The following is a 115343-nucleotide window of genomic DNA, read 5'->3' on the forward strand; positions in this document are numbered from 1 at the left end:
CTGATAGGCAGTGCCGGTCCACTCGAAACTGTAACCTGCAGGCAGCACGTTGTTGGAGATCTCTGCCATCGCTGCCATCGCGGTGCCGGACGAGACGCCTGGCGCCGGGCTGCCGTTCACCGTTACTGAACGATAATTGTTGTAGCGGGTAATGACCTGAGGCCCGGTTACAATCTTGATGCCGGCGAGCGACCGCATCGGAACCATCTGACCGGTGCTATTGCGGACATAGATGCGCCAGATATCGGAAAGGTCGGCGCGATCAAGCGCCTCCCCCTGCACGTTGACCTGCCAAGTACGTCCATAGAGGTTGAAATTGTTGACGTAGATGCCGCCCAGCGTCGCCTGAAGGGCCGTGAAGATATCGCTGATGGTCACGCCAAGCGCCTGCGCCTTACGTCGATCGATGTCGAGATAGATCGATGGATTGGTCGCGGTGAAGGTCGAGAACACTCGCGTCAGCCGCGGATCGGCATTGGCCGCTCCGATCAACGCACCTGTGACACTGGAGATCGCGGCGGGGCTCTGTCCTTCCAGCGCCTGGAGCTGGTACTCGAACCCGCCTGAGGTGGAGAGTCCGATGATCGGCGGCATATTGAACGGCAGTACATTGGCCTGCCGGATTTGCGCGCCGGCTGCGTAAGTCTGCCGGATCAACGCCTGCACCGAATCCGCGGCCGCCTTGCGATCGGCAAACGGCTTGAGGCGCGTCACCACCAGCGCGCTGTTGGGCTCGGACGCCCCGTCAAGCAAGGAGAAACCGATGATGGCCAGAACATGGTCGACGGCCGGCATCTCCTTCAGGACGTCCTCGATCTGTTTGGTGACTTCACTGGTCCGCGCAACGGATGCACCGTCCGGCAACTGCACCGAAGTGAAGAAAGCGCCCTGGTCTTCCTCGGGGAGGAACCCTGTCGGCGTCAGGTGCGACATCCCGAAAATGCCGGCTGCGAACACGGCGACCAGGATGAGCGAGAGACTGGCCGCGCGCAGCAGCCGTCGTACGCCGCTGCTATAGCGATCGCGGATCCAGTCAATGCCGCCAAGAACGTGGCCGATCATGCCGCGCCGGGGTCCAGTATGCCGCAGGAACAGCGCGCACAAAGCGGGCGACAAGGTCAGCGCATTCAGTGCTGAAATCATCATGGCGGCGCTGATCGTCACCGCAAATTGCCGAAACAGCGTGCCGGAAATGCCAGGAATGAAGGCGATCGGAACAAAGACGGAGAGCAGCACCAACGTGATCGCGATGATCGGTGCCGTGATCTGCGTCATCGCCTTCTTGCTTGCCTCGACTGGCGAAAGATCCGGTTCCTCCTCCATCACTCGCTCGACGTTCTCCACGACGACGATGGCGTCATCCACGACGATGCCGATGGCGAGCACCATCGCGAGCAGTGACACGGTATTCGCGGAATAGCCAAGCATCAGCAGCACCGCGAAGGTGCCGACCAGGCTGACCGGTACGGCAATGGCTGGTATCACCGTGGCCCGAAGATTACCGAGGAACAAATAAACCACGATCACGACCAGGACGAAGGCCTCTCCCAGTGTCCGCAGGACCTCCGAGATGGTGTCCCGTACGAAGCTCGTGGAATCGTACTGCACGAGATAGCTCAACCCCGTCGGGAATCGCTTCGATAGCCGCTGCATCGTCGCCGCGACCGCCTGCGCCGTCGTCACGGCATTGGCGCCCGGCGCCAGATAGATCGCGAGAGGCACCGCGGCGCGCCCGTCGATCCGCGCTTCGCTGTCGAGGTTCTGCGCGCCAATCTCGACCCGGGCGACGTCCTTGACGAGCAGCGTCGAACCATCCGGGTTGGCGCGCAGCACGATATTGGCGAACTGGTCGACCGTCGCGAGCCGTCCCAGGGTCTGGACGTTGAACTGGAATTGCTGGTCGTCGCTGATTGGACGCGCGCCGATGCGGCCGACCGGCGCCTGGACGCTTTGCGTTCGAATTGCCGCGATCACGTCCGAGGGCGTGAGATTGAGGCTGGTCAGCCGCTGCGTATCGAACCAAATCCGCATCGAGTAGTTCATCTTGGCGAACAGGTGAGCTTGGCCGACACCGGACGTGCTGGAGATCGCATCGAGTATGTTGATGATCGCGTAGTTGGTGATGAACAGCGGATCTTGCTGGCCGTCGGCACTGTAAAGCACCAGAAATTGCAGGATCGCCGACGATTTCTTTTGCACGGTCACGCCCTGCTGCTGCACCTCGGTGGGCAATTGCGACAGCGCGCTCTGCACCCGGTTGTTAACATTGACGGTGTTGATATCGGGATCGGTGCCAAGTGCAAACGACACCGTCAGGGTGTAGCTGCCGTCGTTGCCGCTCGTCGATTTCATATAGAGAGCTCGGTCGACGCCGATCACTTGCGCTTCGAGCGGTTGAGCGACGCTGGCCTCCACGACCTCGGCAGACGCGCCGGGAAAGGTCCCGGCAACCGTGACCTGCGGTGGCACAATGTCCGGAAATTGCGCCACCGGGATCCGTGTCAGCGCGAGCGCACCTGCAATGGTGATGATGAAGGCCACGACCATCGCAAGTCGCGGGCGATCGATGAACACGGCGGACATCATGGCTTTTTGTCCCCCGGGCGCGGTTCAGTTGAACCGCCATGGTCTGGCTGCGAAGGCGCGTCGCCTGTGCCGGCATTCATGCTCGACTGGATCAGCGCGCTCGCCGGGCCCGGAGAAACCGCCTGACCCGGACGAACTCTTTGCAGGCCTTCGACGATGACCTTGTCGCCTGCCGCGAGGCCGCTGATGACGGAGGCGATGGTGGGCGTCGATTGCCCCAGCTTGATGCGGCGTTGTTCGGCCTTATCGCCGGCTCCAACGGCGAGGACATAGTCACCCTGCTGGTCGGACAGCACCGCCGAACGTGGGACCGCCAACACTTCGATGGGCTGGACACCTTCCAGCAAGACCGTGACGAACTCGCCGTCAGTCAGTTCGTGAACGGTTACGCCCGCGGCGGACGGCGCGCGCAGGATCGGGTTGGCGATCTCGCCGCGCACGGTGATCGTGTCCGTGTTCTGGGCGATGGTGTTGTCGACAAAATCTAGCTTGCCGGACTTGCCATACATGCGGCCATTGGGCAGCCGCAGCCGGATCACCACGGCTTCCAAGCCTCCCTGCGGACCATAGCGTTCGCGTAGTTCGAGCCCCTGGCGCAACGGCACCGGGAAGGTGACGTACATCGGATCCTGGCTGACGATCGTGGTCAGGACGCCCGAGCTGGGACCGACGACATTGCCTTCGGTCACGGCCGTTCGTCCGATCTTGCCGTCGATCGGCGCGCTGATCATGGTGTAATCGAGGTTGATCTGTGACGCATCGACTTGTGCCTGCGCGGCCTGGACCTGGGCTTCCAGGCTGCGTTGGTTGGCGATCGCCGCGTCGTAGGTCGATTGCTGACCGGCCGGCCCGCTGAGCAGCGTACGCGCCCGGTCGGTCGTCAGCTTGGCGTTCTCGAGCATCGCTCGGAGCTGGGCCACCTGCGCCTGCTTTGACGCGAGATCGGCCTCGAACGGACCGCGCTCAAGCCGGTAAAGCGGGTCGCCCTTCTTGAGCTCGGCACCCTCGACGAACAACCGCTGCTCCAGGAATGCGGTGACGCGAGCCACGACATTGACGCGATTGACCGCCTCGATCCGCCCGAGAAATTCGTTGGTCTCGGTGATCGGTCGTCTGATCGCTTCCACGATGCCGACAGCGGGCGGAGGGCCTGCGGCTGGCTGTGTCCAGCCCGTGCCGCCAGCGATGAATGTCAGGAAACCCGCCGCCAGCATCCTGACCGAGACGTCCGCAAGGTCCATTTTCCGCTCCTTGCTCCGGGGGGCGGGACGAGCCGCTATCCCGGTCCGCGCGGGCCGAGTGTCAGGTTCGTAACGCCTGCCGCAAGGTTCAATCCGATGGATCGCTCGATCGACAGAGGCTGGAGCGTAATCGTCCGGCGAGAGCCTCCGATCAGAACGTTCGCTCCGAGACCGGGGCCGAAAGCGACATTGCCGCTCGCCCCCACGTAGTTCCCGCGCAGCGTGCCGGGGCCGACGCGCGAGTTCCTGGCGAAGACGGCCCATGAGAGGGTTCCTGCGCTGGTCACGCCGATGTCGAGACCAACGCGCCTGATCCGTCCGTTGTAGACGTACTGCCGGGCCGGGCGTCTCGTGATGAATATACAACGAAGCTCCTGCGCGGAGCCAAGCACCAGCCCAACGCGCGGAGTGCTGGTGCATACGAGCCGGCCGACCCTGAAGGCCTCGGCGCGTGCGGGCAGGGCGTCGGCGCACATCAAGGCGGATCCAGAGATGATCGCAAGAAGCAGGTTAATGCGCATTCAGGCCTCCATTTGACTTCCGGTGTCGGTGGGCGAACTCCCTGGGCTGCGATCCTGGCGAAGCCAGAACGTGATGCCGAGGCCGATCAGCAGGACGGCGCCCAACAGGAAGAAGATGATGGATTGCTGTAACCAGGATATCGCCGGAACCGTGACGCCCATCGCAAGGCCGAGGAAGGCAATTTGCGGCGAAAGAAGACTGACGCCCGCGAGGAAGGTGCCGAGCGCAAGTAACGTGAGAAGGACGAGGCTGGTTGCCGGTGTCGGCAACAATTGCTGAACGCCTGACACCAGCATGATGTTCATCGTGACCAGGACGGCAACCCAGTGCAGCGCCTGGGTCCAGATCAGTCGCCACCGGGCCTCCTTGCCATCGACCTCGGGCCATTTGTTGATGACGCACACAACGCCGATGGCAAGCGCGAGAAATTCCCAATAGCCAACGAGAGGCTGGTGAGAGGCGTTGGTATAGGCGACGCCCGCGACGGCGAGCACCAGTGCAATGATGTAGGGAAGTTGCTGCCACAGAAAATGTGTCATCCGCGTGTGCGCCGGGGATGGCTCCATTCCATTGTTCCGTTCGGCTCGAATCTCGCTCATGGCGCGCCCATTTGCGATGGTCCCTTGTTGGACATGCGACCGCTGTTATCGCCGAGGTAATCCTCGACGTAGAATCTAATGATCGCGACCCGGCCGACCGCGACCAGCGGCATGGCGAGTGCGATACCCATCACGCCCAGCATTGCGCCCAACAGTACGATCGCGACCAATGTCCATGCGGGAGGAATTTCGACCGCCTGGCGCTGGATCAACGGGCCGATCACATAGCCCTCGATCGATTGAATGATTGTGTAGATGACGACGGCCCAGATCAGCAGCGATGCGCCGAGCGGCATCGCGACGAGCGCGATCGGGATCGCGGCAAGGATGGGTCCCAGATACGGAACGAAGTTGGAAAGGCCCGCCTGCAGCCCAAGCACGAAGGGCCCGGGAAGCCCGATCAGATAGAGCGCGACCCACACGCACAGTGTCATTAGGATGATGCGGATCAGCTGTCCGACGAACCACAGCCGCAGGACGTTTCCCATCTCGTTCATTACGGCGCGTGTTCGGGCGCGATAGGAAGGCTTCGCCAGCATCACCAGACTCTCGCGATGGCTGGTGGGATCAAAGGCGAAGAGGATACCGAGGAACGCGATCACCAGCACACCGGTCAGAAAGCTCGACGCTCTGCCAACGACGAGCTGGGCGTGGCTGAAGAACCGGCCTTGATCGGACAGCAGCCATTGCGCAAAATCGCGCCCCGATTCCGGACCAAGCAGATCGACGCCGTAGGTCAGAAGGCGTTGCTGCAAGACGTCGAACTGGGTGTCCATGACCTTCAGCAGGATGCGTGTTTGCTCCGGCAGCTTGCCGCCTCCCCAGACGAGGCCTAGTCCGACCAAGGTGGTGAGCAGCAGCAGCACGAATGTCAGCCGCCAGACACGATTGAGTGGAATTAGTAGCGCCAGTGCGCGTGCGGCGGCATCCAGAAAGGCAGCAAACAGTACGCCTGCGAAGATGATGAGAAGACTCGAGGCGGTTTGCCATACGAGGAAGAGAGCAACGCAAGTGGCGAGCAGGGCGAGACCCGTGGCGAGAAAGCCGCGCCGCCTGTCGGTCATGCCCTGGTCTGGAGGCTCACGGACCACGACCTCGCGCGGTTGCTCTTGTCCTGTCCTCACGTCGCTCATCGATCGGGTGTCTCGGCGGCGGATTGCAATGACGAACTGTCGCGCCGGGGCTCAGGTGCGAACACGGCGGCTGCCATAATGGGGATGCGAGCCGCCGCGATGACGCCAGTAGCGATGCTTGGTGGGGTTCGTATTCGTATTTGGCGCGGCGGTGCTTGGGGCAGGTGTCGTGACCTGCTTTGGCACGGATGCGGCCGGATCGGTCGTCTGCGCCTGGGAACTGGTCGACTGCGCGGTCGCAATCGATCCGGCAAGGATCAAGGCACCGCAAATGGTCCGGACATTCATGTTTGTCTCCAACTGACCCACAACAACACTTCAGATCGAGATAGCGCCGACGGCCAACGCATAGACGCGGACGCGTGCGGCGAGCCCTCAACCCCGGAGATGAGGTGGGCGGAAGGGTCGAATTTGAACGGGGTAGGCCGGCCACCCTCGGTTACGAGACTAGAGGCAGCTTCTCGGTCGGCGCATCAGGGATTCTATGTAGAGGGCGAGGCAGGAAATCGGTCGACCGCCTCTAATGAGGACTTGCCGATCCGGGCGCGGCGGCCGGGGCGACCAGCACGAAGCTCGCGCGGAACAACTCGCCTGCCTTAGCGAGTTCAGTCGCGATATGCCTGGCGTGCAGAACGGCGGCGTCATGGTCGGCGCACTCGCATCCAATTCCGTCCGGACAAAGGCCGTTTTTGTCGACGATGTGAAAGAAGTAGCGCATGCAAACGGATTAGGCCGGTGCGTGACCAGCTTCCAGTGACAAAGGTGTAAGAGTCCAGGCAAAAAGGATGAGAAGCCTGGGGCAACCCAAGGTTACGTTTCGGTAAGTCGCTCTGGCGGATACGGGTATCCCGAGATAGGGTGATATATCTTCCGGCGCTCGGGTGATCATCCGATGTCCCCGCACGGGCCGGACCGCTAGCTTGGTTTGTTCATGTGAACCAATCCGAGGAGGCAAGCGATGTCGAATTATGATCCGAATCTGACTGCCTCAGGCACTGGTGGCGGCGCGCTAGCGATCGATCCCGGATTGCGCGCCTACATGCTGCGCATCTACAATTATATGGCCGCGGGCGTGGGCCTGACTGCAATTGTGGCGTGGCTGACGTATCAGCTCATGGGTCCCGCATTGCTTGAGAGCCCGTTGATGTGGGTTTTCATCCTGGCGCCACTCGGGCTGGTGTTCTTCATCGGGGCGCGCATCAATACGCTGTCGGTGGAAACGGCGCTCATTCTGTTCTTCGTCTATGCCGCGCTGGTCGGCGTCTCGCTCTCGACGCTGCTGCACATCTACACCAGCGCCTCGATCACGCGCGTGTTCTTCATCGCGGCCGCGATGTTCGGGGCACTCAGCGTCTTCGGCTACACCACGAGGCGCGACCTGTCCGCGGTCGGCAGCTTCCTGTTCATGGGCCTGATCGGCATCATCGTCGCAAGCTTGGTCAATATTTTCCTGAGGTCGACGGGGCTCGATTGGTTGATCTCGATCGTCGGCGTTGGCGTCTTTGCGGGACTCACGGCCTATGATACGCAGCGGATCAAGGCGATGTACGAGAGCAGGGACGATGCGACGACGGCAGGCCGCAAGTCGGTGATCGCGGCACTGTCGCTCTACCTCAACTTCCTCAATCTGTTCATGATGCTGCTGCGCCTGCTCGGCGGTAGGCGGTAGGCGGCTTCAGGCTGCCGGCCGCTCCGCCGCGCTGGCGAGCGCATCGCGCAGGATCTTTTCCTTGGTCTCGTCCAGGGACGTTTTCAACACGACTCCGCCGGCATCCTTGATTTCCTTCAATACCTTGTCTGCCGTCATGTTCTTGATCAGGACGAAGAGCGCGGCGTTGCCGGTGTGGAGCGAAGCGGACAGCTCCTTCATGAAGGAATCGTTGATGCCGAAATCGGACAAGGCGCCTCCAAGCGCGCCGGACGCAGCGCCGACCGCGACACCGATGATCGGATTGAGGAAGAGCACGCCGACCAGGAGTCCCCAGAAGCTGCCGGTAATCGCGCCCGTCGCTGTGGTGTTGACGAGCTGGTTGAGCTTGATGTTGCCGTTCTCGGCCTTGACGGCGATCACGGCGTCACTGATGGTGATCAAATATTCCTTTTGCAGTTTGAGCAGCCGAGTTCGGACTTCTTCGGCCTTTGCTTCGGTCGGGTATACGATCGCAACCAGATCAGACATGGAGACCTCCTGGGCATTCCCGCAGAGACCGCGGGAAGACTGATGCCAACTGCATGGCGCGGAGACTAAACGGCGAATTGCAAGCTCGACATCCGAGAAAACCCTTGGGCGCGGGAGAGAATGTTCCGGATCATTAGAGCAGGGGAATCCCTCGGCCCGATCTGCGCGATCCGGCTGTTCTGAGTCTTCAATTTGCTGCGAACATCGACGCGGCGAGCAGCAGCGACACCAGGAGCAGGGAGATGCCCGCGGCGGACCATTGACGGAGAACTTCGTCGCCTCTTTCGATAAGGCTGCCGGATCTAAGACAGCCGCGCCGGAGCGGACCGACCACTCTCATGAGCGCTTTCCAGGTCGCGGATGAGCCCAGCGGGTGTGGCCACGGGCTGAGCAGGATCGCGAGCGCCGCCCCTCCCAGCACAGGCAGGAGCAATTTGGATAGCGCGTCGATGCCGAACAGCTTCGATGTGGCATCATACGGGACCGGCAAATATGAATCCCAGGGCAGCAAGCCAAGGAACAAAGAACAGAGGGCCAAGGCAAGTGCTGCAAGGTCCCGGCTGAGCGGGGCTGGGCCGATGAGGGTAATCGGCTGGTCTGATGGCGCGAACGCATGGGACAGGACTAGTACGACATAGGCGGTCGTGAACATTCCGCCGGCCTGGAGCACAACGGCCCACCACCACTGCCCCGTCCTCGCCGTGTCCTGGAGCAATAACTCCTTCGCGAGTGACGCTCCGCTCGGTTGAACACCCATCAAGGCGATGCCGCCAATTGCGAACGCCAGGACGCTCAAGGGCAGGGCCCGTGCGACACCTCGCAGTCCGGTGATGCGATCGTGGCCGAGCCCGGTGTAGATTGATCCGACGGCCATGAACATCGCCGCCTTGGCAATCGCATGGGAAACCGCCTGCAATAGGCCGCCCGCCAGGGCCTGGTCACTTTCGAGCTTCCCGGACGCGCCGAACGCAAGAGGAAACATCAGGAAGAGATATCCAATCTGAGCCAGCGTCGAATATGCAATCAGGAGCTTGAGGCGCTCTTGCCGGAGAGCGACCACGCTTCCGAACACGATCGCTCCGGTTCCAAGCGCCGCGAGCAATTGTGCGGCAGCCAAGCCGGGCAAACCCGGCATGACGTCGAACCAGAGCCGCACAAGGATGAAGAACGATCCCTTCACGACCAAGGCGGACAGGATCGCGCTACCTGCGGCCGGTGCGCCGGCGTGAGCGGGCGGCAGCCAGAGGTGCAACGGAAAGAGTGCAGTTTTTGCGAGGAGACCGGTCGTCATCAAGGCTGCCGCGATGAGCACGCCGGAGTCCGCGCTCACGCGATGCGACAACAACTCGATATCAAGGGTGCCGTAGAGACCATAGAGCAGCGCGGTGCCCATCAGGTAGAGGACCGAGCCGAGCAGTGCGAAGAGCAGATACCGCAGCGCGGCCCGAAGCGTCTCCGCGCGACCGTCGAGAGAGACCAGAGGCACTGCGGCGAACGTCAGCAATTCCAGCGCAACATAAAGCGTGAAGAGGTCTCCCGCGACGAAGATCGTGTTCAGCGCGCCCCAGATTGCCAGAAGCAGGATCCAGAATGCGAAAGGTGCGCGCGCTTCGACAGATTGGGGACGAAAATCGGTTGCGGCAAAAATGGCGACCGCGCAGATCACGACCGCCGTCGTCGCGAGCATGACCGCCGACAATCCGTCCGCGCGGAGGGCTACGCCGAGCGGCGGTGGCCAGGCGCCGAGTAGGTAGACGAGGTGGCCGTCGCTCCGCGGCAAGAGCACGAGAACGGCGAGAGCAATCGCCAACCCGACCGGTACGACCGTGGAGGCAACCTGCCGGACGTAGCGCTCACCGAGAGCGAACGCCAGCAAGACGCCCGCGACCGGCACGACGATCGACAGCACCAGCAGGAAGCCGCCGGCGGTGGTCACCAGCGCGGGGGCGGGGGGTAGCATCAGTGACCGGACGGATCGGAGCGCGGGCTCGCCGCCGCCCGACTGTTGAGCGTCGTGGAGCCGGCGATCTGAAAAAGCCGCAGCAACAAGGCTATCGCCAGAGCCGTTGCGGAAAACGCGACCACGACTCCTGTGATCACCAGGGCCTGCGGCACCGGGTCGTTGCCAAAGCCCGCTGCGGCGCCTCGCCGCCCGACGATGCCGAACAGAAGAAACACGCCGCTGCCGAGCAGGTTGAATGCGATGATCTTGCGAAGCGGTTGCGGATTGGCAATCAGGCCGTAGAGCCCGAGCCCGACCGCCGCGGCGGCGCATAGTCCGAACACCGTCACGGCGCTCATCGCTCAGCGCTCCTTTCAGGTGCACCGGCGAGCAGCAGGCCGAGCGTCGTCGCGATCGTCAGGAGCATCGCGACCTCAATGCTCAGAATTAGCGGCTTGGCGAACGCAACGGGATAGGCAAGGAACGCCGACCCAAAACAGAGCCCGCCAAGGCCGACGGCAAGGAATAGGCCGGGACCGCCCACCAGGATGAGACGTAGCCATCGACTGCGCACGGGCGGGGTATCCACCAACCCGGCCATGATCACCAGCAGCCACATCGATGCGAGAACCGCGCCGCCCTGAAATGCTCCGCCGGGGTGATCAGCGCCCGTCCACAGGATGTAAATGCCGACGACGATGCCGGCGGGTGGCAACAGGCGCGCAAGAAAGGCGAGAACACCATTTGGATCAGCCTGGTGGCGTGGTCCGGGACGACCGCCCCAGGCCTGGTCCGACGCAAGCGACCAGACACCGACGATGGCGAGCAGGAGCACGACCTTCTCGAGCATGGTGTCCATTCCGCGGAATGCCATGAGAACGTTGGTGACGGGGTTGGTCATTCCGGTCGCCCCGGCATTCGCGACGACGGCGGGCGCGAGCGTTGGCGCCGGATCTGGCAGCAGCAGGATCGTGACGGCCAGCGCTGCCGCGATCGACGCGGACACTATGGCCGCGCTCAAGCGCACGATCAGGCTGGGCCCTTCCGTTGTCATCGCCTCGGTATCGCGCAGCCGGGCCGCCGCACCCAACAGCACGACGCCGCCAAGGCCTCCGCCAATTGCAGCCTCGGTCAGCGCGACATCGACGGCGTCAAGACGGACCCAGATCAGCGCAACCAGCAGTCCGTAGGCGATGAAACCAACCGTGGCCGAATAAGTATCGGGGACGGCGATCGTCCAGATGGCGAGGCCCAGCACCACGGCGGCGAGCGCGATCTCGAACACTGTTGCGATGTTCATTTGCCTGACCCGCTCTGACGTGCCGTGCGCGCGATCAATTGGGAGACGGTGGCGCCCGCGAGCAGCACGAACATCCAGATGCTGATCAGCTTCAGCCCGTCGCGCAGGCCTCCTGTTTGGGGGAGCAGCCCGAGCACGACGAAACCCAGGCCGAGGTTATCGGCCTTGCTGAGCGCGTGCAGACGAGTCAGGGTGTCGGGAAAGCGAAGAAGGCCGACGGTGCCGGCGAAAAAAAAGAATACGCCTGCCGACACTCCCGCAACCGTGATGATGTCGCGTGCGACGCTCATCTGTCCTCCCCCGGATCGGCCCCATCGGTTTCGAGGCGGGAGAGCCCCTTCTTGACGAATGCGATGGATGCGAAAGTGGCGAGCAGTGCCAGTATCAATGCCACGTCGACGGCCGCCGGCACGCCTGTCACGGTGCCGAGCAGCAGCAAGACGGCAATGCCGGCAGTCCCGATCAGTTGCGCCGCCATCATCCGGTCGGCATCTGTCGGGCCACGCAAGATGGAGACCAGCCCGAGCCCCAGCATCGCCAGGATCAAGCCGACTGCGGCAGTGAGGAATTCAGTCATTGTAGAGGGCCCGAACCAACGCCGCTTCCTCCGCGGCAAGTTCGGCAACGACCGGTTGCTCGACGTCGAGACAGTGATAGACGAGCTGCCCGCTCTCCTCCCCGGTTGGCACAGTGCCAGGCAAAAGGCTGGTGAGTGTCGTGAACACGTTCCGTTGCATCCCGCGTGAGAGGCCGGTCGGATAAAACACAAATCCCGGCCGCAGCGGCAGCCGGGGATCGAGCGCGCGGCGTGCGACGTCTACGCCGGCGACCACCGATTGGTATAGGAAAAGCAGCGCCAGGCGCACGATGGCAGGAATTGACCGTCGGGATCTGCTCGGCTCCAGCAGGTGCAGGCTTACCCAGGTTGCTGCCGCGGTTGCTGCCGCGGCGGCAGGAATATCTGTCGGATTGGCGCCGGCAAGCACGAGCCAGAGGCAAAGGAAAAATGTGGCTCTGAAAGTCGCAGTTCGCCACGATCCTCTAACCGCGACGACGGCACGCCCATATCGATCACCTGAGGACCCTGTCATCCCGGTTTCCTCGGTTGCTCCCGGATTGTGTCGTCCGGGTCTGCCGTGTTTTGAGGAAGCGCGTTTGCGCGCCCCAGACGAGAATTCAAACGGCGGAGCCGCGGCAGGGGTCGCGACTGCTTCACCTGACGATTGCATCATGCGTCGTGGACGGAACCGGCGACATCGGGTGATTGCCTGATCATGTCTCAGGAATCTGCTGATGGCCGAGCACGGATTCCATCCGGCACCACCGAGTAGATTTACCGATGTTGACGGCGGACTCCTTCGGCAAAAATGCGGATGGCGGTACCGGGGAAAATGCGACTGCGGACTGAGCAATCCTCCCGGCAAGATCTCACTCCCGGAACGGAACAGGTCATGTTCATGCACGGCAGCCGATCCGCGCCCCGAAACATCCTCACATCGACGCTGGTGACGGCGTTCTCGCTGATGCTGGCAGGATGTGGACGGGAAACCGAAACCAAGGACGCATCTCCGCCGCGGATCGTACGCACAGCGACCGTAGAAAAACGCAAGGTCACAACGCCGCTGACATTCTCCGGACGGGTCGAGGCAGAGGACGAGGTGAATGTCGCATTCCGGATCTCGGGACGATTGTTGAGTAATGACACCAAGATAGGCGACCGGGTCAAGGCCGGCCAGGTGCTGGCACGATTGGAGTCGCAGAATGAACTGAGCACGCTGCGGCAGGCGCAGGCCTCCCTTGCCGCCGCTCAGGGGCAATTGACCCAGGCGCGCAATCACTTCGATCGTCAGGAGACGCTGTTGGCGCAGGGGTGGACCACGCGCGTCAACTATGATGCCGCAACCCAGGCACGGCAAACCGCGCAATCGCAAGTCGATGCGGCCGAAGCGCAACTGAGTTCTGCGCATGACCTCGTTGGTTTCACTGAACTCAAGGCTGATGCACCCGGTGTGATAACAGCCACAGGTCCGGTCGCCGGCGAGGTCGTCCAGGTCGGGCAGATGATCGCCAGGATCGCACGGCAGGACGGTCGCGATGCGATCTTCGATGTCCCCGCTCAATTGATCAGGTCGGCCTCCACCGATCCAGAGATTACTGTCAGCTTGGCTGACGATCCGTCGATAACGGCGCAAGGGCGCATTCGCGAAGTCGCTGCACAGGCCAGTGCTGTGACCCGAACCTTCGAGGTCAAGGTCGGCCTGACGGATCCGCCAGCCGCGATGCGGTTGGGTGCGTCAGTGATAGGGCGAGTGAGTACCACCGCAGGGCCGATGATCGATATTCCATCTTCCGCACTGACTAGGATGAACGAGCAGCCCGCCGTATGGGTCGTCGACCCGGCCACCGCCACGGTCGCGGTGCGCAATGTGGACGTGCTGCGATTCGATGAAGCGCAGGCCATCATTTCCCAGGGGCTCGACATCGGCGAAATAGTTGTCACCGCCGGCGTTCAGGCGTTGCATCCGGGTCAGAAGGTCCGGATTCTTGGATCCGAGCCATGAGCGGAATTAATCTTTCCGACTGGGCTCTGAAACACCGTTCGCTGGTCGTCTATATGATGGTGATTGCGGTGGTCGGGGGGGCGCTGTCCTATTTCCGGTTGGGGCGCAACGAAGATCCCGCCTTCATCATCAAGACCATGGTCGTCCAGGCCGCGTGGCCCGGCGCAACTGTGGAAGAGACGATGAAGCAGGTGACTGAGCGCCTCGAACGTCACTTGCAGGAAACGCCGCATCTGGACTTCCTGCGGAGCTTCACAAGGGCCGGTGTCGCGACCGTCTTTGTAAATCTGAAGGGGAACGCGAATGCGAAACAGGTGGCCGACACCTGGTACCACGTACGAAAGACGATCGGAGACATGCGCCATACACTACCCGCAGGCGTGATCGGGCCGGGGTTTAATGACGAATTCGGTGATACATTCGGCATCATCTATGGCTTTACCAGTGACGGCTTCACTCAGCGCGAGTTGCGCGATCGGGTCGAGGACATCCGCTCAAGGCTGCTTCTCGTACCTGACGTGTCAAAGATTGAGCTTCTGGGCGAACAGGATGAAGTGATCTTCGTCGAGTTCTCCACGAAGGAGCTCGCGGCCCTCGGAATTGATCGGTCCGCTCTTATTGCGGCGCTCCAGTCGCAAAACATCGTGCGTCCGGCGGGAACGATTCAGACAGGCTTGGAAAGCATCTCGATTCGGGTATCAGGCAGCTTCCAGTCGGAGCAGGACATCGCCAACATCAATTTTTCCGCCGGCGGCCGCATGCTTCGCCTGAGCGATATTGCGCAGGTGCGACGCGGCTACACGGATCCGCCCCAGCCGATGTTTCGGATCAATGGCAAACCGGCAATAGGCCTTGCAATCGCCATGCGGGATGGCGGCGACATTCTCGCGCTCGGCGCCAATATTAGAAAGGCAATGGCGCAAATCACCGCGGATCTCCCCATTGGAATTGAGCCCAGCCTGGTCGCGGACCAGCCCGTTGTCGTCGACCAGGCGATCCGCGAGTTTACGGTCTCGCTGATGCAGGCGATCGGCATCATCATGGTGGTGAGTTTCATCAGCCTGGGCGTACGACCCGGCCTGATCATCGCGCTGGCCATACCGTTCACGCTGGCGATCGTGTTTCCGATCATGGGACTTCTCAGCATCGATATGCAGCGAATATCGCTTGGCGCGCTCATCATTGCGCTCGCATTGCTGGTCGACGATGCGATGACCACGACCGATGCGACGCTCAGTCGGCTCGCAGAGGGCGCCAGTAAGATCGAGGCGGCAACTTTCGCATATCGGACCCATGCAATGGCGATGCTCGCGGGCACGCTGGTGACGATAGCGGGCTTTATACCGGTCGGCTTTGCCGCGAGTTCCGCCGGTGAATACACGTTCTCGCTCTTCGCCGTGGTCACGATCGCACTGCTGGTTTCCTGGTTCGTTGCGGTCATTTTCACGCCACTGCTCGGAGCAGCGATCCTTGTTCCACCGAAGCAGACAAGTACGGCGGATCCGGGCAGGATCTTCCGCATGTATCGGAGTTTCCTGACTTTCGCGATGCGCGCGAAATGGCTGACGATCGCGATCTCCTTGGCGCTCTTCGTTTGTTCGGTGCTTGCGCTGCCGCTCATCCCGCGACAGTTCTTTCCATCGTCGGACCGTCCTGAATTGCTCGTGGACCTGAGCTTGCCGCAGAACTCGTCAATCCACGCGAGCGAGGCTGCGGCAAAGCGCCTGGATGCTGCCCTTTCGACCGATGCCGATGTGGCGCGGTGGAGCACCTATGTCGGGCGCGGCGCCATCCGCTTCTATTTGCCCCTTAATGTTCAGCTCCCGAACGATTTCTTCACGCAGGCCGTGGTGATCGCTAAGGATGTCGCTGCACGCGAGCGCCTGCATTCCAAGCTCGAAAAGCTGCTCGCGCAGGAGTTTCCTAACGCGATTGCGTTCGTTTCTCCGCTTGAGCTCGGACCGCCGGTTGGATGGCCGGTGCAGTATCGGGTCAGTGGGCCCGACGTGGAGCGGGTGCGCGAAATCGCGCTCAAAGTCGGACAGATCGTAGCCTCCAGTCCGGACACCAAACAGGTGAATTTCGATTGGATGGAACCCAATCGCCAAGTGCGTATTCGCGTGGACCAGAACGAGGCTCGCCTTCTCGGCCTCAGTTCGCAAGCGATCGCGACAGTCCTGAATACGGTCATATCCGGCACACCCATTACCCAGGTTCGCGACGATATCTATCTGGTCAATGTGGTGGCGCGCGCGACCAACGAGCAGAGGGGCTCGCTGGACGGTCTGCGCAACTTGCAGGTGGCGCTGCCGGGTGGGCAGACTGTTCCTCTCAGCCAGTTCGCCTCCTTCGAATATGACCAGGAGTTTCCGCTCGTCTGGCGGCGCGACCGCGTTCCGACCCTGACGGTTCAGGCTGCCATTGCCGGTGACAAGCTGCCGGAGAGCGTGGTTACGTCGCTCTCGATGGCGATCGAGAACTTCAGAAAGAGCCTTCCTTCGGGGTACAGCGTCGTCGTGGGTGGCACCGTGGAGGAAAGTCAGAAGTCGCAGGCGTCTGTGCTGGCGGTGGTGCCGGTGATGCTGTTCGTCATGTTTACCGTCCTCATGGTGCAGCTCCAGAGCTTTCCGAGACTGTTCATGGTGCTCAGCGTGGCGCCGCTCGGCCTTATCGGCGTGGTTGCAGCGTTGATGCTGTCCGGCAGGCCCCTGGGTTTTGTCGCCATTCTCGGCGTACTCGCGCTGCTCGGCATGATCAGCAAGAACGCGGTCATTCTGATCGGTCAGATCGACGCCGAACGCGCTTTGGGCAAGACGGCCTGGGACGCTGCGGTGGATGCCAGCAGCTCCCGTTTTCGGCCGATCATGTTGACGGCCGTATCGACTGTTCTCGGGATGATTCCAATCGCGCCAACAGTATTCTGGGGACCGATGGCATTCGCGATCATGGGCGGACTCCTGGTCGCCACCGTTCTGACGCTGGTCTTCCTGCCGACGCTGTATGTAGCCTGGTTTGCGCGGGACGAGAAAGAGCAACCGTCCGCGGGATCGCGCCCGGCCTGACGGCCGCTAAAATCGGAGCAGCCAAGGCACCAGCGCCAGGGTCGTTACCATCACGACGACGGTAAAAGGGACACCAATCTTCAAGAAATCGCCGAAACCGTAATTGCCCGGTCCGACCACCAAGGTGTTCACCGGCGAAGACACAGGCGTCATGAAGGCGGCCGAGGCCGCGATGGCGATAGTCATCGCGAAGGGATACGGCGAGGCGCCGATGTCCTTCGCGACAGCGAGCGCTACTGGCGCCATGAGCACCGCGGTCGCCGTATTCGAGATGAACAGGCCAAGCGCAGCCGTGATCACGAAGAGCAGCGCCAACAGGACTCGCGGTGATGCCTCGCCCGCAAGATGCGTCACCGCGTCGGCGGCGAGATCGACGCCACCGGTTCGTTGCAGCGCCAGCGAAAAGGGCAGCATGCCGACAATAAGAACCAGGCTCTTCCAGTTGATCGAGGCATAGGCACTGTTGAAATCCACGCAGCCCAGCAACCCCATCAGCAAGCAGCCGATCAGAACCGCGTGCACGTTCGGCACCACACCGCTGACCATCATACCGACCGTCAAAGCCAGCACCGCCAGAGCCTGAGGTGCGAGGTTCGCGGCCGGGAGAACCTCTTTGTGCTCGGTCGGTAGGTTCAGGACGACAAGATCCGAGAATTCGGATCGCAGCTTGCGGATGTCAGACCAGAAGCCGGTCAGCAGAAGGGTGTCACCGACCTTCAAGGTCTCATCGAGCAGCCCCTGGCTCACGACCTCGCGACCGTGCCGCAACCCCAGCACCGTCAATCCCATTTCGCTGCGCACCCGCGCTTGCAAAATGCTCTGGCCAATCAGCTTGGACTCCGCCGGGACGATGACTTCGACCATGCCGATCTCCTGCGAACGATCGGTGAAGTAGCCGCAATCGCCCAAAGGGAGCTTTTCGACCATATAGTCATTCAGCATCCGGTTGGTTTCGGCAGGGGACGCGATGACGTCGAGCAGCAAGATCTGCCCCGCGGCGAGCTCGGTCCTTGCGTTCGGGCGGATCGCCTCGGACCCGAAGCGGCTGGGAAGCTCGATGGCGAGCAGATTTACGCCACTGTTCCGGAGCGGGAGCTCTTCCAGGCGCTTGCCGACCAGCGGCGAGTCAGTCAGCACGCGTACGCGCAAGGCGCGATCGGTGAGGCCATACTGCGTTACCCAATCAAGCAAGTTCGGCTGACGGCGCTCGCCGTCCACACGCTTGGCGGAGACGGGCAGAAACCGCCGCGCGAACAGCATATAGGCAATGCCGAGCGCCAGGAATGTGAGCCCAAAGGGCGTGAAGCTGAAAAAGCCGAAGCCTGCCGCACCCTGGCGGATCAGCTCGGCGTTGACCACGAGATTCGGCGCCGTCGCAACGAGGGTGAGCATGCCACTGATCAGGGCCGCAAAGCTCAAGGGCATCATCAGCTGGCTCGGCGCGGCACCCGTGTTCTGACAGATGCGCAGCACGACCGGGATGAAGATGGCCACCACGGCCGTCGAACTCATGAATGCACCGAGCCCGCTGACCGCGAGCATCAGTAGCACCAGCATGCGCGTCTCGCTGCTGCCGGCGGTCGCGTTCAGCCAATCGCCGAGGCGACGCGCCACACCGGTGCGCACCAGCCCTTCTCCGATCACGAAGAGGCCCGCGATCAGCACGATGCTGGGATCACTGAACCCCGCCAGCGCCTCGTTGATGGTAATCACCCCAGTAAATGGCATGATCACGATCATCAGCAGCGCGACCGCATCCATGCGCGGGCGATTGGCCATAAACATCACGATCGCGGCCGCAAGCAGCAGAAGAACCAAAGCAAGATTGGTGTTCATGCGGAAATACCCGGTCGGTTAAGACGCAAACCAATCATCCTGCGCAAACTGCTCATCCTGCGAATGGCCAGAGCATGGGCACGAGAAACGTGCCTACCAGGAAGAACCAGAGCAGCAACGGTAGACCCATCCTCCAGAAATCACCAAATCGATAGCCGCCGGGGCCCTGCACCATGAGGCTCGCTGAGGCGGCGATTGGCGTAAGAAAGGAAGCGGCCGCAGCCACCGCCACAGTCACCAGCGCGGTGCGCGGCGAGACACCGACGGCTTCCGCGGAGGCAATCGCTATCGGAATGACGATGAGTGTCGTCGCTGTGCTGCTGATCAACTGGCCGATTAGCGCCGTGAGCAAAAACAGCCCCGCCAGCAGCGCGTACGGGCTCGCATTGCCGACAATGGCAACGAGTGTATCGGCGATGAGATAGGCTGCACCCGTCTTGTACATGGCGGTCGAGAGCGGGATCAGCGAAGCGATCATGATTAGCACGTTCCAGTTAATCGCCCGATAGGCTCGTTCGATCTTGAGTACGCGCAACAGGATCACCGCGCAGGCCGCCGCCAATCCAGCGACGACTCTTGGCACGACGCCCGTCGCTAGCAGCGTAACCATGACCGCGAGAATGACAATGGCGCGTATGGAGCCGGTGCCCAGGGGCCTGGCCTGGCTGCGGATCATGTCAGGGGCAGCAACGACGAGCACGTTGGGATCTCGCCCGTACTCCTCGAGCGCTTCCCAACGGCCTTGCAGCAACAGCGTGTCACCCGCCGCAAGAACGGTTTCGCCCGGTCCGAGATTCTCGCCGCCGCGTTGAACGCCTAGGATAATCAGATCGCCACTTTCGGTGACCATGCCGGGGAAGACGGTCTCACCGATCAGGCGAGAGCGGGGCGGCAGCACCACCTCGGAAAAGCCATGGCTATCGTTGAACAGTGCCTCCCGCATTTTGCCGATCGTCTCCTGGCAGGGCGTCAGGCCATGCTGCTCGGCGAACGCGTCCATCGCCGCCTGCTCACCGCGCATGATGAGCCGATCGCCTTCCACGAGAGAATGTTGCCACGAGATGCTGTTCTGGCGGCGAGGGCGAATAGCGATGAAGCTGAGCTCCGGGTGGTTCTCGCGCTCCAGCCGCGATTCCAGCACCGCCTGCAACGTGCCGCGATAGGGCGAGGCGGCGGTGATCTCGAGCTGGTACACCTGGTCAAACAGCTTGTATTGCTCGGTCAGCATGCGCGAATGGTGGCTCAGATCCTCCGGCATCTCCCGGCTAGTGCGCACCGGCAGCAGCATATCGCCGAAAAGAATCACGATGGCCACGGTGCCTGCCAGGAGCGGTACGCCGATCACCGTCATCTCGAAAAAGCCGAAGGGCGCGAGACCGACATCGCTCGCCGCGTCGGAAAGCAGCACGTTCACAAGGCTTCCGGTCAGTACCAGCATCGAACCCGAATAGGAGGCGAAGGCGAGAGGCATCATGAGTTGCGCAGGCGGCCGCTTGAGCCGGACGGAGACGATCACCAGCATGGGCAGCAGGGCAGCCACTGCGCCACCCGAGCCGATCAGCGCCGTGAGAAAGGCCACTAGCAGCATCGACAGCACCAACAGGCGTGTCCGGCTTTCGCCTGCGTAACGGATCAGCACCTGGCCTGCCCACGTGGTGACGCCGGACGAATCCAGGCTGGCACTCACCACGAAGAGCGAAGCAATGAAGAGTATCGTGGTGTCGCCGAAACCTGCCAGCGCCTCGGGGAGCTCCAGAATGCCGGTCGCGTAAAGCACGAGTGTCGCACTTAGCGCCACGACCGCGACTGGCACCCAGTTCGAGACGAACAGCAGCACCATCGTGGCGATGATGGCAAAGGTAATGAGTATATGCGGCGTCATCGCACCTCGCGAGGGCGGTCTGGCCCGGAGCCAGCGCTGCTTGCCCGTGCCGCTCTACCGCGACAGCGCTTCCAGAATACGTGCCCAGGAGCGGATGCCCTTATGGAAGCTCTTGAGATTGTACTTCTCGTTCGGGCTGTGGATGCGGTCATCCTCGAGGCCGAAGCCCGCAAGCACTACGTCCATGCCCAGCGATTGTTTGAGCTGATGGGTCACGGGAATGGAGCCGCCACCGCCGATGAAGACTGCGGGCTTGCCCCATTCGGCCGTCAGTGCGTCGCGCGCCTTGCCGAAGGCCGGGGCCTCGATCGGGAAGCGGATCGCCTGACCCGCGCCATGCTCCAGGAATTCCACACGGCAATCGGCCGGGACGCGTGCATGCACATGCTCCCGGAAGGCTTTGCGGATGGCATGGGGGTCCTGATCGAAAACCAGGCGGAAAGACACCTTTGCCGATGCCATGGCGGGAATCACGGTCTTGAAGCCGGCCCCCTGGTAGCCGCCGCCCATGCCGTTGATTTCGCAGGTCGGGCGCGACCAGACCATCTCCAGCGCGTCGCGGCCCTTCTCGCCGGCGGGAATCGAAAGCCCGATAGCGCCGAGGAAGGACTTTGCGCTGAAGTTCAGGCTGTCCCATTGCTCGCGCAGCGCCTTGGGAAGTTCCGGTACGCCGTCATAGAAGCCGCGCAGCGTGACGCGTCCGTTGTCGTCGTGCAGGTCAGAGAGGATGCGGGCGAGGATGCGGTTCGGATTGGCCGCGGCCGAACCATAGAAGCCCGAGTGCAGGTCGCGGTCGGCGGCGTGTATGATGACCTCTTCACCGCAGAGTCCGCGCAGCATAGTCTGGATCGCCGGCGTCTCGTGGTCCCACATGTTGGTGTCGCAGATCAGGCCGATATCTGCGCGCAACTCCGCGGCATGGGCATCGAGAAAGCCCGGCAGGTTCACGCCACCGGATTCCTCTTCGCCCTCCAGCAGGATCGAAACCGGAATCGGCAGTTTGCCGGTGACCGCCTTCCAGGCGCGGCAGGCCTCGACAAAGGCCATGAGTTGCCCTTTGTCGTCCGCGGCGCCGCGGCCCGTGATGATCTTCGCGCCATCGGGCATCGTCTGGATAGACGGGTCAAAGGGATCGCGCTCCCAGAGCTCGAGCGGATCGACCGGCTGCACATCGTAATGGCCGTAGAACAGTGCCGAGGGACCGGGCACGCTGCGGTCATGTGCCACGACCATCGGGTGCCCCGGTGTCGGGCGCACCGAGGCGTCGAAGCCAATGCTTTTGAGGTCGGCCACGTGCCATTCGGCATTGGCCGTACATTCGGCCTTGTAAGCCGGATCGGTTGAAATCGACTTGATGCGCAGGATCGCGAACAGACGCTCGAGAGCCGCATCGAGATTTGCGTCGACGTTGGACAGGACATCATCGAGCTTGGTCATGGAGCCCTCCGGAGGGTCTTCTGAGCCGTTGGTCAGTACGCGGGCGCGATCGCCACATTGTCCGTCGTAGCAAACGCTGTTTCTTGCCAGGAGGTTACGATTGCTATTCGTTCCTTCCGCGCTTACGCGGCGCCGGGTCGGGAATTTCGCCTGGCAGGAAGTTGGGCAGCTTCCCTGCCGGGAAAATCGCAAGCAAGGCAACGCCAGCCATGATGAGGAGGCCAATTTTCAAAGCACGCAATCGCACGACAGTGTTGACGCGCACCGCTTCCGCCACTTGAGCCGGAGAGGCCGTGGTTTGCTCCATCACGCTCTGCAGCCGGTCATTGCTGATGAAGGTGATGTTATCCAGGTCCAGCTGCGCCTGTATCTCAGGCGGCAGTTTTGGATTTTCGGCGATGGTCCGCAAAACAGCGGCGCTTAACAGGCCGACGAGGAGTGCCCCGGCCACCGCTGTGCCGACGGCCGCGGCGAGATTGTTGGTCGTGCCGCGCAGCGAGCCGACGTCGCCCGCGAGCTCTTTCGGCGAAGCCGTGACCAGCACGTTGAACAGCAGTGTGACCAGCGATCCCTGTCCAATGCCGAAAATCACCAGCCCAAGGAGAACCGGGACGGCGCTCCAATCATTCCTCACGACAAAGGCGAGCCAAAGGAGCGCCACAGTGCAGAGTATGAAGCCATAGCGTCCGATCTGCCTCGGCGTGAACCGACCATAGAACCGCACGATCAGCATCGCAGCGAAGAAGACGGTGAGGTTGAAGGGCATCATGGCGATTGTTGTCGCCAGCGGCGTGCGCCCCTGCACGATCTGGATGTATAATGGAACCGAGAAATTGAGCATCGCTTCCAGCGCTACGACAGCAAACATCGCATACACCGCCGCCCGCTCCTGCGGGGAGTCGATCACCTCGAGCGCTAGAAGCGGCGTCTTCCCCGCAGCCTGCTGTCTGTGGGTCCAACTTAGAAAACCCTGACCGAACACGATACCCATCACGATCATGATCGGGGCGGGAGATACGCCAAAGAGGTCGAATGGCGCATTGGGCCCCGCCAATCCCAGCCCCCACCGATTGAGGTTGTTGAAACCGAAGCTGATCAGAATGATGGCTGCGGCAGCGAGAATGACACCCACGAAATCGATCCGGACCTCCGGACGCGCCTCATCGGGCTTGAGACGAAAGCTCAAAAGGAAAACCACAGCCGACACGGCGATTAGAATCCCGAACGCAGGGCGCCATCCGATGAATGTGCCTAGAGTACCGCCGATGACAAACGCCAGAACGCCCGCAGCGGCGCGCGCGGAACCCAATGCGCCAACGGCTGTTGCCTGCTGTCGCCCCTTGTAGTTTTCCGCGATAAGCGCGACCAACGACGGTACGATCACCGCACCAGCCGCGCCGGACAAGGACTGCGCAGTAATCATGAGATCCGCGTTTGGACTGAACGTCATCAATACCTGCGCGGCGCCGAACACGGCAACGGCAACGCGGAATACGTGCGTCGCCCCGTAGCGCTGTGTCAGCTTCGCACCGAGCATGACGAAGCCGGCAACAAGCATCGAATAAGCCACGATACCGGTGGCGACAGTCGTGGGCGGAACGCCAAAACTGTTGACCATCCCTCCCAGCGCAACTGGCAAGGAGGCGACGTTGAAAGACATGATCATCTGGCCGAGGGCGATGGTGATCATCGGCACCCAGGATGCATTCTCTTCTTCGACGGAGTGAACCGTCGTCGCAGATGCCATCGTCATGGCGTGTCCCCTGTCATTTTTTCTGAAGTCCAGCCACAGTCAGTGCGGGCTGAATCTCCGACAATTGCAAACCTACGCTTCCGGGTTGGACATGAATAAATCCATGCCCAGCCGCTGCGACAGATACTTCGCTACAAGCTGTCCCTTGACGCTGTTTCCGGCGCTGTCAAGCGGCGGCGCAAAGGTCCCCAGACCGCCCTTTCCGGGGGAGACCGTGACGATCCCGCCGCCGATGCCGCTCTTGCCCGGTAGCCCGACATCGTAAAGCCAATCGCCTGATGTCTCGTACATTCCGGCAGTCGTCATGACGGCCAGTGCGTAGTGGCAGACCGACGGATCGACCACGCGCACTTTCGTGATGGGGTTCACGCCACCGTCCGCCAAAGTCGCACCCATCACCGCCAGATCCTTGGCACTCACATTCAGCGCGCATTGTCTGGTGTAAAGATCTGTCGCCTCTGCCGGATCACAGTAAATCCGTTCGAAACTCTGGAGCAGGCGGGCGATGCTCTGGTTTCGGAAGTTGGTCTCCGTCGCCGAGGCATAAACCTCGTCGTTAAGCGCAAGCGGACGTCCGGCGAACTGTGACAATCCGTCGTGGATGAACTTCCATTTCGCATCAGCCGTTGCTCCCGGGACGAGGCTTGTCGTCGCAATCGCGCCCGCATTCACCATCGGATTTGTGCGGCCATCGGGGTTACGTTCGACCGCAGCGAGCGAGTTGAACGGAAGGCCGGTTGCGTTCGCTCCAAGCTTCTGGCGTGCCTGCGCCGCGCCGAGGACCTGACAGACCAATGCAAAGATGAACGGCTTGGAAACGCTCATGATCGAGAACTCGTATTCGGCCGCCCCCACAGCGTAGACCGCGCCGTTGGTGCCGACCACGCAAACGCCGAACAGGTCGCTCGGTACTTCGGCGAGCGCGGGATATACTTGAGAGTTCTTGCCGTCCGTATTTGATTTGTAGCGCGCGTACACCTCGTCGATCAGCGAGATGACTTCCGCTTCGGCCGGCAAGTGTCCGGTTGATACGTAGGAATAGTTGTTGTCGGCATCGGCGTTCGCATTCATTGCGCGTTCCAAGCCTCCATAATGAGAAGCACCGAGGGAGCCCCGACCTGTGTCGGGTCAAACGCCCCTCACTCGCCGTTTTCGTTCACTGCCTTTAACGAGGCCCAACGGACCGTCATCTAACGTTGATTTTCCTTGGTGAACAATCAGGCCATTTACCCGGACATCTCGGGGTTTTTCCGGGTTAGGGCTGCCTTGCGCCTCATAATCCCCAAGGCAAGCCCAGCAGGTACCAGACAACGAACAGCACGATCCAAATGATGGCCATCCAGAGAGTGTACGGCAACATCAGCGCGACAACCGTCCCGACGCCCGCTTTCTTGTCGTAAATCTGGGCAAATCCGACCACCATGGCAAAGTAGGCATTGAGCGGGGTAATCGCGTTGATCGGCGAGTCGCCGACGCGGTAGGCGGCCAGGACGGCCGCGGGATCAACGTTAAGCTGCACGAACACCGGCACGAAGACCGGCGCGAAGATGGCCCATTTGGCGATCGCCGGCGTGAACACGAAGTCCAGGATCATGACGACAATGATGAAGCCAACCAGCAGCCACAGCGTGCCGATATTCGCGCTCTTCAAGACATCGGCCATCGTCAGGGCCATCAACGTCGGAATGTTGCTATAGTTGAAGTAGTCGACGAACTGGCTGATGACGACGAAGAGGAGGATGGTGCCGCTCAGCGAAGCCACCGCCTTGGTCATGGCCGCGATGACGGCCGTGGAGCTATTCACCGTCTTCGCGCCGATGCCGTATGCGATCCCGGTTGCAAGGAACAGCACCATGATGACCCCGATCAGGCCGTTCATGAATGGTGAGTTGCCGATCAGGACGCCCGTGGTCGGATTGCGCAGGGGCGCGCCCGACGGAACCGTTAACAGAAGGAACAGGATCACGACCCCGAGCAGCGCAAAGCCGCTGTACCTCAGCCCACGCGACTCGTCGGCGGAAAGCTGCCCTCCGTTCGCCTCCGGCTGAGTGTTGGCGGTCTTCTCGGCCTGGTAAGCGCCCAGCCGTGGCTCGATGATCCGGTTGTTGATGAGCGCGATGACGATGGTCAGGACAAGAACGGAGGCGATCGAGAACGAGACGTTGGCGGTCAGATCCAGCGACGTGGTGGGGTTGACCATGTGGATTGCGTCGTTGGTGATTTCCGTCAGAACGGCATCAAGCGGCTTGATGATCATGTTCACGGTGAATGTACCGGCGACTGCGGCAAATCCCACAGCGAGCCCGGCGAGAGGATGCCGGCCAACGCTCAAGAAGGCGGCGCCGGCCAACGGGATCAACACCACATAGCCGGCGTCTGCGGCGATGCTGGACAAGATGCCGACGAACGCGACGATGTAAACGAGTGCCCAACTCGGAGAGACGGCCACGAGTTTTCTGATCAACGCGTTGATCAGGCCGGCTTCCTCGGCGACGCCGACGCCCATCATGGCGACGATCAACAGCCCAACCGCGGTGAAACCCATGAGGTTTGGCACGAGCCGGGTGTAAATATGACGAATTCCATCCGCCGTCAGCAGGCTATTGGCGGCAGAGGTCGCGGTCTCGATCTTGTGAGTATCCGGGTTGATGACCTGATAGGTGACGCTTGCCCCCAACATGTAGAGTAAGTGAGACAGCACCAACACGATGGCGATGAGGATCAGAAATATCACGACCGGGTGCGGGACGCTGTTTCCGACACGTTCGACAGTGTCGAGGGCTCTTTGCGTCATCGTCTTCGATGGCGGCGTGTTCGTGGCGTCACTGCGCGCGCTCATGTCGGAAATCCTCCCGCTCCATTAGCGACGGCTGGAGCGGCGCTGGTACCATGATGATCCATGCTATGAGAACAGCGAGGAAGGATCGGACGCCAATGCGCGCTCGAAACCGCTGATCTCGTAATCAACGCGACGACCCCGCTACTCCTCTGACGAAGATGCCAGCGTCATCGCCGCGAGTGCGGCGACGATCTGAAAGGACCATGGAGACACGGAGGCCTCTCGGGAGAGGATTGCTCATCCTTTCGCGATCTGTCCGTTCATACGCTGCCTTACGAACAATCAATAAGACGCATCAAAATCCGGCTGAATACCGAATGCGCCTAGATTGTTCCGGGGCAATTACCGACCCGAACGAACGTCTGTGTCAGCAAGGCTTCCATGTCTGCCTGCGAAGCAACAAGACTGTCTTCAGAACCGCACAGTGGCCGAGCCAAGGATGCGATTGGCGGTACCAGAGCCGGTGCTGACCGGGGCTGTTGCTGCGGTGCCGCCGTACACGTCCCGATGGGAGTAGACATATTCAAGACCGACGTCGAGCCATCCGGTCCCGACGCTGTTGCCACGAAGCTCGGCGAACGGGCTCCAGATCAAATTGACGATCCCCTGCTGCATGGTGCTGTTCAACGACGTCGCCGAGGCAGATCCCGGCACGAACAATTGCGCATAGGACGGATATTGCTGCCATGCGTAGGAGTAGACGAAATTGCTGCGCAATTGCGGTGTCCAGAAGCGGCGGTAGCCTGCGCTCGCGCCATAGGTCGGCAGGGCGTCGAGGCTGGGATCGACAACGCCGGGCAGACCGATGTTGGACAGCGCATCCTGGCCGAAGGTATTGGCGCCGAAATAGCGCCCGATGCCTTGGCCGTAATAGGCCATGCCAACCAGCTCGTCCGGACCGAAAGCTGGTGACAGCCATCGCATTGGGAAGCGACCGCTACCTGCGACACCCCAACCGGCGGTATTGCGCTCGACCGCTGGCGGCGCCGCCGCCGTACCAGCCGTGCGGATGGTGAGATCGCGCAGCAGGCCGCGCAGGTCGAGGCCCAGGCCATCGTTCCGGTATTCGAGCCGGCCGAGTAGATCGGGCACGGAGGCAAATGACGGACTCAATCCACCAAAGCCAGCCGGGGTGCTGATCTGCGTGAATACGCCTGCCGCGGACGTGTACTGCGTATCCGGCATCTCGATCGAAACGTGCCCGGTCAATCCCGGAGCCAATGTCGCGGTCGCCCGAACCTGCGCCTGGCGCACGAATGACTGGTTGAGATTGGTCGAGAAGTTCACGGTTTCATAGACGCCCTCGTTCCACAGGCTGTTCGCCCAGCCGACCAGGACACGAAACTGTTCGCTGCCGACCTCGCCCCAGGCCTGACGGAGCCGAAAGACCGCATTGGGTGAGGCTGCCGTGCCCCCGCCGAAGTCGCCTTCAAAGCGGGTTTCCAGAGTGCCCCAGGCGGTCGCCGTGCGCGTATCCATACCGATGCGGCTGAACCGGGCGGACAATCCGGTATCGCCTCCCTGGATGTCGGCGGGGCTTCCGGAAAGCGGAATGGTTTGCACTGTCGGCGCATCGGACTGATTGCGGCCATTGAAGTCGTGGTAGCCATTGACGTTCGCGAAACCGTAGAATCGCACCTCGGACTGCGAACCCGGGATGCGCAAGGACAAACCCGGGAGATCGGAACGCAGCGCGTCCTCGCCTTCGCCGTCGAACTGACTGCCCATCGGTTCGGGCGGACGCAGGCCCGGAATGGGCGCCGCCGCGGCTTGTGGAGGGACCGCAGCACTCGCAGTCATGCGCGGCTCAGTCGACGCAACCGGAATCGCAGGCGGCTTTTGCCCGGTGGTCGGTGCGACGACGTCACGACGTGCGGTGGCGGCTTGGGACTTCGAATGCTTATCGCGCGTTTCGAGTTCGTCGACGCGATGGCGCAGCGCGCTGATCAGCTTGTCACCTTCTGTTGCGCGGGCTTGCAGCGCATCGAGACGGCGCATCAACTCTTCCATGGAAGGTTTCTGCTCCTGACTGGCGGGTGTCTGCGCCAAAGACGGACCGGCAAATATTGCGATTGATGCAACGCCGCAAAGCGCTCGGAATGTTCGCACGCAAGCCTCCTGTTGGCACGTTCGGGGCACATCGAGTTTTGCGCTTGATTTCAGCGATCGCAAGCCGGCTCCATCGAAGGTCGAAATTTTCGGCGAGATTGTGCCATTTCGGTTGTACCGCAGCGCGGTTGCATCGCGCTCGGTCGGCTCAACATCATCCTGCAGTGCAGAAAGCGATCTCAGGATAGGGACGGGGGCGTGAAATCGAAATGGCTCACAATCCCACCACTGTGCGCTGCATCCCGTATCGTTGCGTCCGCCATATTTGCGTGGCACGAACTGCATAGTCATATGCCGGAATTCATGCCAGTCATGCGAGGTTTTGGTCTTCGGAGAATACAACCTGCTGGCTGAGGGTAAGATCGAGCGTATAATCCGATCTATCCCCTAGGGCGTTTCCTGTAGTCCGGTGATCGATGCTGGGACGACTGGAGAGGGGAGCTTTCGAGATTGAGCGTTGAGTTCGACCTCGAAAACGACCCGGAAAGTTGGGTGCGTACCGTGAAGCCACACAGTTCTCCTGCTTGCGAGCCGGCGCGTCTCTTTATCGACGATCACCTGATTGGCCAGGGCGCAATTGGCGATCGCTCGTATTGGACACATTCCGAAGAGCTCCTTTTCGCGGTCCGCCCCTCACGTGGCGGGCGCTTCGTGTACGAGGCAATCAATCAGGCCTTCGAGGCTCTCCTTGGAATGTCGCAGCATGAGGTCCGAGAGCTGGACGTCTTCGAATGCCTTGCTAAGGAAGACGCCGAGCGTCTCTGTGAAATCCTCCAGGCATGTCTTGCGGAAGGAACCGAGGCCAAAATCCAGCACAGTCTGATGCTCGGCGGCTTGCTGCGGGATGTCGAGACAACCGTTGTTCCGATCCTCCATCCCATGGCCGGCAATGCGGCCCGGTTGATTGGCGGTCATCGGTTACTCCACAAGGAGGGGCTCGACTGTGTGACTGAAGAGGCTGCTTTCCTTCACCGGGACGTCAGCCTGATGTCCATCCGCGAGGACATCCACCAGCGGATCGCCTCGGAGCTTCATGATTCGACATGCCAGGAGCTGGTTGCCGCCAGTCTTGGTGTGATGCGTGTCCGCACTTGCCTCGATAACCCGCGCGGCGTCGAGCGGCTCTGCGATGATATCGACGCGTCGATCGACGCGGCACTCAAGGAAATCCGTTCCCTGACCTATCTGCTCCACCCCCAGGATCTGACGGACCGGGGACTCAAGGCGACGATCGAGCAGCATGCCTTGGGGTTTGGTGCACGTACGTCGTTGCGGGTGAGCACGAGGATACCCGCCGCCGTCGATAAGCTACCTTACGCGAGCCAGCTCTCGGTGCTGCGGGTCATTCAGGAGGCGCTCACGAACATATTCCGCCACGCGAAGGCGACGGAGGTCAGAATCGTCGTCGAGGCGATCGAGGGGCACTTCCATCTGACGATCAGCGACAACGGGCGCGGTTTTCCGGTCGATCACACAAAACGTGGCAACGGTGCGATATCGCCCGGTGTCGGCATTCCCGCCATGAGAGCGAGACTTAAGCAGCTTGGGGGCACGTTCGAGATCCGGTCCGATCTTGCACCGCGACATTCCGGCACGACGCTGTGCGCGGTGTTCCCGCATGGTCTCATGACCAAAAGGCGCAGCCGGCGCGCGTCACTGAAATCATAAGCCAGCGTGTGCACGGAATGACGGAGATCAGGGACCCCGAGGGCAGGCAGTCTCTGTCCGTCGGTTCCCGGAGTTCCCTCCACGAAATGAAGGCTGATCGACGATGATCGTGTAGCGGTCCGATTTGGGCTGCGCGCGGGCAAGACCCGTCGATGTCTGATTGGAAACGCCGATGTTTGGTACATCCGCCCGGAGATATCAGGGTTTTGCAGGATAACCCATTGAAGGATAATCGGTAGATTGGCACACTTGACTGCTGGAAATCTCCATCCATTGCCCGACAGGTTCTGGGCCCGCATACGGGAACGACGCCGTGAAACGCATCGTGATTGCGGATGATCATGAAGTCGTACGTTCCGGGCTCCGAGCGATCGTTGAGACCCGCTCAGACTGGATCGTCAGCGGAGAGGCGACCAACGGCGAGCAGGCTGTGGCCGTGGCGGTGGAGACGCGTCCGGACGTCGTGATAGCCGACTATTCGATGCCGCTGATGAACGGACTTGAGGTCAGCCGCCGCCTCAAGTCGATGCACCTGCGCACCGAAGTATTGATCCTGACGATGCACGAGAATGAGGAATTGCTGACTGAAGCCATCCTGGCTGGCGTTCGCGGCTTCCTGTTCAAATCGGACGCCAGTAGGCACCTGATCTTCGCGATCGAGGCCTTGCTCGATGGCAGACCTTACTTCACGGGCGTTCTGTTGGAGAAGTTGCTCCACGAATACCAGGCCGGCAAGCAAAATACGTCCGACATGCTGCTCACCGCGCGCGAGCAGGGCGTTGTCCAGCTTATTGCGGAGGGACACACCAACAAGTCGATCGGCGTCATCCTGAAGCTGAGCGTAAAGACCGTCGAGACCCACCGCGCGTCAGCGATGCGCAAGCTCAGAATGTCATCGACGGCCGAGCTGGTCCGCTACGCCGTTCGCAGGAAGCTCGTCAATCCTTGATGGAGCTTTCAATGCGAGTCGCCGCCTCGCTAGCGATCAGCGACAACGCGTTCTCCCGTTGGAAATGCCGCGATTTTCGCTGGAGCGACAGCGGTGCTGTCAAGGTCCGGACTTGGGCAGACCCGCTCCAGGAGCATCCGGGCATTTCCTTCCAGCGGCCCGAGGCTCGAAAGCACGACGTTGATCTCCCGAATTCGACGATACAACGTCGAGCTCGGCACACCTGCCTGACCGGCAGCGCAATGACGGATTATGATCGTCCGACGGACGCCCATTTTCAGCCGCATAAGCCTGGGATGCGATCGGCAAGTCATTGAAACCGCAGCTGACTCTTAATCAGCGGGTCCCAGGTTCGAGCCCTGGTGCGCCCACCAAGCTTTTCAATAGATTAGGGGTTTGTCACGGTCGTCATTCCGACAGACGCGCCGTGGCTATTCCGACAAACCGGCTGTCTTTGTTCTTTCTTCTCGCCGTTTCTTCGTGCCGGAAATTAGCTGTTTCCGTGTGCGCTTTGCATAGGTCGGCAACTGCCGCGACGAGCGATGGCGGCCGGCGGCTCTGAGCTCAGCGCCCGTCAGATCGCTGTCGGCTCCCTCGGTAAAAGCCGCCGTGGCGGAATGATGTAAAGGACAGCTCTTCATGGAGATCGACTGCACGGACGATCTTTTTCACGACCCCGCGCAGGTAGCGAAGATCCTGCTTGGCTGTGATCCAGGGTAGCGGGGTAGGTGTTAACTCCATCGCATGGGTTTTCCGCCGTTGGCCGCACTCTCCTGAGCAAGTATTGCGATACGCGTGGCGCGCAGGGCCTCGTTTGCCGCAATCTGCAAGGTCTCGCCGCGGGCGAGATGATCAAAGACGAAGCTGGCGGGCGAGGCGCCCACGGGCAGGTCGATTTCGCGCCGGGGTCTCGTCGCCGTCTCGACGAGCAGTCGATTTTCCGCGAACAGAACGTCAGCACGACCCTTTGTCCCGGAGATCCGCATGGCATAGTCGCCGTGCCGTGGCGATGCTTCGGGCTGGATCCAGTCAACTTCGATCGCGAATTCCGGTCCGCCATCGCAGGCGAGAATAGCACGCCCCAGCGCGGGAAAGTTCGTCGTGCCGGCAGCCGGGGTCGACGAAACCCAGCCGCTGATCGTGCCGCTGGTGTATCCCGTCAACCAAAGGGCCAGATCAATATCGTGGACCGTGAGGTCAGCGAGGATGCCGCCATAAGTTGATGGTTCGAACATCCACGCTGGACGTCGGCTTGGGATCAGCTTGTGCGGCCCGGTTGCAGTGATGGATACAATGTCTCCAAGTTGGCCGCTGTCGATCACGGATCGGAGTGCGAGCGTGACCGGATAAAACCGCTTCTCGAGCAGAAGAGTGAGCAAATTGCGCCCGGCGAGCGTCTCCTCGATAAGCGCAAGCTGGGCCAGGGTCACAGCCATGGGCTTGTCGGCGATCGCGAAGATGCCGCGGCGTAAAAGTTCGACGACGATTGGAGCGCGAAGGCCGAATTCGGTGAAGACTGCTGCGGCCCGAACCCGATGCGCATCCAGAAGCGCATTCGGGTCGGCGTAGCCGGGCGACTTCGTACGTCGTTCGAGCTCGGTGCGCCGCGCTGGGTCATGGTCGGCGACGGCCACGACCCGGACATCGGGGCGGTTCGCGATCTCTGAAAGCACGTATTCGACATGCGGGTGGGCTGCGCCGATGATGGCGATGTCGAGCATCTCGGAGCTAGCTGGCATGAATGGCCTCCGCTGCGATCTCATTGGGGCTGACGGCGCGACCTTCGGAAGCCGAGCGATAGATGGCGTCAACCAGTCTCGCAGCCTCGAATCCATCCCTGAACGTGCTCGCAGGCGGCCGTCGCTCCCGGACGGATTGAACGAAGTCGCGCCATTGCGCGATATGTCCTTCGATCCCGATCGCCTTGGGATCGCTCGCGGCGCTCCCAACCCCGGCCGCGCTTGGCGGCTCGGCAACATCAGCAAAATCCCAGCGCACGATGCTGTCGTTTGCGAGCTCGCAACTGCCGCGATCGGTGAACAGTCGAAGCATGGCCGGCCGTCCCGGAGGCAGCGCCGTACTCGTCACGATCACGCCGAGCGTGCCGGATGCGAAAGACAGCAGCGCCGCCGTCGTGTCCTCGACGGCGTGTGCGTGTCCGAGCGTAGTCGTCTTGCCTTGAACGCTGTCGACGGCTCCGAACAGCCAGAGCATCAGGTCGAGATTGTGAACACCCTGATTGAACAGCGAGCCGCCGCCATGCTCCGCTTCGCTGCGCCACGGCTTCTCCGCATAGTAGGCGTCGGAGCGGTACCAATGGATCGCCGCCTCTATCAGGCGCGGCTGTCCAAGATGACCCGCGTCGAGCAGAGCCTTGATCGCCTGATGCTGCGGCTCGAGACGGCGCTGCGAAACCACGCCACAGGTCAGCTGCGAGCGCTCGGCGGCGCGGACCAGGGACGCAGCCTCAATCGGATCGACGCAGAGTGGCTTTTCGACCAGCACGTGCCGCCCCGCCTCGATCGCAGCAAGCGCGACGTCATGATGCGCGCCGCTCGGGGTGCAGACCACGACCGCGTCGATCCCGGCATTCGCCAGCATCGCCTCGGTGGTCGCGAATGCCGCAACGTCCTCGCCGTTCATGCACGCAGCAATCTGCTCAGGCGTGCCGCCGGCGATCGCGGACAAGACGGTATCGTCGAGCGCCCGTATTGCCCGCGCGTGTGTTTCGCCGATCGCTCCCGGACCGATCAACCCGATGCGAAGCCGGTTCATGTCTCAGTCCTCAAGAGTTGCAACGATAAGGACGGCCCGCGACATAGACCGTCTCGGGCACGAGAGATTCATCCTTGCCGAGATGGAAGCGCAGCAGATCGGCCGGCGCTCCCACCGTCAGCGCAGGAAGGTTGAACGGGATACGCGGATTGACAGTCGCGAGCCTCAGCGCCTCTGCCAGGGTCAATCCGGCCATGCGTCTTGCCGTGGCAACTCCGAACACGAGGCTGACGGCTGCGCCCGCCAGAAAGGATGTGCCGACGACTTCCAGCCGGCCGTTCGCCTTCAACTCGACCTTGCCGCCGATCGGCGCGTCGTAGATTCCGGGTGTGCAACCCGAGAGCGCGGCGGCATCCGACACCAGGATCGCTCGCTCCAGCCCCTTTGCGCGCAGCATGGCCTTGAAGGTCTCGCGGGGAAGGTGATGGCCATCGGCGATGAAGCTCGCCCACAGCCCGTCCTCGGCCAGTTGCGACCAGATCGGGTTGGGATGTCGCGGCAGCGTGGCGGCGATGCCGTTGCCAAGATGCGTCGACAATATTGCGCCCGCCGCGACGGCGGCGGAGATCTGATCCGGTGCGGCGTTTGTATGGCCGAGGGCAACACGGACGCCGCGCGCATGAAGGCCGCGCACATAGGCGTCCGTTTCCGGCCAATGCGGCGACAACGTCACGAGGCCGACGAGGTTTCCGCAGGCCGCCTGCCACGCATCGAACTCGTCGAGGCTCGGCGGCCTGACATGTTCGGCCGGATGCGCACCGCGCGGACCATCTTCTGGCGCGATGTGCGGGCCTTCGACATGCACGAAGGGCATTGCGTGCTTGAGAAACGGATCGCTGTCACGCGCCTGTGCAACGGCGCGCAATGCATCGATGATCGCATCATGCGATGCCGTGATGAGCGTAGGGGCAAAACGCGACACCCCGCTGTTGTGGACGGCTGTGACGAGATCGCGGACCGTCCGGAGATCAGGGCGGCCATTGAGATCGTAGCCCGCAAAGCCGTTCAATTGCAGATCGAACAGGCCGAGCGACAGCCACAGCCCGTCATCGTCACCGCCGGGAGCGATGTCCGTGATCCGGCCGTCCTGAATGACGATGGTGCGATTCTGTCCGGTCTCCGGATCGCGGCCCGAAACGCGCGTTGCCGGATCTGTCATGCGCGTACCGGTGTCAGTGAGAGCTGCGGCGGCGTGGAATCCTGGTCGAGATACAGCGCGCAACGTGGGTGCGTGCGGAGCGCGCTCGCCGGGCACTCGGTCCCGATCGGACCGTATAGCGATCGCTCGACGGCGGCGCGTTTGGACGCGCCGGGCACGACGCAAAACAGCCGGTCGGCATCCAGGAGCCGGGGAATCGTCAGCGTGATCGCATGTGTCGGAACATCCCCGAGCGTCGGGAAGCACTCATCGTCAACCTGCTGCTGCCGGCACACCGCGTCGAGCTCAACGATCTTGACCGACTTGGTGTCGTGCAGATCGGCGACCGGCGGGTCATTGAAGGCGAGGTGACCGTTCACGCCGATTCCGAGGCAGATGATGTCGATCGGGGCTTCGCCGAGAAGGGCTGCATAGCATGCTGCTACCCGCTCCGGCTCCGGCTCCTGCCCGATCAGGTGAACCGCGCCAAAAGCGATGCGCGAGAACAAGTGACGCGTCAGCCAAGCCCCGAAGCGCTCCGGCGCATCCGCGGGAAGTCCGAGATATTCGTCCATGTGGAAGGCTGTGACGCGCCGCCAGTCGATATCGCGCTCGCGAGCAAGGGCATCCAGCATCTCCGCCTGGCTCGGTGCCGCCGCGAAGATCATCCGCACGTTGCTCTGCCGCCCGAGGTGGTCGCGGAGCGCAGCAGCGACGTCCGCGGCGGCCGCCCGGCCCATCGCATCCCGCGTTTTAAACGTCGCGATTGAGGGAGTCACCGAAGCCGTCATGCTCATCCATGGTCTGCCGGGCCTGCACTTTACCCTCGAGCGGAGAGAATGTGATGCAACCGGTTGCATGTCAAGCTTGCGCCCCGGGCCCGGCCGGGGCATGTCTAGGTGAAGGCGAGGCAGAGGAGGCGGCCTGCGGTGAAACGCGATTCCGATAGCGGCGGGGAGGGACGTCCATCGGTCGTGCCGACGATCAGTCAGGTCGCGAAGGCCTCCGGGGTTTCGCGTGCCACCGTATCGCGCGCCTTCTCGCGGCCGGAGATGCTGACCGAGGAGACCGTCCGGCGCGTCAAGGAAGTCGCGGGCAAGCTCGGTTATGTGCCGAACCAGGTCGCGCGTGCGCTTTCGACCGGACGCCACGGCAACGTCGCGCTCATCGTCTCGGATGTCGCGAACCCGTTCTTTCCACCGCTGATCAGGGCGGCGCAACTGCGCGCCGACCAGGCCGGGCTGTGCGTCTTCCTCGGCAATTCGGACGAGGATCCCGTGCGTGAGGAGCTGCTGGTCGGCCGCTTCATCGGCCAGGTGGAGGGACTTGTCCTCGCCTCGTCGCGCCTGGACGAAGAGCGTATCCGCCGTCATGCGACGCGCCGGCCGCTGGTGCTCATCAATCGCGATATCGAAGGCATTACGCGGGTCCTGATCGACACCGCGCCGGGCGTGGCGGCTGCGATCGCGCATCTGGCCGAGCTGGGGCACCGGCACATCGCCTATGTCAGCGGCCCCACGACGTCGTGGTCGAACCAGCAACGGCGCAACGCCGTCCGGCGCGAGGCGGAGAAGCGCGGGCTCAAGGTGATCGCCGTGCCCGCGCGTCCACCCTCCTACGACACTGGCCGGCTGGCGGCCACCCAGATCGTCGCCAGCGGCGTCACCGCGGCGATCGCGTTCGACGACCTTGTCGCTCAAGGCCTGATGGCAGGGTTAGCTGCGCTCGGTGTCGAGGTGCCCAAATCGTTCAGTGTCGTCGGCTGTGACGACGTCCTCGGCGAAACCACATATCCGCCGCTCACCACCGTGTCGGCGCGCTGCGCCGATGCAGGCGATGTCGCAGTCGGTCTGCTGCTGAGCCAGATGAATGGCGGCGTGTCGGGCGAGATTCGCCACAAGCTGAATTCCCATCTCGTCATTCGCGCCTCGACCGGTCCGGCCCCTTTGAAGCGGCGAGGCCGCTGACGATTTCATCAAGGGCCTTCGAAAGCGGCAACGGATCGCAATTGACACGCAACCGGTTGCATGCGAGCTTTTTCGCAGGATTTGTCCCATTCCGTATTGCGAGAATGACCCTCATGATGAGACCCGTCGGCAGGTTCGGCTACATCACGCGTCCCGAGGACAACATTCGCCCGGCGAATTCGGGGCGTCGGTCATGGATGTCGGCCGCGCTGTCGCTGGCGCTCGCTGTCGCCGTGCCGGCGTTTGCGTCTCCTGCTTCGGCGGAGAAGCTGACCATCTGGAGCGGGTGGCCTGATCTGGCTCCGTTCTACAAGCGCGTCGGCGACCAGCTGAAGAGCAAATACCCGGATCTCGAAATCAGCGTTGAGTCCATTGCGCTACGCGAGCACGAGAAGCGGCTGGCACTGTCGCTTCCATCGGGCGCGGCCGGGGACGTCATCGAGATGGAGGTCGAGGCGGCACGGTATCTCGAGGCCGGCCTCATCCCGGAGCCGCCGGCGTCGATCGTCGATTTCGTCAAAGCCAATTACGACATGACGCGCGTGAAGACCGCCATGTACGAGGGCAAGATCTTCGGTGTGCCGTTATTCCAGGGGCAGGGCGCGCTGTTCTACAACACCGAGATGTTCGCCAGGGCCGGCCTCGACGGTCCGCCCAAGACCATGGCCGACTACACCGCTTATGCGCAGAAGCTCGCGCAGCGCGATGCCTCCGGCGTGCCGACGGTGAGCGGATGGAGCTTGCGTCTCAGCGGCGGCGGCTCGGGCATCGCGGAGAAGTACTGGACCATTCTCTATAATCACGGCGGGACGCTGCTCGAGGAGAAGGGCGGAAAATGGCGCGCCGCCTATGCGAACGCAGCCGGCCGCGCCGCACTCAAGCAGTATCTCGACAACGTCGTGGTCTACCGTACCGTGACGCCCGAGATGAAGGCGGATGCGGAGGCCTTCGAGCTCGGCCAGACCGCGATGTTCATCCGGGAATCCTGGGTGATCGGCGACGTCGCCAAGAAGGCGCCCAATCTCAAATACGCCACGGCTCCACTGCCCAAGGGCACGCTGATGGTCCCGGTCGATCTCTACGTGCCGAACAAGGGACCCAAGAGCCAGATCGCCTGGGATTTCGTGCAAAAGGCCAACGAGCCGGAAAATCTGCTCTGGCTGCTCGAGAACACGGCCTGGGTCCCGAACCGCAAAGGCCTCGACTACTCCGCCGTGCTCAAGAAAATCCCGCAGCTCGACGCCTTCGTCAACACGCCGCCCGGCCACGTCTTCTTCACGGTCCCGGCGATCAGCCCTGCCAGCGAAATCCTCACCCGGCTCGCGGCGCGGCTGGAGAAGGCGTTCACCGACAAATCGCTGGCCGGCAACGACGCCGCGATCGATGCTTTCCTGAAGGCCGCGGCTGAGGAGAGCGACAAGATCCTGGCCCGGGAAGACCTGCTGGCCAAACCCTAGACTCCATCGACAAGGACCCACTCAATCCAGGCGCCGGCGGCTGACCGGCGCTTGCCGGAGGATATATGCGCACCACGCCGAAATGGCTGTTCCCAGTTCTGGCGTTGCTTCCGGTCCTAGGCCTCTATGGCTGTATCCGCGTCTATCCGATCATCGAGACGCTGCGGCTCAGCCTCTTCCAGTGGAATATCATCTCGCGGCGCAAGCCGTTCGTCGGTTTCGCCAACTTCGTCGAGCTGGCGAGCGACCCGCTGTTTCTCGAAGCGATCTTCAACACCACCATCATCGCCTTTAGCGTCGTAGCGATCACCATCCCCGTCGCGCTTGCGCTCGCCGCCTTGATCAACACCCGGCAGGGGCTGCGGCGCAGCGGCGTCTATGAGGCCTCGGTCTTCCTGCCGCACGTCGTCTCGCTGGTTCCGGCCGCGATGGCCTGGAAATGGATTTTCGACGCCCGGCTCGGACCGCTCAACGCCCTGATCGGCCTTGTCGGGATTCCGGCCCAGTCGTGGCTGTTCGACCCTGTCCTGTCGCTGGTGTGCCTGATCGTTCTCTGCTCCTGGCAGGCGATCGGCTATGCCGTCTTGATCTTCCTGGTCGGACTGAAGAACGTCCCGGAGGCGCTCTACGAGGCCGCGCGCCTCGACGGCGCCTCGTCGTTTCAGGCCTTCCGTCACATCGCCGTGCCGCTGCTAAAGCCTGTCATGCTGTACGTGTCGGTCATCACGCTGATCTCGTCCTACAACATCTATGCGCAGGCCTTCGTGCTGGCATCGGATGTCCAGGGTGCGCCGGGGCGTCTCGTCCGAGTCCTCGTCCTCGACATGCTTGAAAACAGCTTTCGTAACTACCGGGTCGGCTACGCTGCTGCCGAAGCCGTCGTACTGCTCGTCATCGTCCTCATTTTGACCAGCGCGCAGTTCAGGCTGTTCCGCGACAGGAGTCGCGCATGAGCGAGCACGAACGCGAGCATCCGTCCGTCGTTGGTCAGAACGGTGCCGTCGGCCTCGTGATCGACGCCGTTCTTGGCGTCGTCAGCCTGATGATGCTCCTGCCGCTGGTCTTCCTGATCAGCAACGCGTTCAAGACGCCGCCGGAGCTGCTGGCGTGGCCGCCGACCGTCATCCCGCACCAGCCGACGCTGGAGAACATCGTCAGCGTCCTGCGCGAAACGCCGCTGTTTCGCTGGATCGGCAACTCGCTGATCTTCGCGACACTCTCGACCGCGAGCATCGTCTCCACATCGGCGATCGTAGGTTATGTGCTCGGCAAGTTCGATCTACCGGGGATCCCGGTCATCTTCGGCGTGATCATCGCGACGGCGGTCGTTCCCTTCGAAGTCTACATGATCCCGCTCTATCTCAACGTCCAGTCCGCCGGCCTGTTGAACACCTGGCCCGGGCTCCTGGTCGGCTATCTCATCATGAGTTTCGGCATCTTCCTGGTGCGGCAATATGTGATGACGTCGATCCCTGACGAGCTGCTGGAGGCTGCCCGGGTGGATGGCGCGGGGGAGCTCTGGATCTTCCTGCGGATCGTGCTGCCGCTGATGCGCGGCCCGTTGGGCGCTCTTGCCGTGCTGGCGTTCTTTCAGGCCTGGACTGCCTTCGCGTGGCCGCTCGTCGTCATGACCAACAAGGAAACCTATACGCTCGAGGTTGGGCTCGCCTTGTTTCAGACCGGCTTCACCGTGGACATCGGTCGCCTCAGCGCGGCCGCGGCGCTGGCGCTGGTTCCGAGCGCACTGTTCTTCTCGCTGATGCGTCGAAATTTCGTACGTGGCGTGGCCTCCAGCGGCTTGAAGGAGTGACGCCATGGCAGCATCGGAATAGGCGTAGATTTTCCTAGCAAATCATCCGTCTCTTAATCGGCGGCTCTGTCGGAGCATCTCTAACCGATGAGTGGGCGACGACTACATTCGCCATCATCCAAGTCGGTCTAGCGCCATCAAGCTGATTTGCGATGTGCGAACTTGAACGAAAAGTGCACGTATCTGGTACGGTAGTCGCGCTGAGGGAAACGAAGATCAAGTAAGATACTGACGTGATTGGTGGGCCCGGCAAGACTCGAATCTGCAACTAGATCGCCATGAGCGGCGGGACAATGGCCGCCTCCGTTGATTTTCCCGCGCATTTCGTTCTGTTGGTGATAGTGTGATAACGCCAGTCATTCCCGGCGACCGACGGCAAGCGAATTCCATTCGCATCCTACCCGCTAGTCGCTGCGGTCTGCCAAGTCAGCGTCTTGGTTCGCGTTGATAGGTCGTGAGTAAAAAGTTCATAGGAAAGCAAGCCAGGCGGGAATGGATCGTGAGTTTCTTCGAGCGTCTAAAGACAGAAGCATCTGCTGAGTGGCGGGCCTACACCGAGCATCCCTTCACAAACGGATTGGCAGATGGCTCGCTCCCTGAAGCCGCATTTCGTCACTACCTTGCTCAGGACTATCTGTTCCTCATCGAGTTTGCGCGCGCCTATGCACTCTCGGTCTACAAGTCGCCCAAGCTTGCCGACATGCGTGAAGCTGCGGCCGGCCTGTCGGCCATCCTTGATGTCGAAATGAGCCTTCATGTGAAGCTGTGTGCCGGTTGGGGGCTATCCCCGAGTGACCTTGAACAAACTCCTCCGGCGGTCGAGATGCTGGCCTACACACGCTACGTGCTCGATGCCGGAATGCGCGGCGATCTGCTGGCACTCAAGGTGGCACTTGCCCCCTGCGTGATCGGGTACGCGGAGATCGCAACGCGGCTCGCCTCGCGACCCGATGCGGACGCTAGGACGAACTCCTATCGGATTTGGATCGACGAGTACGCTGGCGTGCCATACCAGGAGGTCGCGGCGAATGCGCGTGCGCATTTGGAGCATCTCGCCGATCTCTACGCCACGCCGGCTCGCGAGGCAGAACTGATTGCCATCTTCAAGGAAGCCACTCGGCTTGAGGCGGACTTCTGGGAAATGGGCTGGCGTGTGGGCCAGCGTGTTGAATAGCCCTTCGGCAATCGGTTGATTGCAGGGACTCGTTTGACGGCTGCTGCGCACGAGTTGCGGAGGCGCGTTGTTCTAGAGGAACGCAGTGCGCGGAATTGCTGGAGTAACGAAGCACACGGCCTGGAACAGGCGCGAAAGTCCTCGCCAACGATAGGCGAGATGCAGGATCGCTAAGTCATTAGTATTGTTCAGTCGTGTCCAGTGTTGGAGATGGAGATCCTAGCACGCCATCGTTCTTCAAACGTGTCAGCGCCCTCTTTCAGTGCCAACGCTTGTGCATCCAAAGGATTGCCGGGCTTGTTAGCAATGAGGATACCTGTAGCTTCTCCGCGAGAACCGGGTTGGGGACGCTGCTCTGTAGGCCATTCCAGCAATGCTTTCGACAGCATGGGTTTGCCCGCGTACCAGCATTTTCGTCCGTCGATGATACGGTAGGACCACCATTGCCCTTGCGGATTTGGCGGCATTGCGGCGCTGCATTGTTGCTTGGCATGCAGGCTGGTCATTTCGAGCGATGAGAGCGCAACAATGCCGACGGTTAAAGAAAACGCTTGAAGCGGTTTGCTCATGGGCGCGCTCAATTGCCGTGTTGCTGCAATCGACTTACAGCAACGATCAAAGCAGGCCGCTCGAGAACTTCCACCAACTCTTCAAGGATACGCGCATGATCCTTGGGATGGGGCCGAAGGAATTCTTCCAATATAAGTTGCGCGTCGCTAATCGCTTCCAAGGCTAATTGCTGATCAGTCATCACTACTTACTCATCAATTAGTTGCGCAAAGCCAGCGAAGGGAGAGATCAAGTCAGCTTTGAGGAATATCCCCGCTCTTCTATTCACTTTTTATTTCAACTCTCGCGGTGTCGCCTCGGTCAATGTGCGAAATAATCCCACTAAGGCGTGTCGCGAGCGTTAGGGATCCCGGCGACTAAATAATCCGCTGCTCGATCCTCCCTTCGTCATCCCGCGCATCACCACCTGTTTCCTATCTCGCGGCGGCCGGAAAAAATCTGTTTTGCCATGCACCGCCGCGATGCATTGATCTTATTGAACTGTTCCCGATCAGCCTTTCTCACGAAGGGAGAGAGTGCCCCCCGCAGGAGCTAGGCCAGGGAAACCGTAAACTCGAAATGCCGTCTGGGGGAACGTAGGTAGGCGGCTTCGCCGAGTAAGGCATTTGGGCGGCCGGCTATTTCCACCGCGGTTCGTTCTGCAGCTCTTGGGATATCCTCTTTCGTTCGGCATCCAAGGCAGTCGATCGGGGTCGAGAATGGAAGGATCGCCATGTCCGTTTGCGATCGCATCCACCAGGCGCAAAGGCCATTTTCGAGCTCAGGGCTGAGATGGTCTCGCAAGGGAGAACTCGGATGCGCCGTCGGCGCGATATTGTCCTCGAACGGCCGGGGCAGCCAAGTTTGCGGCTATGGAAAGACGGAGAGCTACGTCAGGGTCAAGCTGATGACCACCGTGCCAATGGCAACAGCTCTAACGTCCTAGTACTCGCCGGACGCAAAGCATTCTGATTTCGTTAGTTTGGTGTAGTTGCTCAGCACTCGGGGGATCAATGGAGCCGAGAGTCTCGATACTAAACTTCGCTTCCAACTCTGACGCCATGCAGATGCAAATCTGCAAGCAAGCGTCCGTCGAAAAACCGCCTTGCTGCGCGCAACCGTTTCGGCACGCTGAGAGAAACTGCGGTCGCCATTCTGCAGCCGTGGCGATTGTTATAAAATTGACAGCAGCTATCGTCAGAGCAGGGAGAAATGCGGGCATTGCTTCGCTTCCCTTTTTTAGTTTTCTGAGGGGCCGCTCTAATTCGACTCCATCTTTTTCGGCTCTAGCAATATGTAGCTATTTGCGTAGTTGTCCCCTGAAGCGGAACCACAAATGACCGATCAGTGATAGGACTATGGCGGTCAGAATTATCGGGAGCCAGATCGACGTGGTTATGATGAACAAGGATATGATCACCACACGTCCAAAGATCGATTCGCTGACCGGATTCTTAAGACGAGCGAAATAGGCGTAGATAATAAAGATGGTGGCCGGCACCATCCACGCGGCGACAAGCACCAGTAACAGGTCAACAAGTTGGCTGGCATAATGGTGCATGAGCGCACCTCCTGACAGCGTCGGCGCGAATTGCTGTCACCGCTGCGAGAGATGCGGTGATTGTCGACGATAATTGGTCTTTGTTCGCGTTGGTGGGCATCTGCACGCTCGGCATCGCTGTCACGGCCGGTGCCCAAACTCTTGCGAGCCCGCAGCCTTCGATTCGCCTGAGCTAGGGCCTCTCAACGCGCGCTCGTTGAGATGGCTCGGGCAAGGGCTCGTCCAATGCAATCATAACCATCGGCGGTGTTGTGCAATCCGTCCCACGTTACAAGCTCGCTTTGCGCAACTCCGGCATTGATCGAGTTACGCATCAGCGCAAAACGAGAGAATAGGCCGACCCGTTCCTGCTTCGCGGCATCGGCGATGATGCCCTCCATCGTTGAGTAGCTAGCGGAAGCGAGCACCTGTGGCGCATATTGCAGATCCATCAGCACGACATCGGCAGACCCCGCCTTAAGTGCCCTTACCCCTTCAACAACGCTTCTTTTGAGCCCTTGGTCCGGCCGGCCACCCCAGGCGACGTCATTAGTACCTAATTGCCAGATAACGAGATCAGGCGTGTGCGCGAAAACGTCACGCTCGAACCGCGCGATGTTGTTCGGAATCGTATCGCCGACTCGACCGCTGTTGATGACCTCGATCGTTGCATTGGATCTAAGCCTCGAGAGTTCTCGGCGCATCACCTGCGGATATGTGGCCGCGGACCGAAGTACCCAGAGCCCCACCGTCGACGATGATCCGATCGCGACAATCTTTAGCGGCTCACCAGATCTCAAACGCGCCGCCGTGCGGGGCAATTGTGCGCCCAGCGAAACATCCAAATTTGCAGCAAGGCATCTCTCGCCAGATGATGCCCCGTCCTGCGCTTGAGAGGGCGCTGTGCTGGACAAACCGACAATCACAGCAGCACCGATCGACGCTATTGTTCGAGCGGTTCGGCTTACGCATGGTAGAACAAATCGACCCATGTTCCCCAATAACTGGTCGATTCTCTCTTGACAACCCTTGGCTTCAAACGTCTGTTTTTGATTGCAGGTCGATTGACGCGTGGGGAGCGAGCAGCACGTATGAGTCCGGGAATAAGGCAATGTCCGGCAAGCCTGTAGCGAAACGGTTGGTATTCCATATCGGCGGCTATGATCCAATCACGTCGCATGCCAGCGCGCAACGACGCTTTGTGCGCGAAATTGCGAGGTTCCAACGTACTTGGTCAGTGAAAGCGACCGTCGACGGTTCGCATGATTCCGCCGACCAGATACAATGGAACGTGACGACAATCGGCCCCGATTGGCTCGTCGAAACCGATTACCGTCTGGTCCGATGGCACGATGTAATTGAAGTGTTCGGGGGGCGAAGCATCGGCTCACGCATTTCCGTCGGCATTCTTGCGTTTCTGGATTTCGTTCTGACCGGCACTCTTTGGCGTTACTTGCAGACCAATTGGCGCTACGCACTTTTCTTTCTCTATCCATTCGTTACGTTCGGATTGCTCATCGCTGCCGCCCTTTTGATTGGCGTGGCTGCATTCAAGATCACTGGATCAATTCCCATTGCTACCGGTGGCGGCCTCTTCGGGCTCGCAGCCGTGTTGGCGGGTCCGTGGCGCTGGCTGCACCTGGGCGACTTGTTCGACGATTGGATTTTCTCTTGCGAGTACATTCGATTCGGTAATTCGGAGATAGAGCAGAGGCTGGACAGGTTGGCCGCCGAGCTCGTGGTTGCGGCGAGCAACTCTGCCGCAGACGAAATTGTGGTCGTAGGGCACAGCCTTGGCGCCGTACTAGCGGTTGATCTACTTGATCGCGCCTTGAAGCGGGACCCTGCGCTCGGTCGGAAAAAGATTCCCGTCACATTCTTGAGCGTTGGATCATCCATACTCAAGATCGGCCTGCACCCAAAGGCAGTGCGCTTTCGCAGGGCGGTGGAACGCGTCGCCGATTCCCGCGCGATCTTCTGGGGCGACTATCAGGCCCTCACGGACGCGTTGAATTTTTACAAATGCCGGCCGATGGCCGAAATGGGCTTGTCGACAGAAAACGAGGCGACCGTCAGGGTCGTGAAGATTAGTCGAATGCTTAACGACGACATGTATCAACGCATCCGCTTCAATTTCTTCCGCGTGCACTGCCAGTTCGTCAGTGGAAATGACAGGCGAACATCGTACGACTACTTCATGCTCACATGCGGACCTATTTCAGCCAAATCCCAGACGCTCGCCCCGGATGGCGCTGTGTCGATGATCGCTGACGACGGAGGCCTTGTTGCGGGCGCGCCGGTGTCGGAAAGCGAACTGCTGGGAAATCCGGGCGCGGCAGCCTGATTCAAATGACGCCCACCATTTCAAAAGTCATCTTCGTTGCGTTGGTGATCGGCTGGTACCTCATACGCTATAAGTACGCGCGGCGTTCCCGCCGTGCGAGGGTTGTGCGGAGCGCTCGCGGCCCCCTGGAAACTGCGCTCCTGCTCATATCTCTTTCGGGACTCGGACTTGTGCCGCTCGCCTACGTAGCGACAGGAATGCCTCGTTTCGCAGATCACAGTTTTTATCCCTGGTTGGCTTGGCTGGGGTCTTTCTTTGCGATTGCGGCTTTGGGCGTGTTTCACCTGACACACCGTGCACTCGGCCGGAATTGGTCGATAAGTCTCGACGTGCGGGAGAACCATGAGCTTGTGACGGAAGGGATTTACCGGAGAGTTCGACACCCGATGTATTCGGCATTTTGGCTGTGGGCCATCGCCCAGGCATTGCTGCTGCCGAATTGGATCGCCGGTTTCGCGGGCCTTGCCGGCTTCGGGATCTTGTTCTTTGGCCGCGTCGCAAGGGAAGAGCGAATGATGTTGCAGACGTTTGGCGACAGCTATCGCGATTATATGGCGCGGACCGGTCGGGTCTTCCCGTGGATACTCTGAGGTAGGTCCCGGCACGTCTCGACCTGTGGTACCCACGAGACTGATTTGGAACCAGATGCCTCAATTTGCGTGCCATTTCCGCAACATGCGGCAGAAAAAGCGGTCGGAACCGCGGACTCCCCGGTCTATTCGTTGGTGCCGTGGCGAGTGTCGGGTTATTCCTATGCGTGTCAGGTGAATCCAATCGTTCCGAACAATGGTGAGAACCGATGTTGAAATTCGTTGTCCTTGGAATCGCTTCTTTGGCTTTCGTGGGAACCGCAGCTGCTGCGGACCTGCCACGGCCTCAGCCGGTTGCCGTCGCGGCGCCGGTTGGCAAAGCTCCGATCGGCAAATATCCCGTGGGTAAGAGCCCCGTGGGCAAATACCCGGTCGCTGCCCCGGCTCCGTTGGTGACCAAGGGTTGATCTGCCTATTCATTCGTACGCCAGCGGCGTTCGTTTGGGGTAGCAGATTACCTGTGGCATCGGATCTTGGATCCAAGAGGATTCGAAGATGGCGGGAGTGATTCGGAAATATCCGGGTCTGGGGCTTCTTGCAAAGGCCGCCATGCTGGCGGCCTTTGTAGGCTTGGGGGCCGGGATCAGTAGCGCGCAACCACTCGTGGCGCGTACCGACCAGCAGCAACGGGACGCTCTCCCCAGTTCGGCGATGAAGCATGCAGCGACCATGGCTGCTGCTACGCCGGCGATATCCGATGTAAAGCCAGCTCGAAGAGCTGCCGCCACGGGTCCCTACTACGTTGATTTTCGTGCCCGCACGGCGGCAACGTACGGTCATGCATTCGTCTGGTACGGAAAGACGGGCGAAAAGCAGGTCGAGGTCGCTGGTCTGGCTCCGGCCGGCGACGAGGTGCCCTATATCCTGGGACACATTATGTTTGTCCCTTCTGAGACGGGTGCGACCTACGGTGATCTTGACGAGCAATATCTGACGGCCAGCTATCGTGTCTATTTGTCTGAGGCAGACGCCAAGAAGGTCTTTGCTTATATCAAGCGCCAGCAGGAGTCTTCGCCGCTCTGGAATGCAGCAACGACAAACTGTACTGCCTTTATCGGCCGCATAGCGACGTTCATGGGCCTCAACGCTCCGTTTCATCTGCTAAAGCCTGAGGAATACGTCAACAAACTCAGAGAGCTGAACGGGGGACGAAAAACGGTGCAGCTTGAACCAGGTCGAGGCTAAAATCCTCGGATTGAGTTCATCCACTCTTCCTTGCGTCTGGATGGGTGTGAGGTCTTCAAGAAATTCAAGCGAGCTTGTTCTTTGAGGATGCGGTTCGATACGACCAACCTTCGTGCGCTGCCTCGCCTAGTTGATGAATAGGCCGGGAGATCATGGAACGTCCGTGGCGCTGCGCTGCAAGGCAGCTCCACCTCCGCTTGGTCGTGGCTAAGCTCTTGTTGGAAACCGTTCTGAGGGTGAAGTCCTCCTTGGCGTAGTTGAGGAAGGTTCGCAGAACTTGTCGTCGCAGACGAAGATCACCGCTTAGGCAATGGTTCTGCGTCGAGGCCGAGCATCGACATCAATCGACCAGTGCACGTCGCGTACACGGCAGGATAATAGATGCTCTCCGCGCCGGATCGAGATCTGTACCATCAGCACGCTTGTCGCCGCCGATGTTGATTCGCGATCATGATCGCGGTGTAGCCGACCTTTGCGGCGGTCACGGCGCGTAAAGCTGCGTGTTGTCAAGTCGACAAGGGCTCTTTTAGCTTTGTGGAAATGGAAGAGGTGAGTTCACTTCGCTCCTATTCGAGCGCGGTGGATCAGACGCTTTTTTTGAGCTAAGCCGTCTGAGCCGCCTGGAACGGCGCGGGCGGCCGCTCTATTGCGGCATACTCAATGCCTGCAAGCTATCGCGCCGGTATTCGGGGGACGTGGATGCGGGTCCATATGATTGTTGCCGGCCTTATCCTAGCGATCATCGGGAAGGCCAGTGCCACGGTTGTCGATAAGGGAACCGACGCGCAAAAGTCTTGCGAGCTGCTTGTCAAGAACTCGCTTCGCAATCAGGACGAAGCTCGGTCCGCAGGCGCATGTGAGGGAATGATCGAGACCGCGATGCTCTTTTCACCAAATCTGCCCGCTGACGTGCGTGCATGCCCCCCCGCGCAAGGCAGCCCTTTGCAAAGTGCGAAGGTTTTTCTGCAGTATCTTGATAACAATCCGGATCGAGTGAATGAACCGGGGATCACCGTCGCGATCGAAGCATTCAGGGATGCTTGGCCCTGCCGTGGGGACGGTGCCGGAACTGGACCGAAAAAGCGTGCCCCAAAAAAATCCAATTAGAACGCGTATCTGCTGATACTAATACTAGCCTTACGGTCCGCGATGTTCGCGTCCGACCTGATTGATTCGCAATGCACTACTGCCGAGGTGCGCGAGCTGAACCGCAGTGCTCACCTCCATAACCAGCACTCAAACGCCTTATCGACGAGCGAAGCGACCCCTTGAGCCCCGATCAACAGCGGGGCATTGTGCCATCAACGCCCGGGCTGGAACAGCATGACAATCCCCTGCCGCGTCCTGATGATCTATCCGAAGTTCGTTCCGAATTCGTTTTGGAACTATGCGGAGGCCTGCGAACTCGTCGGCGCGAAGTATCCAACGGCGCCACTCGGCCTGATCACCGTCGCCGCTATGTTGCCGAAGCATTGGGACATCCGGCTCGTCAACCGCAATACCGAGGCGTTGACAGATGCGGACCTCGACTGGGCCGATCTTGTGATGATCGGCGGTATGCTCAACCAGCAGCCTGATGCCATCTATCTGATCGATCTCGCCCACCTGCGCGGCAAGCCGGTATGTGTTGGTGGGCCGGACGTCTCCTCCAGCCCGCATCTTTACGCGGACGCGGACTTCCAGGTGATCGGCGAGGCCGAGCAGGTCATCGAGCAGTTCATCGCCGCCTGGGAAAGCGGCGAACGCAAGGGCGTGTTCATCGCCGAGAAATTCACGATAGATGTCACGCTGAGCCCCATGCCTCGCTACGATCTGCTCAACTTCGATCACTATCTATACATCGGCTTGCAGTATTCGCGTGGCTGCCCGTTCACTTGCGAGTTCTGCGATATTATCGAGCTATATGGTCGCGTGCCGCGTACCAAGACCAACGATCAGATTCTCGCAGAGTTGCAGGCGCTCTACGATCACGGTTATCGCGGGCATGTCGATTTCGTCGACGACAATTTCATCGGCAACAAGAAGAACCTCCGCACCCTGATGCCGCGGCTCAAAGCCTGGCTGGAGGAGCACGACTATCCATTCGAGTTCTCAACCGAAGCCTCGATCAACATCGCGGACGACAGCGAGTTGTTGCAGGCAATGAAGGATGCGAACTTCTTCGCGATCTTCGTCGGCATCGAGAGCCCGGATCCCGAGACGCTCGTGCAGATGAAGAAGAAGCAGAACACCAGGCGCAACATCGCCGAGTGCATTCACAAGATTTACGGCTACGGCATGTTCGTCACCGCTGGCTTCATCGTCGGGTTCGATAGCGAAAAGGCCTCGATAGGACAGGCGATGGCCGACCTCATCGAGGAGGCGAGCATTCCAGTCTCCATCGTTGGACTGCTTTATGCGCTGCCTGGGACACAGCTTACACGGCGGTTGGCCGCGGAAGGCCGCTTGCACCAGGGCCATGACCTCATGAATGTCGAGCAGACGGGCGATCAGTGCACGCTCGGATGCAATTTCGATACTAAGCGTCCGCTTCGTGACATCCTTGCCGATTACAAGGCTGTGCTCGGGCACGTCTACAGTCCGGCAGCATATGCAGGACGGCTGTCGCGTCTCGCCGCCATGCTCGACCGGTCCGACCGACGCCGCGACCTGCCGGATGGCGACGTGCGCAAGAGGCTTGGCGGCATCGACAGCGTACACAAGATCATGCGGGCCCTGCCGAAGGTTCGCGAGCCGTTCTGGAAGACCTTCGTCGAAGTCGCGGAGACCAATCCGGGCGCGCTACGGTACATCGTGATGCTGATGGCGTTGTACATGCACCTCGGGCCGTTCTCGGAACGCGTGATCGGCGAGATTGACCGCCGCATTGCCGAGCTGGACCATGTACCTCCACTAAGGGCTACCGCAGTCAGTCAAGTGCTACCTCCAGCGACGGTGTAGCCACAGCCACTGATCGGGATATTCGCGGATCCAGCCCTCGATGACCGATGTGACCGCCTGCATCGTTCCCTGAATGTCAATTTGTCCGGCGGCATCGCGGACCGGCTTCACTTCTTCAGACAGTTCGCCACGAAAGCGCTGTCCGGGCAGACGGATGACGCGCACACCATGAATCGGGCACTCAATCTGCCGCAGCAGTCGCGCAAGCATCGGATTGGCCCTGGTCTTGCGGCCGAAGAAAGTAACCTCGACGCCGTTGGTCAGATACTGGTCGACCAGCATTCCAACGTGCTGGCCACTTTTAAGGGCCTCGGCAAGTCTTAGGGGCGCATCACGACCCGCGGGAATGAGCGTGCCCATTTTCACGGCGCGCATATCCTGGATGATGCGGTCGGCGGACGCGATGTTGGGTCGGCGATACAGGATCGCAGTATCCGACCCGTGCGCGACGGCTGCCAGGGCCGGAAGTTCCCAGTTAGCGAGATGACTCGCAAAGATCAGCGCCGGTTTGCCGTCGAGCCGCAGCTGCGTAAACAATTCATATGAGCGCCTGTCGATTTCGATGCAGCTAGCTTTGGGCCGTGCGGGATCATAGTTCCAGATGTGATCAAGATGCGCGAATTCGGCGCCGACTCGACCGAGATTGTCCCAGACGCCTGCGAGAATGGTCTCGATCTCTGCAGGCGATTTTTCCGGAAATGCGGCGGTTAGATTGGCTCGACCGATCTTTTGCTCCCGCATCATGGGCCCGATTGAGCGAGTGATCCGAGCGAATAAGTTGGCGGTCTTGGTTGGATCGAAATGGCGAGCGGCACGCAGTATTCCGATCGTCAACGCGCCCACCGCCGCTTGGCCCAGGGGCTTGGTCACGTCGCGAAGTTGGAGCCTGGTCCGCATTGCAACGACAACCTTGGCTTACAATTTCGGCTTCCACGGGCTTCAGCGCGCATCATCATGCCACCGATACGCGATGCGATCAAAGACACCGACGAGTTGCGCAGGGCGCGCCTCTCGAGTTCGCCTGCAACGGAGGATGAATCGTGCGGGTTCGATCGAGTGCTTCGCGCGTAACAATGAGCGTACCCAGGCGTGGGGTGCAGTCCAATCGCGACATCAGCTCCGAAGCCGATTGAGACGTGAGCAGCCGAAGCGATACTTCGGAGCTCGGGTCCTCGCTAGGACGTGGACTCATTAGCGCCGAGCCATAGCCTGATTGACGCGAGTTGCACGAAGGCAAGGTAATTGGCGGCAAGTTTGTCGTAGCGCGTCGCTACCCGACGACATTGCTTGATCCTGTTGAAGAACCGCTCAACTCGATTGCGAGCGCGATACAGGTAGGGACTGAAGCAGATCGGTTCGCTGCGATTGCTTTTCGGCGGGATGTTGGCCCATGCTCCTTTCTTGATCGCAAGTTCTCTAATCCAATCGGCGTCGTAGCCACGGTCCGCCAGCAGCATCGATCCAGGCTTCATGCGAGACAAGAGTTTTCCAGCAAGCCGATTGTCGTGGGCTTCCCCAGGCGTCAGCGCAACTCGGACCGGTAGGCCGTTTGTATCCACGACCGCATGAATCTTACTGGTCAACCCGCCCCGTGATCGCCCCATGCATTGTCTTTTATTCCGGTCGATGCAGGCTCCATGTTGATGCACGCGGACAATCGACGTGTCGATCATTTGCACAGCGGCATCGTGAGCGGCTGCCAAGGCCTTCATAATCGCCGCCCACACACCTGCTCGTCGCCAACGAACGAAGCGATTGTAGCAAGTGGTATACGGGCCGAAGGCGTCTGGTAGATCGCGCCATGGCGCCCCGGATCGTAGCACCCAGAAGATGCCATTGAGGACGCGACGGTCATTCACCCGCGGTACGCCGCGCGGCTTGTTGGGCAGCATCGGCCTGATGGCAGTCCATTCCTCGTCGGAGAGTTCGTAGCGCATGATTCGGCCCCCTTCGTTAGGGGATTTGAATCATGGCTCGGCAGTCAGGCTCAATGGGCGCCAGCCGACGGGATGGCCGCGATGTGCCCGAAAGCGGACGCATTATGCTCACTCTGAGTTTTGTCGAGTTTGACCCGGAACGGACGTCTGGCGCATGACTAGCTGGCGACTGCGCACCCCAATTTGTGCCGAACATGCGATTGCGCCGTGTGCGGTTAGCCGAGGTACTCGGATAGGATGTTGTTCGTGCCACAGTTCGTCGTTTTTTGCGAGGACCTCGCGGAAAGCAGTTGGCCTATGACCGACATCGAGCTACCCCTTGCTTATGAGCAAGAGCAGGAGTTTCCGGCTTGTTCTGATCAAGCCGTCACATTACGACGACGATGGCTACGTCATTCGATGGTGGCGCGGCGGCCTGCCTTCGAACTCATTGGCCTGCCTTTACGGCATCGCGCTCGATTGTCGTGAACGCCAGGTTCTCGGGCCCGATTTCGACATCGAGATCGACGCCATCGATGAGACCAACTGGAAGGTGCGTGTCGCGGATCTGGCGCGCGCAATCAAGGCCGCGGATTCCGGTATGGTGATGCTGGTCGGAGTCCAGTCCAATCAGTTTCCCCGATCGCTTGATCTGGCGAGACGGTTTCGCAAGCTCGGAATCCACGTTGCGATCGGCGGCTTCCATGTGTCCGGCACCCTCTCGATGCTGCCGGAGCGCGATCCCGGCGTTCAGGAGATGATGGACCTCGGTGTGTCGGTCTTCGCAGGCGAGGCCGAGGGACGGCTGGAGGAGCTGTTGCAGGACGCGGCCGCCGGGCGATTGCAGCCTCTCTACAACTACATCGACGATCTGCCGCACCTGGAGAGCCAGCCATTGCCGATCATTCCCCGCCAGCAGATCCGGCGGGTTATCGGCCACACCACGAGCTTCGACGCCGGGCGTGGCTGCCCGTTCCAGTGCTCGTTCTGCACCATCATCAACGTGCAGGGCCGCAAGTCGCGACGCCGCAGCGCCGACGACATCGAGGCCGTGATCCGCGCCAACGTCGCCCAGGGCGTCTTCGCCTTCTTCCTCACCGACGACAATTTTGCGCGCAACAAGGATTGGGAAAGCCTGCTCGACCGCATCATCGCGCTGCGCGAGAAGGAGGGCTGGGACCTTCGCTTCACGATCCAGGTCGACACGCTTTGCCACAAGCTACCGAACTTCATCGAGAAATGCGCCAAGGCCGGCGTCCGGCGATGCTTTATCGGCCTCGAAAACATCAACCCGGACAGTCTGCTCGGCGCCAAGAAGCGGCAGAACAAGATCACCGACTATCGCGAGATGATGCTGGCCTGGAAGAAGGCCAGGATCATGACCGTCGGCGGCTACATTCTGGGCTTTCCCAACGACACACCGGAATCGATCGTTCGCGACATCGAGATCGTCAAGCATGAGCTGCCGATCGACATGCTGGAGTTCTTCTTCCTGACACCACTGCCGGGCTCGGAGGATCACAAGACGCTCTATATGAAGGGCGTCGCGATGGATACGGACCTCAACAAATACGACCTGGACCACGTCACGGTCGACCACCCCGCCATGTCCAAGGCGGACTGGGAGCGGGCCTGTGAGCTCGCCTGGAACACCTATTACAGCTGGGAGCACATCGAGACCCTGATGCGGCGTGCCGCGGCCATGGGCAACAATGTCGGCAAGATCGGGACCTACGCGCTTTATTTCAAAGGCTACCATCCCATCGAGCGGGTCCATCCGCTCGAAGGGGGGGTGCTGCGGCTCAAGAGCCGCGACGAGCGGCGTCCGCATCTGCCGGTCGAGCCGGCCTGGTCGTTCTATCCGCGCTATGCCGCCGAGACCGTCGTGAAGGCCGCGCAATGGGCATCGCTAGCGCTGCGCCTCCACCGGCTGGCGCGCAAGGTCAAGTCGGATCCGCACCGGCTCACCTATGTCGATGAGGCGATCACACTGCTGCCCGACGAGACCGAGAATCTGGACTTGTACAAGACCCGGTCCAGCCAGGCATTTCTCGATCAGCGGCGACATATCGAAGAGGCGCAGAAACCTAAGTTGGCCGTGCGGTAGTTGCCAACTCGCGTTAGTTGATTTCTCGAGTCGCCGCGAACCATCGTATCCTCACGGATTCACGGACAAGCGACGTCCGTTTGCAGCGAACAGCCCCAAAACATCCACTTCGGCTTTTGGTCCTCACGCGAAGTCCGGCTTGGCTCTGAAATCGTCAGCTTATTGGGGTAGACCGGAAGTGACTGGCCGACTTCCAGACCGCCGCTCATGACCCAAACCGGAAGCCGCGCCTGCTCGTGATGGCTGTTATTTCGCCGCGCAGCAACGGCGGCTGGCCGCAAGAAAATCAACCGGGGTGTATAAAAAGGAACATCCTGCGCGACCTTTTCGTGCCCCAATGCTGCAAGCTCCGATATGGAGCCGCAGAAAGAGACGATGCACTCTTAGGCGGCTTGGTTCTCTCTGCCGGAACAGGCCCTAAGGCGACCTCAGTTGGAGCCTCTCGCGCTCTATCCTGGCGGAATAGGGCGATCTCAGGCCGACAAGACAAATAGGCACACAGACCAGACAGCTTTTGTTGGTGACACGGCCATGGTGGACAATAGGGAGTAGGTGCAATGAGAGTCTCCTCGATTGTCGGACTGCTGTTTGCAGCAGTGATGTTGGCGATCATTCCGGTCTCGCCGCAGGTGACACCGCGCGGCGTGGAGTTAAGCGTTGATCAAGCGCAGGCCGTCACGTACCGGCGCGCCCGCGTGACGGCGCGTCGTGTCGACCGTCGCGATTACCGCTATACGCGTCGCGCCGTGCGGCGTGGTGTTTATTAACGGAGCGCGATAGGCAAGGGTGTTGGCGCGGGCAGAGAGCCAGAACCGGTTCCAGTCGTCGCAGCGCGCGAGGCATGCTATGACCCCTCTACCAGCGGGCGACGCGTTCCTTACGGTCGCCATTATGAGTGCCACTTTCCTGACAGAGGTCGCTCTTTTCATCCTAATTGGAATGATCTGAAAGGAGCGCAAGTGGCGGCGGCTCCCGTTAAAGTCTGCTCAGTCGGGCATAGCGGACAAGATTGGTGCAGGTTTGGTATCCGGGCGATCAGCGCGATCGAAAGCGCTTGACGCCGGTGGTATGATTTCCGCGATGTGGCCGTACTGCATGCATGCCCGAATTGATGTCGCCACGCATGCCCGAATAGATGGAGAAGGTCGGGTCCGCGGCTAATGCCGCGGCGGGTTCCCATGCCGAGGCGGGCGTCGCAAGGAGCGCGGAAAAAACGAGCGCTGCGCCCAAAACTTTGAAGCTGGTCATGGTATCCTCTTGTTTACTGGCGTGCACGATGCGCGTGCTGTCCATTGACATGAATGACAGTTAGGCGTTGGCATTCCCCTCGCGCAGGGGTGGCGCAATCACGCTTCGTCGATCGGCGTGATGCTGATGTCGGCAACCGGCCGCGTTTCGCAAAGCCGTTGAAAACCTCTCTCCGGACTGTGAATAGAATTTTAGCCGCCGATGGCGCGTACACGCGCAACGGCGCGTGACGAGCGCGGGCCGGAATTTGTGATCGATTCCTCCGCCGACCTCGCGCAGCGGTAAACGACCATGAACAAATATTTCAATTTAAGCCGCCGGTCGCTCCACCCATTTCCAAAGCAAAGGCCAACGCAAAGAGGACTGCGGAGATCCGGTCACTCATTATCTGTCACCTTGGCAACCAGACCCTATCGAAACCTGCGTCCCCTCGTCGGGCCGAGCTTGATCTATCTCAAGTCCCTGAGCGGCGATTGGCGTTGGTTGGCTTGCCCGATCGGACAGCCAGGTCCGATGTTCGGGGGGCACACAGCGGGCAACGCACGCCGAATGAAGTTGTCGCGATCAGATGGATAGCCGCAATGGATTCGCTTTGTCGGAGGTGAAAATGAAGCGAGCCGTCCTCATGACGACCATTGTCGCTCTCGGGGTGATCCAGGGGACACGCGCCGAGCCCCAGGCCGCCCAGTGTTCGTCCTTCTACATCTCGGAAATCAATCTCGTATCGACGGCCGACGGCGAGGCCGGGCACGTTCAGACCTTTGTGGGGTTTGGCCCCTCCAAGGAAGAGGCAGAGAAGAGCGCCCTGGGATGGTGCTCGCATATCAGGTTCGATCTTGAGACCTGTTTGAATTCGGATCGCCTGACCGCTCGCAACTCTCCGTCAGACGGAGGTGACGCCGCACTTCATCTCAAGTACATGAAGGCAGTTGCGCGCATTACCGGCTGCAGTTAGAGCGCGTTCGCGAGCGATCGAACGCGCTTGATCTATATCAAGCAGCTCGTGGCCATCTTGCTGCAGGTAACAGACGACGTAGAGCCCAGGTCAATGTTTCGGGGGCGCACCGGAGCGACCGGCATGCCACTGGCGGCATATTTCTGGAAGGTCGGAGCAGTGTTGCTCGCACTGCTCTTTGTTGCAGATTATTGGCTGCCGAGGGCCCCGACCGTCGATCAGGCGGCTGCGGACCGGCCGGCCATACGTATCCACTCAGATCGCAAATGGCCCGAGCGTATTGTCTTCGATACCCAGTCGCCGGTGATCGTCGCCGCTGCGCCCGTGGCCGAGGCGACCGAGGTCGCAACTTCATCGGATGTGGCCGAACCGCCCGTTACCGTCAGACAGAGCCCGGCGGTGGCGAATTCTTTCGCGATGCTGCCGAAACAGGATACACGCCCGCCTGAAACCGTCGATCGCAAGCGACAACGCAAGATGTTGCATGTTGCGGCTCGACCGAGGCGAAACGTCCAGCCGCAGATGCTTCTGGCGGCACGACAAGGGCAGTTCGGCTGGTTCGGCTTCAGAACCTGGTGATCGGCGTCCGGTCGGGACCTGTATCTCGCTCAGCGTTCCATTGTTCATCGACAAGCCAAGCTTGGATGCGGGACGACGGAATGAGTTGCTTGGGGACGTGCGGATTGATCGTGCCCGCAAATACTACGAGACCTTCGTCGAGCTTTGCACGAACGAATGCCTTGGCCTCTGCTTCCGTAGCGAAGGTCCTTGTTTCCCGAGGGCTCCGCTGCTTCGGCAGCGTGCCGCGTTTACGAACCTCGAAGGTGACATACCAAGTCGGCGTCATCGCACGCACCAACTAATCGCCCTAGCCCAGTCGGTCTCTTATTTTGGTGCGGGTATCACGAAGCTGGTTGATCTGAATCAAGGTCGCGGTGACGGGCGGCAGGAAACACGGATAATGTTCGACGGAGTTAACGCACAGCCCAGCTCACCCTTGATGTACGTCAATGTCGCTCATCTCTCCGCGCACACGCTATCGTAAGCCGTAGGAATGCGGCTTTTGCTACCCTTGGAGGACCATCATGAAGGCTAAGATGCGACTTTCGATCAAGTCAGTGACGGTTACAGGAATCGCTGCCAGCGCACTTCTGGGACTTGCAGGGGCCACACTTGCTCCATCACCGGCCCGCGCGATCGTGTATTGCCAGTACGTCGACTATCCGGTGGGTTGCGTTGCCCGGGCTGGCGTTGCCCTCCGGCCACGGCCCGTTGCGCGCGCTGCAGTCCGTCATAACGTCGGCGGCAATGCCAATGGTGGCGTTAATCGCGTCGGAGTGCGTCGATAGAGGATTTGCCTGCGGGCCACCAGCCTTGGTAACCAACCTCGTGACCCGCGGTAGCATTCAACACTACTTCTCGGCCATGCAGCGTGCCTCCCTTTGCATGTCGGTTATTGGCCCATAGGCGGCCCCGGCCGAGCGTGGCGCAGTGGTCCGGTTTCGCGTGACGAGCCGACCGAGTTGGGCCCCCGATCTCAACGTCCGCCCGTGACCCTGGCTGTCGGATATCGTTTTCGAATTGAAAGAGGCGACGATTGCGCCGCCTCTCCTTGTGGTCCGCGTGCTTACTGGCAGACGTACATGATTCCGTCACCGCCCTTGATCAAGGTGCCGGGCGTGCAACCAATGCCATTGAGCTTCGCGTAGCTATCCCAACCGTCGTAGCAGGTGTAGGAAGCACGCCCAAAGACCCCCACAGCCGTGCCGTACCCGGTCGTGCCGCCGGCACCACACCAGGGGCCGCCAGCGTAGTAGGCCCGCACTGCGTACCAAGGCAGACCGGACTGATCGGGTATGTAGTGACTATAGGGATACGGGCTGACATAGAGCCGCCTCGCTTGGGCACTCTCAACTGACAGCGAAATCCCGCGCTGCTCAGACCAGTCAACGGTGAACAGTGTCGCAAAGGCGATAACCGAAGTTACAATTGCAAAATTTCTGAAAATCATCCGCTTCATCGTTTTGCTCCTATCCTGTCTCGCCCCCTTTGCTTAAGGAGGCCCGTCGGTTGATGCCGACATTGACAAAGATCAAGGGGCTTGACCTAACTCGTGACCAAATTTCAACGTGAATCACGGAGTTTATGCACGCAACCGTGCACAAAGTCAGTCGAGAGATGTTGCTGCGTCGCGCTCTTTGGTGTGTTTGCTCGGTGTTACGTCGAGGCTGAAGTGAGGCTGGCGGATCGCTTCGGGCGGCACCTGAAAGAAGGTAACAGCGCCAATGTTATCGGAAGTCGGCAAAGATTTCGAAACGACAACCAAGTGAGCGATGTCGCCTCTTGGCCGATTGTGTTGCAAAAGTCGAAAGTTGCAGGGCTCAAGCTTCTTCGCGAAAACACTAAGCAGCGAGCGATCGCTGATTCGTATGACCTCAATCGCGTTACCGAAGTCGCCTGTGAATTTTGCGTGAGGCCGTGAGGTCCCTCGCATCTTGTACGCGAAAGTCGCGCCCACGGCCCGCAGAATTTTGGTCATCGGCGAAAATCGACTTTTGCAACAATATCGGCCCTTCAGCGACCTCGGCAGACGTCCGCTTTCCCGCCGCTGTTAGGGGTTGAGCGGACATAAGGCGGCCAGCTGCTTAATGAGTACACAGCCTAGTTCTCAAGCCAGACACTCATGCCCGGCTCAAGGTCTGTCGAATCTCCCTTGGGATCGAGGCGTAAGCGCAGCGTATTGCGGTCATGATGGCCGATGACACGCTCTGCCTGCCAGGTGGCAAAGTAAGCGTTTCGGGGCCGTCGGGGCAGCTTCTGACCCAAGGCGACATTCAACGTCTGGAGTGATTTCCAGCTTCTGTCTGATCTTCGGATGCTAGCCGGGGAAGTCGCGGAACTCCTTGACGAGATTGAACGGGATTTTCCACCCGGCGCCTCCCCCGCGCATCAGCATCTTGATGTCTTCCGCCCTGTTTTCTTTTCCGGTTTTCGGATCGGTCTCCAGCGTGTGGCCTTGGCTGTCCCAAGGTTTGCTCGCGCTCTTCGAGTAGTAGCCGAGAAAATGGCCGGATTCATGGGCAGACGTGTTAGGCCCGCGTTGCGAGCTGATGAAGGCAAGGTCCAGCCCGCGAGCAAACGAGCCATTGGCGAGGCCGCCATTGGACCAAACCTTATCGACGCAGAAAATGGTTAGATGGGCGCCCTGAACTTTGTGTTTGACGAAGATGCCCTTCAGTTTCTCGACGTCGATCACATCGGGAAAGGTCGCCAGGCTCGCATCCTTCATGCCAGTCGCATTGGCGATCTCCTGTTTGATGGCAGCCTGCGAGTCGTCGATGACCAGCCAGTCGCTTGGCACCCGCTCGAAGCGGATGTTGGCCTGCGGCCTCCATATATTGTTCATCGTCAGCAATTCGTCTTGCTCGTTGCAGGGCTTCTTGGCGTGAAACGCCGGAGCGCCGCCACTCCCCGGAACCATGACATTGCGGAACGCCACCTTGATCTTGATTTCCGGTAGCACCACGACATAGAGCTTGGCTTCGATCTTCCGGCCGGCCGAACGGGCCACCACCTCCAGGCCGGGAAAACCAATCGGCTTAATCCGGCCATTGATCTCGAAAAACCGTGCATCGCCATTGAAGGTGGCGGGAAGTGACGCCGCCCTGAGCTGCGGATCGATATCGGGTTTGGAGAAGGTTTCTCTGGCCTGCATGACGCGTCTAAGGGTATCGGCGCCATCGATCTCCTTGATCCCGAGGGCATGGGCGTTAGGATCGACTTTGAGCTTTCTTCCGGAATCGATCAGCGCCACGATGTTGGAGCCGCCGAACGGCACCACCATGCCCGGCGGGCTGCGGCGCTCATCGATGCCGGAGCGGCGGAAAACCTCTTGAAAGGCGGCCATGTCTGGTTCTCCTGTCTTAGTTCGGTCCGTCAACGCGAAATCTTGCGCGCGGAAATGAGAGCCTCCTTCGGCGGCGGGAAAACAATCTGGCCGGTCCCCGCGGCGAGATGCAGAAAATTTCGGCGGCGAAGTTTCATGGCCAGTTCCTCCGCAACAATTTGGCACGGACGGCAATAGGCGTAGCCTACCCCGCTTTCCGGAGAGCGCGGAAGGCCAATCAATGTCCGCTAATGGCCCTGTTGAGGGCGCCCGCACCTCGCCTTTGAACTTCCCCGACCGCTCACGTCACTACTAGTCATAGCCGTGGTGGGAGCCGACGCTCCCTCCAGTGCTCAGCTTTGGGCAGGCCACGCCAGCAATGGGAGAAATTGCCATGGGACGCGCGCCGCAGCCACTGCCGCAATACACGCCGCCGGGCCCGGTGGAACAGATGCCGAATATGGCGACGCAACCGCAGTGCTCGCCGCTTGCCAAGGTTCACAGCGCCGCCGTCTTTCCCTACGTGGCCAATGAAGTCGCGACGTCCCGCACCGAGGTCGGCCATCTCGGTGTGGACGTCAGTCTGGTCCCGCCGGCCGGCATCTGCCAATATCTCATCATCTGGGATTTCGGCGTCGACTGGCGGCATCTCAAGAACATCGCCAAGCGCGATCCGCTGTTGGCAGCGCAGCTCATCCGATTTGAGACCGACAAGTCGTTGCAGTTCCAGATCGTCGGATACAGCGACAGCACCGGCGGCGAACGGAACAACAGCTTCCTGCGCACGGGCCGGGCCAAGAACGTCTTTCACCTGTTCGGCCCAAGCGCCCGCTCGCGCGTCTTCTCCGTCAAGCCCGCCTCACACTACGAGTATCTGAAGGACAACACGACTGTGATGAACAGGGCCGCCAATCGCGCTGTGGTCGTCGAAATCTTCGGCGGCGGCGGCGGGACGATCTAGCCACCTTCCACAACGCGAACGGAGGGGCGGGCGGCTCCTATTGGTGCAGTACAGCGTTTCAGCGCTTGCGGAGCCTGGCCGGACCACTATTGCTCGACCACGCAAGGGAGGTAGGTCATGCCACTGACCGAAGGCGACGTCCTGGACACACTCAGTGACTCGGTCGCGCTTGGTATCGAGTTCTACGTCGACAAGATCCATATCAAGGGCGAATACTTGACGACAGTTCGCGATCACATTCGCGCCGGCAATATATTGGTGAAGGGCGGCACTCAGGATCTCGCCTTCTACGATCAGGTTACGGATGTTCTGTTGACGCAGAAGAAGTCGCCGCCCGCAAATGATAGCGATCGGGCGCTGCTCCTGCATGAGTGCGTCCACGCCATGATCGACGTCTATGATCCTGACGGCGCTGTTACGCGCCACATGGGCGAACTGGCGGCCTACCTCACTCAAACCACATATAGCGTTCGCAAGAATCCGTCGTCTAACCGCAACGGCACCGCCCCCTGGGACAAATTCTGGGGCGACCTCTACGCCACGGTGCGCGCCAATAAGCTCGACACCAGCGCGGGCAACGGCGTCCGGATCCCGTCGGCGACGCTCGAAAATCTGCGCCGGCAACTCGCAGCGCTGCCTTTTGTGAACTATGGAGATTTCACAAAAGAAGCGACGGGCGTATCGGATGGGCTGACCCGCAGGAACCTATTTCTGTCGAGCGATGAACCCGTGTCGATGCGATCATCGAGCGTTTCCCACGAAACTTATGTTGATCCGAGCGATGACTATTTGATGCGCACCCTGATGGAGGCCTACGCGAGCGCCGATGTTAGAGGCTATGGCAGCCGCCTGCGCCGGCTACGTCGTGATTTTCTCTATTGCTCGCTGTCTCGCGCCCATGAGCTCCGGAAGAGGTTTTCGGTGCGGAAGCGTGGAGACCGGCTCTCCGAACTGTTTCACGATCGCCTGTCGCATGGCGGCCGCGCAATTCTTCTCCGTGTGCTTGCGCTGCGAAGCTGACCAGCACGCAAGTCGGAAAAATACTTTTGAGAGGAAGAATGCGCGACCGCACCGCGTCGAATGCTCGGCGTGTCGGTGCTTCAGTTAAGTAGACTCCCGACCACTCCCCTGCAGCGGGTTCTAGTCCAGGTGCCTTGCGCGCAGATCTTGAAGGTCCTTTTTCAATGCCACAAGATCCAGCCCGCGAGGAAAAGTGAGGCGTCCAGAGCGGATCACGAGCCGGACGTACGGATAGCGCTCCTCGGCAAGCATCGGAGAACTGATTTTGTATTTGTGCCAATCTTCAACGATGTGTGCCTGTTGCTCGACGTTGTATGAGTCCCAGGAATCGCCCGGCGTGTACTCGTAGCCGGAACCGATTGTCTGCGTCCAGAACGAGCGCGCCATCGTCCAGTTTGAATCGTTGAACGCCTGCCACACATGGGTCATTTCGTGCACGAAGAGGTCGCAAATGCGACCGAAGTCGTCGCACAAGAGACCGAAGGTGGGGCTAGGCGATGCCAGGTTACTGAACGCGACACTGCCAAGATTGATGGCATACCGCATGCTCGGCACCATGGGATTGCCTCCCCTGAAGAACGGTCCATCGTTCGTCCACGGTCTTCCGCCTGCTCCCAGGCCATTGGTAATCGCAATTGTCTCCCACGGCGGCAGCGTCGGGCCAAAAACGTTGCGCGCGAAATCCCGTTCGCTCACGTCCAGCACGCGCGCGAAGTCGGGTCGGCTTCCTTCACATTCCGGCGGGGTCGGAGCCGCTGGGGTGGGCGCAACCGGTGGAGTGGGCGCAATCGGCGGGGGAGGCGGCGTACCTGGCGGCAGATAGATGAATCCCCCTCGCCATCCACCTCTCCCGCCCGTCGTACCGGAGGAAAACGCAAAATTTTGGCGATCGGGCGACATCGCGCGGCAGCCGACATACTCGGCCAGGTACCAGTTCACCTGGCGTGTGGCTTGTTGGAAATCGCGCTGCTTGACGAGCTTGACGCCCGGAAAATTGAACTCGATGAGGTCCCAGGGGGCGATGCCGATCCGCTTGGCAAGGGATATCCAGGTCTCGCCTGCCGTCACCGCATGCCGGATTCCCGCGGGCGGTACATAGCTTTCGACGACGGGCTTCAACGGCCTTTCCTGGTTCGGCAATGTAAGACCTCCCCCGCCGATTCCTGCGGAACTACGCGTTCTCGCCACCAATACTTATTGGTCGCCGCTACCTCGAGGCGGTTCGATGGTTCCATTCATTCGGGCCACCAACTGGCAGTGGCAAATCGAAGAGCCTCATTCGTAGATTGGAGGCGTAGACACGAAGCAATGTCGAACGAGCGATATCCGCTTTAGCGCCGGCCTTTTGGCTTCGAGCCGAGCAGATCATGCGTGCCGCTGATGCTCACGGTTCCGGAGCACTCGAAACCGCCGAAAAGTCCGCAGGAGCCCGTGACCGTAACGCGCAAGTCTTTGCGCTGGTACATGTCGACCGAAATGCCCACGCGCGAAAAGTCGTTCGCGCTGTTCGGCAGGATCAGATCGATGTGCTCCGCGGCCCATTGCGGTATATGCTTGTTGCTCTTCCAGAACAGCTCATTGCCGGCGTGATGCACGAAGTTCGGTCCGACCGTAAGGGCGCCGTCCACGCCTTCGAATACGAAGCCTGTTTCGTCGATGTGCACGTTCACCCGATCAGGTGCTACGGCGAAATGCAACGAGGTGATGTCCTGGGGCTGCGGGTCCTTGCCGAATTGCGAGCTGTAGGCGTCGCTCCATTGTCCGCGGTCGCGCCCGAGCCCGAAGCCATGGCGGCCCGGGAGATCCCGCGTTGAGAGCGGCCTGTCCGACAGCTTTGGGCGCCAGATCTCCCGGAACCCCTTGCCGATCGTTGCCGCCATCGACAGATCGAGGGCCCAATGCGACGCTTTCTCCCGGCTTTGCCCTTCGGCGAAGGCGTCGAATCCGTCCGTCGTCTTGGCAATGCGCAGCTTCTTGATCAGCTCTTCCCAGTCCTTGGGCAGGAAGGTGACGCCGTCGAGCGTGGTCGTCGCGGCAGCGACACCATACTTCTCGAGCTGGTGCCGGATGTAGGGCTTCTCGTCATAAAGGCGCACATCCGGGTTGGGGCCGGCAAAATAATTCTTCAAATCGATCTGCGGCCGCAGCATGGTCAGTCGTGCCGCGATCTTCCGGTAAGTGTCGGTCGTCGTCGGATCGGTCGTCGTCATGGGGCGCACTCCGAGGCAATCCTCGCCCCAAATTGGTCTCGCCCGGACGGGTTCGGGTTCAATGCCGGCTCGTTCGACCAAGCTGCCGCCCGGCCCAGGTTATTCGAATTCCTATCGCGCCGGTGCAATGACTGTTTGAACCTGCTGATCGGAAACGGCGACCACCAACCGTGGGGTAGTGCGAACAACGAGGACGATCAAATGTCACTGCGGAGCAGGGTATTGGACGTACTCCATGGCCCGGCGGTCGCACGCATGCGCTTCCGGTTTCCGATCCGCGGCAGCCATGTGACGATTGCGCCGCAAACGTTCCATCACGTCGCCCGCGCGATCCGGTTGGGGCAGGTCACCGTCAGACCTCCGACGGATCTCGCGGCAGGCGTTGCTGCACAATACAACGATGTCGCGAGAACCAGGGCGGACGGCACGGCGGTTGCGGCAAACACGCTGGAGGTCGTGTCGGCAGCGGGGCGGATGGACGAGGCCTATATCGTCCACGAGAGCCTGCATGCGGCATACGATCTGTTGCGTACAGGCCTTGATGCCAATGCCGAAGAGGCGTCTGCCTACGTCTGCACGGCGCTCTATTGCCGCATGACAGGCCTGCCCCGCCCTCGCTGGGCCAACGGGCCGATCTACGCCAATGCCGCAGAGGTCGCCCGAACGCTGCTGTCCCAGTATCAGAAGGGCGATCCCGGGATTCCCTGGGTCGGCGAGCATGAATGGAAGATGCTGCGCGCAGGTGTTGGCCTTGATCCGGTCTATGCCAGCGGACCCGGCGGTATTCTCACGGGATGGCTCCTCGGCCAGCAATATACCCACGACGGCTAGAGTGCCGGGCCGCATCCGCTGCAGGAAATGGCACGAGCTTCCAACTCCTGCCGTTCATCGCCAACGGAGCCGACGCACTTGAGCGCATCACGCGACCAGCAGGCCCAGCTTGCCGACCATCGCAAGCGAGCGCTGAACGCTTTCTCGCGTTGACAGCAATAACGGCTCGGCAGGCTGCCCGGCATTATCCTTCTGGTCTATCCGGATGGTCGGGCCGAATTTTTCCGTCATTTCGGCCGTGATCTGGTCGATGGTCCGCGCTCCGTCGAGCAATTGCAGGAAATCCCTGGTCCGGTCGTCCTCCAACTGCACCGTTTGGTGGAGGAGGTTGGTGACGAGCGGACCTGTTTGCGCTTGTCTTCGCGCGAGCAGGCTCGCCTGCGGATGCTCGGTAGCTTCCTTCAACAAAAAGGGACGCGACAGCAGGAACGAAACCTCGCCGCTGCAAGCCAGGATGAACATCGCCTCCGTCAACACCTTTTGGTCATCATCCGCCCGCCGGTCGCCCAGCAGCGCGCGGGCCCCATCGAGCAGCTCGTCGAATGATAATGCTCGCGGCCAGGCCCGGCCCAGACATAGATGCGCGGCCTTCAAGAGCGGATTGGTTACCGTGACCCTGCTGCCGTCCTGGTTCTCGAATTCCATCGCGGAATCGTCGGTCACGCAGGCGTCGGGGTCGACCGGGTTGGTCGTGCTCAGCAAATGGAACCGGGTGACGAAATCGAGGTCGACCTGGCGGGACAGCGAAATGCTGTCGTGGCAGAGCAAGGTGCGCCGAAAGCCGTTGCCGTCGATGAAGTCCTGATATTGATCGCGCGCCATGAACTCGCTTTCCGGGAAGCGCTGCAGCGTCGCGCGAACCTCCTCGGAATAGCCGGCAAGATAGCGTCGTGAAAAATCAGCATCGCCCAGATATTGCAGGCCATGGCGGCTTGCGTCCTCGGCGACCTCATGCAGCAAGAACGCCTCGGCACCATCATCGAGATCGTCGTGAAACAGAAGCTCGTCGGGGGACTTGAGGACGCGGTTGTACTGGTCGCGCATAACTGCGCCGTGCACCGAGTTGGCCTTCGAGCCGTCGCTCAGGAACTTCAGGATCGCGCGGGCCTGTCCGACCTTCTCCTTCATGCCGGTGAGACGGCGGGTGTGATACCGCATCATGTCGCGGACCATGTCGCGAAGATGCGAGAACGGGTGCGCATTGTAGCTGACGTAGCAGACCCCGCGGGGAGCCAGGTTCTGCTTGAAGATCATCATCATCTTCTCGCGCACCGCCGGCGGCACCCAGGAATACACGCCGTGTGCGATGATGTAGTCGAACTCCCCGAAGCCTGCGTCGACATTCATGATGTCGCAATGGAGAAGCTTGATGTTGCTCAGGCCCAATGTGGCGATGTTTCGCTGGCCGCGCTCGATCGTCACGCCGCTCAGGTCGACACCGACGAATTCGCTGATTGGATATTGAAAGGCCATCGGCAACAGGTTGCCGCCAACGCCGCAGCCAAGCTCCAGCACCCGGCAACGCTCGACCGGCGCTGACTGCATGCCGTAAACGGCAGCAATGGTAGCAAGATGGTTCGGATGAGTGAGCCCGTAGACGTGGCCGGGGTAGTAGACCTCGTCGTATGGCGTGGGACCGGCGTTCGGGTGGCGATGCTCGGTTTGAATGTTCATCGTCCTCAGTTCCACGAATATGCGAACTTGTCGTTCTCGATCGAGACCCGCGCTTGCTTGATTTCTTCCTTGGCAAGCGACTTGCTAAGGAACTCGCGCGACAGCTCCGGGAGCAGGGTGTTGGTGATGATGTTGTCAATCATTCGCCCGCCGGAATCCGGGTCGTTGCAACGTGACACAATGTGCTCCACGACCGCGTCATCGTAGTCGAAGGACGCGTTATGATTGTCGCGGAGGCGTCGTCCGATCCGGTCGAGCTGTAACCGAACGATCCCGGCGAGCATCTCGTCGGATAGCGGGAAGTACGGTATCGAGACGATGCGTCCGAGCAGCGCTGCGGGAAACACCTTCAGCAGTTCCGGCCTCAGCATCTTGGCGAGCTCTTCCGGCTCGTTGCGATACTTTGGATCGCGCGAGAGGCCCATGATCAGATCGGTGCCGACGTTGGTGGTAAGGATGATCAAGGTGTTCTTGAAGTCGATCCGCCGCCCGTTGCCGTCCTCCATGGTTCCCTTGTCAAACACCTGGAAGAAGATCTCGTGGACGTCGGGATGAGCTTTCTCCACCTCGTCGAGCAGGATGACACTGTAGGGCTTGCGCCGGACAGCCTCGGTGAGGCGTCCACCTTCGCCATAGCCGACATAGCCGGGAGGTGCACCCTTCAAGGTCGAGACGGTGTGCGCTTCCTGGAACTCCGACATGTTGATCGTGATCATGTTCTGCTCACCGCCGTAAAGGGTCTCGGCAAGCGCCAGGGCGGTTTCAGTCTTGCCCACGCCGGATGGACCAGCCAGCATGAACACGCCGATCGGCTTGGAAGGGTTGTCAAGCTTGGCGCGGCTGGTCTCGATTCGCTTGGCGATCATCGTCAGCCCATGAGACTGGCCGACGACGCGGCGGTTGAGGATCTCCGGTAGCTTCAGCACGGTTTCGATCTCGTCGCGCATCATCCGGCCGACCGGGATGCCGGTCCAGTCAGAGACAACGGACGCCACCGATTGCTGGTCTACATGGGCATAGACCATCCGCTTCTCCGGATGGATGCTCTCAAGTGTGTCGAACTTGCCGCGCAACTCCGCGCGCCTGGCAGCCGGATCTTCGCCTTCTTTGGGCTGGGACAGAATCTCCCGGATGCTCCGGATGTCCTTGACGAGTTCCTGCTCTGCGGCCCAATCGGCTTCAAGGTTCGTCAGCTTGTCCTTCAGTGCCGCAATGTCGTTGTCGATCGCCGTGATGCGGTCGCTGTCCTTAAGCCCAAGATCGCTGTCGCTGACGAGTGCCGATTTCTCGGCTTCACGAGCGGTAATCGCAACGCGTGCATCCTCGATCAGGGCTGGCGTCGCGCTCTGGCTGATGGCCACGCGCGCCGAGGCGGTATCAAGCAGGCTGACCGCCTTGTCCGGCAACTGCCGTGAAGGAATGTAGCGGTGGGACAGGTTGACCGCTGCGACGATCGCAGCATCGGAGATGCGAACGCCGTGGTGCTTTTCCATCGGACCGAGAAGTCCGCGCAGCATGATGCAGCAGGTCTCCACTTCCGGTTCATCGATCTGGATCGGCTGGAAGCGTCGCGTGAGCGCGGGGTCTTTCTCGATATACTGGCGATATTCTGCCCATGTGGTGGCGGCGATCGTGCGCAGCGTGCCACGGGCGAGAGGAGGTTTCAGGAGATTGGCCGCATCACCGGTGCCGGCCGCGCCGCCGGCGCCGATCAATGTATGGGCTTCATCGATGAACAGTATGATCGGGGTGGGTGAGCTCTGGACCTCGTCGATCACCGAGCGCAAGCGCTGCTCAAACTCACCCTTCATGGAAGCACCGGCCTGCATCAGGCCGATGTCGAGCGCACAAAGCCTTACACCGCGGAGCGGTGGCGGCACGTCGCCGGCGGCGATTCGCTGGGCGAATCCCTCGACAACTGCGGTCTTGCCGACGCCAGCCTCGCCGGTAAGAATTGGATTGTTCTGCCGCCGTCGCATCAGCACGTCGATCAGTTGGCGGATTTCTTCGTCCCGGCCAAGGATCGGATCCATCTCACCTGATTTGGCCTTGGCGGTGAGATCCTGGGAGAACCGGTCGAGCGGCGTCGTCCCCTTGGGACCCGCTTGGGCCGCGCCTTCCGTGCCTGCGCCGACCAGGCCCGAACCGTCCATCGGCCGCATGGTTTCCTCGTCGGAGCCGGCCCAGACATTGCGGCGCTCCGCGGCGAGTGCGTCGACGTTGACCTTGGCGAATTCCTGCGAGAGGTTGTTCAGCGTGCGACGAATATCATTCGATTTCAGGCCCGCCACGAGCAGATGACCGGTGCGGATCTGGGTCTCGCCAAAGAAGAGCGTGGCATAATGCCAGCCCCGATCGAGCAGATCGATGACCGGATTGGCGACGCCCGGCATGTCGGTTTCGTTCTTACGAAAGCCATTGATCACGCCGGCAAGGTCCGACAACAAGCGTGCCCGGTCGAGCTTGTAATGATCGACCGAGAGGCTGAGATCGTTGCGTTCCTGCTGCAGGATATGAAACAGCCAGTGCGCTAGCTCGACGTTGCGATTGCCGGCGCTCTTTGCGTGGCGCAGGGCCTGTATGAAGGCATCATAGCCGGCCCGGTTCAGCTTGCCCGTTACAGCCTCAATGCTGATGTCGGTCACGGCGGATCCTCCTGCTTAATCCATCCGCGGATGCCTGGCATCAAGCGGAAATTTCATCGAATCCCATAGCTTTAGGCAATCGGCGCTACGGATAGGTTCAAATCGCCGAGGCATCGGCTGCGGCGGCCCGACGGGCGCTCAAGCGCTCGCTGAGCTGAAAGCGGGCATCGCGGCGATATTCTTCCGTGGAAGTCCAGTTCGGCGAGACCCAGGTGGTCCATCCAAGTCGTCCGCTCTGTCCGAGCCTGACCGGGACGACCTCTCCCGCTGGAATGGCGAGCTCCACCTCCCATTCCAATTCGTCGCCGATATAGAAGAACACGGCGTCCGCCAGAGGCTCCGACAAGTTGCGCGCTTCGGTCGGCAAGAACTGTTCGTACTGGGTAAAATTCTTGACAAAGACCCGCACCCTGATCTTGTCCTCGACGCTGAACACGCGTGAGCCCAGAAGAGCGTCCCGGCCGAGCCTGGCATGGGTTCCGCCGAGCCGGCTGCAATGACTTGGGTCGAATGACAGCCAGGTGCCGACAAATTCGTCGATCTCGACCTTGACGTCGAACAGCCCCTGCAGGAACCGCGTCAACCGTGACGCACACTTCGCTCTGGGGGAGATCAGTCCGGCAAAGCTGAGCTTCGCCATGTCCGGTACGGTGTCTCGATCAGCGAAAACGTCGGAGCCGAGGCCGGCGAAGGAGCCGACATAGGCGATGAAGCGATCATCCGCCGGACGGTCGTGCTGAGCGATCGGCCGCGCATCGGCCCAGGCGCGAAAGAAGAGTTGCAGAAAGCGTCCGTTGAGCAGATCGAGAAAGCGCGGGAAGGCGTCATCCCGCATCAGCCACCAACTGAGGCTCTCGTCGGTGGTGGCAAGCGGCAGCGCGCCCTGCGGCCCCAGGAGACCGAGAAATTTGACGAGTATCCTGAGCCGGCCACCCACGTCGTCGACGGCCGCAAGGTTGGAGGCGGGGAACTCCAGATAAGGCACTTGGCCGAGGTCGATATACTCCTCGCGGCGTGCAGCGCTGTCACCGATCCGCGGTCGATCCGAGTTGGCGCGCTCGAGCTGGCGCAACGCATTAAAGAAATCGAACCGCCAGGGCTCCGCCTTCATCTGGTCGATCAGCGTCATAGAGGTCTCCGCGTGCCCATGCGCGGCGGCCAACGCATGATCTCGCCGCGCTCCGGCGTCGAGACGACCGTCTGTGTGAAGGTATTGAAGCCCGAATAGTCGGCGAAGAAGCGCTCCAGCACGGCTCCGAGCAAGAACACGCCGCTGCCCTCGAATGCCTTCTCGTCGAGCGTGATGGTAATCTCCAGGCCGCGCGCTGCGCCGCTGCCGGTGCGCTCGCGCACCCGCCGTACGACCGGCCGGCTTTCTATGCTGCGCACGCCGCGGATCTTGCGTTCCGTGGCGTCGTCGAACTGATCGGCGAACAAGGACAGCATTTCGCGCAGGGCTCCGGCGTTCTTGCCGCCACCGCGCTCGACGAGGCCAAGATAGTTCAGGCTCAGCATGTTGATCAGCCGCCAGCTGACGATTCCGCTGTTCGCGATCTCGCTGCGGCTGCGCAATTGGGCCACGATCGGTTCGCGTGGTCGGGTGGGACCGGCGACGCACATCAGATCAAGGGAAGTATCGTCCAACAGGCGGAAGTCGGCGCCGCCCTGGCCGACCGGCAAGTGTTCGGTGAGATGCCGGTTGGAGCACAGCGCCCGGACGCTGAGTTCGGCGACCGCACCTTCGCCGCTAAGTTCACCGGGCTCCAGCAGAGACAGGAACATGTCCGTCCCGGTGTAGTCCGATGATGCGCCGTACGTCTTTTCTCCCACTGTGCGGCGCCGGGGCAACCGTCGAACGGTGAAATAAAGCCCCTCGACCGATCCGCTGGTCCGGTCGACGGCGGCCGAATACAGCGGGCGCACCGGCCGCTTGTCCTTGTCGGCCGGAAAGTGCGCGTAGACTTCGAGTACCTGGTGCGGTTCGTATTCCAGATAGCGGCTGCGATCGGGCACCACATGGTACTCGTGCGTATTCGACTTGACGGGGATGCGATCGCTCGTCTTCTCGAACAGGTTGATTGCCGGCGCGCTATAGAGCCTGAAGGTATCGGGCCGCACCGCGGCGGCAAGCCGTGAATTGTGTTCATCGAAAGCGAAGACGATATCGATCGATTTGCTGCGCAGCCGTGGCATCACGCTGCGAAGTCCCGTCAGGTTGAAGCCGAGGAACTTGCGTGGAAACATGAAATATTCCCGCAGCAGCTCCGAGCCGCGAAAGACCCGGTTGTCGTTGGGAAACAGCGACTCGTCCTCGTCGAAACCAATCTGCTGCACGCAGTCATGGGGCGCACGAGTCACCACCGGATCGCCGAAATCATCGAGATGCCGGAAGTAGACGCCCTTGCAGTTCGAGATCAATTGCTCGTAAAGCGCAATGGCGTCGGATTCCGCGCCTGAAAGGTAGATCGGAAGTTCGCTCGTGCGGCAGCCTGCAAACCAGGTTTCCGGCTTGGCCCTGGCCTCCGCGTCCGGCAGCTCCTCATCGAGCCGGGCCGCGGTACGGTGGGTCAACGACAGCCTGAGCCCGGCGATGACGTCGCCGCCGACGGGAATCCCGAGCGCCTGCAGCGCGCCTGCCGTCGAGAAGTATTCGGCGCCGGTGACGTCGAATGGCCAAAGAGCGATATCGCGGCAAAGTCGAAATCGGCAGGAGAGACTTCGTTCTCTCTCGCGATAGGTGGCGTCGAAATAGGCGCCGCGCGCGATCTTCTTGCCATCGCGTAGCGCTGGGTCGGCATAGGGGGGGCGTGCCGTGACCAGCATGGCCGACGGAGTCGGGGCAAGGTAATTCGGAACCAGTTGCTCGAGCAGGTTTGCAGTGAATTCGGGGAATTCGTGCTTGAGCTTGAGCTGAACGCGAGCGGCGAGAAATGCGGCACCTTCCAGCAATCCCGTGATCATGGGATCAGAGCGATCCCGGATCAGCCCACCGAGGCGTTCTGCGATGCCGGGATACTCTTCGGCGAAATCCCCGGCCTGCTCGTAGAGCAGTGACAGTTCACGATTGTAAAAATCCAGGAATTCGCGGTTCATGCTAAAGTCGGTTGATCTGGATATCGCCGCTGTCGAGGTCGACGTCGGCGACGAACTCCACGGGGACGTTGAGCGGCTCGGCCTTCAGGTCGGCGTGAACGATGAAGCGCAGCTTGAGTTGCTCGGGGCCGACCGAGCCGTCGCGTCGGACCCGGATGGTGTTGCGATCGAGCCTCGGTTCATAAGTCGTGAGCGTCTCGCGCAACGCGTCGGTGAGCTCGTCGTCGGCGACCTCGTCGATCGAACGGTGGGCAATATCAGGGAAGCCAAAGTTCAGGATTGAGGTTCGGACGCAATCGTGGCCGTTCAGATCCAGGGTCGATTCCAGGGCAATGGTATTGAGGAGCGTTTCGAGGTCATGGGAGACCTCGCGCCGGAGCAACGTTTCCGAGATTGGAAATCGGCCCGCGCTCCGCCGCCCTGCAATGACCCGCTCGCCAGACTCATCGCGTAGATTGAGCTTCTTGCGTGCGTCGCGCGCTTCATGGGCTGAGCGAAATGCCAGCATCAGTGGGGGAGAGAGCCGATCCTTCTTTCGTGCAATGGTCATTCACGGTCCCCATGACGCCCAACTCGCATGCAATCCCGGGGGGCGCGCGTTGGTGTCCGACTTGGCGTCGCCCAGCAGGCTTTCGGGCCCGCAACCGGGCCTGACGAGAGGTGCGATCAAAATCGCACCGCTTGGCGCCGGTTCGCCAATCGCAACCGGCGCCAGGCGAGGGGCCGACAATCAGGCCCATTCCTTGTTGGCAGGAACATCCCAGCCAAACGTCGGCGAAGCTCCGGCGCCACCCTTCTCCGTCTGGGTCTTGTAGATCATCTTGACCTTCGCGAAGTTCAGACTCACGTTTTCGGTAAGGCGATCTTCGCCGTGCGATCCGCCTGTCGATACGCTCGTCACGAGAACCTGCTTCATCTCGATCTTGAGATATTCCAGCGGGTTTTCGCCGGCCTTGCGGACCGTCAGGATCGCGCTGTCGATATGCTTGCCGTTTGCGCAGACCTTGAAAAGTTCCGGCGTGGCCTTGTCAACGAAGTGCGTGAAGTGAAGATCCTGCACGCTGACCTTGCCGGCGCCGCCGCCCGATCCGCTGTGGAAGGTACCGGTCTGGCTCTCGCCAAACGACCAACTCAAAATATCGATTTCGTCTTTGTGCTTGTCGTCCAGCGACTCGCCCTTGATCGGATCGAGTTTCAGGAAGATGTCGACAGCCATAGCATGGTCCTCTCAAATTTCTGTGTGTACGGTTGCGATGCTGCAGCGTCAGGAGCTGGGACCTGGCAGGCGTGAAACCAGACTGAGGCCGACATCCATCGCTTCCAATTGAAAGTGCGGACGAAGAAAGAAGCGCGCGTTGTAATATCCCGGGTTCTCCTCGTTTGCTATGACCTCTACCTTCGCAGCGGCCAGCGGCTTGCGCGCTTTCTGAGCTTCTGACGATAGGGCTGGGTTGGCATCAACGTACTCGTTGATCCAGGTTTGCAGCCAGACCGTCAGCTCATCCTTCTCCTTCATGGATCCGATCTTGTCGCGAACCATGCACTTCAGATAGTGCGCAAAGCGAGACACTGCGAACATGTAGGGCAGACGTGACGACAGGTTGTCGGACGCGGTTGCATCCACGCCCTTCTCGCCGAAATACTTCTTCGGCTTGTAAAGCGACTGGGCGCCGATGAAGGCGGCCTTGTCGGTGTTCTTGCGATGGATCAGCGGGATGAGACCCGCCTTTGCAAGTTCGTGCTCGCGGCGATCGCTGATGGCGATCTCGGTCGGGCATTTCAGATCGACGCCACCGTCGTCGGTCGGGAATGTGTGCGTCGGCAGATTGATGACCTCTCCGCCGGATTGCACACCGCGGATGCGCGTGCACCAGCCGAACTCCTTGAAGGCGCGGTTGATGTTGACCGCCATCGCATAGGCCGCGTTGATCCAGCCGTATTTGTCGCCGGTGTGCCCGTCTGTCTCCTCCTCGAAGGCGAACTCTTCCACAGGCTCCGATTTCGCGCCGTAGGGGAGGCGACCCAGCGCGCGCGGCATGCACAGGCCGAGATAACGCGAGTCGTCCTGGTCGCGCAGTCCCTTCCATGCGGCATATTCCGGCGTGTCGAACACCTTGCCGATATCGCGAGGGTTGGACAATTCGGTCCACGAGTCCATTCCCATCAGCGTCGGCTCGGCGCCGCTGAAGAAGGGGGCGTGTGCGGCGCCGGCGATCTTGCTGAGATCGCGCAGCAACTGCACGTCGGTGGGGAGGTGGCTGAAATAGTAGTCGCCGATAAGGCAGCCGAACGGCTCGCCGCCCAACTGGCCGAACTCGTATTCGTAGATCTGCTTGAACAATGGGCTCTGGTCCCAGCGCGCATCGGGGTAAAGCCGCAGATTACGATACAGCTCGGTCTTCGAGACGTTCATGACCCGGATCTTGAGGTTGGCGTCGGTCTCCGAGTTGAAGACGAGGTAGTGGAGGCCCCGCCAAGTACTTTCGATCGCCTGGAATTCGGGTGCGTGAATGATCTCGTTCATCTGCGCGGTCAGCTTCTGGTCGATCCGCGCGATCATCTCCTCGATCGTGTCGAGCACGTCCGACTTGATGACGCTCGAGTCTTTCAATGCCTCTTGAACGAGCGTGGATACCGCGTTGTCGACCTCGGTCGCTGCGCGTTCGGTGCGCGGTTTGAAGCTTTGCTTCAGCAGAGTGGCAAACTCGTCAGCTTCGACGGTCTTGACCTGGGTGGTGCTCTCTTTGTGAACAGCTTCTTTTGCCATGGTCCCCGTTCCTTCCTTAGCTCTCGGTGCCAGGTTCGATCGACTGGCTGATCGCGCGTTCCCGAAGCGCTGCCATCAGTTGAGGATCGGCCAGAAGTTTTTTCAGCTGATCCTCGGCGGCTACCTTGCCATCCATGTAGCGCAGCAGGTTGGCAAGTTGTTCGCGCGCCTCGAGCAGCTTGGCTGTAGCCGGCACCTGGCGGGCGACGGCCACGGGAGTGAAGTCGGCCATCTTGTTGAAGCGCAGATTGACCGAAAGTTTTTCGTCTGATCCGTCGCTGAGACGATTGGCGACGCGCGCCGTCACGCCGGGCTGGATTGCCGCCATGCGGCTGTCGAAATTGTCCATATCGAACTCGAGGAATTTGCGCTCCTCGACCTTCGTCTTCTCGACGCCGGGGTTATTGCCGGAAAGGTCGGAGAGGACGCCCATGACGAACGGCAGTTCGATCAGCCGCTCGGCGTCGTAAGGATCTTCGTATGTGATGTGCACGCGTGGTGCGCGATTTCGACGAATGAATTTTTGACCGCTATCTGTAGCCATGGTTCCCTCACTACGAAATCGCTTTAGACGTCGAATTTGCGCGACGCAGATCGGCTAGGGGACTTCAAGTTGCTGCGGTCGGCAAACATCCTTGTGTCCATTTAGTGCCCTCGAGCGAAAGCTGGGTTCAATGCGATCTGTCGATTGTTTTAAGCGCTCCCTCAGGAAGAACATCATTCAAAAGGCTGAGAAAGTCTCGTTGCGCGAGGTCGCGCGCGCGATCTGCCAAAAAGGGGATGGGGCTGGACGGCTCTGCGGTTCGGAAAAACGACGCCACCTTCGCCAGCAGGCCCAAGGCTTGCGTTCTGCTTTCCACTGAAAATACAATGTCTTGGGTGTTGTTCTCGGCCGTCGATGAGAATGACGTGGCGAGTTCCGCCATCCGTTCGATCGGCAGGTCGAAGACCTTGTCGCGTCCGATGTTGATCGCAGCGCTCCCCACGTGCGCAGGCACCAGCATCCGCATGACTTCAATAAATGACTTGCCGACCATCTCCTGCGCTTGACGCACCAGCAACAGTGCCGGGTTGGACGGTTCCATTCGGGCAAAATAGTCTGCCACTGCTGCAAGCGCTGCAGATGCCTGTGCGGATGAAGTCACCACACCGGTCGTGTCTGACGGCGCCTGTGCATCGACAGGACCGACATCTTCCGCGGTTGCGGCGATCGCGGCCGGATCGCGCGACGCGACAAGACCCGCAAGCCAGGCAGCCATGCCGTTAACCAAGCCAGAGAGCCTGTCGAGGCTGATCGGTTGCCCCGCGTTCAACTTCTCGTGCCAGGTCTGCTTGATGGCCGCGATTTCAGCAGCGACCGCAGAGCACCGCCCGCTGGCTGCCTTGAGAGTGTCGAGATCTGTCTCGCTGACGATGCGCTCGATGGCCGCCAGATCAGGCCCGTCGGCGTCGGCGTCGCCGGCGGGAATTTCGCCGTGAGCGATCTGATAGGCACGGTAGTTGAGGTTGCCGTGTCTGCGGTTCTCGATCAGGGGAAGGAACTGGAGCGGGTTGATCACGGTCGGGAACACGTCGATTGCCTCGACTGTGACGGCGCGAAGTGCGTAGTCGCCGTCCTCGCCCTTCGGATGCACCGCTTCCCACTGCTCGCGCAGCAGCAGGTTGGTCGCCTTCAGGCAGCAGAGAAAGCCGTCGAGATCGCGGTTGAGGATTGAAAATTTGGCCAGCAGCAGGTTCAGACGCAGATCGCGGGTACGCGCCAGAATGGGCTGCGCGGCGGCAAACTGGCCGGCAAAATCGACCGCTTTTGGATCGAAGCGTCCACGCTCTCCGTTGGCATTGACGACCTCGAAGAACGACATCGGTAGCAGCGATTCCGCACCTGCGAAGAAGTTCAGATATTGGACGTCTCCGATGGCGTCGAGATCCGGTCCGCAGGGATCGTCAGCGGCAATGGGCTGCGTCAGGGAGGCGACGTCAAGCATATGCGGACCGTCCATCTGCTCGATCACGGCCCCGCTGCCGAGCCCGTGGCGACTAGGGGATCGCGCGGGGGCGCATGATCCGGAATCTATACCTATGGGTCAGATGCCTGCCGACCTTGGTTCATTCCCGAAGATCATGCCATTTTCGCGTGAACCGGCAAGCTCTTGGAGCCGACTACTTGATGGCCCGGGGTAGATCTTTGGCGGCCGTTGTGGAACGTCAGGAAGCCCAGCCCTGGGGCGGGCTTGCCGGCACAGCCGGCGGCACGCAGGATTTCCGTCGTTCTTGCATAACGTCTGATCAGCTTTTTTGCAGCGGGTCATTCGATCGAAGGAGGGAGTTTAAGCCCACATGGGCCAGCTTACTCAGGATACCCGCCTCTGCGAACTCAAGACGCCTCTTGGCAAGGACGTTTTGGTTTTTGCCGGATTCGAAGGCTCGGAAGGTCTCAGCGAACTGTTCGAGTATCGCATCGAGTGTCTCAGTGAGGATGCCGACCTCGACTTCGACCGCGCTATCGGCCAGCAGTGCACGCTGACCATAAAGCTGCATGAAAAGGAGCGCGAGTTCAGCGGCATTCTGACGGAGGCCCAGTGGCTCGGGGTGAAGAACGACTATTTCAGCTACCGGATCGTGCTGAGGCCCTGGTTATGGCTGTTGTCGCGAACCACCGATTGCCGGATCTTTCAGGACAAGAAGGCGCCCGACATCATCAAAGAGGTCTTCAACGAACGCGGCTTCACCGACTATGAATCCAAACTCACCGAAGAGGGTTCTTGTCCGAAGCTCGAATATTGCGTTCAGTACCGCGAGACCGACATGAACTTCGTGTGCCGGCTGATGGAGCAGCACGGCATCTACTACTTCTTCAAGCATGAGGGCGGCAAGCACACGCTGGTGTTGGCGGACTCCAAATCGTCGCACAGTCCGATCAATGGTCTTGCTACGATTCCCTACATCCCGCTGGCGGGTGCCGACCGGCGAGGCGAGCAGCACATCTATGAATGGGTATCGGAGCGGCGATTTCGTACCGGCAAGATCGAACTCAACGATTACAACTATCAGAAGCCCAACGCTCAGATGATCAGCGACGCCAAGGGCTCCGAGCATTACACTCGGTCGGAGATGGAGTTTTACGACTATCCCGGGAAGTTCAAGGAGAAATCCGACGGGGAGCGCTACGCGAAGATCCAGCTCCAGGCAGAGCAAGCGATGGATCGGCGTCGCCGCGGCAATGGCGACGCCGTCAACCTGTTCCCTGGCGGGCTGACGAAGCTCGAAAAGCACTCCAAGGACTCGCAGAACGTCGAATACCTCGTGGTGCGAGCTGTGCACTCGTTCTCGATCGAATCCTATCGCACCGGCGGTCCGAGCGACGCAGGGCAACACGTCTATTTCGGCAGCTACGAGTTCTTGCCTAGCGATCGGCCGTTTCGAGCGCTGATGATGACGCCGAAGCCAAGAATCAACGGCATCCAGACGGCCAAGGTGGTGACCAAAGACGATAATTCGAGCGAGGAAATCGACGTCGAGTCCCTGGGCGAAATCTATGTCCGCTTTTTCTGGGATCGGAAGAAGAAGCGGTCGTGCCGGTTGCGCGTGGCTCAGGTTTGGTCTGGCAAGCGCTGGGGCGGTCAGATCATCCCGCGCGTCGGACAGGAAGTCGTTATCGAATTCCTGGAGGGGGATCCGGACCGGCCCCTGGTGATCGGCACCGTGTACAACGACGAATACAAGCTGCCCTACGATCTGCCGTCGAAGAAGACGATCGGGGGATTGAAGTCGGACTCCACCAAAGGTGGCGGCGGCTTCAACGAGTGGAGCTTCGAGGACAAGAAGGGATCCGAGAAGATCACGGTGCATGCCGAGAAGGACCACGACGTAACGGTCCGCGACACCGAGACACGTACCATCGGCGAAGCTGCATTTGGCGGCGACACGCGCAACACCACGCTCAAGAACGGCAATGATAAGCTCGATATCCAGTTGGGTGGTCAGCACATCACTTTGGCCATGGACCAGTCTGTCAATGCAGGCCTCAGCATCACGCTCATGGCCAATGCGAACATCACCCTACAGGTGGGTCCTAGTCAGATCATCCTGACCCCGGCGGGCATCGTCATCAACGCGCCGACGATCGCCATGACGGCGCAGGCCGGCATGGCGCTTGCTGCCGGTGGTCCGCTGGTCGCCCACGGTACTCCAACCCTTGTTGGTTGACGGTCATGGGACAAGTTCGGTTCGGTACGGTTCAGGATCTGTTTCAGGCCTATCCCTTGGCGCGTTATGATGTCGGCAAAGCCGACGCTGACAAGCCTTCGCTGGACTTCCTTCAGGAGGCCGCCGATGCGCGGAATTGGCACCCGGCCGTGTCTTACTGTGCCTATCTGCTTCCCAGGCGCGTAGCAGTTGCCTGGGGATGTCGCTCTCTGCGACTGATGTTCGACCATTTCGACGCCAGCGATACCAGGTCGCTCAATATTGTGGAGACCTGGGTCCGGCAACCGGACGAGCAGTCCCGGAACAAGGCGCTGGCTGTCGGCAATGCCAATGATCCCGAGCAGCCGGCGACATGGCTGGCGCTGGCGGCCGGCTGGTCCGGCGGAAGCGTGGTTCCCCCGGAATTTGCGCCCGTGGAAGCTAAGCCAGATCAGGCCGCGCGGGCGGTGCGTGCAGCACTGCTGATCGGCCTCTGCCGGCTCCCCCGTGACGCCCGGGACCGGATAATGACGTCATGCCTAGAGGATGGTATTCAATTGGCACGCGGCGAACCGCGCCCTCCGCGCTAACGAGACGATGTGATGGTGCTTCGCTTTAATATCGAGAACGAACCGAACCTTCCGGATGGCGGACCTGTGTCGTTTACGGTCACCGGCAGGCGTTCAGTCGATATTGGCCGGGACCGTCACCTCGACTGGACGCTGCCGGATCCGGCGCGGACGATTTCCGGAAAGCATTGCGAGGTGCACTTTCGCGACGGTGGCTATTGGCTGCACGACGTTTCGACCAACGGCACCTTTCTCAATGGTGCCGACCAGCGCATGCGGGGGCCGCACCGCTTGCGCGACGGTGACCGACTCACGATCGGCCACTACATCATCGGAGTTTCGCTGGAGAATGAGGCTGGCGGGGGCAGCCCAAACCACGAGGCGCAACTGCGCGAACCCTCGGTCCAGCAGCATGCCGACTACGGAGAGCTTTGGACAGCCGATCGTGACATTCCGCCGCCGATCGATCCGCAACTGCTGAAGAAGCCACGCGAGGCTGCGCGGCCCGTCAATCCGGGGTTCCTGGATTGGGCGGCGAGCGTCCCGGCACCTGGTGTAGACCCATTCCGACGGTCACAGCCGGCGTCTCCGTACCAACCGTCCGAGCAGGACGACGACATGAACTGGGCAGCCGGTCCAGCCAACGCGCCGAAACCGCAAGTCGAGCGCCCGCCCATCATGCCGACCCCACGCCGGCCGTCGGTATGGATTGATGATGAACCAGCCGCTGCCCAGCCGCCAGCATCGCCATCGCGCCCGGCGCAAGCGGCAGACGAGGGACCTGTCACGGCCAAGCCAGTCGGCGGTCCCGAGTTCGCGCGACTGGTGGCGCGCGCTGCAGGATTGCCGGACAATTTCTTTGCCAGCAAGTCCGATGCCGAACTCGCCGAACAGCTTGGCGTCATCTTGCGTATGACCGTGGATAATCTGATGGCGCTGCTGCAGGCGCGGACCCAAGCCAAGCAGCTGACCCGTAGCACTAGCCAAACCACCGTCCAAGCCCTCGAAAATAATCCGCTGAAGTTCTCGCCGACCTCGGAAGAAGCGATGCGCATTCTCTTTGGGCCGCCGACGCGCAGCTACCTCGACACACAGCGCGCCTTTGCGCAGGGCTTCAGTGATCTCAAGTCACATCAGTTGAAGACCTATATGGCGATGCAGCACGCTGTCCATGAACTGATTGCGGGCATAGATCCGACGCTGATGGCCCGCGAGCTCGAGCTTCAGCGTGGCGCAAGCTCCTGGCTCGGCACGAACAAGGGCAAACTCTGGGACGAGTTCTTGACGCGGTGGAAGGCGCATCTCGGCCGCGACAACAGCGCGCCGATCGAAACCTTTATGTTGCATTTCTCGAACTATTACGACCGCGGTGACAAGCCCGGTTCAAAGTAAACTATCGGCGACCACGCGGCTGCCGACAATTTCTAAGTGGATGTAGGAATGTCTTGGTACAGCAAAGTTTTCTGGTCGGAAGGTCTGTTTCTGCGGCCGCATCATCTGCAGCAGAACGACCGCTACATCGAACACTTGCTGGAAAAGCGCGTTCGCTACACGACACCATACCCGTGGGGCTTTGCCCAGCTGGAGATCGACAAGGATCTTACCGAACAGAGCAAGTTCGCGGTGCGCAATGCGTCCGGCGTCATGCCGGACGGTACGCCGTTCGATATCCCTGCGGACAGCCAAATTCCCGAAGCGATCGATGTGCCGGAGACGGCGGCAGGCCAGGTCGTCTGGCTGATGATGCCGGTCGCGGCGCCAAACACCCGCGAGGTCGACGAGGATCGCACCGACAGCGCCAGTCGTTATGTTCGTAGTTCGGAAACCTTCATTGACTCGACCTCTGCGCTACGCATCGAGGAAGAGATCGACATCGCTTATCCGCGCTTGTCGTTCGAACTGCGCAAGAGCAGCAAGCCCGGATACATGGGCCTCGGCATCGCGCGCATTCTCGAGGTGCGCGACAAGAACATCCTGTTCGACGATAAATTCGTGCCGCCGATGCTGATCTGCGCCGCGCATCCGATCATCGATGGCTGGCTCAACCGCATCATCGGCTGGGTTGAGACGAAACTCGACGAGCTGGCGCGTTACGCGGTCGATCCGTCATCCGGCGGTGGGTTGCAGAGTGTCGACTATCTGGTCCTGCAAGTGCTGAACCGTACCATTCCCGTCCTGACTCATTTCCAGCGCTCCGGCAGCGTGCACCCCGAGCGCCTGTACGAGGAATTGCTGAGATTCGCGGGCGAACTTGCGACATTTTCTACGGCGGAACGGCGGGCGCGCAACTATCCGGCTTACGATCACGACGATCTCGAGAACGTCTTCACACCCTTGGTGAGCGACATCCAGGACTTCTTGAGCGCGCGATTGGGCCGGCGGGCAATCCGCCTGGAGATCATCGAGCGCGCACAGAATGCGTTCGTGTCGCCGATCCGCGATCGCGCGCTATTCCGAAACGCGACCCTGGTGCTGGAGGTTGCCGCACGGCGGCCGCTCGTGGAGATCCAGAACGATTTCCCGCACCTGTTCAAGGTCGGGCCGAACACCAAGATGAACGAGATCGTGCACGCAAACCTGCCGGGCCTGACCTTGGCGCATTTGCCGACGCCGCCGCCGCACATCCGGGCCATCACGGATCACGTCTATTTCTATCTCGACCGCAAGTCGCCGCTGTGGCCCGAGTTCAGCACGGCGGCCTCGATCGGAATGCATTTCTCCGGCGACTGGCCGGAGCTTGAGCTGTATCTTTGGGCCATCCTGGAAGACAGGCCATGAGCGACAGGGACAAGCCGGTCAATCCTTTCGGTCGGGGCGAACGGACGATCATCCGTCCCAACCCCGGCGGGAAGTTGCCGCCGGCGCCGACCTCTCAGCCTCCGCCGGGCGAGGGCCCTGCGGCACGTCCAGGCTATTCGCCATCACCGGTACCCTCTCCCGGCGCGCCGGCGCCACCGTCATCATTTTCTCCTGTCCCGCAGGGCTCGAACTACGCCTCCGCGCCGGCCAGCCATCCCGCTGAGGAATGGATATCGACACCCGCGCCAGCCCAGGCGCAGCAGCCCATGCTACCGCCGGGACCGCCGTTGCGCGTCGACGATCTCGTCGCGCCAAATGCCAATCCAGTGATGCGCGCTGCGGGCCCGTTGCTGCAGCTGCTTGGTCGGTTGCGGGTGGCGCTCATGCGCGCGTCATTCGCGAGTTTGATGGAGCAGGTTGCAGACGCGATCAAGTTCTTCGAGAAGGACATCCGTTCCGCGGGCATATCCGAGCACCAGGCCAACACAGCGAAATACATCCTGTGTGCCACTGCCGACGATATCGTGCAGCACATCCCGACCGAGGAGCGCCACGTCTGGACGCAATATTCGATGCTGAGCCGGTTCTTCGGCGAGCGTGTCGGCGGCGTCCGTTTCTTTGAGATTCTCGACCATTTGAAGGTTGATCCACTGGTCAACTATCCGGTCCTCGAACTTCAGCACGCCTGCCTTGCGCTTGGTTTTCAGGGCATTCACCGGACGTCAGGGGGCGGACTTGCGAACCTGCAGCTGATCCAGCGTAACCTCTATGAATTGCTGCGCCGGGTCCGGCCGAAGACGATGAGCGACCTGTCGCCCAACTGGCGCGGGCAAGCGCTGGCGGGGCGCCGGCAGCGTCTGCGCGTTCCGGTCTGGCTCGTCGCGGCTGTCGTGGCCGCGCTGCTGACCGGGTCCTACTTCGTCCTGCGGACGCTCCTCGCTGGCCGGGCAGAGAATGCTGCCGAGGTGGCGCTCGCGCTCCATCCGGCCGGCCCGATCGAGCTCAAGCGCCAGATCGTTGCACCGCCGCCGCCGCCGCCACCTCCGCCGCCACCGGATCGCATCACCCAGTTGCAACGCATCCGCAACGCGCTCGCGAAGGAGAACACCGCCTGTGCCATGACGGCGGACCAGACCCCGAGCTTCATCGTGATCAGGGTCTGCGACCTGGCGTTGTTCGCGTCGGGCCAGGCGACCATCCTCGACGGCTTCAAGCCGATCGCACTCCGCGTCGCGGCAACCCTCGACAAGGAGCCGGGACGGATCCGGGTCGTTGGCCATACCGACAGTTCGCCGATCCGCACAGTCCGCTTCCCGACAAATTTCGAGTTGTCGGTCGAGCGCGCCAAGGCGGTTGCCGCGGCACTGAAGCCTGGCTTGACCGATGGTTCGCGCGTCGACGTCGAGGGCAAAGGAGCAGATGCGCCAATCGGTAGCAACACGACACCCGAGGGACGCGCCAAGAACCGGCGCGTCGAGATCTTTATCGAACGCAGCGAATAGGCAGATACCGCCGGGTCAGGTGGTTTGCGACAGGTACGGTTAGATGCTTGCCAAGGACATTCTTCGCATCGTTCTCTACGGAGTAGGGCTCAGCTCGCTCGGAGCGGTGATCTATCTCGCCGGTCCCTTCATCGCGTTCGGCGACTGGCGGCCGCTGGAGAACCATATCGTCCGGCAGATCGCTATTCTGCTGCTCACCACGGTCGTGGCAGGCATTGTTGGCCTCAATCTGTTCAAGCGGCGCAAGAGTGCCAAGGAGATTGCCGATGGCATCGCTGGTGCGGACCAGCCCGTCAGCGATGAACCGGTGCTCAAGGAGCGCATGAAGGATGCGCTCGCGACGCTGAAGACCGCCAGCGGCAACAAGTCGGGCTATCTCTACGATCTGCCGTGGTACGTCATCATCGGTCCGCCCGGAGCCGGCAAGACCACGGCGCTGGTCAATTCCGGGCTCAAATTTCCGCTCGCGCGCGGGGCGACGCCCGCAGCGATCGCGGGGGTCGGCGGTACGCGCTACTGCGATTGGTGGTTCACCGAGGAGGCGGTGCTGATCGATACCGCCGGCCGCTACACGACCCAGGACTCCAACAGCAAGGCCGACAAGGATAGCTGGCTGGCGTTCCTGGACATCCTGAAGAAAAGCCGGTCGCGCCAGCCGATCAACGGCGTCCTTGTCGCCATCAGTATCGAAGACATCCTGACGCTGCCGAAGCAGGAACTCGCACTTCACGCCGATGCCATTAGGATGCGCCTGCTCGAGTTGCATCAGAGGCTCAAGGTCAGCTTCCCGGTCTACGCGCTATTTACCAAAGCCGATCTCGTTGCCGGCTTCACCGAGTATTTCGCCTATCTCGGCGAGGCCGGCCGCCGCCAGGTCTGGGGTGCCACGTTCCAGACCGCAGACAAGACCCAGAATCTGGTGGGGCAGATCCCGGTCGAGTTCGACCGTCTGCTGGAGCGCCTGAGCGAGGAGACGCTCGACCGTCTGCAGGACGAGCCGACGCCCCAGCACCGCGTGCAATTGTTCGGCTTTCCGGCACAGATGGCGCGGCTCAAGCCCCAGATCCACGACTTCCTCAACCAGATCTTCGAGCCGACGCGCTATCACGTGAACGCGAACCTGCGCGGTTTCTACTTCACCTCGGGTACGCAGCAGGGCACGCCGATCGACCAATTGATCGGGTCGCTGGCACGTACGTTCGGCGCTGAGGAGGTCGGTTCCGGATCCTATTCGGGCACGGGCAAGAGCTTCTTCCTCGCCGATCTGATTTCCAAGGTCATCATCGGCGAGGCCGACTGGGTCTCGACCGACCGTGCCGCGGTGCGCCGCGCGCTGATCCTGAAAACCGCGGCCCTGTCATTGATCGGCCTGGTCTCGATCGGACTGATCGCAGCCTGGCTGATGAGCTACAAGCGGAACTCCGATTTGATCGAGCAAAGCCTGCAGGCGGATAGCGAGTATGCGGCCGCCGGCGCACCACTTATCAAGCAGACGCTGATTGCCGATCATGATCTCGACAAGGTGCTGCCGCTGCTCTACCGGCTGCGCAACGCCCCGGCAGGCTACGGATCGCGCGGCGAGTCGGTGCCTCTGTCGGCTCGCTACGGGCTCAGTCAGCGCGCCCGGCTGCTGTCGCCCTCGAAGGCGGCCTATCATACGGCGCTTGAGCGCATGTTCCGGCCGCGCCTGCTGTATCGCCTCGAGGAGCAGCTCAATGCGCGCATCAACGAACCTGCCTTCGTCTACGAGGCGCTCAAGGTCTATCTGATGGTCGGCGGCCTGCAGTCGCCGGACCGCGAGCTGATCCGCTCCTGGATGCAACGTGACTGGGCGGACAACCTCTATCCTGGCGCCACCAACGCGGAAGGGCGGCGTCTGCTCGACGAGAACCTCGTGGCAATGTTCGACCTCGAGACCGAGCAGCAGCCGCTGGTCGAACTCGACGGCCGGTTGATCAAGCAGGCCCAGAGCTCCTTGGCGCGCCTGAGCGTGTCGCAACGTGCCTACGAGTTTCTGAAATCGGAGGCTCGCGCATCGACCGCTGGCGACTGGATCGCTAGCCGCCATGGCGGACCCGACATGGGTGTCGTGTTCGAAACCACGACGGGGCAGCCTTTGGACGCGGTGCGGGTACCTGAGTTCTTCACGTATAACGGCTTCCATCAGAAGTTCGTCGCCCGGCTGTCCGGATTGTCTGAGCGGATGAAGCGGGAGCGATGGGTTTTGGGTGATGCAGGCCAGCAGTCGGCCATCGACCAGCAGTACGACAATCTGGCCGGCGATCTGCTCAACATCTATTCCAACGATTTCGTGACGACCTGGCGAACGGCGCTCGGGAGCCTGCGCCTGAAGAAGCTGCTCGCCGACAAGCCGAAATACGAGGTGCTGCGGGCGCTTTCGGCGCCGACCTCGCCGATGCGGCAAATTCTGGAATCGGTGCGCGATGAGACGGTGCTGACCAAGGAACGGGCGAAGCCGGCGAACGCTTCGGCGCCAGCTGCCGCACCGGCGCCGGCACTCTTCACGAATGCCCAGGATGGACCGCCTGGCGCGACGATCGAGGCACAGTTCAAACCTTACCACGCGGCGCTCGAAGGCGAGAGCACCCGCCGGCCGATCGACTCGACCGTCGCGAACCTGAACGACATCGCGCAGAACCTGACGTTGATCATCGAGAATCCCCAACTGACAGCACAGGCCACGGCTGCGCTTCAGACCCAGGTCGCAGCGCTCCGCAACAATGCCTCGCGCATGCCGCCGCCATTCTCCGACATGCTGCGCGCTGCAGCCGCGGAGTTCGAAGGCAGCATCGCGGCTTCAACCGCTGGGCAAATCCTGCAAACGTTGCGCGATCAGGTCACGCCGGTCTGCCAACAGACCGTGACCAACCGCTACCCGTTTGTCCGCAGCAGCGGCCAGGAAGTCCCGCTGGCGGATTTTGCCAAATTGTTCAGTCCGAACGGCGTTATGGACAAGTTCTTCACCCAGTACCTGGCACCTTATGCCGACACGTCGCGGTCGGACTGGGCTTGGCGCAAGGAGAGCCCCGTTGGTCGGTCGTTCTCGCCCGACACGCTCAAACAATTCCAGAATGCGGCTTATATCCGGGATGCGTTCTTCCAGACGGGCGGCGGTGTGCCCGCCGTTTCTTTCGCGATCCGGCCTCCTGGGGCACCGGGGCCAGGCGTGACCGTTAAGACCGAGATCGGCGGCACCACGATTGCGAGCCCAACCATTCCCGGACCGGCCACGTCGTCCTTGTTCGGCGGTCCGCAACCGACGCCACCGCCACCACCACCGCCTCAGAGCAACTCGCCAACGACCGTCCTATGGCCGGGCCCAGCGCCGCGAACGGCAATTTCAGTTAGTAACGACACCGGCGCGCCATCCGTGCTCGAGCGCATTGGTCCCTGGTCGTTATTTCGGATGCTAGAGGCGGGCTCATTGGTTGTGAAAGCGGAAACGGCCAGCGCGACTTTCATCGTCGCGGGGCGCGAGCTCAACTATCAAATTTCGACTGGGTCGTTGCGCAACCCGCTGAATCTGTCAGTGCTGCGCGAGTTTCGTTGCCCGACCGGGATATGACCATGCGTTGCGGGCTATTCGGCAAGATCGGCGCCAAGCGCGATTTCATCGCGATCGCGACCCCGCGCAGCTTCCTGGAAGCCTGGGAGCCGTGGGTACAGGCCGCGCTGTCAGCAAGTCGCCACCAGCTTGGCCCAGGATGGCAGCAGGCCTTTCTGACCGCTCCGGTCTGGCGGTTTTGGCTCGGCGCCGCGATCTGCGGCACGACAGTGGCGGGTGCGATCATGCCCTCGCTCGACGGGGTGGGGCGATACTATCCCTTGACCCTGCATGCGGTGACCGGCGAGGCCGTCTCGCTGCCGCCGCCGAGCATTGATCCGCAGGACGAATGGTTCGGGCAAGTGGAGGCGTTCATGCTTTCGACCCTGGATCGGGCGGCAACCTTCGAGCAGATCTCCGATGCATTGGATCAGCTTGCGGTGCCACGACTGCAGGAGACCATCGCCGGCGGTCCGGCGATCACGTCGCTTGGTAGTGCGACAATGGGAAGGGCTTCGGCGGTCGACGCCTTCGCGGGGTCGTTTGCAGCACTTTGCGCCGCCAACCCACAGGTCTACGCCGCGGCCAGCTTCTGGTGGACCGCCGGAGGGGAAGGCTTTCCGCCAATGGCGCTGAGTTGCCGCGGATTACCAGATCCGTTTCACTACATCACGCTGCTGACCGGTGATCTCGGCCACGCGGCATCCGGGAATGGATGACACGCGATGGTGCATATTCCATCCTTGTTCGATGTTGGTAGCGTCACCCATGCCGGACGGGTGCGGGAGCGGAACGAGGATTCATGTTTGGTACGAACCGACGTCGGCCTTTGGGCGGTCGCCGACGGTATGGGTGGTCACGAGGCCGGCGATCTCGCCAGTCGCATTGTCGTGCAGTCGCTTGACGCGATCGGCACGCCAGAATCAGCCGCAGACCTGCTGGCGGAATGCGAGGAACGGCTGTTCAGCGCAAACCAGCAGATACTGGCGCTAAGTCATGAACGACAGGGGGCCACCGTCGGGACCACAGCGGCGGTTCTGCTCGTTCGCGATAGCTACTATGCCTGCATATGGGCGGGTGACAGCCGGGTCTACCTGATCAGTCGTGGCGCAATTAGCCAAGTGTCGCATGATCACAGCGAACTGGAGGAACTGATCGCCGAAGGTGCGCTTTCGCGCGAAGACGTGAATGATTGGCCGAGCAATGCCATTACTCGTGCCGTCGGTGTCGCCGATGATCCGGAATTTGAGGTGGTGACAGGCCCGGCCGAGCCGGAGGATATCTTCGTGATCTGCAGCGATGGCCTGACCAGGCACGTGCAGGACGACGAGATCCTGCAGCACGCGGCTACGCGACGCGCCCAGGCGGCTTGCGATGACATGCTCGCGCTGGCTCTTGATCGTGGCGGGCTCGACAACGTGACGATTGTGATCGTGCGACTGCTGACGCCACGATCTCAGGAGGCGACAAGATCTCCGCTCAATCGGGAGCCGCAACCATGACCCCGAACGATCCGTTCCGATCGTCCTATCACGGCGTGCCGCCCGGCACGCGTCTCAACGGCATTTACGAGATCGAAGCGGTGATCGGCGCGGGCGGCATGGGTGAGGTGTACAAATGCCGTGAGATCCAGACTGGATCGCCTGTTGCGGTGAAAATGCTGCTGCCCGACATGGTTGACAACGAGGCGGCGCTCGCGCTGTTCCGTCGAGAGGCCGCGGCACTCCACAATCTTCCGCATGACGCGATCGTTCGCTACTTCCTGTTTACCGTGGAGCCGGTGCTGCAGCGACCTTATCTCGCGATGGAATTCGTGAATGGCCGCTCGCTCTCTAACATGCTCGATGATGGGCCGTTGGCCTTCGAGGCGCTGATCAGGCTGATGCAGCGCGTCGCATCGGGACTGGAGGCCGCCCATGAGCACGGCATCATCCATCGTGACGTTTCTCCGGACAACATCATCGTTCCGCTCGACGACGTCAGGCGGGCCAAGATCATCGACTTCGGCATCGCGCGGTCGACCCAGATGGGTGACAAGACCATCATCGGCTCGGGCTTCGCCGGCAAGGACAATTACGCATCGCCGGAACAGGTTGGGTTGTACGGCAATGACGTGACTGCGAAATCCGATGTCTACAGCTTCGGTCTTGTGCTGTTCCATGCGCTGACCGGGCAGAAACTCGACATGGGCGGCAGCCAGTTTCAACTGGTGGAGAAGCGACGGCGTATGCCCGATCTCGGTGCGGTGGATATGCGAATCCGGCCTTTGCTGGAGCGGATGCTGCAGCCTGATCCGGCATTGCGCCCGACCATGGGGGAGGTCGCCAACTGGACGCCAACCGGTTCGGCCCAGACACCGGCCGCGCCGTTATATGGCTTCGATCCGCTACGGCGGCCGGAAAGCGCGGCGCCGGCGTCGCAGGACAGGATGCCGTCGACCGCGCGGAGCGCGCGCGGCCTCTGGCTGGGGGCGGGCGTGGCGGCATTGTTGCTGCTGGTCGGCGGTGGCGGATATGCCTTCTACAAGCTGGTCTGGTCAGCGCCCGGCACAGCGGTTTTGCCGCCACCTCCGAAACTCGCTGGAACAATGGTGCCGCCGAAGGTCGAGCCCGCTGGACCACAGCCCGGACGCCAAGAGACAGAGAAGTTGTCCGCGCAGCCGACGGCAACGCCGTCTCCGGCGCTCGATGGGCCGGGGCGAGCTGAGCGCATCCGCAAATACGTGGCCCAATATTCTGGCGGTGACTGCTTCTTTGTCTTGCCGATTGCTGTGAGCCCAAATGCGGCTGTCATCGAAGGGTTCGGTGCCTCGACCGCCCCATTCGACACCTTCGACAAAGCGTTTCGGCGTGAGCAGGGTTTCGAAGCTTCGGTCGGCGTCAGGCAAGTGACCCAGGCGCAATGCCCTGCCGTCAAGTTCTTGAGTCAGGTCGGGAGCGATCAGGCGCGAATGCCACGCATCACCCTGTCAGCGACAGAGCTGAAGGGCGGCGAAACCCTCAATGGGACCATTGAGAACTTTGCCAACCGCGTGGTCGAGCTGCTCATGGTGTCAGATCGCGGCGAAGTCCAGAGCCTCTCCTACCTTCTGAAGCCGGGCATCGACTCACTTTCGTTTACGCTCCCGACAGCGCGCGCGAGCGGTCCGCAATTGCTGTTGGTCGTGGCGGTTCCGCAGGTTCTGGACTCATTGCGCCAGCCGCGACCGATGGCTGCCGACACGTTCTTTCTGCAGGCGCTAAGCGAGGCTCAGCGCAACAAGGTGACCGTCATCGCGGCCGCGCGCTACGTGCTGCTCACCAATTGACCGGCACGCTCAGAATGTTCCGATCACCAGGATTTTCAGGTCGGCATCCGGCTTGAAGTCGCTTGCTGTATATTCAAGCATGTTTCCAGTAGCAGACGATGCCTTTAGCCGCCCGGGACAGAAGCTCACCAAGCGGTCGCTGCCGCCTGGGTCGATAGTCAGTTTGAACGAGCGGATCGGCCCGGCCCAATTCGCGCCGGTCTTGAGCACATACGAAATGCGCCGCTCCTGCAGCTTCGCGCTGTTGGTTTGGTTACTGCCCGCGCGCTTGTCGAGTTCGGCGAGGAACGTATCCTGGACGCAGTACTCTTTCCGGTAACGGGCGACTTCCTGAGCGAGTGCGCCGCTGCGGCGGAGGCTCGAGCGCAGGATGGTGTCGGGACTGGAGCCGACGCTCGGCCGGTACTGGTGTTCGACCAAGACGGTGCGCATGGGCGGAAACACCTGCTGGCGCACGGCCGAGGTCTTGATAACCCAACCCGGCGCATATTGCTGCCGGCCGTTGTCGCTCTTTCCCGCAGGTATCAGAAGTCCGTCGTCCACGAGCCGGGCCCGGGTCGCCTCGGGCAGGTCGTTCACCCGGATCTCGCGGCTACCAATCGGCAGCAGCGGCAACTTGAGTTCGCGGAGCAGGGCACCGACATCCCTGTTGCCGACCATGGCGCGCTGATCGACGGTCAGCGGCGCCGGGCTGCCATCGACCTTGGTCTCGAAGTCGACGAAGTTGATCGGATCATTTGACGGCAGTGCGATGTTCTCAGCCTCCGACAGGTCGATGTCGGGCAGCGGAAAGGCAACGGTAAGCGTGACCGGCCTGGCGGTGACGTTGGCGAATTGGTAGCGAACGCTAATCCTGTCGAGCGCGATACGAAGGTTCTCGCTCTCCATGGCCACGTCATTGGTGCGCACGAACTGGAGCCCGCCGATCGACAATTCCGCAGCCGAGTCGTTGGCGCGTGCCGGCCAGCCCGTCGCAACCAGCAGCGCGACCATCAAGGCCCGTATCCGGAACGATGGTCGGGGGGAGGGTCCGTTCGACAAGCTAGTCTCGATGCGGCGTCGCAGCATATGCTGGTTCCATCCGATGCGGGTCAATCGATCGGCTGATAAAGATCGCCCCACTCGGACTTCCAGACCCCGTCTGGATCGCACACTACGAGCGCGAGCTTTACGTCGTTTGCCAGCCGGATCGCGCCGCGAAAAGCATCCTGAGCCGGCAACTGCGCGCTGACCTGGTCGGTGGTCAGCCGTCCCCCGCTCGCGGCGGCCGGCAGCACGATCGATCCGGAGATGCCGTCATTGTCGCGTTTCAGGACAAGCGTGATCGCGTCGGGCTGGACTTCGCTCACCTGCTCAAATCTATTCCGGGCCATGTTTTGCACCGCAAGCTGAAGACATTCGGACTATCACCGTCCAGTGATAGATTGAACGTGATTGAGATTGCTCACCACTAATTGACGCGCCGCATCAACGGCATCTCGGATTAGTCGATCCGACGCGGCGATCGGTTCGGGGTACATTGAGGCGAACATGCTTCGTCCAAATCATTGGATCTGGGTCTTCATTGTTGGCGCTGGCATTCTTGGAACCAAGGCGTACGCCGACGATACCGTTGTACGCAGCTTTGCCGGCGGTTCGGCTGCTTCCATGGTCGGCATCGTCCCGGCCAGCGAGGACGTGGAACTCGCGGGACCGCAAGCACTCAGCGCCGATGGGCAGGGCAACCTGTTTGTGCTCGATCAGATCAACGGTCGCATCCTCCAATTTGATCCGAAACAGCCGAGCTCGGATCCTGACGTCCTCAATATGCCGAAAGACGTCCAGCCGACGGATCTCGTCGTCCACAACGACGACATCATGGTTTGGGACGGCGGCGTACGGACGCTGAAGGCGGCGCCGGGGCAATCCACGCGCGGCCTCGGTGGTGATGTGATCCAGCTTGAAGAGGTCTCGAGCCGCGGCACGGACGACCAGGTCGCCGTCTCCGCTTTTGCCCAGATGGGATCACAGGCGCCAGGCAGCGCGACCGACCTGCTCGACCAGAACACCCGCGCGGCCATCATCAAGACGACGCGGCAGCCCGACCGGCAATATGTTGCTACTCGAAGCAAGGGCTCGGTGATCGCCGACATCATTCCGGACAAGGGCAATGCCAGCGTACGGGTCGAAATCCAGACCATGGTCACCAACGAGACGATCGGCCAGCTCGGCCTGCGGGTGCGCAACCAGCTCGGCACGGTAGAGTTTCTCGAGATTGACAACAGTGACCGCTTCTATGTGTTGGCGGAGGACGTCCCGCCATCGGGAAAGAATGCCTCTACGTTCGTCGCACGCTATGCCGCGAACGGCCGTCTCGAAGGAATCTATGAGCTTCCTTTGGAAAACACGCCGCTGACCCGGCGATTCGTAACGGTTTCGGGCGATGGCGATGTCTATTTCCTGCGGACCAAACCGGACGGTATTGAAGTGGTCGGCGTGGGCTTCAGGCCTCTGACCAACGCTTCGATTATCGACGTGCGGCCGTCGCGAACGGCAGCCGCGCCGGCACCGCAATCCGGCGTCAAATTTGACGCGTCGGCCGCCGTGAGACCGTCCAATCGCCAGCAGGCGATCGAGACAGCGTTTGCGTTCGAGGGCATCCAGTGGAAGCTGACGCAGGCGAATTACGGCAACGATCCCGACAGCCAATGCAGCGGCTTCAGCCGTGTTCGTCGGCCGTGGTATCTGCAGGGAAAGGTGAATCAGGAGGTCCGCGGCGTACCCTATTGCTGGGGCTGCCACGGTTCGCTCGCGAACTTCCGGCAGCGGATCGAGAGCGGAACGCTGGCTGGCAATGTGTGCACTCGCAATGCGCCACGGCCGGATGTGGCTGGCGTCGACTGTTCGGCCTTCGTCAGCGCCGCGTGGGGGCTGTCCGTCCACTACACGACTGCCGCTATCCCCGCGATCGCAGCCCCCGTGGCAAATCCCTGGGACCTGAGGCCGGGCGATGCGCTGAACAAGCCGGGCTCGCACGTGATGTTGTTCCTGCGGTTCACGCCCGATCGCAAGGCCGAGGTGATGGAATCCTCGACCGGCGGCTGCAACGGCCGCGTCTGCCGCAACGTCTACCCGTTGGCGAGCCTGCTTTCGCGCGGCTACGTTCCGGTCCGCTTTCGAGCCTTCGCGGACGATCAGACGGCAGTTTCAGCGAGCGCCTATCAGGAGACCGAACAATCGCCGGCGGGCCGCAAAACGGCAAGCAAAAGGCGCTGAACCCGGTGTGTCGCCAGAGCTACAAAATGGGTAGGCATGATGTCGAGGTGGATCACGATGCGGATGCCCAGAGGATTTTATTGCGGGATCAGGCAGCTATGCGCCACCATCGGGCTCGCTGCGTTGATCGGGCTGATAACCCCTCACGCATATGCGGCAGGAGGACTGTCGATCAGCAATCCGGACGGGGCGGCGGTGCGCGCGCTCGTGATCGGGATCGATGACTATCAGCACGTGCGGAAATTGAAGGGCGCGGTCGCTGACGCCACTGACATCGTGACCAGCTTGAAAAACATGGGGGTTGGCGACGTCGTCGTACTGACGAACGCCCAGGCCGACAGGGCAAGCGTCCTGCGCGAGATCAGTGCACTGGTGGAGCGGACCAAGAACAACGACCTCATCTTTCTGTCGATCGCCGGTCATGGCACCCAGGAGCCGGAGCGCGTCAAGGGCTCGGAGCCGGACGGAATGGAAAACGTGTTCTTGCTGCCAGGCTTTGAAACCACGCCAACCGGGTCGGTTGAACGTGTTCTGGGCAGTGAGTTCAACCATTTCATCCGGCAGTTCGAGCTGCGCGGGGCGAGGGTGATCTTCGTGGCTGATACCTGCCACGGTGGCGGTATGGTGCGCGATATCGATCCGCGTGCCGCTGAGATGAGCTTCCGGCAGGTCCCGCGTTACACGTTGCTGGTCGACGAACTGAAGCCGGTGTCGGACAGCAACGATCCGAAGTCAGAACTCGATCTTGACCACACGGCGTTCCTGGCTGCGGTGGACCGCTACACCAAGGCGCCGGAAGTCCGCATCCCTGGCATCGATGGCTTGCGCGGGGCTCTCAGCTATGCGGTCGCGCGGGCGGTGGAGGGGAGCGCAGACATCAATCACGATGGGAAGGTGACGCTCAAGGAGCTCTTCAGCAATGTTCGACAGGTGGTCTATCAGCTCTCGGACCAGCGCCAGAACATCGTGACCATATCATCGCCGCCTCAGACGCCGGATACCGACGTCGCCTTCGAATTGACGCGCGGTGTCGTGCTGATTCAGGGGCCGGCCGCGAGAGCTGCCTCTGGTCCGGCCGGATCCGGGGGGGCCGTCGAGGGACAGGCGCCCGCGCCACCGGCTGTCACGGCCAAGGCACCAACCACTCCGACCCTTGCCGCGGCGGCGACCAAGGAACTTCCGACCGGCGACGCGCCGGGGCCTCTCCGCCTCGCTGCACCAATCCGGCTGGCGGCGCTCGACGGCAAGACAAGCTATTTTGCAAGCGTGAAGCCAAAGGATGTTCCCGTGCAGGCGGTTCAACCGACGGACAATCCCGACCTGATCTGGGATCCCGTGTCGCACGACGTGATCGCGTGGGGCGACGTGGTCGCCTACGGGATCGACGTTGCGAACTTGCCGACGGTAGTCGATCGGACAGCGGCAATTCGTGAACTGAAACGCATTGCGACCCGGTCGCCGCAGATCATGCGCATCTGGCCAGACGATCGCCAACAGCGTGCTGGCCAGACTGTCGAAGTTGACCTGTCTGATGTGGCGTCAAGGGCGGTGCTGCTGTTCAATGTGTCTGGCGATGGCACCATCCAATTGTTGTATCCGGTGGGTTCTGATGCGGCGCTGGCCCGATCGGCGAGTTTGCGCTTACCGCTCAGGGTCGGCGAGCCGTTCGGTGCGGAACAGATCGTTGCGGTGACCTCGCAGCAACGCATGGTAGATCTTGAGACAGCCCTAATGCAGTTCAACCGGCGTCGCGCCTCGGGGCAAGTGATCAAGAGTCTCGAGCGTTACTTGCCCGCAGACGCGCGAATCGCCTCGATCGGCTTCTTCAGTGCCCCCTGACTCTTAGGGGAGCAGGCCATGCCGTCATCTCGGCCGATCCGCCAGGCGCGACCATGGCTCGCATTCCTGCTGCTACTGGCGGGTAGCGGAGCTGCGCCTGCAGCACCATTGCCGACGGCGTCGTTGCATGTCGGCACGACGTACGCACGTTGGCTTTGGCCGGTACAAGCGGTGCGCGGGCAGACCAATACCGCGAGTGTGTCCCTTCAGATCCTGCCGAGCCAGACCGTCAACGTCGGCGGCAAGGTCTCGTTCGGCGTTACAGCCAGGAAGACTGGATATCTCATTTTGGTCGACGTCGACGCGGAAGGGCGGATGTCCCAGATCTTTCCGACCCCCGAGCTATTGGCGCAGTCGAACGAACGCGACATCAATCTCGTCAAGCCGGGTGTCGAATTTGTTGTTCCTGCCCCGGCGGCGCGACAGCGTGGTTTTGAATACGTCGTCGCACCGCCAACAGGGTCCGCAGTGATGATCGCCATCCTGAGCGAGCGACGCGTGCAGTTGCTCGATTTGCCGGACATGCCCCGCAAGCTGGAAGGTCAGGCCGACGCATTGAGCTATCTATCGGCCTGGACCAGCGAGCTGCGCGTGCCGGACAACAGCAGCGGAAAGCTGGTGACGAACAATTGGTCGTTCGACGTCAAATCCTATTCCATCAAGTGAGCCCTGTGAAGCTTGGGTTATAGCTTGCTCAGTCGGCTGAAGAAGCCACCCCGGGCGATCATGTAATGAATGTCCTTTGGAAAGGGAAAAGCGCTGCGAACGTTGGAAATTGCGTGCTGGAGGAATTCCCCGCGCTGCGGCGCTGGCTTATGCCGCGGCTGGTCCGCGACCTGCGGTATCATGAAGCGATCCACGAAAGCCGGGTCAAGATCGTTGACCCTGACCATCTGGCCAAATGCCGGGAATAGATCGTAATGACCCAAGCTTACGCTGAGGTTCTTGAGGGCAGGGCGCTGAGGCTGAGTTTGATTGCCATCGGTCGTCGCCAGCCCACGCCCGATCAGGTCCAGCTTCACCGATTGCGGCAGAGTTGATGGACCATACACGATCTCGAGCGCCCGGCCGCTCTGTCCGGACAACCATTGGTACCAGAAGGTCGCATCATCGGGCCGCGCATTGGCACCGTAGAGGCAGTCAAATCCCCAACAGGCCGTCAGCTTGCCCTGATACTTTCCAAGGCTCCCGACGAGGTTGCGCATGCCGTTACCACCGCCGGAGTGGCATGCGATGATGAGCTTGCCGATCTGGAGCTGAGGAATGGACGTCGAGGAGAGACCCAGGAACCTGGCAAGAGCTCCAAGGATCTCCTCGAGATAGCGTTCGCCCCAGTTCGCGGTTGCCAGGTCAGACACGCTGTAGTTTCCGGCAAAGGTGTCGCCAACGGCATATTCGTAGCCCAGGAACGGCGCGATAAGCACTACGTCCTTGCCGGAATCCCGGACCTGTTCGCGCAGCCGCGCTGGATCGCTGTGGAAGAGGAATTCATGGTTTTTGACATAGAAGCCGTGAAGCCAGATCACGACATCGAACTTGGTGGCAGCTGTTGGGTGCTTTGGCGGAAGATAAACCGCCGTCGGCTTCATGCCGGGGGCCTGCCGCTTCGTGAAGAGCGTCACCCCGGGAAAGGCGTTGGCGTCCTTTTGCTCAAGCTCACACGCAACCACGCAGGTCGCTCCGCTTCGGCCAATCCAGGCACGGACCTGGATGACCCAGTGTTAAGCTCTGCCGCCCGTCACACCTTCTCGACACCAAGATCCGCGCGGCCTCCTGGCCTTCCATGACGCCGTGGCAGCCTTGCGCGTTGCTAGTTGCAGGACTCGACATTACCCACGTTGCCCCCGGGGCCGCCGCCGCCACGGTATTCGAGGTGGCAGCCACTACGGACCTGACGGCACAGAGATTGATCGCAAACGACCTGACCACCGCCGCCGCCGGACCTCGCAGTTGCTTGTCGCCGCGGAACGTCGGCTGCCGGCGCCGGCCTCTCGCGGGCCGAACGATCCGCACGTGACGGACGCTCGTCCGTGTTGCGCTTTGCGACCGGTTTCTTCCCGCGTCGCTTCTCGCATTCATTGTCGTCGTTGAGGAACGAACCCTCGGCACAGGTGATCCTGCTGCACTGGTCACCGTCGGCCTTGTAGCCATGATCACAGATCAGGGGACAGACCCGGGACGGCTTGAGCTTGATTGCGTCAAGCGCGTCGAGACTTGCGAGCTTGGCGTCGAATTTGGTTCCCGCGTGCTGGTTGAAGAGAGCCAACGAGCGCTGTGAGGCCGCATTCCATTGGCCATTGACGGCGCCGGTGAAGCAGCCGACGCGGCTCAATTCGCCTTGTACAGACTTGGCGATATCTACGGACTTGGAGAGATCGGCCTTTGCGATATCGGTCTGGCGCGGCTCGTCGCTCAGCGCGGCAAGCTTGGGCGTCTTGCTGTCCTCAGCGGGCGTAGCGGCCGCTGGGTTATCCGCGACGGTACTCTCAACAGCCGGCTTATTCCCGGAGAGTGCAGCGACGATTGTAGATTCGGACGCAATACGTTTCCGTTCCGCCTCGGCGGCTTGCTCCTGCGCCGCTTGCTTCGTCTTCTCGGCCGCAATCCGGGCCTCTTCCGCAGCCTTCAGCTCCGCGGCCGCCTTCTCCTGGTCGGCACGCTGGGCGCCCTGGGACATCAGGCGAGCTCGCTGCTGCTCGGCCTCCTGCGCTTTCGCCGTGGCCGCGACACGTGCGTCCTCGGCGTCGAGCTGATTGAGCTGCAGCTTGGCCAGATTTGAGTAGTATCCGTCCGGATGTTGGGTCAGGAACGCGTTCAGAGCAGGCTTGTTGCGGAGCTGCAAGGCCAATTCGTAATCACGTCGAATTTCCGACTGGGGGTTGGCCGCCTGTACCGGCTCCTCGGCCTTGGTAGCCGGAACAAGCGCAACGTCTTCGCCGCCGAGCGAGCCGTAGACATAGGGCTCCTGTCGGTTGCCCGTGGCTTGCAAGACATCGTCGCGGACGAAGCCGAAAGCCCTTCGCAAGTCGAGCCCCGGCTTTGCGATGTACTTCACGAGAGCCGTCGCGTACGGACTATTCTGGCTGTTGCCATCGAGTGCGGTCAGTCCCGCTTTCGCGGCAAACGCGATCAGCGTGTTGGAGACGGTGGGCTCGACCCTGGCCAGTCCGCGGCTGATCGATCGCGAGGCAACTGTACGTTTCATCGAGTCGGCAAACGGATTGTTGCGGCACGCGTCGACGATCACCACGCGTAGTTGCCTCGCAGGCTCAATCGCCAGCAGGACGCGGTCGAGCGAGAATGCTTCGTCATAGATGTCCGTGTCACGTTCGAGTCTGGCGTCGGTCGGGATCAGATAGTTTGTCCCGTCGATCTCGATACCGTGGCCAGCGTAGTACACCAGGGCTATGTCGGCATTGCGGGCCTGATCGGCGAATTCTCTCAAGGCCCGCCGCATATCGGTCGCGGCGAGGTTAAGTCTTGAGTCAACCACATCGAAACCTGCCCCCTTCAAGGTTGCGGTGATGGCCGCAGCGTCGTTGGCCGGGTTTGGGAGCAGAGGGGCGTTTTGATAGTTGGCATTGCCGACCACCAAAGCCACGCGCTTTGTCGCCCAGGCTGGCTGACAGGCCAGGAACAGCGAAGCGGCGAGAAGAAGCAAAACTCGAAGGTGCCTGTACACTCTCATGGCGAACACCCAACCTATGCCCGTAGAATGGTGACGTCGCGAAGATGGCCGCATAAGAAATGACTTTTGGAATTCGTACGCTACCGGCGGCTGCCTATCTGCATACAGTACCAAACTCGAGCCCGATCCATTCCTATGTGTTGTTGCGAAATGCGGACGCGTTCAAAAGGCATGGAAGATATTGCGCCGGGCGCTGTCCGCCGATTCATGTGGATGATAGGCGCCCGCCAGTGCTCTGCTGAGGGCGCGATCACAAAATAAGATATTGATATAAAACGGTTATTTTTCTGGGGGCTGCTCGTGGCAGCGCGGCACAAGGCCTCCGGCTTGGTTCGAACTCGAGTTCCGCTGAGCCGCACATCGAGGAGACGTGAAGAGCGGTGTCAGGCGTGCGGATCGATCGCCTTGGTCGAGAGCTCCGGTCCGGCCTGATGAGCTCGCCGCCCGAGTCTCGCGGGGATCAGACCTGCAGGGATCAGAAAAGGCGTTGCCGCGGCATAGACGTCATATTCAGGGAAGGCCAGTCTTAGAATCCGCTCTTCGTTGATCATTCGTCGGCACTGAATCATCGCAACCACGATGGCGATGAGCACGGCAAGTGGTGAAAGGACCTGAAGTGTGACACCGACCAACGCAATCCCCTCACATAGGTAGAGGGGATGCCGGACGACTCGATAAGGCCCTTCCGTCACAAGGCGCCTCGCCTCCGGTAGAATGCTGAAGGATTTGTTCAACCAGCGGAGTACCACGATAGAAAGCGAGATCCCCACCAGGATCAACGTCGTCGACAGAGCCGACCAGATCGGGCCGAGCTCTGCCTTCGGAAGAAAAGCGAGTGCGACGGTCGGAAATGCGCCCAGCAGGGCCGAGACCCGCATCTCAACGCCCTTCGACTTCATTGTCGGGACCAGCCGGGTGATGGTTGTCAGTGCAACGAGTCCGAGGAACAGGACGTTGGCAATACTGGCTGCGATCATGAGCAAGTTGTCCACGCTGCCCAACGGAAGGCGATGGATGCTGGCGGCGCCAATGAGAGCAGACCCGCCATAGACGATCACGATGGCCACCCTGGAGGTCCAGTCCAGCCAGGGATTGACGCCGCCGGCGATCCGGTTCCTGGCTGTCCCCTCCTGGCCGACCTTCGCGTCAGTCACAGCAGTGATCTCGCTCGCTCAAAATCTGCCTCACTAGACGCCAGGCCTCTGGAGAGGTCAATTGGCTGGCCACATCTCCGGGCGCGGCCACACCAGCCAGTCCCATGCGGTTCCACATTCCGCGGACCTTCCGGATCGTCGAGTTGTCATTGAACCGAACCTGTCGTGGCGACACGAATGATAAAGCGCATAATTAAACAGTAGTACTGCCATGGGTTTGCACGGATTCGTGAATTTGCGCCGAATCTTGTTCCTTCTTCCTGTGCTGCTGCTCTTCTTCTGTCAGCCGGCATGGGCGGGGAATCGCGTCGCACTTGTCATTGGCAATTCTGCCTACAAAAACGCGGCGCCACTTTCGAATCCCGTCAATGACGCTGCGATTGTCGAGGCGACACTAAAGAACGCAGGTTTTGACGTTGTGCAAACCCGCCAGGATCTTCAGGCGATCGAGATGCGGCGCACGCTGCGCGATTTTGCCGATCAGGCTCGCGACGCAGATGTGGCCGTCATCTACTACGCCGGTCATGGTATGGAGATCGAAGGTACGAACTACCTGATCCCGGTCGACGCCACCCTTGAGCGCGATACGGATGTGTACGATGAGGCGTTTTCGCTCGATCGCGTCATGCTGGCCATTGAACCTGCAAGGCAGCTGCGACTTGTGATCCTCGACGCTTGCCGCAACAATCCTTTCTCCGAAAAGATGAAACGGACGGTCGGCTCGCGGTCCATCAGCCGGGGCCTTGCCCGAATTGAGCCGGCGACGGCGAATACTCTGGTTGCCTTCGCCGCCAAGGCTGGCTCGACAGCGTCGGACGGCAACAGCAAGAACAGTCCCTACGCTGCCGCATTGGTCAAATATATCGGGACTCCGGGTCTGGATTTGCGCAGGGTGTTCGGTTTCGTTCGCGATGACGTCATGAAAGCAACGGGCAATCGGCAGGAGCCCTATGTTTACGGCACGCTTGGCGGCGACGACGTGCCGCTGGTGCCCGCCAAGGAAACAGCCAAGGGGCCAACCAGGGAACCAGCCGGAGAACCAGCCAAGGAGGCCGCGAAGGAAGCTGCTCCATCGCCAACGCTGCGATCCGAAATACGGCGCGACTACGAGCTCGCGCTGCAGGTTGGCAACAAGGATGCACTGAACTTCTTCATCGTCCAGTATCCGGATGGTTACTACGCAAGTCTCGCAAAGCTTCAGCTCGCCAAAATCGATGCGGAGGAGAAGCGTGTTGCTGCGGCCGAAAAGGCGCGTCAGGCCGAGCAGGAGCAGGCGCGGCTCGTCAACGAGGGCGCACAACAGATGCAACTTGCCAAGGCGGCGTCGGATCTGAAGGCAGCGCAGGAAGCTCGGGCCGCCGCCGAGGCCGCCAAGGAAACCGCGCAGCATCAGGCTGCTCAAGCCGAACAAAGGCGTGTCGCGGCTGAAACGGCACCTGCCGCGAAGAACGCCGCACCATCAGCAACAGGGCAGCCGCAAGAGGCGAAGGCAAACACGGACACAAAAGTGGCAGCGCTCCCCAATCCACAGGCTCCCGTGCCGCCACCTTCGCCAGCTGAGCTGGCAAAATCGGTGCAAAGCGAATTGCGCCGGGTCGGCTGCCTCACGGGATCGGCCAGTGGGGAGTGGGATGCGGCGTCGCGGCGCTCGCTTGAGCTGTTCAATCAAAGCGCCGGCACCAAGTTCGATACCAAGACCGCGAGCGCCGATGCGCTCGATGCGATCAAGCTCAAGGCGGCGCGGGTTTGTCCTTTGATTTGCGGATCCGGCCTAAAGCGCGACGGCGATCGTTGTGTCAAGATTGCCTGCGCTGCGGGTTACTTTCTGAATGGCGACGATGAATGCGAGAAGCGCAAGGTCCGTCAGGCCCCGTCCGCAAGACTTGAACGAAGGGAGAGGGAGGCTGCTCCTGCAAGACCCGCAAGACCCGAGGCCAGCGCAAGCAACAAGCCGGAAGGCGGCGGAATGCCATTCATGTTCTTCCTGCCTTGAAGATTTCAGCCGATATCGTGTAGCGCCGTGTTCAAGCATGCCGTTCGAGTCTGCATCGGCCATTCTGAACGTAAGCCCGGCCCCAGTCTTTCCTTGCGGAGACTTCCGGGTCTTCGCGACACATTTTCCAGCTGGATTGGCCGACCCACGCACCAGGGGCACATGCTCGTCTGACCCGATTCACGTTCAGTCATAGTCGCCGTTGTGGCTAACAAGGGTCAAACAAACCGCTCACGATTGGAATTTCGGACTTCGGAGAAGCTGATGCCCATTCCGTTGAGGATTTACATCACGCCATTTGCCGACAGGGGGGTCGTTGAGCCCGGGCAATGGAGCAGCGACACGGCCAAGAAGGCGCTCGACGTGGTCAATACGATCTGGTCAAAGGCCAAGATCGCGTTCGTGATCAGCGATTGCTTGATGGAGAAGCCGCTCGACATGGCAAAGAGCGCGCGCAGCAATGATCAGCGATTGCTGGGTGTTCTTGCCTCTCGGCACGATCCGGACAATGCCATCCACATCTACATCGTCAATTCGATTGAAAATCTATCCGCCGGCGGAAGTTCATACCCCAATAGCGAACCCGAGCCGGCAAGCTTCGTCCAGTGGTATGGCAATGACCACGCCAATGGACGCGCCTGGGCTCACGAGCTTGGCCATCTGATGAGCCTCGATCATGTCGAGATCGACTATTCCAATGAGAAGCAGGCGGCGCAACGCGTCAAGAACCTCATGACGAAAGGATTGAGCGCCGGCTCCGACTTGACTGGCCAGCAGATCGATGCAGCCAAGGGCTCAAAGCTGATCAAGCGATTTGGCGGATAAGTCGTCGGCCGACCGCCGAAGTCGCCGTCGTCCTGCAGATCGCGTGTCCGAAGCGGGGGAACGTCCTCCTCGCGTGGCGATCTCCGCCGAATTCAGAAAAACGACTACATTGTGGCAATCGGCGCGGTCATTTCGGCACGGGTCTGGAGCCCGATCTAATCCGCCCATCCAGGCATGGGCCGGACAACGGCGCGCGCTTAATGGGCGCTTAATGCTTTTGCGCAACAGATAGATCACCAGCGCGGAATTAGTCCTAGTTACGAGTGCGAGCCGAGCTCCCGGAGGAGGGGAATCGGATGGGACTGCTTTTTGTCGGAGTGCTGGCGGGAGTCCTGATCGGCTTTGGCTGGTTTGCGCCTTCCCGAGGGTACTTCCTCGGATGCGCGTCACGACCCTGTTTCGCTGTCGCCCAACCCGCGCAGCCAATGCCGACGGCGTTGGCGCAAGAGCCTGCGGCTGTCAGATCGAGTTCCGCAACGCCGGCAAGGCCCGGCAAGACATCATCTCCGAAATCTCCGAAGAAACGCGGATCGACCGACCTTGCCAAAGCGGCGTCCCCGCGGACGAGCATCAGCGTCCCGGCATCCGAACGGCCCGCGGAAATGCCGGACCCTGCTCTGGACAAGGCGAAGGTTGCGATCGCGACGCAGATGAGGGGGCCGGAAACGGTCGAACTCAGCGACGTGAAGCGCGCAATGCGAAAGAACATGTTTGGACGCCCCGTGGATACGATTTGCGGCCGCGTGAAAGGAAGAAGCGCGTCAGGCGGCGAGACTGGCGAGAGGCCGTTCCTGTATCTCGTGAAGGAGGATGAAGCATATGTCGTCGACGGCAAATCAGGGTCGGCGGCGTCAACCGCGTATCGAAACATCTGCAATTGAGGGAATGCGTCGACTGCGCCACGGCGTGGTGCGCGTCGAAATGATTTGAGCGGAAAGAATTTCCACCCAGGCGCCAGGTGACCCCGCAGTGGATTTGGCACTAGCGGCGGCACTGCGCCGCTCTCGTGATGCTGCATTCAGGTTGAATGCAGGAGCAGGGGAGACGCAATACGGAATGGGAATATCGCGGAGGTTCTTTTCATCTCGAGGACATCATGCACGACATAACCAACGCTTCAAAACGGCTCAATGAATCGCTTCACTTGCCGGTTCTGGTGATCATCGAGCCGCTCCTGTTGCCTCGTACATGCATTCTGCACGTCCTCAGGCGGGAGCTGGACGAACTTGAGATCCTTGACATGGCATCGGTCCAAGGCCTGGACTGCACGTCAGCCCGCGATGTTCGTCTGGTGATGCTGAGTATCGCGGACAAGCCCATCGGCGATCCCTCGGTTGAGGATGATCTCGCCTTCGTTGCGGAGTGTTGTCCCAACGCCGCCACTGTGGTCCTGTCAAACCACGAGGACGAGCCGACCGTGCAGGCCGCGATGCAGCGGGGCGTGCGCGGCTTTATTTCCACCTCGCTACCGATCGAGATCGCCATAGCCGGCCTGCGCCTTGTTCTCGTCGGCGGCGCCTACAGGCCGTTGCCTGTGGCCGGGATGAACAGGATACCGGATTTCGAGCCGCCGGATGCGCGCGGGCTCGCGCCCGCATATCTGATGAACGAGGGAGCCAGAGTGGCTATCGACAGGAGCGTGACCGATCTCACGCCTCGTGAGCAACAGGTTCTGGCGGAACTGGAGCTCGGCCTGCCCAACAAGCTGATCGCCGCCAAATTGGGCCTGTCGGAAAGCACGGTCAAAATGCACATTCAGCATATCATGAGGAAATGTGCCGCGCACAATCGCACGGAGGCCGTGCTCCGCTGGCGCGGCCGGTTGCCCGCGCCGAGTCGCGATCACGTCCCCGGCGTGGCTCTCATGCCGGAGACCTAATGCATGATCCGGACCCGGAAGGCGCGATGACGATTCACCCCAATCTCATCGCGCTTCAGTCCTCTCTGAATGCACCACGGAAGCTGTCGAGCAGGGGCCTGAGCGCGTAGAGAGCCACGGTGCCGCGCCCCGTCGTGATGAACACCTGAACCGGCATGCCGGGGACGATCTGGATGTCGTTCGCGACGATCTGTCCGTCGTCGATCCGGATCCTGGTCGCGTAGTATGGCTGGTCGGTACGCTTGTCGAGCAGCCGGTCTGCGGATACGTGCACGACGGTTCCCTTCAGGCGAGGCACGCGACGCTGATTGTACGGTACGAGTTGAACCTCGGCATTGAGGCCGGGATGAACCACATCGATGTCCTCGGGCCTCAGGCGCGCGGTCACGATGAGACGGTCTTGCCGGGGCACCAGGTCCATGAGCGGAGCGCCCGCTCCGATGACGCCGCCGGCCGTATGAACCCGCAGATCGGTTATCACGCCGTCCTCGGGCGCCTTGATCTCCGTTCGCGATAGCTGATCTCTGGCCGCAAGCAACCGCTCGCGGAGTTGGAATATCTGGTTCTGTGCTTCACGAAGCGACTGTGCGATCTCGTTCTGCCTCTCGCTCTCGAGCTTGAACAAGGTGGCCTGCTGTTCGCTGATGACCTGCCCGGCGCGGGCAATCTGCGCGGCGATCTCGCCGCGGCGGCCCTCAACGTCGGCCAGCTCCCGCTGCAGGTTCAGCAGCCGTGGCCGCCGTTCGAGTCCCTTGTTGACGAGGGTCGCGACCATATCCAGTTCCTCCCGAACGATGTCGACCCGTTGCCCGGTGGCGGTTTCCTGAGCCTTGAGACCTTCGATCTCCTTCTCGACTTGACGCCTTCGTTCGCGAATGACCGCAAGCTGCGACTCGTGAACCTGGAGGCGTGCCTGAAAAATGAATTGCTGCGCCGACACCGCGGCGGCCGCCACCTCGCTCTGCCTGCTGTCCTGTTCCAGCGCGTCCGGGATTGCGATCCTCTCGAATCTCTGCTGCTCGGCTTGAAGCCGTGCGGCACGAGCAGCGGCATCCCAGAATTGGCCTTGGAGGCTTTGCATCTCCGAGCCGGCCCGGGTGTCGTCCAGCTCGATCAGCGTTTGGCCGCTGCGCACGATATCGCCATCCGAAACCAGGATCTTCCTGATGATACCGCCTTCCAGATGCTGGATCGTCTTGCGGCTCGATTCCGATTCCACGACGCCGGACGCGATCGCGGCGCTCTCGAGCGGCGCGAGGCTCGCCCATGTCCCAAGCCCCAGCATGAAGCAGAGCACCAGCAGATTGCCCGCGACGGTGATACCGCGAAGCCTTCCACGCGGAGAGGTCGGCGTGGGCGTCGAGCACCATGGAAATTCCAGAGGCTCGAAATCGTCGATTGCGGTCACCACGACGCCAGATCGCCGGGCGGGCAGCGGGCTCGCCGGCGCTCGCATGAGCTGGTCCCAGACCATGGGAAGTCTCGAGACGGCGGGAAGCTTCCAGACGGTGAGAGAGTTCCAGATCATGGCGCTATCTGCGAAGTAACCTGGGGTCGGCTCAGGTGCCGTTCAAAGATGTCCTCGCTGTCGCCGAACGCGGCGACCGCACCGCCCTCCATGATGGCAATCTTGTCCGTGGCGGCGAGGAGACCCATCCTGTGGGTGACGACGACAAGGATGACGCCTGCGAGCTTCATGCGCTCGATGGCATCCAGGAGCATTCGCTCGCCCCCATAGTCGAGGCTGGCGTTGGGTTCGTCGAGAACGACGAGGCGTGGACTGCCGAAAAAGGCGCGGGCGAGACCGAGGCGCTGCCGATACCCGCGCGAGAAGGTTGCTTCGCTCTGAACCACCGTGTCGTACCCCAGCGGCAGGCCCATGATCGCCCCATGGATACCGACGAGCTTGGCCGCTTCGATGACCTTCCGCCGGTCGGCATCTTCAAGGCGTGCGATGATGTCGTTGATCGTGTCGCCGAGCAGGTTGATGTCCTGGGGGAGATATCCGAGGCGGTCGCCGCTTCGGCCCTCGCGAAGCAGCGAGACGTCGGTATTGTCGAGGAGGATACGGCCATGCGTTGGCATCGACAGCCCGGCGATCACCTGGCCGAGCAAGGACTTGCCTGATCCGGACGGACCGATGATGCCAAGGCATTCTCCGGGCATGAGGCTGAACGAGACACCGTTCAGCAGAAGATGGCTGGTCCCCGCAAGCCTCACGCCGACATTGTCGACGACGAGGCCGCTTGGCGCCTGCAGCGGAGAAACCTCCGCGCTCTGCTGCCGGGCGGCGGGGAATGCGGCGAGAAGTGCGCCGAGCCGCTGACAGGCGCTCACGGCCGTCACGAGTGATTTCCAGCCTGCGACCGCACTTTCGACCGGCGCGAGCGCCCGGCTGAACATCAGCGTGGCAGCAAAGATGATGGCCGGACTCTTCCCGTGATCGAGGACAAGCCATGCGGCAGCCCCCATGATCAAGACCTGCGACAGCGCGCGAACCGGCTTGGTGGCCAGCGAGACGATCTCGCCTCGCCGGAGTGCCACATCGTGCTCTCTGCGGGCGTGCTGCGCGTCACGGTGGATCATGCGCGCAGCGCTATCGAACATTCCCATGGCGCGGATCATGTGGATGTTGCTCGCTGCAGTCTGGAGGCGGCCGCAGCTTCTGGACAGCGCGGCGCCGGATCTGAGCAGAACGTCTTCGGTGACCAGCTCTCCGGCAACCGTGAGCGCGAACAGGAAGGCGACGCAACAGGCGCCCACCACGCCGAGCAGGGGATGGATCAGAAAGAGGACAAGGAGGAACAGGGGCGCCCAGAGCGCGTCGAACAGCATCGGACATGCGCCGGACTCGACGAACTGGCGCAGCACCGTGAGATCCCGATACGCGCCCGACGCTTGCGTCCAATCGCTGCGAAGCGCCGATTCGAGGCCGGCCGAAAGCACGCAAGGACGAAGGCGATCGTCGAGCCAGGCGCCAAGGCGTCCCAGGACGGCGCGCCGCAATGCATCGAACACGCCGCCGACGACCACAGTGATCGCGACAATGAGCGTGAGCAGGAGCAAGGTGTCGCCACTCCGGCTCGACAACACCCGGTCGTAGATCTGAAGAAGATAGATGGAGGGCGCAAACAGGAGCAGGTTGTAGCTGCAGCTATACGCGAATACGAGACCGAGCGGTCCCGCGCAGGACCGGAGTGCCGCGTGCAGTGGCGTCCCGATCTGCGGCAGGATAGGCAACCGAATGGGCGGCATCAGCATGATCGTCACCGCCTGAAATCGAGGTCCGGCGCGCTTGACCGATGGCCAACGCAATCCGGCAACGGCATCGGTAGATCATTGGCGTGAAATCCAGGACCGGCGGCCGCGGCCGCCGGTCCTGCCAGTCGGACGAGCGGCTGGTTAGAGCGTATCGAGATGGAAGGTCACTCCGCCACCCCATGCGAAGTTGCCGTCTCCGCCATCGCCGCCGATGCCGGCCACAACTTCCTGGTGCTGGTCCACCATGACCTTGTTGATCTGGGTGGCATCCGTATTGGCGTAGACCTTGGAGGTATCGTAGCCGCTGTAGGATTTTTGGCTTCCATTCGACTCGGCGTCTCCGCCATGGGCCTTCGAAAAATACGAGGCCTTGGCGTTTGCGCCGCCGGCATCCCAATCCGCCGTCTGTTTGACGTGATCGCCGGTGTTCACGTGCACGTCGGCACCTTCCGCCTTGTTGGTCGGATCGTAGTTGACAGTCGGCTTGCTGATGATGGCTCCCTTGAAAGTACCGTCGCCGCCATTTCCGGCACTTTGACCACCGGTGTCGATCGATTTGACTTTGATCGTATCCGAGATGTTGATTGCCTTTGGCATCATTTGAGGCCTCCGTCGGTTTGTTGGCTGTCGTGCAACATCCATCCCGATCAGGCGGACGCGCGCGGCAAGTCTGGTCCGCCCACGCGCGATGGCGATAGATGTCAAATCGGACACCATCCGGTTTGGTGGGCCTACGTACGAAAGTACGACATTTCGTCAGGAGAGGCGCCTCTGCGCGGGCTTTGCATGCGAAGAGTGGCGACGGCGCGTGCCGCGATGCGATCGGCTATGCGAGCGATGCGACGTTTCGCTATGCCACCAGGTGAAGATCCGACAAGAGATGCGCGGCATCGCCACCCAGTGCGAGATTGCCGTGGCCGCCGTCCCCGCCAACGCCGGCGATCTGGACCGCACTCTGGTCGATGTGCACGTTGTTGACCTGATCGGCTACGGCCGTCGAATGGGGACCTGCGATTGCGATGTTGATGGGTGCATAGATCGCGACGCTGACGTCGATCAGACTGCCGGCAAAATAGCCGTTGCCGCCATTGCCTGCGCTGTTCGAACCGGTCGCGATCGTATCGGAGCCGCCCCACAGATTATGGGAGAGAAGGCTTGCATGGCCGCCCGCTGCGGCGTTGTCGTTGCCGCCGTGCCCGCCAATGCCAGCGATCTGAACCGCGGATTGATCCACGGAGACATCATTTATCTGGACCGCGTAAGTGCTGGAGCCATAGCCCGCGATTGCGATGTTGATCGGGTTGTACACTACAAACGAGGTATGGACGAGTTCACCGTAGAACACGCCGTCGCCGCCATTGCCGGCCTGGCTTCCGCCCGTTTGAACGCCAAAGACGCCGCCTCCGTTGCTTGATCCCCAGCCGGGGTCGAGCGTCATGACGCTGCCGCCGACGGCTACGTTGCCATGTCCGCCACTTCCGCCGACGCCCGCGATCTGAATAGCCGATTGATCGATGTCCACCGTGTTCGATTGACTTGCATGCGCAGTGCCGCTCGAGGCTGCCACCGCAATATTGATCGGATGATAGATCACCACGGGAGCGTCCACGATCGCACCCGAGAAATAGCCGCTGCCGCCGTTTCCGGCGCCGTTGTCGCCGCTCGCGATCAGGCCGGCGCCTAAGGACGTACTGACGCTGCCGCCTGATGCAATGTTGTCATTGCCGCCATGGCCGCCGACGCCGGCCATCTGAAAAGCGGATTGATCGACATTCAAATTGTTGGACTGGTTGGCCAGGGCGACCGAGCCGTATCCCAAGCTCACCGAGATGTTGATCGGTTGATAGATCAACAGGGACGCGTGAATGATGCTTCCGTAGAAGTAGCCATCTCCGCCGTTTCCGGCCGTGTTGGCTCCGCTCTCGACCGCAGCAATGCCCATCCCGGGATGTGATGCGCCGGAAGCGGGCGTGTTGGACGAAACATCCAGGCCCGCCGCAGCGTGGTTGCCGACGTGGCCGCCCGTGTCGCCCACCGACGTGGGATGTTTGGATTGAATCGGGTCGGAGTCATTGTGCTGGGTGTTCGCGCTCGCGGGGTGCGCTCCAGAATCTGCAAATTGACCTGCAAACGGGCGGGGACCATGGACCAGGGCGCCACCGCCAACCGCGTCAGTCAGGAACGGTGCGCTCGGTGCCGGACCCGCTTCGTCGTCACCATCGTACCCATCGTGGCGATGGGAGGCGTGATGCAGCCGGATTCCATCCGACATCCGCGAAAAATCCATCGTAGCCTCCCTCATCGCAATCGCTCCGCGCGATCGGACGGGTTCTGCACTCCGGACAGACTGTCATCCCGGGAAGGTCGAATGCCCAGTCGTCAGTTCGGATATAGCGCTTCGTCTGGCACCCGTAACATCGGCTACATCCGTTCGGGTAAACAGCCTTTGCAACTTTGCGTGGGCCGATGCTTGAAAGTGCGACCTTGAGAGGATGGCGAAAATGGACAATCGAGCTGACGGCCAGATCGCCTGCGGCCAAAATGAATCCACGGCGTTGCCGGATTTAAGTCGCATTGCGACCTAGGTCACGGCCAACGCTCCCGTCCGGGCAGGGGCGCAACACCGGGGTTTTCCATGTCCGGTCATTTGCGAGTTTATTGCGCCGCTTTTACGCTTATTGCAGGTCTCTCGACATCATCCGCGTTTTCGACGCCTCTTTCCGAACTCTTCAATGCCGGTCCCGCCACAGCCCCTGCGCCCGCTTCCGCGGAAGCAGAGTGCTTGACGCGGCCCGGCAAGTCGACCGCCGATGGCCAGCACTGGGTCTATCGGGTGGAAGGCCAGCGCAGATGCTGGTTCCAGATCGCCGAAGGAACTGAGAGGGCGAAGAAGCCGGTTCAGCAACGCGCCACCAAACATCGTGTCGCCGCGGCCGAAGAGAACCAGACCGCGGCGCGCAAGCGGAAGACGGTGGTGGATGCGCGCGCGGAGCTGCCGCGCTCCGCACCTGCGGATACGTCCCGGCCGAGCCCGTCCGTGCCCGCGCAGGTGGTTGATGCCAATCCCGTCCTCGCCACCGGGATCGCAACCCGCGCGTCGCCGGCCCCCCTTTCCAAACGCGACCCGCTCACGGCCGACGAGTTCACGCCGCGCCAGGTCGACGTGGAGGCACTCCTTGCGGCGGCGCCAGCCGCCAGTGACGTGGTTGCCGCCTCGGCGGCGCCGCTCGCCTTTTCCGCCGCAGAGGCGGGCGATGACGGACGGGTTTGGACCTGGCTTGGCATGCTGCTGATGGCTTTGGGGCTTGTCTCCGTCTTGAGCGCGAGTCTAACCATTCGGTGGGCCGCGCTGCTGCCCCAGCTATTATTCGCTTGCCAGCGGCGAGTTGACGCCAGCAGGCAGAATGGGCCTCGAGCTCCCTGGCGGCGCGGCTCCCTGGTTTGGGCCCAACAGGGCTTATGGGGCAATGCCTGGCGTCGCTCAACACCACAGCTTTCAGCACCGATCGCGGTGAGTATCTGGAGGCTTCTCTTGTCGAGGGCGAGTTCTCTCGAGAAATTTCATGCGTTCGCTCAATCGCGAGCCGCCGGGCGCCCTGCCTATTCGGAAACAACCCAGTTTCGCAGACCATCGATCGTGCGAAATCCGTCGGCGGCGTAGCAGCGGATCGATCGATGGAAGCCTTGCGTCATCTCGGCAAGCGCGTGTCCTGGACCGAGGTCCAGGACTTGATCGACCCCGAGCTCTACGAGAGCCTCCAGCGTCGCCGCCCAGTCGATCGGGCGCGCGATCTGGCATGCGAGCTTTGCTGTCGCATCGGTCACGGAGAAGATGCGCTCGCCGCCATCCCCTGCGAGGAGGGTTCGATGGTCTGCGACAGGAGCGCGTCTGCTGGTCGCAAGCGCTTGCTGCAAGGGCGTGCAGGCCGGTTCGAGACGCGTCGTATGCGAGGCGATTTTGACGGCGAGAAGACCGGCGCGGGCGGCGCCCTGTGTCGTCGCCTCCTGACAGAGGGCGATGACATCGCACTCCGCGCCTCCAACCACGACAAGAAGGCCGGGATTCCTGATTGCGATCTCGCAGCGGTGCGTCTCGAGCAGGTGTTCGAGCGTGGCTCGTTCGAGCCCGCGGACATAGCCGAGCCGCCCATCCGGCCCCGCCACGCCGTCCATCAATCGGGCGCGGATATCGGTCAGTCGCAACGCTTCGGCGGCGGTCCATATTCCCGCAACGCTCCAGGCCGCCATCTCGCCGACGCTGTAGCCCGTGACAGCGGTGCCCTCAGTCAGCAAGTCCGCGATACAGGCGTGGATCGCGAGCGCCGATGTGACGGTTAGGATCTGGCTGACATGGTTGGCGGACAGCTCGTCCGCGCGGCGCGTCCTTATGAACTTCCGCGGATCTTCGCCGAGACAAGCGGTCGCAGCGGCGAAGACCGATTCCGCAGCAGGCCGATCGGCGACGAGATCGAAGATATTGTCCGACAGGGTGCCTTGTCCGCCGCAGAGCAGTGCAAGCATCAGGGGGCCAGCCGATCAACGAAGAGAGCGTCCACAAACAGAGCCATGGCGAGCAGATCTGCCGATCCGCCCGGACTGAGATTGCGCGCGACGAACGCCTGGTGAATGCCGTCGGCGTGTTTGCGCCAGCCTGGGCAACCGATTCCGCCCGCGGCAAGGAACGCGGATGCGCTGGCCTGCGCGAAGCGCAATCCGTCAACTCCGCCCCTGTGCAACAGATTGGTGTCGGCAACATCTGCGATCAGCGCCATGCAGGTCTGAACCCGAACCGCCTCCTCATCCCGAGGCGCGATCGTCCGCGCCGCATGCAGCGCGGGAAGGGCGATGTCATAGACGGAGGGGAAGCCACAAGCCGCTTCCGCCCTGGCGCCGCCGGCGCCGTAGCGACGTGACGCCACGGCGCCGTGGCTGCGCAGGGATATCGGGCCTGCGTAGATGGCGTCGCCCCAACGTTGCGACACCAATTCGCCGAGCGGCTTGCGAATGCCGAGAGCGCCGCGATACCCGGCCGCGGCGCAGAGCAGACCCAGTCCGAAGATCGCGCCGCGATGCGTGTTCACACCTGAGGTCGCCGCCAACATCGCGCGCTCCGCCGCAACCCCGATCGCGCGCAACCGGTCC

General features: G+C 61.2%; 98 protein-coding genes (2 of these 98 cut by a window edge). 40 read left to right on the plus strand and 58 right to left on the minus strand.

Annotated features, from left to right (window positions below; genetic code table 11):
- The 7 genes from AB7Z56_RS11005 to AB7Z56_RS11035 form a co-directional block, all read right to left on the minus strand.
- Window positions 1-2586 carry the 5' portion of an efflux RND transporter permease subunit gene (locus AB7Z56_RS11005; RefSeq protein ID WP_354123517.1) on the minus strand. Its footprint begins 543 nt before the window's first position, so the window shows 2586 of its 3129 coding nt (coding positions 1-2586); it begins with the start codon at window positions 2584-2586; its stop codon lies beyond the left edge, outside the window.
- The gene (locus AB7Z56_RS11010) at window positions 2583-3827 is read right to left on the minus strand and encodes an efflux RND transporter periplasmic adaptor subunit (protein WP_354123516.1); all 1245 of its coding nucleotides are present in this window, start codon (window positions 3825-3827) and stop codon (window positions 2583-2585) included. The genes AB7Z56_RS11005 and AB7Z56_RS11010 overlap by 4 nt, the downstream gene beginning before the upstream one ends.
- A 35-nt stretch (window positions 3828-3862) precedes the next feature.
- Window positions 3863-4348 carry a DUF992 domain-containing protein gene (locus AB7Z56_RS11015; RefSeq protein WP_354123515.1) on the minus strand — a complete coding sequence of 162 codons (486 nt, stop codon included), beginning with the start codon at window positions 4346-4348 and terminating at the stop codon, window positions 3863-3865.
- The gene (locus tag AB7Z56_RS11020) at window positions 4349-4948 is read right to left on the minus strand and encodes a hypothetical protein (RefSeq protein WP_354076996.1); all 600 of its coding nucleotides are present in this window, start codon (window positions 4946-4948) and stop codon (window positions 4349-4351) included.
- A complete protein-coding gene (locus tag AB7Z56_RS11025) occupies window positions 4945-6081 on the minus strand; it encodes an AI-2E family transporter (protein ID WP_354123514.1) in 1137 nt (378 codons plus the stop codon). The genes AB7Z56_RS11020 and AB7Z56_RS11025 overlap by 4 nt, the downstream gene beginning before the upstream one ends.
- 51 nt (window positions 6082-6132) lie before the next feature.
- Window positions 6133-6369 (minus strand): hypothetical protein, encoded by a 237-nt coding sequence (locus tag AB7Z56_RS11030; protein ID WP_071911297.1) that lies wholly within the window; start codon window positions 6367-6369, stop codon window positions 6133-6135.
- A 232-nt stretch (window positions 6370-6601) separates the two neighbouring features.
- A complete protein-coding gene (locus AB7Z56_RS11035) occupies window positions 6602-6799 on the minus strand; it encodes a DUF6894 family protein (protein ID WP_063981773.1) in 198 nt (65 codons plus the stop codon).
- 240 nt (window positions 6800-7039) lie between these two features.
- Here AB7Z56_RS11035 and AB7Z56_RS11040 point away from each other — a divergent pair, with 240 nt between their 5' ends.
- A complete protein-coding gene (locus tag AB7Z56_RS11040; RefSeq protein WP_354123513.1) occupies window positions 7040-7750 on the plus strand; it encodes a Bax inhibitor-1/YccA family protein in 711 nt (236 codons plus the stop codon).
- 6 nt (window positions 7751-7756) lie between these two features.
- Here the strand turns inward: AB7Z56_RS11040 and AB7Z56_RS11045 are convergent, their stop codons facing one another.
- The 7 genes from AB7Z56_RS11045 to AB7Z56_RS11075 all read right to left on the minus strand — a co-directional run bounded on the left by AB7Z56_RS11045 (window position 7757) and on the right by AB7Z56_RS11075 (window position 12593).
- On the minus strand, window positions 7757-8260 hold the full coding sequence (locus AB7Z56_RS11045; protein ID WP_028152030.1) for a DUF1269 domain-containing protein: 504 nt from the start codon (window positions 8258-8260) through the stop codon (window positions 7757-7759).
- A gap of 187 nt (window positions 8261-8447) precedes the next feature.
- The gene (locus tag AB7Z56_RS11050; RefSeq protein WP_354234651.1) at window positions 8448-10169 is read right to left on the minus strand and encodes a complex I subunit 5 family protein; all 1722 of its coding nucleotides are present in this window, start codon (window positions 10167-10169) and stop codon (window positions 8448-8450) included.
- Window positions 10170-10219: 50 nt separating this feature from the next.
- Window positions 10220-10561 carry an NADH-quinone oxidoreductase subunit K gene (locus AB7Z56_RS11055; protein WP_014493399.1) on the minus strand — a complete coding sequence of 114 codons (342 nt, stop codon included), beginning with the start codon at window positions 10559-10561 and terminating at the stop codon, window positions 10220-10222.
- Window positions 10558-11487, minus strand: a complete 930-nt coding sequence (locus AB7Z56_RS11060) for an MnhB domain-containing protein (RefSeq protein ID WP_354123511.1) — start codon at window positions 11485-11487, stop codon at window positions 10558-10560. The genes AB7Z56_RS11055 and AB7Z56_RS11060 overlap by 4 nt, the downstream gene beginning before the upstream one ends.
- An 11-nt stretch (window positions 11488-11498) precedes the next feature.
- Complete coding sequence (locus AB7Z56_RS11065; RefSeq protein WP_028152034.1) at window positions 11499-11792, minus strand: cation:proton antiporter; 294 nt, start codon at window positions 11790-11792, stop codon at window positions 11499-11501.
- Window positions 11789-12079 carry a monovalent cation/H+ antiporter complex subunit F gene (locus AB7Z56_RS11070; RefSeq protein ID WP_071911305.1) on the minus strand — a complete coding sequence of 97 codons (291 nt, stop codon included), beginning with the start codon at window positions 12077-12079 and terminating at the stop codon, window positions 11789-11791. The genes AB7Z56_RS11065 and AB7Z56_RS11070 overlap by 4 nt, the downstream gene beginning before the upstream one ends.
- The gene (locus tag AB7Z56_RS11075) at window positions 12072-12593 is read right to left on the minus strand and encodes a Na+/H+ antiporter subunit E (protein WP_354123510.1); all 522 of its coding nucleotides are present in this window, start codon (window positions 12591-12593) and stop codon (window positions 12072-12074) included. The genes AB7Z56_RS11070 and AB7Z56_RS11075 overlap by 8 nt, the downstream gene beginning before the upstream one ends.
- 366 nt (window positions 12594-12959) lie before the next feature.
- Here AB7Z56_RS11075 and AB7Z56_RS11080 point away from each other — a divergent pair, with 366 nt between their 5' ends.
- Both AB7Z56_RS11080 and AB7Z56_RS11085 read left to right on the plus strand, forming a co-directional pair.
- Complete coding sequence (locus AB7Z56_RS11080) at window positions 12960-14063, plus strand: efflux RND transporter periplasmic adaptor subunit (protein ID WP_063986176.1); 1104 nt, start codon at window positions 12960-12962, stop codon at window positions 14061-14063.
- Window positions 14060-17125 carry an efflux RND transporter permease subunit gene (locus AB7Z56_RS11085; protein ID WP_354123509.1) on the plus strand — a complete coding sequence of 1022 codons (3066 nt, stop codon included), beginning with the start codon at window positions 14060-14062 and terminating at the stop codon, window positions 17123-17125. Before AB7Z56_RS11080 ends, AB7Z56_RS11085 begins: the two co-directional genes overlap by 4 nt.
- Window positions 17126-17131: 6 nt before the next feature.
- Here the strand turns inward: AB7Z56_RS11085 and AB7Z56_RS11090 are convergent, their stop codons facing one another.
- The 7 genes from AB7Z56_RS11090 to AB7Z56_RS11120 all read right to left on the minus strand — a co-directional run bounded on the left by AB7Z56_RS11090 (window position 17132) and on the right by AB7Z56_RS11120 (window position 28882).
- Entirely contained in the window at window positions 17132-18961 is a 1830-nt protein-coding gene (locus AB7Z56_RS11090) for an SLC13 family permease (RefSeq protein WP_354123508.1), read from the minus strand.
- Window positions 18962-19013: 52 nt separating this feature from the next.
- Window positions 19014-20843 carry an SLC13 family permease gene (locus AB7Z56_RS11095; protein WP_354123507.1) on the minus strand — a complete coding sequence of 610 codons (1830 nt, stop codon included), beginning with the start codon at window positions 20841-20843 and terminating at the stop codon, window positions 19014-19016.
- 54 nt (window positions 20844-20897) lie between these two features.
- Complete coding sequence (locus AB7Z56_RS11100; RefSeq protein ID WP_354123506.1) at window positions 20898-22280, minus strand: M20/M25/M40 family metallo-hydrolase; 1383 nt, start codon at window positions 22278-22280, stop codon at window positions 20898-20900.
- 103 nt (window positions 22281-22383) lie between these two features.
- Window positions 22384-24033, minus strand: coding sequence for an MFS transporter (locus AB7Z56_RS11105; RefSeq protein ID WP_354123505.1), 1650 nt, complete (start codon window positions 24031-24033; stop codon window positions 22384-22386).
- A 72-nt stretch (window positions 24034-24105) separates the two neighbouring features.
- Window positions 24106-25104 (minus strand): glutaminase A, encoded by a 999-nt coding sequence (glsA, locus tag AB7Z56_RS11110; protein WP_354123504.1) that lies wholly within the window; start codon window positions 25102-25104, stop codon window positions 24106-24108.
- A gap of 202 nt (window positions 25105-25306) precedes the next feature.
- On the minus strand, window positions 25307-26872 hold the full coding sequence (locus tag AB7Z56_RS11115; protein WP_354123503.1) for an AbgT family transporter: 1566 nt from the start codon (window positions 26870-26872) through the stop codon (window positions 25307-25309).
- 411 nt (window positions 26873-27283) lie between these two features.
- The gene (locus AB7Z56_RS11120) at window positions 27284-28882 is read right to left on the minus strand and encodes a DcaP family trimeric outer membrane transporter (protein WP_063981785.1); all 1599 of its coding nucleotides are present in this window, start codon (window positions 28880-28882) and stop codon (window positions 27284-27286) included.
- Between the two features lie 549 nt (window positions 28883-29431).
- Between AB7Z56_RS11120 and AB7Z56_RS11125 the strand changes: the two genes are divergently transcribed.
- Complete coding sequence (locus AB7Z56_RS11125) at window positions 29432-30649, plus strand: sensor histidine kinase (RefSeq protein ID WP_354123502.1); 1218 nt, start codon at window positions 29432-29434, stop codon at window positions 30647-30649.
- A 313-nt stretch (window positions 30650-30962) separates the two neighbouring features.
- Entirely contained in the window at window positions 30963-31598 is a 636-nt protein-coding gene (locus AB7Z56_RS11130; protein ID WP_028152046.1) for a response regulator transcription factor, read from the plus strand.
- Between the two features lie 731 nt (window positions 31599-32329).
- Here AB7Z56_RS11130 and AB7Z56_RS11135 read toward each other — a convergent pair.
- From AB7Z56_RS11135 to AB7Z56_RS11150, 4 genes are read right to left on the minus strand one after another with little or no spacing between them, the layout of a single operon-like run.
- Window positions 32330-33337 carry a Gfo/Idh/MocA family protein gene (locus AB7Z56_RS11135; protein ID WP_354123501.1) on the minus strand — a complete coding sequence of 336 codons (1008 nt, stop codon included), beginning with the start codon at window positions 33335-33337 and terminating at the stop codon, window positions 32330-32332.
- Window positions 33327-34373 (minus strand): Gfo/Idh/MocA family protein, encoded by a 1047-nt coding sequence (locus AB7Z56_RS11140; protein WP_354123500.1) that lies wholly within the window; start codon window positions 34371-34373, stop codon window positions 33327-33329. The genes AB7Z56_RS11135 and AB7Z56_RS11140 overlap by 11 nt, the downstream gene beginning before the upstream one ends.
- A 10-nt stretch (window positions 34374-34383) precedes the next feature.
- The gene (locus tag AB7Z56_RS11145; protein ID WP_354123499.1) at window positions 34384-35532 is read right to left on the minus strand and encodes an N-acetylglucosamine-6-phosphate deacetylase; all 1149 of its coding nucleotides are present in this window, start codon (window positions 35530-35532) and stop codon (window positions 34384-34386) included.
- On the minus strand, window positions 35529-36308 hold the full coding sequence (locus AB7Z56_RS11150) for a 6-phosphogluconolactonase (protein ID WP_354142088.1): 780 nt from the start codon (window positions 36306-36308) through the stop codon (window positions 35529-35531). Before AB7Z56_RS11150 ends, AB7Z56_RS11145 begins: the two co-directional genes overlap by 4 nt.
- A 132-nt stretch (window positions 36309-36440) precedes the next feature.
- Between AB7Z56_RS11150 and AB7Z56_RS11155 the strand changes: the two genes are divergently transcribed.
- The 5 genes from AB7Z56_RS11155 (at window position 36441) to tenA (ending at window position 41919) form a co-directional block, all read left to right on the plus strand.
- The gene (locus tag AB7Z56_RS11155) at window positions 36441-37478 is read left to right on the plus strand and encodes a LacI family DNA-binding transcriptional regulator (RefSeq protein WP_354123497.1); all 1038 of its coding nucleotides are present in this window, start codon (window positions 36441-36443) and stop codon (window positions 37476-37478) included.
- A 113-nt stretch (window positions 37479-37591) separates the two neighbouring features.
- Window positions 37592-38935, plus strand: a complete 1344-nt coding sequence (locus AB7Z56_RS11160; RefSeq protein ID WP_063986179.1) for an ABC transporter substrate-binding protein — start codon at window positions 37592-37594, stop codon at window positions 38933-38935.
- 65 nt (window positions 38936-39000) lie between these two features.
- Entirely contained in the window at window positions 39001-39888 is an 888-nt protein-coding gene (locus AB7Z56_RS11165) for a carbohydrate ABC transporter permease (RefSeq protein WP_063981792.1), read from the plus strand.
- Entirely contained in the window at window positions 39885-40745 is an 861-nt protein-coding gene (locus AB7Z56_RS11170; protein ID WP_231142842.1) for a carbohydrate ABC transporter permease, read from the plus strand. The genes AB7Z56_RS11165 and AB7Z56_RS11170 overlap by 4 nt, the downstream gene beginning before the upstream one ends.
- Before the next feature lie 499 nt (window positions 40746-41244).
- Window positions 41245-41919 (plus strand): thiaminase II, encoded by a 675-nt coding sequence (gene tenA, locus AB7Z56_RS11175; RefSeq protein WP_063986180.1) that lies wholly within the window; start codon window positions 41245-41247, stop codon window positions 41917-41919.
- A gap of 188 nt (window positions 41920-42107) precedes the next feature.
- Here the strand turns inward: tenA and AB7Z56_RS11180 are convergent, their stop codons facing one another.
- The 4 genes from AB7Z56_RS11180 to AB7Z56_RS11195 form a co-directional block, all read right to left on the minus strand.
- Complete coding sequence (locus AB7Z56_RS11180) at window positions 42108-42488, minus strand: hypothetical protein (RefSeq protein ID WP_231142841.1); 381 nt, start codon at window positions 42486-42488, stop codon at window positions 42108-42110.
- 8 nt (window positions 42489-42496) lie between these two features.
- Window positions 42497-42670 carry a hypothetical protein gene (locus tag AB7Z56_RS11185; protein WP_166343440.1) on the minus strand — a complete coding sequence of 58 codons (174 nt, stop codon included), beginning with the start codon at window positions 42668-42670 and terminating at the stop codon, window positions 42497-42499.
- A 1098-nt stretch (window positions 42671-43768) separates the two neighbouring features.
- On the minus strand, window positions 43769-44029 hold the full coding sequence (locus AB7Z56_RS11190; protein ID WP_063981794.1) for a hypothetical protein: 261 nt from the start codon (window positions 44027-44029) through the stop codon (window positions 43769-43771).
- 182 nt (window positions 44030-44211) lie between these two features.
- On the minus strand, window positions 44212-44853 hold the full coding sequence (locus tag AB7Z56_RS11195) for an SGNH/GDSL hydrolase family protein (RefSeq protein ID WP_231142840.1): 642 nt from the start codon (window positions 44851-44853) through the stop codon (window positions 44212-44214).
- Between the two features lie 266 nt (window positions 44854-45119).
- On the opposite strand from AB7Z56_RS11195, the gene AB7Z56_RS11200 reads away from it, so the two are divergent.
- The 6 genes from AB7Z56_RS11200 to AB7Z56_RS11225 all read left to right on the plus strand — a co-directional run bounded on the left by AB7Z56_RS11200 (window position 45120) and on the right by AB7Z56_RS11225 (window position 51067).
- Complete coding sequence (locus AB7Z56_RS11200) at window positions 45120-46352, plus strand: hypothetical protein (RefSeq protein WP_144030621.1); 1233 nt, start codon at window positions 45120-45122, stop codon at window positions 46350-46352.
- A gap of 5 nt (window positions 46353-46357) precedes the next feature.
- Complete coding sequence (locus AB7Z56_RS11205; RefSeq protein ID WP_063981797.1) at window positions 46358-46942, plus strand: protein-S-isoprenylcysteine O-methyltransferase; 585 nt, start codon at window positions 46358-46360, stop codon at window positions 46940-46942.
- 209 nt (window positions 46943-47151) lie between these two features.
- Entirely contained in the window at window positions 47152-47349 is a 198-nt protein-coding gene (locus AB7Z56_RS11210; RefSeq protein ID WP_071911340.1) for a hypothetical protein, read from the plus strand.
- Between the two features lie 88 nt (window positions 47350-47437).
- A complete protein-coding gene (locus tag AB7Z56_RS11215; RefSeq protein WP_063981798.1) occupies window positions 47438-48127 on the plus strand; it encodes a hypothetical protein in 690 nt (229 codons plus the stop codon).
- A gap of 699 nt (window positions 48128-48826) precedes the next feature.
- Window positions 48827-49234, plus strand: coding sequence for a Rap1a/Tai family immunity protein (locus tag AB7Z56_RS11220; RefSeq protein WP_071911343.1), 408 nt, complete (start codon window positions 48827-48829; stop codon window positions 49232-49234).
- A gap of 216 nt (window positions 49235-49450) precedes the next feature.
- On the plus strand, window positions 49451-51067 hold the full coding sequence (locus AB7Z56_RS11225) for a B12-binding domain-containing radical SAM protein (RefSeq protein WP_063981799.1): 1617 nt from the start codon (window positions 49451-49453) through the stop codon (window positions 51065-51067).
- On the opposite strand, the gene AB7Z56_RS11230 is transcribed toward AB7Z56_RS11225, so the two are convergent.
- Window positions 51047-51964: a lipid A biosynthesis lauroyl acyltransferase gene (locus AB7Z56_RS11230; RefSeq protein ID WP_063981800.1), complete on the minus strand. Its 918-nt coding sequence runs from the start codon at window positions 51962-51964 to the stop codon at window positions 51047-51049. The genes AB7Z56_RS11225 and AB7Z56_RS11230 overlap by 21 nt on opposite strands.
- A 278-nt stretch (window positions 51965-52242) precedes the next feature.
- A complete protein-coding gene (locus AB7Z56_RS11235) occupies window positions 52243-53004 on the minus strand; it encodes an IS5 family transposase (protein WP_063981801.1) in 762 nt (253 codons plus the stop codon).
- Between the two features lie 325 nt (window positions 53005-53329).
- On the opposite strand from AB7Z56_RS11235, the gene AB7Z56_RS11240 reads away from it, so the two are divergent.
- Window positions 53330-55090 (plus strand): B12-binding domain-containing radical SAM protein, encoded by a 1761-nt coding sequence (locus tag AB7Z56_RS11240; RefSeq protein WP_063981802.1) that lies wholly within the window; start codon window positions 53330-53332, stop codon window positions 55088-55090.
- Window positions 55091-55647: 557 nt separating this feature from the next.
- On the plus strand, window positions 55648-55857 hold the full coding sequence (locus AB7Z56_RS11245; protein WP_135216245.1) for a hypothetical protein: 210 nt from the start codon (window positions 55648-55650) through the stop codon (window positions 55855-55857).
- 268 nt (window positions 55858-56125) lie between these two features.
- On the opposite strand, the gene AB7Z56_RS11250 is transcribed toward AB7Z56_RS11245, so the two are convergent.
- Window positions 56126-56338: a hypothetical protein gene (locus AB7Z56_RS11250; RefSeq protein WP_144030618.1), complete on the minus strand. Its 213-nt coding sequence runs from the start codon at window positions 56336-56338 to the stop codon at window positions 56126-56128.
- A gap of 607 nt (window positions 56339-56945) precedes the next feature.
- On the opposite strand from AB7Z56_RS11250, the gene AB7Z56_RS11255 reads away from it, so the two are divergent.
- Both AB7Z56_RS11255 and AB7Z56_RS11260 read left to right on the plus strand, forming a co-directional pair.
- Window positions 56946-57293, plus strand: a complete 348-nt coding sequence (locus AB7Z56_RS11255) for a hypothetical protein (RefSeq protein ID WP_187387974.1) — start codon at window positions 56946-56948, stop codon at window positions 57291-57293.
- 27 nt (window positions 57294-57320) lie between these two features.
- Window positions 57321-57872 carry a hypothetical protein gene (locus AB7Z56_RS11260; protein ID WP_063981805.1) on the plus strand — a complete coding sequence of 184 codons (552 nt, stop codon included), beginning with the start codon at window positions 57321-57323 and terminating at the stop codon, window positions 57870-57872.
- On the opposite strand, the gene AB7Z56_RS11265 is transcribed toward AB7Z56_RS11260, so the two are convergent.
- A complete protein-coding gene (locus tag AB7Z56_RS11265; protein WP_084795344.1) occupies window positions 57859-58140 on the minus strand; it encodes a hypothetical protein in 282 nt (93 codons plus the stop codon). The two genes, AB7Z56_RS11260 and AB7Z56_RS11265, sit on opposite strands and share 14 nt — an antisense overlap.
- Before the next feature lie 238 nt (window positions 58141-58378).
- On the opposite strand from AB7Z56_RS11265, the gene AB7Z56_RS11270 reads away from it, so the two are divergent.
- Window positions 58379-58642 (plus strand): hypothetical protein, encoded by a 264-nt coding sequence (locus AB7Z56_RS11270; RefSeq protein ID WP_085398219.1) that lies wholly within the window; start codon window positions 58379-58381, stop codon window positions 58640-58642.
- 278 nt (window positions 58643-58920) lie between these two features.
- Here the strand turns inward: AB7Z56_RS11270 and AB7Z56_RS11275 are convergent, their stop codons facing one another.
- The 3 genes from AB7Z56_RS11275 to AB7Z56_RS11285 form a co-directional block, all read right to left on the minus strand.
- Window positions 58921-59313 (minus strand): hypothetical protein, encoded by a 393-nt coding sequence (locus AB7Z56_RS11275; RefSeq protein ID WP_063981806.1) that lies wholly within the window; start codon window positions 59311-59313, stop codon window positions 58921-58923.
- Between the two features lie 147 nt (window positions 59314-59460).
- Complete coding sequence (locus AB7Z56_RS11280) at window positions 59461-59832, minus strand: hypothetical protein (RefSeq protein WP_063981807.1); 372 nt, start codon at window positions 59830-59832, stop codon at window positions 59461-59463.
- 339 nt (window positions 59833-60171) lie between these two features.
- Window positions 60172-61200, minus strand: a complete 1029-nt coding sequence (locus AB7Z56_RS11285; protein WP_441256237.1) for a hypothetical protein — start codon at window positions 61198-61200, stop codon at window positions 60172-60174.
- A 373-nt stretch (window positions 61201-61573) separates the two neighbouring features.
- Between AB7Z56_RS11285 and AB7Z56_RS11290 the strand changes: the two genes are divergently transcribed.
- A complete protein-coding gene (locus AB7Z56_RS11290) occupies window positions 61574-62140 on the plus strand; it encodes a hypothetical protein (protein WP_063981809.1) in 567 nt (188 codons plus the stop codon).
- Window positions 62141-62257: 117 nt separating this feature from the next.
- Window positions 62258-63160 carry a hypothetical protein gene (locus tag AB7Z56_RS11295; protein WP_085402418.1) on the plus strand — a complete coding sequence of 301 codons (903 nt, stop codon included), beginning with the start codon at window positions 62258-62260 and terminating at the stop codon, window positions 63158-63160.
- 120 nt (window positions 63161-63280) lie between these two features.
- On the opposite strand, the gene AB7Z56_RS11300 is transcribed toward AB7Z56_RS11295, so the two are convergent.
- Window positions 63281-64279 (minus strand): hypothetical protein, encoded by a 999-nt coding sequence (locus AB7Z56_RS11300; RefSeq protein WP_245344163.1) that lies wholly within the window; start codon window positions 64277-64279, stop codon window positions 63281-63283.
- A 212-nt stretch (window positions 64280-64491) separates the two neighbouring features.
- Entirely contained in the window at window positions 64492-65370 is an 879-nt protein-coding gene (locus AB7Z56_RS11305; protein ID WP_085402419.1) for a hypothetical protein, read from the minus strand.
- Between the two features lie 222 nt (window positions 65371-65592).
- On the opposite strand from AB7Z56_RS11305, the gene AB7Z56_RS11310 reads away from it, so the two are divergent.
- Entirely contained in the window at window positions 65593-66201 is a 609-nt protein-coding gene (locus AB7Z56_RS11310; RefSeq protein WP_231142835.1) for a hypothetical protein, read from the plus strand.
- Window positions 66202-66288: 87 nt separating this feature from the next.
- Here the strand turns inward: AB7Z56_RS11310 and AB7Z56_RS11315 are convergent, their stop codons facing one another.
- The 9 genes from AB7Z56_RS11315 to AB7Z56_RS11355 all read right to left on the minus strand — a co-directional run bounded on the left by AB7Z56_RS11315 (window position 66289) and on the right by AB7Z56_RS11355 (window position 78365).
- On the minus strand, window positions 66289-67875 hold the full coding sequence (locus tag AB7Z56_RS11315; RefSeq protein WP_085402420.1) for a methyltransferase regulatory domain-containing protein: 1587 nt from the start codon (window positions 67873-67875) through the stop codon (window positions 66289-66291).
- 5 nt (window positions 67876-67880) lie between these two features.
- On the minus strand, window positions 67881-70520 hold the full coding sequence (gene tssH / locus AB7Z56_RS11320) for a type VI secretion system ATPase TssH (protein WP_063981813.1): 2640 nt from the start codon (window positions 70518-70520) through the stop codon (window positions 67881-67883).
- Window positions 70521-70617: 97 nt separating this feature from the next.
- Window positions 70618-71682, minus strand: coding sequence for a type VI secretion system baseplate subunit TssG (gene tssG / locus AB7Z56_RS11325; protein WP_063981814.1), 1065 nt, complete (start codon window positions 71680-71682; stop codon window positions 70618-70620).
- A complete protein-coding gene (gene tssF / locus AB7Z56_RS11330) occupies window positions 71646-73613 on the minus strand; it encodes a type VI secretion system baseplate subunit TssF (RefSeq protein WP_085402421.1) in 1968 nt (655 codons plus the stop codon). The genes tssG and tssF overlap by 37 nt, the downstream gene beginning before the upstream one ends.
- Before the next feature lies 1 nt (window position 73614).
- Entirely contained in the window at window positions 73615-74163 is a 549-nt protein-coding gene (tssE, locus tag AB7Z56_RS11335; RefSeq protein ID WP_094184183.1) for a type VI secretion system baseplate subunit TssE, read from the minus strand.
- Between the two features lie 180 nt (window positions 74164-74343).
- Window positions 74344-74829, minus strand: a complete 486-nt coding sequence (locus AB7Z56_RS11340) for an Hcp family type VI secretion system effector (RefSeq protein ID WP_014493489.1) — start codon at window positions 74827-74829, stop codon at window positions 74344-74346.
- Window positions 74830-74877: 48 nt separating this feature from the next.
- On the minus strand, window positions 74878-76380 hold the full coding sequence (gene tssC / locus AB7Z56_RS11345) for a type VI secretion system contractile sheath large subunit (RefSeq protein ID WP_071911365.1): 1503 nt from the start codon (window positions 76378-76380) through the stop codon (window positions 74878-74880).
- Between the two features lie 16 nt (window positions 76381-76396).
- Complete coding sequence (tssB, locus tag AB7Z56_RS11350; RefSeq protein WP_085402422.1) at window positions 76397-76924, minus strand: type VI secretion system contractile sheath small subunit; 528 nt, start codon at window positions 76922-76924, stop codon at window positions 76397-76399.
- Window positions 76925-77051: 127 nt separating this feature from the next.
- Window positions 77052-78365, minus strand: coding sequence for an ImpA family type VI secretion system protein (locus tag AB7Z56_RS11355; RefSeq protein WP_085402486.1), 1314 nt, complete (start codon window positions 78363-78365; stop codon window positions 77052-77054).
- Window positions 78366-78717: 352 nt separating this feature from the next.
- Between AB7Z56_RS11355 and AB7Z56_RS11360 the strand changes: the two genes are divergently transcribed.
- The 9 genes from AB7Z56_RS11360 to AB7Z56_RS11400 are packed head-to-tail and all read left to right on the plus strand — an operon-like array spanning window position 78718 to window position 92307.
- Complete coding sequence (locus AB7Z56_RS11360) at window positions 78718-80586, plus strand: type VI secretion system Vgr family protein (RefSeq protein WP_063981817.1); 1869 nt, start codon at window positions 78718-78720, stop codon at window positions 80584-80586.
- 5 nt (window positions 80587-80591) lie between these two features.
- The gene (locus AB7Z56_RS11365) at window positions 80592-81155 is read left to right on the plus strand and encodes a DUF6931 family protein (protein WP_063981818.1); all 564 of its coding nucleotides are present in this window, start codon (window positions 80592-80594) and stop codon (window positions 81153-81155) included.
- Between the two features lie 12 nt (window positions 81156-81167).
- Complete coding sequence (tagH, locus tag AB7Z56_RS11370) at window positions 81168-82526, plus strand: type VI secretion system-associated FHA domain protein TagH (RefSeq protein ID WP_063981819.1); 1359 nt, start codon at window positions 81168-81170, stop codon at window positions 82524-82526.
- A 48-nt stretch (window positions 82527-82574) separates the two neighbouring features.
- Window positions 82575-83912 carry a type VI secretion system baseplate subunit TssK gene (gene tssK, locus AB7Z56_RS11375; RefSeq protein WP_014493496.1) on the plus strand — a complete coding sequence of 446 codons (1338 nt, stop codon included), beginning with the start codon at window positions 82575-82577 and terminating at the stop codon, window positions 83910-83912.
- Window positions 83909-85435 carry a type VI secretion system protein TssL, long form gene (gene tssL, locus AB7Z56_RS11380; protein ID WP_063981820.1) on the plus strand — a complete coding sequence of 509 codons (1527 nt, stop codon included), beginning with the start codon at window positions 83909-83911 and terminating at the stop codon, window positions 85433-85435. Before tssK ends, tssL begins: the two co-directional genes overlap by 4 nt.
- 43 nt (window positions 85436-85478) lie before the next feature.
- A complete protein-coding gene (gene tssM / locus AB7Z56_RS11385) occupies window positions 85479-89021 on the plus strand; it encodes a type VI secretion system membrane subunit TssM (RefSeq protein ID WP_085402423.1) in 3543 nt (1180 codons plus the stop codon).
- Window positions 89018-89719, plus strand: a complete 702-nt coding sequence (gene tagF, locus AB7Z56_RS11390) for a type VI secretion system-associated protein TagF (protein WP_063981822.1) — start codon at window positions 89018-89020, stop codon at window positions 89717-89719. The genes tssM and tagF overlap by 4 nt, the downstream gene beginning before the upstream one ends.
- Window positions 89720-89725: 6 nt before the next feature.
- Window positions 89726-90502, plus strand: a complete 777-nt coding sequence (locus AB7Z56_RS11395) for a PP2C family protein-serine/threonine phosphatase (protein ID WP_014493500.1) — start codon at window positions 89726-89728, stop codon at window positions 90500-90502.
- Window positions 90499-92307 (plus strand): serine/threonine-protein kinase, encoded by a 1809-nt coding sequence (locus AB7Z56_RS11400; protein WP_063981823.1) that lies wholly within the window; start codon window positions 90499-90501, stop codon window positions 92305-92307. Before AB7Z56_RS11395 ends, AB7Z56_RS11400 begins: the two co-directional genes overlap by 4 nt.
- Window positions 92308-92316: 9 nt before the next feature.
- Here the strand turns inward: AB7Z56_RS11400 and AB7Z56_RS11405 are convergent, their stop codons facing one another.
- Window positions 92317-93300 (minus strand): DUF4424 domain-containing protein, encoded by a 984-nt coding sequence (locus tag AB7Z56_RS11405; RefSeq protein WP_063981824.1) that lies wholly within the window; start codon window positions 93298-93300, stop codon window positions 92317-92319.
- Window positions 93301-93398: 98 nt separating this feature from the next.
- Complete coding sequence (locus tag AB7Z56_RS11410) at window positions 93399-93680, minus strand: hypothetical protein (RefSeq protein ID WP_028156828.1); 282 nt, start codon at window positions 93678-93680, stop codon at window positions 93399-93401.
- 157 nt (window positions 93681-93837) lie between these two features.
- On the opposite strand from AB7Z56_RS11410, the gene AB7Z56_RS11415 reads away from it, so the two are divergent.
- From AB7Z56_RS11415 to AB7Z56_RS11425, 3 genes are all read left to right on the plus strand, one after another.
- On the plus strand, window positions 93838-95562 hold the full coding sequence (locus AB7Z56_RS11415; RefSeq protein WP_063981825.1) for a hypothetical protein: 1725 nt from the start codon (window positions 93838-93840) through the stop codon (window positions 95560-95562).
- Window positions 95563-95619: 57 nt separating this feature from the next.
- Window positions 95620-97401 (plus strand): caspase family protein, encoded by a 1782-nt coding sequence (locus AB7Z56_RS11420; protein WP_063981826.1) that lies wholly within the window; start codon window positions 95620-95622, stop codon window positions 97399-97401.
- A 123-nt stretch (window positions 97402-97524) separates the two neighbouring features.
- Window positions 97525-98067, plus strand: a complete 543-nt coding sequence (locus AB7Z56_RS11425; RefSeq protein WP_231142832.1) for a DUF4384 domain-containing protein — start codon at window positions 97525-97527, stop codon at window positions 98065-98067.
- 17 nt (window positions 98068-98084) lie between these two features.
- Here the strand turns inward: AB7Z56_RS11425 and AB7Z56_RS11430 are convergent, their stop codons facing one another.
- The 3 genes from AB7Z56_RS11430 to AB7Z56_RS11440 all read right to left on the minus strand — a co-directional run bounded on the left by AB7Z56_RS11430 (window position 98085) and on the right by AB7Z56_RS11440 (window position 102243).
- Window positions 98085-99071 (minus strand): hypothetical protein, encoded by a 987-nt coding sequence (locus AB7Z56_RS11430; protein ID WP_063981828.1) that lies wholly within the window; start codon window positions 99069-99071, stop codon window positions 98085-98087.
- Window positions 99072-99211: 140 nt separating this feature from the next.
- Complete coding sequence (locus AB7Z56_RS11435) at window positions 99212-101089, minus strand: caspase family protein (protein WP_231142830.1); 1878 nt, start codon at window positions 101087-101089, stop codon at window positions 99212-99214.
- 383 nt (window positions 101090-101472) lie between these two features.
- Window positions 101473-102243 carry a methyltransferase family protein gene (locus tag AB7Z56_RS11440; RefSeq protein WP_085402426.1) on the minus strand — a complete coding sequence of 257 codons (771 nt, stop codon included), beginning with the start codon at window positions 102241-102243 and terminating at the stop codon, window positions 101473-101475.
- A gap of 211 nt (window positions 102244-102454) precedes the next feature.
- Here AB7Z56_RS11440 and AB7Z56_RS11445 point away from each other — a divergent pair, with 211 nt between their 5' ends.
- The 3 genes from AB7Z56_RS11445 to AB7Z56_RS11455 all read left to right on the plus strand — a co-directional run bounded on the left by AB7Z56_RS11445 (window position 102455) and on the right by AB7Z56_RS11455 (window position 106940).
- Window positions 102455-104236, plus strand: a complete 1782-nt coding sequence (locus AB7Z56_RS11445; protein ID WP_085402427.1) for a caspase family protein — start codon at window positions 102455-102457, stop codon at window positions 104234-104236.
- 264 nt (window positions 104237-104500) lie between these two features.
- Window positions 104501-105061: a hypothetical protein gene (locus AB7Z56_RS11450; protein WP_063981830.1), complete on the plus strand. Its 561-nt coding sequence runs from the start codon at window positions 104501-104503 to the stop codon at window positions 105059-105061.
- A 1096-nt stretch (window positions 105062-106157) separates the two neighbouring features.
- Window positions 106158-106940 (plus strand): helix-turn-helix transcriptional regulator, encoded by a 783-nt coding sequence (locus tag AB7Z56_RS11455; protein WP_063986186.1) that lies wholly within the window; start codon window positions 106158-106160, stop codon window positions 106938-106940.
- Between the two features lie 55 nt (window positions 106941-106995).
- Here AB7Z56_RS11455 and AB7Z56_RS11460 read toward each other — a convergent pair whose 3' ends face one another.
- The 4 genes from AB7Z56_RS11460 to AB7Z56_RS11475 form a co-directional block, all read right to left on the minus strand.
- A complete protein-coding gene (locus AB7Z56_RS11460) occupies window positions 106996-108468 on the minus strand; it encodes an HlyD family type I secretion periplasmic adaptor subunit (protein ID WP_063981831.1) in 1473 nt (490 codons plus the stop codon).
- Window positions 108465-110201 (minus strand): type I secretion system permease/ATPase, encoded by a 1737-nt coding sequence (locus AB7Z56_RS11465; RefSeq protein ID WP_283017307.1) that lies wholly within the window; start codon window positions 110199-110201, stop codon window positions 108465-108467. Before AB7Z56_RS11465 ends, AB7Z56_RS11460 begins: the two co-directional genes overlap by 4 nt.
- 141 nt (window positions 110202-110342) lie before the next feature.
- The gene (locus tag AB7Z56_RS11470) at window positions 110343-110798 is read right to left on the minus strand and encodes a hypothetical protein (protein ID WP_224580842.1); all 456 of its coding nucleotides are present in this window, start codon (window positions 110796-110798) and stop codon (window positions 110343-110345) included.
- A 253-nt stretch (window positions 110799-111051) separates the two neighbouring features.
- Complete coding sequence (locus AB7Z56_RS11475; RefSeq protein ID WP_283017306.1) at window positions 111052-112488, minus strand: hypothetical protein; 1437 nt, start codon at window positions 112486-112488, stop codon at window positions 111052-111054.
- A gap of 348 nt (window positions 112489-112836) precedes the next feature.
- Here AB7Z56_RS11475 and AB7Z56_RS11480 point away from each other — a divergent pair, with 348 nt between their 5' ends.
- A complete protein-coding gene (locus tag AB7Z56_RS11480) occupies window positions 112837-113862 on the plus strand; it encodes a hypothetical protein (protein ID WP_283017305.1) in 1026 nt (341 codons plus the stop codon).
- On the opposite strand, the gene AB7Z56_RS11485 is transcribed toward AB7Z56_RS11480, so the two are convergent.
- Window positions 113802-114722, minus strand: a complete 921-nt coding sequence (locus AB7Z56_RS11485) for an acyltransferase domain-containing protein (protein ID WP_354098183.1) — start codon at window positions 114720-114722, stop codon at window positions 113802-113804. The genes AB7Z56_RS11480 and AB7Z56_RS11485 overlap by 61 nt on opposite strands.
- On the minus strand, window positions 114722-115343 hold the 3' portion of the coding sequence (gene mdcB, locus AB7Z56_RS11490) for a triphosphoribosyl-dephospho-CoA synthase MdcB (RefSeq protein WP_283017303.1). 242 nt of this gene lie beyond the right edge of the window; only the last 622 of its 864 coding nucleotides appear in the window; the start codon falls outside the window, past its right edge; it ends in the stop codon at window positions 114722-114724. Before mdcB ends, AB7Z56_RS11485 begins: the two co-directional genes overlap by 1 nt.

It is taken from the genome of Bradyrhizobium sp. 482_C4_N1_8 (assembly GCF_052075965.1).
In the GTDB taxonomy this organism is placed as follows: Bacteria; Pseudomonadota; Alphaproteobacteria; order Rhizobiales; family Xanthobacteraceae; genus Bradyrhizobium; species Bradyrhizobium barranii.

Bases quoted from the DNA above. Each gene is read 5' to 3' on its own strand.
- AB7Z56_RS11395 (WP_014493500.1), top strand. From the start codon at position 89,726: ATGGTGCATATTCCATCCTTGTTCGATGTTGGTAGCGTCACCCATGCC.
- AB7Z56_RS11480 (WP_283017305.1), top strand. From the start codon at position 112,837: ATGTCCGGTCATTTGCGAGTTTATTGCGCCGCTTTTACGCTTATTGCA.
- AB7Z56_RS11035 (WP_063981773.1), bottom strand. From the start codon at position 6,799: ATGCGCTACTTCTTTCACATCGTCGACAAAAACGGCCTTTGTCCGGAC.
- AB7Z56_RS11340 (WP_014493489.1), bottom strand. From the start codon at position 74,829: ATGGCTGTCGACATCTTCCTGAAACTCGATCCGATCAAGGGCGAGTCG.
- AB7Z56_RS11465 (WP_283017307.1), bottom strand. From the start codon at position 110,201: ATGCTGATGCCGCCCATTCGGTTGCCTATCCTGCCGCAGATCGGGACG.
- tssE (WP_094184183.1), bottom strand. From the start codon at position 74,163: ATGACCATTGCACGAAAGAAGGATCGGCTCTCTCCCCCACTGATGCTG.
- AB7Z56_RS11225 (WP_063981799.1), top strand. From the start codon at position 49,451: ATGACAATCCCCTGCCGCGTCCTGATGATCTATCCGAAGTTCGTTCCG.
- AB7Z56_RS11435 (WP_231142830.1), bottom strand. From the start codon at position 101,089: ATGAGAGTGTACAGGCACCTTCGAGTTTTGCTTCTTCTCGCCGCTTCG.
- AB7Z56_RS11245 (WP_135216245.1), top strand. From the start codon at position 55,648: ATGAGAGTCTCCTCGATTGTCGGACTGCTGTTTGCAGCAGTGATGTTG.
- AB7Z56_RS11040 (WP_354123513.1), top strand. From the start codon at position 7,040: ATGTCGAATTATGATCCGAATCTGACTGCCTCAGGCACTGGTGGCGGC.
- tagH (WP_063981819.1), top strand. From the start codon at position 81,168: ATGGTGCTTCGCTTTAATATCGAGAACGAACCGAACCTTCCGGATGGC.
- AB7Z56_RS11250 (WP_144030618.1), bottom strand. From the start codon at position 56,338: ATGACCAGCTTCAAAGTTTTGGGCGCAGCGCTCGTTTTTTCCGCGCTC.
- AB7Z56_RS11405 (WP_063981824.1), bottom strand. From the start codon at position 93,300: ATGGTCGCGCTGCTGGTTGCGACGGGCTGGCCGGCACGCGCCAACGAC.
- AB7Z56_RS11185 (WP_166343440.1), bottom strand. From the start codon at position 42,670: ATGACTGATCAGCAATTAGCCTTGGAAGCGATTAGCGACGCGCAACTT.
- AB7Z56_RS11450 (WP_063981830.1), top strand. From the start codon at position 104,501: ATGCCCATTCCGTTGAGGATTTACATCACGCCATTTGCCGACAGGGGG.
- AB7Z56_RS11020 (WP_354076996.1), bottom strand. From the start codon at position 4,948: ATGAGCGAGATTCGAGCCGAACGGAACAATGGAATGGAGCCATCCCCG.
- AB7Z56_RS11400 (WP_063981823.1), top strand. From the start codon at position 90,499: ATGACCCCGAACGATCCGTTCCGATCGTCCTATCACGGCGTGCCGCCC.
- AB7Z56_RS11120 (WP_063981785.1), bottom strand. From the start codon at position 28,882: ATGGAAGAGTTGATGCGCCGTCTCGATGCGCTGCAAGCCCGCGCAACA.
- AB7Z56_RS11055 (WP_014493399.1), bottom strand. From the start codon at position 10,561: ATGAGCGCCGTGACGGTGTTCGGACTATGCGCCGCCGCGGCGGTCGGG.
- AB7Z56_RS11070 (WP_071911305.1), bottom strand. From the start codon at position 12,079: ATGACTGAATTCCTCACTGCCGCAGTCGGCTTGATCCTGGCGATGCTG.
- AB7Z56_RS11270 (WP_085398219.1), top strand. From the start codon at position 58,379: ATGAAGGCTAAGATGCGACTTTCGATCAAGTCAGTGACGGTTACAGGA.
- AB7Z56_RS11365 (WP_063981818.1), top strand. From the start codon at position 80,592: ATGGGACAAGTTCGGTTCGGTACGGTTCAGGATCTGTTTCAGGCCTAT.
- AB7Z56_RS11015 (WP_354123515.1), bottom strand. From the start codon at position 4,348: ATGCGCATTAACCTGCTTCTTGCGATCATCTCTGGATCCGCCTTGATG.
- AB7Z56_RS11135 (WP_354123501.1), bottom strand. From the start codon at position 33,337: ATGCCAGCTAGCTCCGAGATGCTCGACATCGCCATCATCGGCGCAGCC.
- AB7Z56_RS11030 (WP_071911297.1), bottom strand. From the start codon at position 6,369: ATGAATGTCCGGACCATTTGCGGTGCCTTGATCCTTGCCGGATCGATT.
- AB7Z56_RS11025 (WP_354123514.1), bottom strand. From the start codon at position 6,081: ATGAGCGACGTGAGGACAGGACAAGAGCAACCGCGCGAGGTCGTGGTC.
- AB7Z56_RS11280 (WP_063981807.1), bottom strand. From the start codon at position 59,832: ATGACCAAAATTCTGCGGGCCGTGGGCGCGACTTTCGCGTACAAGATG.
- AB7Z56_RS11075 (WP_354123510.1), bottom strand. From the start codon at position 12,593: ATGACAGGGTCCTCAGGTGATCGATATGGGCGTGCCGTCGTCGCGGTT.
- AB7Z56_RS11200 (WP_144030621.1), top strand. From the start codon at position 45,120: ATGTCCGGCAAGCCTGTAGCGAAACGGTTGGTATTCCATATCGGCGGC.
- AB7Z56_RS11150 (WP_354142088.1), bottom strand. From the start codon at position 36,308: ATGAGCATGACGGCTTCGGTGACTCCCTCAATCGCGACGTTTAAAACG.
- AB7Z56_RS11180 (WP_231142841.1), bottom strand. From the start codon at position 42,488: ATGAGCAAACCGCTTCAAGCGTTTTCTTTAACCGTCGGCATTGTTGCG.
- AB7Z56_RS11190 (WP_063981794.1), bottom strand. From the start codon at position 44,029: ATGCACCATTATGCCAGCCAACTTGTTGACCTGTTACTGGTGCTTGTC.
- AB7Z56_RS11485 (WP_354098183.1), bottom strand. From the start codon at position 114,722: ATGCTTGCACTGCTCTGCGGCGGACAAGGCACCCTGTCGGACAATATC.
- AB7Z56_RS11290 (WP_063981809.1), top strand. From the start codon at position 61,574: ATGGGACGCGCGCCGCAGCCACTGCCGCAATACACGCCGCCGGGCCCG.
- AB7Z56_RS11210 (WP_071911340.1), top strand. From the start codon at position 47,152: ATGTTGAAATTCGTTGTCCTTGGAATCGCTTCTTTGGCTTTCGTGGGA.
- AB7Z56_RS11235 (WP_063981801.1), bottom strand. From the start codon at position 53,004: ATGCGCTACGAACTCTCCGACGAGGAATGGACTGCCATCAGGCCGATG.
- AB7Z56_RS11095 (WP_354123507.1), bottom strand. From the start codon at position 20,843: ATGACGCCGCATATACTCATTACCTTTGCCATCATCGCCACGATGGTG.
- AB7Z56_RS11355 (WP_085402486.1), bottom strand. From the start codon at position 78,365: ATGCTTGACGTCGCCTCCCTGACGCAGCCCATTGCCGCTGACGATCCC.
- AB7Z56_RS11205 (WP_063981797.1), top strand. From the start codon at position 46,358: ATGACGCCCACCATTTCAAAAGTCATCTTCGTTGCGTTGGTGATCGGC.
- AB7Z56_RS11275 (WP_063981806.1), bottom strand. From the start codon at position 59,313: ATGAAGCGGATGATTTTCAGAAATTTTGCAATTGTAACTTCGGTTATC.
- AB7Z56_RS11315 (WP_085402420.1), bottom strand. From the start codon at position 67,875: ATGAACATTCAAACCGAGCATCGCCACCCGAACGCCGGTCCCACGCCA.
- AB7Z56_RS11165 (WP_063981792.1), top strand. From the start codon at position 39,001: ATGCGCACCACGCCGAAATGGCTGTTCCCAGTTCTGGCGTTGCTTCCG.
- AB7Z56_RS11470 (WP_224580842.1), bottom strand. From the start codon at position 110,798: ATGCCAAAGGCAATCAACATCTCGGATACGATCAAAGTCAAATCGATC.
- tssM (WP_085402423.1), top strand. From the start codon at position 85,479: ATGCTTGCCAAGGACATTCTTCGCATCGTTCTCTACGGAGTAGGGCTC.
- glsA (WP_354123504.1), bottom strand. From the start codon at position 25,104: ATGAATGCGAACGCCGATGCCGACAACAACTATTCCTACGTATCAACC.
- AB7Z56_RS11295 (WP_085402418.1), top strand. From the start codon at position 62,258: ATGCCACTGACCGAAGGCGACGTCCTGGACACACTCAGTGACTCGGTC.
- AB7Z56_RS11455 (WP_063986186.1), top strand. From the start codon at position 106,158: ATGCACGACATAACCAACGCTTCAAAACGGCTCAATGAATCGCTTCAC.
- AB7Z56_RS11475 (WP_283017306.1), bottom strand. From the start codon at position 112,488: ATGGATTTTTCGCGGATGTCGGATGGAATCCGGCTGCATCACGCCTCC.
- tssB (WP_085402422.1), bottom strand. From the start codon at position 76,924: ATGGCTACAGATAGCGGTCAAAAATTCATTCGTCGAAATCGCGCACCA.
- AB7Z56_RS11090 (WP_354123508.1), bottom strand. From the start codon at position 18,961: ATGAACACCAATCTTGCTTTGGTTCTTCTGCTGCTTGCGGCCGCGATC.
- AB7Z56_RS11085 (WP_354123509.1), top strand. From the start codon at position 14,060: ATGAGCGGAATTAATCTTTCCGACTGGGCTCTGAAACACCGTTCGCTG.
- AB7Z56_RS11115 (WP_354123503.1), bottom strand. From the start codon at position 26,872: ATGAGCGCGCGCAGTGACGCCACGAACACGCCGCCATCGAAGACGATG.
- AB7Z56_RS11230 (WP_063981800.1), bottom strand. From the start codon at position 51,964: ATGCGGACCAGGCTCCAACTTCGCGACGTGACCAAGCCCCTGGGCCAA.
- AB7Z56_RS11420 (WP_063981826.1), top strand. From the start codon at position 95,620: ATGCGGATGCCCAGAGGATTTTATTGCGGGATCAGGCAGCTATGCGCC.
- AB7Z56_RS11145 (WP_354123499.1), bottom strand. From the start codon at position 35,532: ATGACAGATCCGGCAACGCGCGTTTCGGGCCGCGATCCGGAGACCGGA.
- AB7Z56_RS11160 (WP_063986179.1), top strand. From the start codon at position 37,592: ATGATGAGACCCGTCGGCAGGTTCGGCTACATCACGCGTCCCGAGGAC.
- AB7Z56_RS11410 (WP_028156828.1), bottom strand. From the start codon at position 93,680: ATGGCCCGGAATAGATTTGAGCAGGTGAGCGAAGTCCAGCCCGACGCG.
- AB7Z56_RS11170 (WP_231142842.1), top strand. From the start codon at position 39,885: ATGAGCGAGCACGAACGCGAGCATCCGTCCGTCGTTGGTCAGAACGGT.
- tssL (WP_063981820.1), top strand. From the start codon at position 83,909: ATGAGCGACAGGGACAAGCCGGTCAATCCTTTCGGTCGGGGCGAACGG.
- AB7Z56_RS11265 (WP_084795344.1), bottom strand. From the start codon at position 58,140: ATGACGCCGACTTGGTATGTCACCTTCGAGGTTCGTAAACGCGGCACG.
- AB7Z56_RS11305 (WP_085402419.1), bottom strand. From the start codon at position 65,370: ATGACGACGACCGATCCGACGACGACCGACACTTACCGGAAGATCGCG.
- AB7Z56_RS11010 (WP_354123516.1), bottom strand. From the start codon at position 3,827: ATGGACCTTGCGGACGTCTCGGTCAGGATGCTGGCGGCGGGTTTCCTG.
- AB7Z56_RS11065 (WP_028152034.1), bottom strand. From the start codon at position 11,792: ATGAGCGTCGCACGCGACATCATCACGGTTGCGGGAGTGTCGGCAGGC.
- AB7Z56_RS11285 (WP_441256237.1), bottom strand. From the start codon at position 61,200: ATGGCCGCCTTTCAAGAGGTTTTCCGCCGCTCCGGCATCGATGAGCGC.
- AB7Z56_RS11445 (WP_085402427.1), top strand. From the start codon at position 102,455: ATGGGTTTGCACGGATTCGTGAATTTGCGCCGAATCTTGTTCCTTCTT.
- AB7Z56_RS11460 (WP_063981831.1), bottom strand. From the start codon at position 108,468: ATGATCTGGAACTCTCTCACCGTCTGGAAGCTTCCCGCCGTCTCGAGA.
- tssK (WP_014493496.1), top strand. From the start codon at position 82,575: ATGTCTTGGTACAGCAAAGTTTTCTGGTCGGAAGGTCTGTTTCTGCGG.
- AB7Z56_RS11215 (WP_063981798.1), top strand. From the start codon at position 47,438: ATGGCGGGAGTGATTCGGAAATATCCGGGTCTGGGGCTTCTTGCAAAG.
- AB7Z56_RS11080 (WP_063986176.1), top strand. From the start codon at position 12,960: ATGCACGGCAGCCGATCCGCGCCCCGAAACATCCTCACATCGACGCTG.
- AB7Z56_RS11220 (WP_071911343.1), top strand. From the start codon at position 48,827: ATGCGGGTCCATATGATTGTTGCCGGCCTTATCCTAGCGATCATCGGG.
- AB7Z56_RS11360 (WP_063981817.1), top strand. From the start codon at position 78,718: ATGGGCCAGCTTACTCAGGATACCCGCCTCTGCGAACTCAAGACGCCT.
- AB7Z56_RS11045 (WP_028152030.1), bottom strand. From the start codon at position 8,260: ATGTCTGATCTGGTTGCGATCGTATACCCGACCGAAGCAAAGGCCGAA.
- AB7Z56_RS11105 (WP_354123505.1), bottom strand. From the start codon at position 24,033: ATGACGATGGCATCTGCGACGACGGTTCACTCCGTCGAAGAAGAGAAT.
- tssF (WP_085402421.1), bottom strand. From the start codon at position 73,613: ATGAACCGCGAATTCCTGGATTTTTACAATCGTGAACTGTCACTGCTC.
- tssC (WP_071911365.1), bottom strand. From the start codon at position 76,380: ATGGCAAAAGAAGCTGTTCACAAAGAGAGCACCACCCAGGTCAAGACC.
- tagF (WP_063981822.1), top strand. From the start codon at position 89,018: ATGACCATGCGTTGCGGGCTATTCGGCAAGATCGGCGCCAAGCGCGAT.
- AB7Z56_RS11240 (WP_063981802.1), top strand. From the start codon at position 53,330: ATGAGCAAGAGCAGGAGTTTCCGGCTTGTTCTGATCAAGCCGTCACAT.
- AB7Z56_RS11100 (WP_354123506.1), bottom strand. From the start codon at position 22,280: ATGACCAAGCTCGATGATGTCCTGTCCAACGTCGACGCAAATCTCGAT.
- AB7Z56_RS11255 (WP_187387974.1), top strand. From the start codon at position 56,946: ATGAAGCGAGCCGTCCTCATGACGACCATTGTCGCTCTCGGGGTGATC.
- AB7Z56_RS11140 (WP_354123500.1), bottom strand. From the start codon at position 34,373: ATGAACCGGCTTCGCATCGGGTTGATCGGTCCGGGAGCGATCGGCGAA.
- AB7Z56_RS11415 (WP_063981825.1), top strand. From the start codon at position 93,838: ATGCTTCGTCCAAATCATTGGATCTGGGTCTTCATTGTTGGCGCTGGC.